Origin of the sequence: uncultured Fibrobacter sp. (assembly GCF_947166265.1) — a bacterium.
Lineage (GTDB): Bacteria > Fibrobacterota > Fibrobacteria > Fibrobacterales > Fibrobacteraceae > Fibrobacter.
Window position 1 is genome coordinate 115343 of record NZ_CAMVDO010000002.1, and the last position, 115343, is coordinate 230685.

A 115343-nucleotide genomic window follows, 5' to 3' on the forward strand; every position below is an offset into this window, starting at 1 on the left:
TCTTCGCCGGCAATCATTTCGGCAATACCGAAGGAACAGGTGATCTGCTGCTGCTTAATCAGCTGGGCGCTTTCGATAGCCATGCGGAGCTTTTCGGCAAGGAACTGGGCGTTCTGCATCGGCGTATCGCCACAGAGAATCACGAATTCTTCGCCACCCCAACGCACCAGGGCGTCGGTATTGCGGATCTTGCTCTGGATAAGCTTTGCAAGGTTCACCAGGACCTCGTCGCCCACCATGTGGCCGTAAGTATCGTTCACATACTTGAAGTGGTCGATATCCAATATGACGAACGAAACCGGACTATCGTTCTTGCTCAGGTTTTCCTGTTCACGCATCAGCACGGAGCTGAAGCCGGCACGGTTGAGACATCCCGTAAGCGGGTCTTCCTTGCTGGACTTTTCGTATTCGCTCTTTTCGATTTCGAGGGCACGCAGGTTCTTTTCGAGTTCTTCGCGTTTTTTCTTGTTGGCCGCACGTTCGCGGCTGTAGTCGAAGAAGCGGATCACGAGGATAACAAAGAAGGTGATGAACCAGAGGGCGACAAGCGCAATCGCCAGCTCTTCCTTTTCGATCATCTTGCCCTTGAAGCAAAGCCCCTTGATTTCAAGCGTTCCGTAGCCAAGCGGCGCGTTCGTACCCGTCTGAATTTCGATCAGCGGAATATTAGACAGATCGACCCTTGCATTGTGGACGTTGATTTCGTTCTGGGCCACCCACCAGCCAGCCACACGGAATTCCTGCGGAACAAATACGGCCGGATAGGTTTCTTCGAGCGGGAAAAATTCAATTTCGTTGAACTTGAGCGACGTTTCGTCACCGGGGCGCGAGAACGTACTGTCGTAACCGCGCATGTAAAGACGGACCGTACCTTCGCCACGGGGTTTCACCCACACGAAGATGCTGTCGAACTTGGAGAGGTTTTCGCCACGGGCCTTACCGTCGCCCAGGAAAATCTTGACACCCGCATACGGATAGGCATAGCCTTCCTTAAGTTCATAGTCCACGATAATGGACGAATCCGTACGGATCAGCTGTACTGCCGAAGATCCACCATCAGCGGAATCGGTTTCAGCAATCAGGTACGGGTAGTCATTCAAATAGAGGGGTTTGATGACATCCATGCCGTTCTGATATGCGAACAATGCGATGACCGTGACGGCCAACAGCACGAAAATCAGGATATTCATCCTGAACAGCACGTATATCTTTTCAAAAATCCTAGACATGGGCGATTCCTACCATTAATCTCGTTTTAAATATATAAAAAAGAGCGACTATTATTCCAAAATGTCATTTTTGTATCGACAAAAGACGCTTTTTTACAGATTTTCGGAGTCTAACGGGAAAGCCAGCGGCCCAATTTGCCAACGACGGGGCGCAAGGTGCGTGCAAGTTCCGCCTGGGAATGTTCATCCGGATGGCCGTGGAGCGCTACGTTATCCGTACGAACCTCGATAAATTCCAGATCCTTTTTCCCTGCGGCGAGCTGACTTTCGTAAATGGACTTAACTGTGGGCGTAAGGTCATCATTCGGCCAGACCTTGGTAGATACCAACAGGAACCGGACTCCCGGATGAGCGCTACGAAGTTTTTCGAGCAGTTTTACATACGCCTTCTTGTAATCGTCCTTGTTCGCATAGGGAGGATTCCCCTGAAAATCGTTGATTCCTATAAAAAGGACTATGACCTGAGGATGGAAGGAGTCGAAATCGTAACGCAAATCGGTATCGGTAATACCGCCTGCCAGGTCGGATTCCGCAAGACCGGGAACCGTATATTCGTAAAGGCGGCTTATGGTCCATTCGGGGACGATATTGTCGTAGTTGCGTACAAGTCCGCGTCCGCTAAAGGCGTTCACCTGGAAATCAGCCTTGAAACCGTCGGCCAGCAGGAACGCATAACTCTTCGAGGCATTTGTCGCCTTGAACACAAAAGAATCAGGGTCGCCCAGTTTGCCGTCGACACCGTAACCGACGGTAAACGAGTCGCCGATAAATTCGATACGGCGATTCGTATGTTTCGGGGGAGGGGCAAAAGAGCCCGCCTTGTCGGTAGAAACCTTGTACAGGCTTATTCCACCGGGATTACTCTCGCTAATCTTGATAAGTCTATAACGGTGCGCACCGCCCGCAGTCTTTACTTTATACACATTCCTGGCACCGGTTTCAATGACGGCGATCTGCTTACCGTCTTCGTCTAGGCGAAAGCGCGCTTCGCCTTCCAGTTCAAATTCCAGGAGCTTCGCAGAGGCATTAAATTCGACCATGGCCGCAGGCGCACTCGTGCGGCTACATTCCTTGCCGTGTTCCCAACGGCCGCTAAACAACAGATTTTCGGAAAACTTTTCCACCGGGACCTCCGCACCCAAAGAAACAACGGATAGCAGGGCGACACCTGCCAATGAAGATTTAATCCAATTCAAACAACGCATAGAGGAATAGTAGTAAAATTAAAAATGAGCAATCGCGCAACTGGTTTTTCTACATTAGCTAACATGAGATTCGCCCGGTTGTCATCTGCAAGTATATTGGCCTTAGCGGCATACGGTTTGCTGCTGGGCGTTTCGGCATTTGCCGGAAACGATCGCCCCGACGAAAATTCCCCAACCCTTCCCGAACCGGGTTCCCCCGGAGACACGCTTACCCGCGAGGACGCCCGCATGGCACTCCTCGTCTACAAGCTGCTCGACAAAGACGGAAAAATCAAGGGCGCCAACATCAAGAACGGTGAAAAGCTCTTCTATCAGAACTGCAGGTCATGTCACGGTGGCGACGGCAAGCGATTCAACTTCGCCCGTTTCGACGAACCGCCCGCCTACATCGGGCAACGCGCCCGCGAAGAAATGCCCACCTTCTGGCACCAAATAAACTTCGGTGACGCCGAACGCGGCATGGAACCCTATATCGACGAATTCACGCTACAGGAACTCATCGATATCGCAGGCTACGCACAGACGCTCCCCTAACGAGTTACTAGTTGATAGGATGCCTTCAACACAATTGTCAGCGAATCCACCCAAAAACGAAGAAGCCCGCCTTCGCGGGCATGACATTATTAGGATGACAATACCGTCCAGTAACTTGGAACTCTTCTACGGTTGCTTACTGTTGTAGACCTTGACTTCCTGAATAAAGGACAGTTCAAGCATTTCAGGGGCTTCGCTACCGTACGGCTGGATTTCAATAAACTGCGGAGACTTCGCAAGTTTCAAGGCATGCACAAAGAAATTCTTCTCGATTTCCTTGTCGCCACGCTTTGCAGGGTTTTTCACCTTTGCGCCGATGAGCGCACCGACGGTCTTTGCGTAGCGCAATACCTGCACCAAGTCGAAATTGCTCAGGCGCTGGTAATTACTTCCGTACTTCGTCGAATTGAGCGCTGTCCGCAAGGTTTCGGAATCCACAGTATCCTTGAGTTCATAGTCCGGAGCCTTCGCCTCGGGCCATGCCGAAGCAAAATCCTTACGCCATTCTTCGGTAGGTGCCGCAGAACGGTTTTCGGCACTCCGTTCCACAAACGGGCAGTAACCGTAATTCGTGAGAATCTCAAAGGCGCGACCTTCAAGATCGGGTTTCAGGATAAAGCCGTAGCCGGGAATGAATTCCTCGGCACATTCCATGAACTGCGGGAAACGCGCAAGTTCCCCGAGGACGTCGGCATTTTCGATTTTAAGCAAACGAACGGTCTGCACCTTCGCACCGTAATACGAGGAGTTCCATTCCGCAAGGGTCGATTCCACGTTCACAGGCGGCTTGATCCAGCTCTTGAAGCTTTCGATTTCGGATTCCGCCATTCCGCACTTAAGGCCGCGCATATAGCTTTCGCGGTTCAGCGAAAAGCGCAGGTACATCTCGTCGTTTTCCACCTTCGCAAGGCATGCCAGCATAAACAGCACACGCGGCGCCGTTCCGGTCGATGCAATCAATTCAAAGTTCGGAAGGCAGGAAATATTCTGGTCGGGAACAGACGCGATAGACGATTCCAGCCAATCCTTGCCGGACTGATCCAAAGCAACCGTTGCGATTTTTCCACCGGCAACCGTAAAGCGAATCAGTCCCAAAAGCCACAGTTCACGAAGGACGCGCGGCAGGTAATCCCATGCGAGTTCGCCACCCTTTTCCTGCAAGCGGAAAGTCGGATCCATGACCCAGAACAGGTAAGCGGCATCGGCGGCAGACTTCGGCTGTTCCAGCTTGCGCAACAGGCGCACACAATGGCTGCGGTCGCCACGGAAACGTTCCTTGAGCCACCAGGAAACAAGATCCTGATGCAGGCGGAACCCGTTCTTATAAAGGAATTCAATAGCCCTTTCCGAAGGTACCAGACAGGCATCCTGCTGTTCCAGCCAACCGTTCCCCGTAAGGAAACTAAAGATCAATGACAGTTCGTTCTCGGCGGCCTTTTCCGAAAGGCGCTTTGCCGTAATAAAGGAATCTGCACAAATCTGATAACTGCGGCGGTGCAGCGCACTGCTATTGTTTATCTTGAGTTCGCCCTGCATGGCGTAGGCAAGCACTTCGCAAACATGCCAGTCCACAAGATTCTGGTAGGCAATTCCCGTTCCAGACGCATTCACCGATTCCGCTGCCGGCAGATCGAAGCTGTCCACAAAATTCGAGAAACCGTAGTAGACGGTCGTATTGGCCGAAGAGGTGCGCCAAAGCACAAATTCACGGCACATCGAAAGAAGGAACGCCTGCAGGTCGCGAGCCTTACTCACGGGAACGGTCAGACGCAGTTCGTTGTAGGTGAGTCCCCTGGAGGCACTATTATAGATGAGTTCCAGGCAACGGCGCTGCCAGGGCTCCATTTTTTCGCGCAGGGTTTCGATACGACCTTTGTCGCTATAAAAAGAAAGAGTTTCGTCTTGAATCAGCGCATTGTTCAACAAGCCCTTATGGCCAAAAGCCTTCGCATGGGCATTGCGAAGAAGCGGCTTAGACATCCCGTCAAAAAAAGCATTCAGATCAAACATCAATTCCACCCTTAACTAGGGCGGACAAATATAGAAAAAATTTCAGCCGTTGCTAGGGTAGCGACTAGCGCAGCGAGGCTTTCACTTCTTCGATAGAGCCGGCCACGGTCTGCTTGTTGTTCCAGATACGCATGAAACTCTTGCCGTAATGCTCGGTGACAACACGGTTATCGAGAATCAGCACCTTTCCGGAGTCCTCTTCGGAACGAATCAGACGACCAAGTCCCTGGCGCAATTCCATGTAGGCTTCGGGAACAAAGAATTCCTTGAACGCATTCTTGCCTTCGGCCTTCATCTTGTTGGCAACCCCTGCCACCAGCGGATCCACCGGATTCGGGAACGGGAGCTTCGGGATCACCAAAAGCTTCAGCGCATCACCCGGGAAGTCAACACCTTCCCACAGACTCTGGCAGCCAAGCAGACAGGCGCCACGGGACTTACGGAACATAGCCACAAGTCCATCGAGCGAGCCGTCCACATGCTGGCACAAAAGCAACTTGTTCTTCTCGGCAAACACCGGAGCAAGGGCCGCCTGCGCCTTCATCATCGCAGAAATACTGGTAAACAGCACCATCGTATTTTCTTCGACCTCGGGGAGCACGGCACAAAGCGTCTCGTTTACGGCGTCGTTGTATTCCGGGACAGACGGCTTGGGCAGGAACTTTGCCACAATCATCGAGCGGCGTTCATCCTTGCCTGCCGATTCGGTATAGACACGCACAAACGGGTTCTTCTTGCCATCGAGGCTGTCCATTCCCATCTTCTGGACAAAGTAGCTCAAGTCACCCTGCACCGAAAGCGTTGCCGAGGTGAAAGTCGCCGACTTGATCCACGGATAGAACTTTTCTTTCCACGGGGCAGAGGCATCGAGCGGACTGGCGTGCAGCTTGATGGTATGCGGATTGAAGGGTTCTTCCATATAGAAAGCCCAATCGTCGCGCCCCGCCTTCACTACAAATTCGAAGTCCTGGATAAAGCGGGAAAGTTCCGTCATGCGACCGCTAATGTCACTCAACAAGCCCGAAAGTTCCTTCTTGGCAGAGGCGAGTGCGGCATTTGCAGCAATCGAAGTCGCCAGGCTTTCGGCAAGCTTTATCGCGTTCAGGCCCTGGTCAATGAACGTGGCAGGGTCGGCATCGTATTCGGCCTTGATACCGGATACATAGGTAAAGCCGTTCCTGGTATTTTTCTGTTTCGCAAGTTTCTTGCCAATCTTCATAAAGAAACGGTGCAGCGCCTTTTCGGTTTCGCTAAGCGATTCCGTAAGGTTTGCACAGCTTGCTAGCAGCTCCGTTTCTTCGGCGGGAATGCGCTTTTCGAGTTCGGCAACAAGCCCGTCGCGATTTTCGGTTTCGCGGCCCTTCGAAGGCACGAGCGTCTTGATAATGTTCCTGAGCGCAAAGAACGAAACCGTGCGTCCGAACGCATTGCGGCTCACCTGCGGGAGTCGATGCGCTTCGTCGAACACGATATGTTCGTACAGCGGGAGTAGCGCAAAGTCGAGGCCCATGTCGGCAAGGAACAGGGAATGGTTCACTAGCACCAGATTGGAATTCATCGCGCGACGCTTGGCGGCAAGGGCCGGGCACTTATTGAAATGCGGGCACTTTTCACCGAGGCAGGACTTCGCGGAACTTGAAATCTTGGACCAGAGTACACGATTGCGGCCCTGGCTAAAGGAATTACATTCGTTCACGTCGCCCGTTTCTGTCGAGTAGACCCACGGCACTATCGCCATGAAGGAATCACGTTCGTCGCTTTGCAACAGGTTCTGCGGAGCCTTCAGAATTTCTTCGAACTTGCGGAGGCACAGGTAGTTTTCGCGACCCTTCAAAACGGCGGCCTTGAGCTTGCCGTCGAACAGGCCTGCCACCATCGGAATGTCCTTACTCCAGAGCTGTTCCTGCAACGCACGGGTCGCGGTACTGATAACGACACGTTCACCCGACACCGCCTTGCACGCGGCAGAAACCAGGTAGGCAAGCGACTTGCCCGAACCCGTCGGGGCTTCCAACACGCAGAGGCCACCCTTGTGCATGTTACGCTCCACCACCGAGGCAAAGTCCTGCTGGTTGTGGCGCACCTGGAAATTTTCAATCGCCGCAGAAAGGAGCCCACCCTCCTTAAAGAACTCGCTCACACGCGGGGCGCGCTCCTTGACCGGAGCATTTTCGAGCGGAACGTCCGGCAACTTGAACTGCGGAAGCTCCGAGGCATTTTCATTTTCGCCCCATACAAGCGACCAGTCCGAACCCCTGGCAATTTTTGCGAGAACCTCCACAAGCCACGGGTCCGAATTTGCAATCTTGTCAAGCGCCATGACGAACAGGTGACCGCAGGCCTCTGCATCGGGGAGTGCGCGGTGCGCACGGCTACGCTCAATGCCCAGCTCCTGCACCAAGGTATCGAGTCGGTGATTCGGCACATTCTGGTAGGCAATGCGCGAAACCGTCAGAGAATCCCACACCGGGTGGTTTTCAAACGAAACACCCACCTTCGCGAAAGTCTGCTTCAAGAACTTGGAATCGAACATCGCGTTATGCGCGACAATCGGCAAATCACCGATAAACGAATAAATCTTCTGCGCCACGGCAGCAAACGTTTCCGCATTTTCGAGGTCTGCGTTGCTGATACCCGTAAGCGATTCGATAAAAGGACGAAGCGTCACCGAAGTCGGCTTAACCAGATAATCGACCGATTCCTTTTCGACGCCGTTTTCAAAACGCACCAGCGCCACTTCGATAATTTCGTCCTTTTCAAAATCGAGACCCGTCGTTTCAAGGTCCAGCGCAACAAAAGATTTAATTTCCATTTGATTCCTCATAAAACTTTTTGCGGTATTATAGCGAAGGCACCACCTTCGTCAGGCTATCGAGCAAATTTTCACCGTTTTTCACCTTGAGCGTATCGCTGATAGCACGCCAGGCCGATCCGTAGCGAAGCGGTTCCACGGAGCCTGCGTCGGGCAGGTCACGACCTTCTTCGGGGAAATAGTAATCCATCAGGTAGTCCCCTTCCACCAAATCGTCAAAACTGAAACTGCCGTCGGCCTTGCAATGTTCCAAATAGTACTGGTTCGTCGCAGCAGAAAGCAGGCGCACAATCGCCTTGGTATCCGCTCCCGAAATTTTTCCACGCAGTTTCGCCAGCTTCAACTTGCTCACCGTCTCAAACTTCTGCAAACGTTCATACTTGAGTTCAATCACCGTATCGCGCTTTCCGTTGCTATCGGCAGCGGCAAGGGTCGTATCCATGTAACCCATCAAGAAAATGACCGAAATGTCTGTCTGCCACGGAGCCGTCTTTTCGACCGCAAAACGCACCGGATCCATCTGCTTCACCTGCAACTGCGTCGTATCCTTGTTTATCGCGACATAGAAAGTCTGCGTAAGCGAATCGAGTTTCGGCTTGTTGAAATGCACAATCAGGGAATCGTCCGGGAAAAGCACCTTCGCCTTGGAATTCGTCTTTACCCCCGTAACCTTGGGGGGAAGCGTATCCGACTCCATCTTCTTCCATTCCCATTCGACTTCATTCCTAAGGGTATCGAGCGGACGGAACATCGAATCTTTCGCGGTGTTACATGCAAACTTATAAAGAGTCTCCTTTTTCGGAGCCGGATCAAAATAGAACTGCGGCTTATTGGAAGACGCCCCCCTATAAACCAGCTTCGGATAAAGCACCTTGTTTTCGGGAGAGGTCAGGTGACAGTTCGACGTATCGGCAAATACGGAATCAAAATAGACGTTACGCGTAAAGCTTGCCTCAAGCACGTTAGCAAAGGGCTGCGATACCGATTCAAGTTCAAGCTTGGTCGTATCCATGTCGGCAATGGCAAGCCACAACGTGTCGGCCGTTTCGGCAGACAGGTTCAGGTCACCCGTCCAGATACCCACCTGCTCGGTAGAAAGTTCAATCTTCTGGTTACCATTACCATCCATAAAGGCGACGACGCGGTAATGCCCCGCCTTAAGTCCCGTAAGCGTAAAGTGTCCGGCACTGTCGGCACGGGTCAGATACAGCGGAGGTTCCTTCAACAACAGCGGTTCCTTGCTGATTTCCTTGGTGGTCGTATCACGGTACTTTTCAAGATAATGCCTAGAGTTGCGCTCTTCACCCAACAGGAAAAGTCCGATACTCGGATATTCCTTCTTGCGCATCATCGCCTGGTCCACAAGCACACGGCCCGAAACCGTCAACGAATCGATAATGGCACCCGTCGAGAACACCACCTGGAAAGGCTTTGCAAGGGCGTTCCCGTGCAAGTCCTTGATGCCGCCCGCAAAGGTAACCGTATAGGTCGTTCCCGTATCAAGCTCGGCACGCGAGGTAAGGGTCAACTTGTTGCCGCTCACCTCAAAGCGCAATTTCTTGTCGATAGGCGGCGAAATGGAAACGGCGCTTCGCGGAATGGACGCGTTAATCCACTCGTCGAATTCGAGCTTGACCATCAGTTCGTTCGGATGGTTCGTCGTATTCGGTGCAGGGTAAACAGCCGCCACACGCGGCGGGAGCTTATCTTCGGGGCCACCGCTAGGAGCCACCTGAGTCGCGCAGGACACAAGCGTCACGGCAGTCAGCGCCACGCAGCAAAAAAACGCACCTATTTTCAACAACGAATACTTCATCAGTCAATCAGCTGGATAATCTTGCCCAGGCGTCCCCAACGAATGCGGAACGGAAGCCTCCACCAGGTAAACGGATTTTTAAGGGAGAACGCCTCGTCGTCATTTTCGAACGAGAAATAGATTACGAACGCCTTCGCGCGGATATTCCTGAGCGAAACAAATCCCCAGTAGCGGCTGTCGGCGGAATTGTCGCGGTTGTCGCCCATCATAAAGAACTGCGGAGTCTTCACCACGTACGTTTCGAGCGGCTTTCCACCCAGGAGCAACCTGCGGCGAATTTCAAACTTCGTATTTGCCGGAGCGTCAAGCGTATCGCCCGCCATGCCTTCTACCGTGGATCCGCCATCCTGCGGAGCATCGACATCGACAAGTTCCACAGTTCCCGCATTGTCTTCTTCGGCCTGGTTCAACAGGGCGACATTCCCTTCAAGGTCACGCAGCAGCGAACCTTCGAACGCAATGTAACTCACCGGGCGCATCATGCCCCCCTGAAGGTTCGGGTCGATCATCGGCAGGTACGCAATACGCGAAAGTTCCTTAAAATACGCAAACGACATCACGCCCGAAACCGAGTCCCCCTGCGTAAGCCGCTGCTGAATGAGTGTGCGGTTCCGGCGGAAAAGTTCATTCAAGGCAAGGCCACGGTCATTTTCCACGGGAATCCTGAAATTCTCGAAGTCGTAGTTGTTGACTTCGACACTGTCCTTCCAAAGAGATATTTCGAGTTCCACCGATTCATCCGGATTTTCCTGCGCCACCAGGGAACGCAGCCACCACAGCTTTTCGAGCGGCATCTTGTCGACCACAAACGAGTCCCCCACCGACGGCACTACGAATGCGTCGCGCTCGTCACGCGGAGAATAAGTTCGTGCAGTCGCCGTGTACTTGCCGCGCCCGGGCAAGGTATCCTGCAGCACACCGTTAATGTAAAGGCGACCCTTATGCACCGCCACCGTGTCGCCGCTCACCGCCACGCAACGCTTGATGTAGTCCTTCGGACCATCGGCATAGTGAATCAGGTGCGACTGCCCCGGCTTGGGTTCGTGATCCCAGTAGAGGTTCCCGAACATCAGCGCATTGAACAGGTGCGTATAACGCACAGGATTTCCGTCAGGATATTCAGGTTCGCCTGGATAACGGAAAATCACCACGTCGCCCTTGGCCGGGTACGCGTATCCGGGGAATTTCTGGTTGCTAAACGGGATCGGAGAGCCGTAGGTAAACTTGAGTCCGAGCAAGAAGTCGCCCGTATGGAGCGTATCTTCCATCGACCCGCTCGGAATCTGGAACGCCTGGATTACATACTGAATAACAATCAAGGCAAGCGCCACTGGGACAATGATTTCCCGAAGCAGGCCCTTCACAAATTTCTTCATCGAAAACGGTTCTTTATTTTCCATCGGTATATTCAACTTAAAATGCAATTAAAGGTTACGGATTTTCTTGACGAGTGAACGACTTACCACCAGCTGGGTTGCCGCCTTGTCGCGAAGCACCATGACCATGCGACCGGCATCGCCCTTGCGGCATTCGGCAATGTAATCGATAGCCACAATGTGCGAACGGTGCACACGCGTAAAATGCCTCGGGTCCAGTTTTTTCTCTAATTCCACCAGCGGGGTATCTATCACGTACTGTCCGTTTACGGTATAGACGGTCGTGTACTTTTCTTCGCTATGGAAACGGATAACCTCGTCAATGTTCACGAACAAGATACGGTCGCCCACCTTCACCTGCAGGCGCTGCAAGTAAAGTCCGCTCATATCCACAAGGTGCCTCAGCTTTTCCCAGTTCAGGTCCGACGGAACGGTCGTATCGTCCACTTGCGGAATCGCCTTGCGGAGCTTTTCGATCGACGAAGCCAGGCGTTCGGGGGCCACCGGTTTCAAAAGGTAGTCCACCGTATTCTCTTCGAAAGCCTTGAGCGCGAAATTATCGTACGCCGTCGTAAAAATAACCAGCGGCACGTCATCGCCATCCAGGGAATGTAGCACTTCGAATGCGTCCATGTCGGGCATCTGGATATCCAGAAACACCACGTCGGGCATCATCTCATGAATCATCTTGACAGCCTGCGCCCCAGACCCCGCCTCTCCCAAAATCTCGATTTCAGAAGAATAAGGTTCCAATAGCGAAATCATGCGCTTGCGGGCAAGCGGTTCATCGTCAATGACAAGGGCTGAACACTGCATATCACTCCTTGGGCTGTTCCGTTACGGGGTTCTTCGACGAATCTTTCACAATGGGTTTTTGCGGAGCCTTGAAGATTCGAATCAAATCCGCATGCAGGCCGTCCTTGTCTTCGTAAAGCACGCCCGCAGAAGTCATGTAGCGCAAGTTGCCGAATTTTATGCGCTTGAAATTCCAATGGATCTTGTCATTCGAAAGCGAGACCTTGATGGTGCTATCGGAAACAACGAAAGTTCCCTTCAGCGAGTCCGTCTCCATCGTATCGCGCAAAGTCAGCTGGACTGCTTCAACGGAATTGTCTTCCAGAAGCGTCATGCGGACCATACGGCTTGTGCAGTCATCGCACGGCAGGCGCCCCGAATAAAGCCCCGGCACATCCTTCGGAATTTCGATAGGGGGCAAGTCGGGCAGGGGTTCCGACTTTTCTTCGGAACAGGCCACGAGCAGGGCTACGGTGCACAGCGAAAACAAGAACTTTTTTCCACTCATGCGCCTAATTTAGAAAACGAAAAGCCCGCACGAGCGGGCCCAAGAGCGATTATAATGGAAATTCGCAATGTTTATACGGCGCTGCGATAGAGCCGCTAGATTCCCTTGGAATACACGACCCTGAAGCCCACAGTCTGGCCACGGTACATAGGATCTTTCTTGTTACGTTCGGCAGATGCAAGGGCGGTCACCTTGTCGGACCATCCCCCACCACGGATTCCCTTGAGCGTGCCACTCGAAGCGCCCGTGTAATTGACCTGCGAAGTTGTCGGCAAACTGGCATACCAGTCCCCCACCCACTCGGCCACATTTCCGCCCATGTCGTAAAGGCCATAAGCATTGGGGATGTAGCTTGCCACTTCGACCGGTCCCTTGGACTGGGCGTAATAGGCATATTTCGACGCCTCGGCTGTTCCCCAGTAATAGGTAGACTGCGACCCCGCACGGGCCGCCACTTCCCACTCCATTTCCGTCGGGAGGCGAACCGTTTTTACGGCGTAATTTACAGACAAATTCACAAGTTCCCCGTCCGCATTGATCGACTTGTACACGTAAGCCGTATCAAGTCCTACCAGCTTCGAAATCGCATTGCAGAAAAGGGCCGCCTCGTACCAGTTGACGTCATAGACGGGATATTTGCCGCCCTTCGCCGTTCCCTGCATCACTTCGGAGTAAAGTTCCTGCGTCACCTCGGTTTCGCTCATCGAATATTCGTCCAGCGAAAACTGGATATTGCCACGCACATAAGTCATTGCGGGAATTTCTACCATTTTCAGATAATCCGAAAGGTCCGGCAACGAATCCGTTTCACCTTCGGAGCTGGACGAATGGACCTCCCCTTTATCCTTGTGGTTGGCCTTCCATCCGCTTATAATAGCTTCATCAACCTCGAATTCCTCGGAGCTCCCAGTCGCCGTACACGCCGCAAGCGTCAAAACCGAAAGCCCACACAACAGTAGCCAATTTATAGACTTCATTCGCATAATATGTCCCGTTCCTACTTCACGATACCCACGCGGTAAAGTTTCTGCTTGGTCTTGCCACTTTCGAACTTCACCTTGAGTCTTGCCGTATAGACGTCAGAACCCAGGTGCTTCAAGTCCAGACTTTCAAACTGGTTGCGTCCCTGCTTCACGTCTTCCATCTTGGTCTTGAAAACGCAAAGTCCCGTAATGTCGTAAAGTTCGAGGGTTGCATTCTTCGCATTGTTGCCAATTTCAAAGCGAGCCTTTGCATTGCCGCCACGAACCGGATTCGGGAACATGAAGAATTCAGAGATTTCGTCTTTTGCAGTCACCTTCTTTATGTCGCCGAGTTTCGAGGCGTCAAAATACCCGGTACGTTCGTTGCCACCGGCAGGAAGTGTCCACGCCGCACTAGACGAAGCCGCTTCGAGATTTGCCTTACGCAGGCGGAATGCAGCCAGGTTGTTCCGGTGCAAAGCGTAAAGTTCCGGGCCCGACGACTTTTTATCGGGAATCGCATTCGCCACAAAGATACTCATCGGTTCAAGCGTCTTTGTCGAATCGACATCCTCGTAGCTTCCTGCCGCCATCGGGAATCCATCCGTTACCGCCTTGCCCTTACCCGTATAGGCATAAATAAGTCCGTCGTTACTCGGCACCAGGATTTCAGGAATTTCATCCCCCGTCACGTCAACCAGCAACGGATCGCTAAGGAATTCAAAAATAGGACTGCCACGAGAAATCTTCACCGGGAAACCATCGACCGGAAGCCCCGAACGGTCAAGAGCATACACCAGGTTATCGCCCAAGAAAACGATTTCCGGGTATCCGTCGTTATTGATGTCACCCAAGGCAATGCCCGAAGTTTCTTCGGGAATCCAGCGGATAGAGGCACTCAGGGCGCCGCGCTTATAGGATTTTTTCCAATTCAGGGCATCCTTCTTTTCCGAGACGCTCGCCACGGCTACAGTCCCAAGGCTACCCACCGCAATCACGTCGGCCGTTTTATCGCGGTCCATGTCGGTACAGGCAATACGGAAAATTTCACCACTCTTGCCGTTCAGCTTGATTTCGCGATCCTGCACATACACAGAACCCGCAGAAGTCACATAGGCAAACATTTCCTTTCCATCTGCCGTGCCGCAGTAGGCAATATCGTTGACGCCTTCACGTTCAGCGACCCGCTTCATTTTTCCGTTACTTCCATTGAACGAAACGACGCCTTTCACGGTCGCAAAACGAACCGTATTTTCAAGCACCATCGGCCCCGCCAAGGCAGAATCGATCGCAAAAGCCTCCTGCGTCGGCAATCCTCCGGCAAAAACCGTTTTCACAAGTTTATTCGCGTGCAGGCTATACACAACGTTGCCGTCGCTTGCCATACCCACAAGCGGTCCATAGCTTGCATCTACGCGGTAGAGCGGAATTTCGATATCGGCACCGCTACGGGTCAGCGACTTCTGTGTCACCACAGTATCTGCCGGGAACAACGTATCGCCCAGAGCACTGAACACCTGAAGCGTACCATCCGTTGCGCCAACCACCAGAAGCTTTTCGCCCGCATTTTCAGGATCGTCCACGAACACGGCGCCACGCACCGCCGAGGAAAGACCGATATTGCGCGGGAAAGCGCCGTCCTCAATACTTCCATCGTCAATGCTTACCGTCACGCTAATCTTGAGCGCCGCAAAATTTTCCACGCTGTCGCCCATAAAGGCATTCGCGGTCTTTTCTACACGGGCCTTCTTGGGAACCTTCACCGAAATCTTGATTCCGGTATAGCCTCCCTGCGTCGTCATCGTATTTGCATACCCCGTAGAGCCAATCGTCTTGACCGTGTCGAATTTCTGCTTGGAATCCTTCGAAGGAATACGCAAGTGCGGCATCAGGTCGGTCCCCGATCCGTAATCGTAAGTGTCTTCACCAATTGCGTTCTTGAAAGTCTTGCCAATGCTCAACAGGCCGTCGGCCTCGACCATCGCGATTCCGAACTGGTGGTCGCGCAAGGTGTCGCCGCCCCAGAAATTCGCATAACCGTATTCCAATGTTTCACGCAGGTACCAGTCATTCACGCGCCACACCACGATGCCGCTTGCCGGAATTCCCGCATCAAAGCTGTTTGCGCCGACAACGATTCCTTCGGCAGCCTTGCTGTACTTTTTGCACTTGGTCGTAGAACTGTCACCGAACAGGGCGTTCAGGCATTCCACCGGCACCGTCTTCACCGTGGTATCCGAATTTTCCTGGGCACCACGGACCAACACGCTCACCTCGCCGTCTTCGTTCCAGCTGCGCTGGCGGTTTTCAATCAGCAAGTACTCGCTTGCACTCAGCGGAACCTTCACGATTTCGGTTCCAAGGCCGGTTCCCGCCGCAGCGATATCAATCGTCACGGGCTTTCCAGCCACAGGGCGTACTTCCTTCACCTGCGACCAACCCATATAGGCACGTTCCCACGCTGCAGGGAGCGAAGGCAAGAAACCGTTGCCAGCATTATAACCCGCAAAGTCCATCACGTCAAAATACCCGAGGCGGCTAATCCCCTTCACCACATCATAAGTGCTCGGAAGGCCAAGCTCATGGGCAATCTGGTTAATCATGATTCCATTGATTCCCCAGTTGAGTCCATCCTGCGAGGCTGTTTCGCTCATTACCATCATCGAACGCAACGTGTCTACGGTGGCATCTTTCAGCACAAGTCCCTCGACCACCGACGAATCCTTACTCACCTGTCGAACGGCGGCATACTTCAGTGTATCCGGCAAGAAATTCCAGAGGTACTTGTCCACGTATTCGTCAAAGAAATCGCCCGGCGTATCGGCACTGCGCGCACCGGAGCTACCGCCATCGAACAGGCCGTTCGCCCCTGCGTGAATAATCATGTAGACGCGCCTCGTATTCGAATTTTTCGAAAGGGGTTCGCTAAACGGAGAATCGCCCGACTGGTGTGCCGCCATCACCGCATCGTAAACAAATTGCATGTAGTCGCGGGTGCGTGCTTCGTTGAATTCAGCCGTCTTTTCGCCGTCTCGCTTGCCGGTACGGTTGTAATCGATAATCTGCTTTTTCAGTTTGTATGCGCTTGTCGATGTCGGGAAAATATGCGAATCGATCACCAGCTTTCCGCCGCTCACCTTGTTGAAATAGGCGTTCGCAAAGTCGAAATGCTTTTTCCAGTAGGGAACACTGTTGCGCCGCCCCGACGGGTCCAGCTTGTAGGTTTCCTTTTTTTCCTTGTCGGAATCGAAGGTTCCGTCTCCCGTCGTCAAGCTATTATCAGGGCTTTCCTGTTCGAATTCCACGCGAATTGCATAAATCTGCAACGTATCCGCAGCAATGACGGGAACAACAGAGAACAGCACAAAAAACAATGCGAAAATCTTGGCATTTAACTTCATAGTTATAATTTACAAAATAGAGCCTAGAATTTAGAGCATAAATCCTAGAAAAGATTCAATTAACAATGAATATACGGGCCTTTTTTAGGCATTATTCCCCGATGCGTTTAAAACTTCTGGGAATATTCAGGCGCCAGGTTCCCGAACTGAAGGACTTGTTACGGTTGATTTTCTTTATACGGATTTCCAGGAACTTTGCACCATCGAGTTCAAACACGACCCTCGACGGAGTTTCCACCCCCTCGAATTCCTTGAAATCATAAAAGCGGATCGTCTCCGTCTTTTCGCCTCGCCCCGTTCGCGAAAGCCAGGTTACATGCGGGCCCACCTTCTCGAAAGAAAACGGGCGCCCCGTCTTTTCGCGAGCGAATGTCACGCCTTCTTTCTGCGTAGAATCTCCGGACGGAACTTCCTCGAAATTCTCGGGTAACAGGCGACCGTCAAAAATGTCTGCCACCTGGTGGATATGCACCATCGGGAGCGCATCGCTATTCAAAAGCCCAACCATATAGCCAACGCCTTTCATATAAAGTTTTTCGGTCGGGAAAGTAATTTGCCAGCCCTCCTCTTGCCACAGAAGCGAAGCGACTCCTATGCCGAGCGGCCCCGTGAGTTCCATACGGTAACGCTTGCCGGGAACCGAGAAAAGCACCGCGTCGAATTCCTGCGTCGAACTATCCTGCACAATTGTCAGCTGGAACTTGGCGCGAAGGCTATCGCGGGGCGCCTCCTGAGCGCCATCGGATTCAGCGGCAGCAGGCTCAATCGTGGGCTTGTTCCCCGCACAACCGACAAGGACGCAAAGAGAAAACAGCACCAATATGGAACAGATAAGCTTCAACAAAAGATCCTTCGACTAAAATTTCGGCCCTTCGGCAAGCTCAGGGACCTTACCCCTGATGCCTACTTCTTAAAGAACTTCTTCACGGCAGGATGCTTCGGTTGCAACTTTTTCAATTTCTTGTAAGACGCCGTCGCTTCGGACTTCATGCCAAGCGCTTCCTGGATGGCCGCCATGTGTTCCCAATAGACAAAGTCATCTTCAAAGCGGAGGCTCTTGATTTGTTTCATCACTTCTAGCGCCTCGGCAAACTTACCCTTGCGATAAAGGCCCCACGCCCACGAATCAATGTAAGCCTCCAAAGACTCCAAAAGGCCACGCTTCGCAGAAATCAGTACAGCCTTGTCCACCAAGGCTATTCCCTTGTTCAGCTCCTCGGGAGAACGATTCAAGTCAATCAAGGTGTAACCGTAGTAATTCAGGACTTCGGCAAGGTCAATCGAGGCATCCGCAGAACCAAGCACATATTCAAACAGCGCAAAAGCCTCGTCGAATTTTTCCATACGTTCCAGATTCATCGCCATCAAGATGCGGATTTGCAAATCTGCGGAATCCTTCGCGGCAAGGTCCCTGTAGAACGCATCAGCCTTTTCACGCAGGGCCATCGACTTCTTGATCCGTGCAGAATCACCAATATCCTTCTGCCAAATTTCCTGCGCTTCCACGCACAAAATCCGGGCGTAAACGCTACGGAACTGGCGACGGTTGCGTTCGACATCGTTTGCCATCCGAACCATCGAGGCGGAATCGGCAATACCTTCCATCGGAGTCCACTTGTCCCACACGGAAATGAGCGAGTCGAGCATCTTGTACGCCTTATTGTACATCCTCGCGGTACCGTAAGTCAAGGCAAGTGCCGCCTTATCGCCCCCCATCGCAACGGAGTCCGCCTTTTCGGCGTAGCGAACGGCATCCTTCGGCTTATTTTCCTTAAAAGCGATTGTAGAAAGAACATGGTAGGCGCCCGTCACATAGACACGCTGATTTTCAAGCAGCTCGGCAGCGATTTTCAGGTGAGCCTTCGCACTATCCAGTTCACCATACATATTCTCGTATTGGCCTACGAAATACGCAAGTAACGGAGTCCGCACCAGGTCCACGGAATACTTTTTCTTAAGCATCGCAAATGCAGAATCGCGGTTACTTTCGGCCAAGGCACTCATCAAAAGGACAACCATCGCCTCGTCATCCTGCGTCGATTCCGTAAGCGTGTCTACAACGGCCTGGGCTTCCTTAATGCGTTTCTGGAACACAAGCCCCTGCACCATTTGCAAGAGCATTTTCTTGTCGCCGGTCGCCTCGTGACCCTTCGCAAAAAGTTCCACGACGGCAGAATCCTTATGCTGGTCCAGCAACAGTTTCAGCTGGCGCTGAAAAAGCGTCGGCATATAATTCACCTGCGGCAGGAGCAGGTCATAGACACGCGAAAGTTCCTTGCCATCTTGGATCGCTTCCAGGAACAAGCTGTAATCGTACAGGAGCGACATGTCCTGATAACGCGAAGAATCGAGCGCCGCGTTAAAATACTTGCGGCAGGAATCAGCACGACCGTCTTTCACATACAAGTGCGCAAGCAATCCCAGCTGAGACGCCGTCGCACGCCCCTTGAGCTGCTGGGCACGCTGGGCCTGAATCAGGGCTAGCGAATCGGCGCCCTGGGAGGCCATGATTTCTGCAAGCTTAAAGGCAAGATAGCGGTTGTACGGGTCAGATTCCGCAGCGTGTTGCCAGAACACGTTCGCAAGAGCGCGTTCCCCACGCAGTTCCATTTCCTGGGCGCGAATAAAAGACTCATGTGCCGCATCGATATTCTGCGGTAGTGCCGGTTCCTCGGCAGCGGATGTATCTGCCGTCGAAGGGGAATTATTCAGCTGCGCATTCGCCGCCACAAGGATTGCCGCAGTGTCTGCCGCAGTCAAACCGTCCTTTTTCGCCGATGAAGCGCAACCGCCAAACGACAACGCCACAGTCAAGAGCGCCGTTGCAACAGTAAGCGAAAAAAGCAAGGACTTCACGCGCACACTCCCTTAATCCGCAATCACGAAATCAATCTTGGAATCCGGAGGCAGGTAGTCGCCGAACTTAGGCATCGTTTCAATCACCGTTCCCGGAGCACGATTTTCCTCGTCCTTCTGGCGCTTAATCTTTCCAACTTTGAAACCGAGCTTTTCAATTTTAGCGTAAACGTTGTCAATCAGTTCTCCGCTGAAATCGGGGAGAAGCGTCTTGCCCTGGGTTGCACCCGCCGAAATGACAACCTTTACCGTGTCGCCCACGCGAACCTTCTGTCCAGCCATCGGAATCGTGCGAATCACGACACCGCGCGGAATGCTCTGGTGAGCGCCCTTCACAATTTCACCCTGCACAAGTCCTGCACGGACAAGCGAAATGGACGCCTGCTTTTGGCTTTTTCCACGAAGTTCCGGAATTTCCACTTCGCGAAGCCCCAGGCTCTTGGTCAACTTGACCGTGCGTCCGAGTTTTGCGATGCGGCCGGCCGCAGGCATCTGCACCAGCACAAGGCCTTCGGAAACCTGAGTACTATAGCGACCTTCCGCAAGCCATTCATACTTGAAGCCCGCTTCATCCAAAGCCTTTTCGGCCGCTTCCTGCGTCATGCCTTCGAGGTTCGGGACTTCGCCGGTCGAAGCAAAATGTCCCGAGAAAATCGGCATCACCAGCTTATCGACCGCAAATGCGAGCACAATCAAAAGAACAATCCAAATGCCAATGGCCTTCACGACCGGAGCCGTCTTGAGCCACGCTAAAACTTTATTCAAAATCGACTTTACTTTATCCATAACAAAACAAATATCAGAACTTTGGTTCGGCAGTGCTTCGGCAGGCTCAGCATACCAGTTCACCAAACTTTAAGGTCCCTGAGCTTGCCGAAGGGCCGTTCAAGCTTTATTATCCCTTTGTTGCCTTTTCTTGCAGGGCACTTTCGTCGAAGATCACGATATCCTTGCCGGTCATGGCGATCGCGTTTGCCTTCACCAGCAGAGAACAGATGCGGCTCACCGTTTCGCGAGTCGTACCCGACATATCGGCCAACTGCTGCTGGGTCGGGCGGTTATGAATCACCGTCACCATCTGGCCGTTATCCGTATGGATACGCATGCCGCGTTCTTCCATCAGGTTCAGGAGAGTACCCGCCACACGGCCACTTACAGACATGGTCGACAAGGAACCGATCTGCTTGTTCGCCTTACGCAGTCTCTTGCTCATTTCAGACAAAAGAGACATCGCAATTTCAGGCGTCTGGCGAATAAGCGTCAGGAACGGTTCACGGTGAATGATCATCAGCTGCGCATCGGTGACGGTGCGCACCGAGGCAGACCTCGGTTCGCCGTCGATGAGCGACATTTCACCAAAGAAGTCGCCGCGTTCCAAGAAACTGAGGATCGTCTCGCGCCCATCGACACCGGTCATGTAGACCTGCACCGTCCCCGATGCAATCAGGTACAGCGCCTTCATCGAGCAGTCGCCTTCGAGCACCACAGTCTCGTCGCGGTTGAAGTCCTGGACAACAACCAAATTGGCAAGCAAGCCAAGTTGTTCTTCCGTCAATTCAGAGAAAAGGTCTACCCCTTTCAAGAGTCCACATACATCGTTGTTGTCCATTTCCTTCTCCTTCTTTAGAACCTAGTCCAAATCTACGATAATGCTCTGGTCGCGCTTTGCACCGATCGAGATCATGCCGATCTTCACGCCCACGAGTTCCGCCATGCGGTTCAGGTACTTGCGGGCATTTTCCGGCAGTTCTTCGAGCTTGCGGCACTTGGTGGTATCGCACTTCCAGCCCGGCATTTCTTCGTAGACCGGCACGCAGCGGCCAACCTTGGAAAGCTGGTTCGGGAAATTCTCGATCTTTTCGCCGTCGCATTCGTAGTGAGTGCAAATCTTGATGGTATCAAAGGTGTCGAGCACGTCGAGCTTGGTGATAGCGAGGTGAGTCAGGCCGTTCACCACGGCAGCCTTGCGGACCACCGGAGCGTCGAACCAACCGCAGCGGCGGTTACGACCAGTCGTTGCACCGTATTCGTTACCAATCTTGCGGAGCGTGTCACCCGTTTCGTCCAGAAGTTCGGTCGGGAACGGACCGTTACCCACGCGGGTCGTGTAAGCCTTGACGACACCGACCACCTGGTCGATAGCCGTGGGGCCAATGCCAGCGCCGCAGCTTGCATAGCCTGCGACCGTGTTGCTGGAGGTCACGAACGGGTAAGTACCCTGGTCGACGTCGAGGATGGTACCCTGAGCGCCTTCGAACACCAGGCGCTTGCCGGCCTTCACGGCGGCATAGAGCATGGCGCTCACATCGCGCACGAACGGCTTGATCTTCTGGCCGAGTTCGAGGTAGTCCTTGATGACCTGTTCCGGATCGATTTCGGGAACATCGTACATCACCTTGAATTCTTCGTTGTGGACCTTGGCCATCGCTTCGACGCGGGGGCGAAGTTCGCGTTCGTCCATGAGGTCGCCCACGCGGACACCGATACGGTTCACCTTGTCGCTGTAGCAGGGGCCAATGCCGCGGCCCGTCGTGCCGATAGCGCCCTTGCCGGCCTTCTTTTCCTTGGCCTTGTCGAGGGTGGAGTGGTACGGGAGCACCACGTGTGCGTTGTCGGCAATGAACAGGCGACCTTCGGGGTTGATTCCCTTAGTGTGGAGGTCTGCGATTTCGGCAAGAGTCTGCACCGGGTCGAGCACCACACCGTTACCGATCACGCAAATCTTGTCATCATGCATAATACCCGAAGGAATCAGGTGGAAAACGAACTTCTTGTCGCCCACTTCCACGGTATGGCCGGCATTTGCGCCGCCCTGGAAACGCACGATGTAGTCTGCGTCCAGAGTCAGAAAATCAACAACCTTGGCCTTGCCTTCGTCACCCCATTGGGAACCGATTACAACACGATTTGCCATATATCCTTCATTGTTTTTTGACCCGGCGAACGAAACCCGAACAGGCAGCCCGCAGGTCGATTGCTTGTTAAACGACGAAATTCAAACGCAGGGGACTTCCCTGCGCCCTTTTTCGCCATAAAGATAGCAAAGAAGGACCAGGGGCTAGAGGTTAGCGACCTGGGTTAAGGGTGATTTTCTCGCCCAAAAAGGATCGGGGCATATAAATTCCGCAAAACGTAACCGCTTATATGCCCCTTTTCGCAAAACACAAATAAATTAATACCATTTTCATTCACATTTTCAACCAAGGGGCATATAAAAAACTCTAAACAGATCAAATTATACGCCCCCATACCAATCCCCAAATCCATATTCTCCAACAAACGCTCAAATGGGGCATATAAATCTTCCCAAAGGCAACCTCTTATACGCCCCACCATCATTTTTTCACCTTTACAGCCATCGAAAAATCCCTGCAAAATGAAAAAGGGGCATATAAAACATCTCAATACCACATTCTTATATGTCCCACCCCCTAAAAACACCCATTTTCACATCTTTCCTAACGATATCGTTATAAAAAATTGCCTTTAGGCCCGCCCTTCCCCTTCTGATTTTTGTATATTGTAAGCAAATAGTTTGTTATATCGCCACGAAGGAGTGCAACTCCTCGTGGCTTTTTATTTTTCAACAGAGGAATTATGGAAAACAATCAAAAAATAGTGAACCGTTCGCCAATCATAACCGCCCTTCAAGAACAAACGGACATCTATCAAAACACCCTGGACAACCTAACAAAGAAACTTCGCAACGCACCAAAGGAGACCCTAAGGGTTCAACCACACAAGAAATCGTTTCAATATTACATCGTCACGCAAAAGGGCGACACGAAGGGCTCGTACCTTCCCCGCAAAGAAATTCGCAAGGCAAAAGCCATTGCGCAGCGAGACTACAATGAAGCGGCGGCGGCCATCATCAAAAAGCAACTTGCGGCCATCGACACATTCCTCAGGGCATATCAGCCCAACGCACTCGACCAAGCCTTCACCGGGCTGCATCCGGGCCGCCGCGCACTTGTGACGCCCGTGCGAGAACCAGACGACGAATTCATCGCCGCATGGCTGCATCATCCTTATACGGGTAAGCCCTTCGAAATCAATGCCCCCGAATTCTACACCAGCACGGGCGTGCGCGTCCGCTCGAAATCTGAAGTCATTATCGCAGACGCGCTCAGTCGCGCTGGCATTCCCTTCCGCTACGAATACCCCACAAGCGTCAAGGGCTGGGGTACGCTCTACCCCGATTTCACCTGCCTCGACACGCGCACCCGCGAAGAAATCATCTGGGAGCATTTCGGCCTTATGGGCGACCCGGACTACACCGAAAGCACCGTTCAAAAAATCGCCCACTATACCGCCAGCGGCTACACCCTCGGCAAAAACTTCATCGCCACCTTCGAAAACGCCGCAAGCCCGCTCTCCGTCAAGCAAGTGCAGGCATACATCAAGTCATTGCTGATGTAGAGGCTCTGCTTTTAAAAAATTGTATGCTTTCCCACCCAGTACGTCATCTATACTATATTATTCTGAATCCTTGAGACAGCGGATGCTGCCTAACTCATTTTTTTCCGTAGAGTTGAGACGTGCTTTTTCTCCATATCGATCGTTGACCGAGGCCCCATCCATAGATAGCCGGTAGGCCAACGTGGAACCATTTTCTGTAGAACTCCAAAAAAAAGCTCGATACATGGTCGTTCCATCATTATAGTGGTAATAGCCGGTAGGAATCACAGAAAATCCGTATGTGTCATCTCCATTGCCAATGTCACCCCATCCGCCTTGCGATTTAAGATATTTGCCACCACGACTTATGTATGAAGAATTGTCGAAACCGTAAGACATGTCTATAAACCGGAATAGCGCATTAAATTCATCTTGACTGGGAATATGCCACCCCTCAGGGCAGATACCTTGGGGCGCACCGTTCGTCGCAGCCGCCCAAGTGTAGCGTTGTCCATGCACGGCACAATCACCAGCAGTTAGCGAATCGATAACCCCGCCACCGCACAAGATTGCACCCTTGAGACTTGGGGATTCCGCACTGTCGGCATAGTTCAGATTCTGAGCCATCCATGTTTGTTCACCAAGCCTTATGGTCTTATAGACTTGATCATCACGTTCGTCAAGGAATTCGCCGTAGACTAAATCTTTGTTCAAGTAAGTTGCAGATGCAGCGTATTTGCATTTGTGGCCTTCAGGGCAGTTGGCGGCATAATAGCCATCTTCCTTCACTCCTGCGGGGAATCTCTCGTCGATAAAAATATCATCGGGATCATAATCCATGAGACACCTAAGAGCGTGTTCTCCTCCACGCGCATAAGAATTGTCCATTTTTGACTCTGTCAAATTGAATTCAATACTGCTCAATTCACGATTACCACCAGGGTTATAGATAAAATAACTTGCAATTTTGTTGCCATAATACATGGCACCTTTGTCATTGGCGTACATGGTAGAATCGCCTACAGCATTTTTAAAGTCTAAAAAATCGCTCCAAGTCGGAATATGCCAACCCTTAGGACAAAGGCCTCGTCTAAACAGAGGATTTACTTCCTCAAACTGCCTTGCGGAATCAAGGGCCTGCGCCTCGGTATATGTAGATTGGTTACTGCCGTATTTGTAATCCAGATCGTGCGCCATCCACACTCTAGTATATTTCTTAAATTTTTCAGTTTTGTTGACGGTAAAGGTTTGGGACAAATTGATCGTCAGAGTCTTGTAGGTCCGATTGTCACGCAAGTCTGTGAGCGAGTTCGTTTCAGGATCGTACACACTATTGTCGTCTTTGGGTTGTTCGATGCGATTGTAGCAGTAATTTTTCTTCTTGGATTCAAGATCCATGTAAATATACCAGTCCCACTTTTCAAGATCTACATCATAATCGCATAGGAAAACATCGTCCGTTGGGGTGTAGTAGGCACGGGTACAAGCGAGTTCCTGCGTACAGGCGATTTTGTCAGACATCTTACTCCAGCAGAAATCCCAACTGCAGGCTACGTCTTTATTTACAGAAGAGGATGACAAGCTCCCCTTTCCGCTAGATGATGACTTTGCCGATGTTGAACTCGGTTTTGTCTGATCCTCGGACTCAATCCATTTCTCACCATTACACTCGTAATTTAGCTCAACATCCGATACATATACTTTCTCGCCCTTGACATCCATATTGCAGGCATAGGTTCTCAGTTCGTCTTTGTCGGCAACACTTCGGTCCGTTGCGGCAGAACTAGAATCCCCGCAAGCCAATAGCGTAAGCGTGGTTAACGCAACGGCACACACCAAGCATTTCCTTATCGTCATTTTCATAAAAAATTCAAACATATATTTTACCCCCGTTCGTAACTATTCAAAAATATAAAAAAACGCCACCGATTGTGGAAATCAAGGAAAAATACAAAATGTTACAAAAATCTTACACCAAATATACAAACTACGTATCGGAATGTTTACACATATAAACTAAGTTTTGCCGGCACTCACTTATTGGGGAAAATACGAATAAACTAGCCACTAAAGTTGCTATAACGACCAGTTCCTGGTTCCGTTCGTCATCTCCATCAGCAAGCGCCCAATCCATGGCGAAGATGGACACGACTTGCGTTATCACAAGAGTGCCGATAATAAGCACTGGATTAACTACCTGACCGGTGTTGCCATCATCACGGATATGGCTGACAACATAAGAATCATCCCGGTCACCGCATTCGACAGCGGCTTCTTGCAGTAATTCATACTGACTTCAAACAAAAGAGACCTGGCTTCATGGCAGGTCTTTTTTAATGATTTTTTCAATTCAATTACGGCACCTCGACAGAATCGAGAATCTTCTGCACGACGGTTTCGGCGGAAACTTCTTCCGCTTCAGCCTCGTAGCTGAGGATAATGCGGTGGCGGAGCACTTCCATCGCGACGGCCTTCACGTCTTCGGGCGTCACGTAGGCACGGCCCTGGATAAACGCATGGGCCTTTGCAGCCTGGGCAAGGCCGATGGATGCACGCGGAGAGGCGCCCACTTCCACAAAGCCCACCAAGTCGCTGCGCTTGATGCTGCCCGGATCGCGGGTCGCAAGCACCAGATTCACGATGTATTCGCGAACGCGTTCGTCCACATACACCTGCTTCACCAGCTGGCGGGCGGCCAGAATGTCTTCCTTCGTGGCAACAGCCTGCGGCTGACGGAGCCCTGCACCGGCAACGGCGTCGAGAATCTTCATTTCGTCGGCCTTGTTCGGGTAAGATACCTTCACCTTCAAGAGGAAACGGTCCACCTGAGCTTCGGGCAGCGGATACGTACCTTCCTGTTCTATCGGGTTCTGCGTGGCAAGCACCAGGAACGGTTCGTCCAGCTTGAACGTCTCATCGCCAATGGTGATGTGGCGTTCCTGCATGGCTTCGAGGAGGGCGCTCTGCACCTTCGACGGCGCACGGTTAATTTCGTCAGCAAGCACCAGGTTCGTAAAGAGCGGCCCCTTGCGGGTCTCGAACTTCGCTTCCTTCGCGTTGTAAATCGTGGTACCCAGCAAGTCGGCCGGCAACAGGTCGGGAGTGAACTGGATGCGCTTAAAATCCAGCGACACGGCATCGGCAAAAGCCTTCACCGCAGTCGTCTTGGCAAGGCCCGGCAAACCTTCCAGCAGCACGTGACCGTCGGCCAAGATACCCGTCAGAATGCTTTCCACCAGAGCCTTCTGGCCAATCACCGTCCCTTCCACTTCACGCAGCAAATTCATGCAGAATGCGCTCTGCTGGCGCACCTTTTCCGAAAGTTCCTGAATATCCATTTAGTTAACCTCTATGATTTTTACGGACATTAAAATACAAAAATTGCCCCGAGAAAAACAAATTACGCCCCTTTATGTTACATTTATTGCGTAACATGGTGCATTTTACCGAAAAAGATCTCAAAATTTACGAGGAAAAAATCCTCAAGCAGCCGCAGCCCCTGCCCGACAAAAAGGGATTTAAGCAGTTCCTGATACTCTTCGGAATCGTATTCGCAATTTTCGTTTTCGCATTACTTCGCGGACCACGCGGCCGCCCTGAAGACGGTTTACTGTTCACCATCGCCAGCGACCCCTCCGTAATCAAGAGCCTTCAACTTTGGCACGTTTTCGAATTTGCCAAGTTCCTCCCCGCATTCGGGATTTTCATCTGGTATTCGACATGCATCCCCTTTTTCAATAAGCACATCTGGAAAGACAAGGATCCGTCAGCGAACCTCCCTCCCGAAGATTTCTGGCTCAGGAACTTCAAGATTGCCCTAAGCATCGCATCATTCCTTTTCTTCTTTTCCCTTGAAACTTTCGCCCGCGGGAAATACGACGGCCTGTTCTATTCCGGCCTGGGCCAGCCTGCATACATCATCGCGCTAGGCTACCTGGTCGCATCTACTTTGTACATCATCAACGCGTTCTTCCCCATAATCAAGAGGCTCCGCCCCAAGTACGGCATAACCCTGCTCGCCTTCGCCGCAATCCTCGAAACATGCGTCAAGAACTGCTTTTCGTAAAGGCATAGACGGGGGAAGAATCCCCCTGGTTGCAGCCGCCACGCGTCTTCCACCACCCCCACACCTAGGGGGACACCCCCTAACACCCCCGCTTTCTACCATCCAAAGAAACTGATGGTCAAAGAATATCTATCAACATCAGAAATCTTTTCCTGTTTTTCAGGATTGTAACTATAGTACCCGCGTTTATACGTCAAATCTCTACCATATCGAAATTCAAGACTAACCCTTGTGACATAATACGGAATGAAGGATATATACGTTCCACATCCCATTTCATCGTAAAAAATTGGAGCCGAGGGGCCGACATTAAGCATCGAAGCCGACTCTTCTATAGCCATCGCTTCACGACCATTCCTAGACAAATGCTGAGTCAAACCTATACGGAAATTATCCCCTATCGGCAACTGTTCTATAAGCGATATACCACCACCCCATTGGAAATACTTGTGTTCTACTTTTTCCAATTGCCACACCCATAGGTTGCTCCACCCCATCACACCAAAATAATCCGTTACAAGTCCCGCCTGCACATAGGGCGTCACAAAATCAAAACCGAATCCGTACTTGAAATATCCCATGCTTTTTTGAAGAGAAAATTTAAAATCAAACGGCCATTCTTCACGAGTTGCATAATAATGATCTTTATACCATTCATCAGAATGCTCTAGTGTCTTAACCCCTTTCGCAACATGTTCTTCTACAAGAGTCAAATCTCCCCAATACGCAGAAGCAGAAATGTCTTTCACAAAAGCATCTTCACTTTTTTCCATAAATGAAGCCGCAGACGGAGGGCGTATAATGGCAACACTGCACCCCACCAAGAGCAGGGTGCACACCGCCAAGATAATCCACAAAATTCCGCGAGCCATTATCTACAAAATAGAATATCCAGGCAAAACCCGGATTCATTCCATCTGCCAATTTGCAAACTTTATCAAATAAAATAGACAACTTTGCATCAGAAAAAGAGATGCCCACAGGCATGACTAGTAAAGTGTAGAGAATAGCACTGCGCAAGCCATCGTTTATTTCTTCTTCGCTTTTGGTGCAGGTAGTTCCGGCAACATGGCATCCAGAAGCTTCGCCAAAAATTTGCCATCTTCAATCTGTTCGTCAGTCACGCGGAGCATAGGCTTTGCACCGTCGTAGGGCAACTGTTTTTTTGCGCCGGGGAGCATCTCCAAGGCCGCAGGCACGGGCTTTACCAGCAGGCGGTCGTCGTAGATTCCGCCGAAGATTTTTCCGTCGGCATACAGAATATACTCGCCCATCATCTTGCGGGTCGTCACGCGCAGTTCGCCCTTGAACTGCTGCAAAACGTAATCACGGAATTTTTCAGTACTCGGCATATAAAAATCCTCAATAGATTGCTTCGGCCCCTCCCTTCGACAAACTCAGGGACCTTGTGCCTCGCAACGATGGTTTTCATAATATACAAATTAATTTTGTATATTATTCCCATGCTCAATTATCTATTCCTGTTACTCGCCATTGTCGCAGAAGCTGCCGGCACTACATTCCTCAAGATGTCGGAACAGTTTACCAAACTCGTTCCTTCCATCGCCTCGCTTGTCTGCTACGTGGCATCGCTCTACCTGTTGAGTCTATGCCTGCGCACCATCCCCATCGGCATCGCGTACGCTACCTGGTCGGCGCTCGGCATCGCGCTTATAACAATAAGCGGCATCTTCTTTTTCAAGCAGATGCCGGACTTAGGCGCCATCATTGGGCTTATCCTAATTATCTCAGGAGTTGCCGTACTGAATCTATTTTCGAAGATGGACATCCACTAGGTTCACAGAACCTTTTCCATATACACGCACTCAAACGTGTCATGATGGGCCTTACCGTTTGCATTTAAACGGTAACCCATTTTTTCGTAGAAGCCTTCAAGGCCCATGCGGCTAGAGATGCAAGCCTTCCTGATTCCTGCCTCGCGCATCCACTTTTCAGCTTCGGCAACGACAGCCTGGCCTAGATGCTTTCCGCGGTATTCCGGTAGCACTACGACGCGTCCGATTTCGGCAACACCGTCGACGGTATCGCCTACCTCGAACCAACGGCACGTGGCAACCGGGTAAATATCATCCAGAGCAAGAATGTAATGGCAGTTTTCGCCATCATGCGCATCGACTTCGGCTTCAAGCGGAATCTGGTATTTACGCATCATTGCGGCGATGCGCACGTAATAGGCTCCCGCCCGTTCACATTCCTTTGTAACGCGGATGATATCCATACCTTTATTCAGACATCATTTCTTCGAAGGTAATTTCACCGGCAAGATAGGCCTTGCACTTACCAATCATATCGGCATAAACTTCCGCACGATCAGTTTGTGTCACGTTTTCCCTGCGAGTCTGTTCCTCATACACAAGCGCACCACCGTCGCACCGATATTTAGAACGAACAATAGTCCCATAAATATCAGCATCATCATCAAATTCTTCATCTCCTTCAGCCAAAGCAAGCATGGTGTTACATCCAGACACACTCCCTATTTCCATCGACATTCTTCTATTCACGGTGAAACCACTTCCATCAAAGGTAAGATTTTCTCTAATGGCGGTTTCAAGCCCGTTGAAGATGCCCGTTCCCGCAAGTTCCCAGTAATCGCCATCCGGTTCGCCTTCGCACAAAACGTCAAGGGAATTCTTGGAAGGATCCAGTTTCGACAACAAATCGATAAAGACCATCAACTCGTCGCGAGTGATTCCAAGTTTATCAAGTTCCGGTTGCAAAACTTCATCCGGAATCAACGCATACACCTTGTCAAGCCCCGAAGTGGGAATCCAGTCTTCGTCTATACAGGTAAACGTGACTTCCTGTTCCAATACGGTAACCGTCTTGACAGCGCCCGTCTGGCAACTTTTCTCTATCTCGAAGCTAGGGTCCGCATCGCCCAGTTTTTCTTCAAGGGCCTTAAGCATCATCATCTGTTCCGAGGTAAGTACCGCACTTTCAACCGGAGTGCTCGCACTGGAATTAACATCCTTTTCTCCGGAGTTACTTTCGCTAGAACCCACCGGCGGATCATCGTCAAAGTTACGGACTTTAGAAGAACTCGAACTCAAGCCGTTATCGGCTTCACCAGCCGAGCTAAGAGTCCCTGCGCTAGAGCTAAGGGTTGTTTCGCCCGCACTTGACACGGGGGTATCGGAACTGGCAGACGTTGAACTTTCGCAAGCAACCATGGCAAAGGACATGGCAATGGCGGTGGCAAGAAGTTTTGTTCTCATAATAGGTCTCCTATTTTTTTGATAACATAATAAAAAAGGAATAACCCGTCAACATCCATTTTCCGAACAAACTTCCTCAGGTCCCCAGGTTCTATTCGTCTTCGGATAGACCCATCAGACTCATAGCCGCTTTCCAGGTTTCCTTGTTTTCGAAGCCATCGCGTATGCCGCCGCCGTAGCGGGCATGGGCGAATTCCTCAACAAGAGCCTCCCAGCCTTCGAGTTTACCCTCTTTTACCATAGCGTCCAAATTGACCGCGGAGGCGGCGGATACTTTCTTTGCGGCAGGCCCTTCGACAGGCTCAGGGACCTTGCCGGCGGAATCTTTTTCAGCGGGCGCATATCCAGCGGATTTTCCTGCGGGCCCTTCGGCAAGCTCAGGGACCTTGCCGGCGACATATTCCTTGCAAATGCTTTCGAGTTCCAGGAGCCATTCGCGACTGTCGGCAGAATTCACTCGCTGCTTGAGCACCAGCATTTTTTCGCGCAGCGCCTCTTGAGCGGCATTTCTTGCCGCCACTGCAGCCCGTGTCGAGGCTCGGCGCTTTGCACGCCACAGTCCCGCCAAAAGTACACATACGGCAACCACAAGCCCCACCGCAATCGGAAGCGGATTGAACGGCTCGTTTACACGCACCGCGATGCTTTCGCTACGCAAGTCTAGCGGGCGCCCCACCTGGGTCGGAATTTCAAAACGCATTGCAGGCACATTCAGCGCCCCCGTATCTTCGGCCACAATCTTGTAGGTGAAAGTAATCGAGGCGATTTCCTTGCCGTCCTTTACGGAACGCGCCGATTCCTGCGACATTCCCACTTGCGTAAGTCCCTTCGCATTCGCAGAACCCGTCGGCACCACCAAAAGCGCACTCCCCTGAACACTCCAGCTGACCGTTACAGGAAAATCAAACGTATCGCCCACCGTAACCGCAGGCATTCCGCCCTCCGGCCCGGAGACAATCGAAATTCCGAGTTGCTCGGGCGACGGCAACTCAATTTCCGGTGCAGAGATAACGCTGGAATCAACATCTAGAGATTGCTTCGCTCCGTTCGCCATGACGTTTTCATTCAAAGAATCATTTTCCATACCCCAAAATATACCAAATTGCCATCCTCCATTTCTATTCTACGTCAATATGCTAAATAAAATAAACCTTTCAAATATTCGTTTTCAATTTATTATATTAACGACTAATATAATTTCTGTATCCGGAGCACTCTCTATATGAAATTTTCCAAGAACCGAATACTGCCCTACATCACCGCAGCATCTATCTCTGTATTTTTCGCCTGTGGCAACGACAGCAGTTCTTCCCCCAATTCCGAAAACGTAGAACCTGTTCCCGGTTCGTCGGCAACGGTATCCGATTCTACGAACACCCCCGACAATCCGCCGCTTTCCAGCGAAAGCTCCGTAGAGACGTCTTCGGAAACCACGCCGGTCGATCAGTCCAGTTCTGCCGAACAAGCCGACCCAGGCATCGTGGAATCCAGTTCTTCCATAGCCGACGCCCCGGCTAGCAGCACCTCCAAGTTCCTTCGTGAACCCACCGAAGAAGAAATTGCCGAGGAACGCATCTACACCGCAAATTCCGCCACGGCCGATTTCCAGGACCTGCCTACCGTATACAAGAACCTCGACCCAACCGACAAGGTGGCATTTGTCATTCGCCATGCCCAGCGCGAAAAGAGCACCGGCGTCGAATCGCAGCTGACCGAAAAAGGGATAGAACAGTCAAAGACGCTCGGCACCTACCTCGTATCCGATGAAGATTTCGCCTACGGTTCCACCAATTTTGTCCGCACCCGTGCAACCGCACAGTACATTTCGGAAGGCCGCGGTCAGGAATTCCCCGAACCGATCGTTCTCCCGGAACTTGTCGCAAGCACCTTCGTTGCTGACGAAGAAAAGTTCAAGGCACTCATGACCGAAGCAGGCTACATCGACGAAGCCTATATGTATTCGGAATGGGCATACGACGGAAAATACACCGAAGCCTTCAACGATTTTGAAAAGACCGGCGTCCAGATTATTACCCAGGCCATTCTCCCGAGAATGTCCACCGAAAAACGCGTGAACATCTTTATCAGCCATGACATGTTTCTCGGGCCTTTCATCGCTTACTGTACCAACAAAGAAACCAAGGTGTTGCGTAAACACGCTATAACGACCGAAAATTGCACCGACTGCCGCTGGATACAATACCTCGAAGGAATCGCCATTATCGTAAAAGCAGACGGAACCCGTAAATACGTGCCTGTTTCGGGCAACATGTTGAACAAAAAGTAAGTACGACAACCGAATAAATCATTCAACGTATTTCGCATAGAGGAAGCCCCCGACCTTGGTCGGGGGCTTCCTTAAACGAGAGACTTTAGTTTTTATTCAGCGATGCGAATGGTGCGCACCCAGTTGCTTGCGCCCTGCTTCACGCGGAGCATGTAGTTGCCCTGGCGCAGGTTCAGCGGAACCTGTTCAGCATTCTTCATGCTGAAGTTAGAGACAACCCTACCCTGCATGTCCATCACGGTCACACGGGCAAGATCCGCATTCGGGAGCTGAATCTGCAAGAAACGACCTTCAACGTTCACGCTCAGCTTGCCTGCCGGAGCAGAAACGCTCACCAGTCCCTGTGCCTGTTCTTCAATCAGGTCCTTACCGTCGGGGCCCTTCAGCGACAGGCCAGAAATATCAACCTGCGGATTGTCCATCAGGTTCAAGGACAGGTAATAGATCAATTCGGCGCTGTTCGCGGTGAATTCACATTCGATGGTGAGTTCATCGGTATAGCTCAGCTTTTTCGCGGCACCGCAATACTTCTTGGTATCGTCAAGAGCGTCGGCATAAAGTCCGTACGTGAGCCAAAGGAGCGTATTCGCCGTTGTAGCCGTCGGATGCGTCTGAATCGCCTTGAACGAAAGCTTGTAGGTTGCCCCCGGAGTGAGCCCGCTAATGTTGCGGCTTATTTCGCGGTGGTCGCCCTGCGGAATCACCTTACCGATGTGAACACCCGACTGAGATTCATTTTCAAGTTCTGCCGTAATGGAATTCCAGCCATAAGCGCCCGAATTCTTGTGGTATTCAATAACCGCATTGCACGAATCCGGAATCACAATTTCCTGCGGAGTAGAAGGCTGTAGCTTGGGGTCGGCAAAATTCACCATGTTTCCCGACATCAAAAGACCGGTCAACAGACGCAGGCTGGAGTGGAAATATCCCGGCTGCTGCGACATCAACGCACTGTAGTTCGTACGAAGCTTGTCACTGTACTTTTCATCAATAATCAGCACGGAACTCAGAGAACCGATGGAAGAACCATTGGCCTTACAACCGTTAGATTTACAGGGTTCTCCCTGCATATTCGCAGTTCCATCCGTCTTCATGTTGATGTAAAGCTGGCCAAAGGGCTTAGTGTTCACCCAGCTAGCAAGCTTTTCAGACAAGTCCTTCGCCTGGGAGTGTCCATACCAGGCATAGCTCCAGGCCCAACGCCACGGGGCACGCACTGCATCGTAGTCGTAACCGGCAAAGTTGTAGCCGTTGTTACCCGTAATCGGACCATAAGGCGAACTCATGTTAGCCCAGCCCGAAGGAATACCCGTGCTAGAGTTACGGTTTCCAAGGAGGATATTGTAGTTGGTCGAAATAGCCTTGCTCCAGAAGCTTGCATCGTCAAGCTCCTTGAAGATTTCATAGGCAGCTGGGCTCACGTAACTCGGGTTCAGATACGGATCCCACTGGTTACCCACCTTATGGCGACCATCGCTCGCGAATTCCTGCTGACGCATATTCGCAATCAGAGTCGCAGCAGCCGTCTTGTACTTAGTGTCACCAAACTGATGGTAGGCCATAGCCAAGGCAAAGGCCACATCTTCTTCGGCATCGGTTGCACCACCAGTACCCTCAGCGCCACCAAAGCCACTGATTTTCCAGTCCATGATGCCATTACGCGAATGGGACTGGTAGTATTTCCAGAGCTTGTCAAACTGACTCTGGTAGCTCTTGGTGTTGTTACTGAAGTATACGCAAAGAATCATGCCATAGCCGATACCTTCGGACACGGTCACGCTTCTGGTATCGAACTTGATACGGGCCTGATCTCCACTTTCTTCGTAGAAATCTTTCATGTACGTTTCAAAATGTTTCAACAATTCCGTAGAAGCATTCTGCCCAGCACAATTCACGTATTCTACAATGTTCTTGGCATACGGATAAGTTTGTGCCTGCGGATAAGGGAACTTTACCGCAGCCATAGAAATTGTCGAGGCGGCCAAAAGGCCTGCAAAAATCAAGCGTTTCATTACTTATTCCCCCAACGAATGGTCTTCATCGCCGAAGAACTCTTAACCGTTACAATGTAAAGGCCCTTCGGCACATTGGAGAAGTCAACCGTATTCGTACCGGCAGACATATAGCGAGATGCGTTACGGGCAATATTGCGACCGGCCACATCAAGCACCTGAATGTTCACGAACCCGGAACGTTTCACATCCACCACAAGCTGGTTACCACGCATATAGGCGTTCGTAGCAAGGTTCTTGCGGGTCTGCGGAACGATATAGTCAGTACCATCAAGACCAAATGCCTTCTTCGCCTGGGCTTCCGTTTCAGCATTGCCAGCCCCAATGGTCACAGTAATGTAACCAACAAAGCCTTCGTACTGTTCCGTTTCGGGAACTTCACCCTTGATAATGATAGTCGCATCCTTGTCACCAGCAACAAGTTTGTCATCCTGCTGGGTGGCATAGCCCTCAGGGAGAATAGTGTAAGTGGGAATAGCCCCACCACGAGCCTTGAGCGTAAACATCTGCGTTGTAGAATTCTTCTCGACAGTCTTATTCCCAAAGTATTTCGGATCAAGCCCCTGTTCAGCTTTCTTAAGCGAGAAGGTAAGCGTCGTATCGATAGCGCGGAAACCAGCAATAGCCTTTGCCGTTGCATGAATATGGGCCGTACCCAGGGACTTGAAGGTTGCAATCCAGACCTGCTGATTCTTGTTGTCGCCATAACATTCGTTGCTGGAGCAAGTGGCCTTTGCCACGGAAACAACATCCGGATTGTCAGATTCGTAATTAATTTCGGCACCTTCGATCGTCTTCCTAGACACCTTCATCAGGTATTCCAGTTTGGTAGAAGCAGCCTGTCCCGAATAGTTCGAGCAACTTCCGCCACCGCCAATGCGACAAACGACATCCGTCTGTCCAAAGGTCTGGCTCGGAACAGCGGTAATCACAACAACCGACTGGGAATTGTCGTTACCCGTCATCACGGCGTAACCCGGACCCTTGATATTAACGGTACCCGCTTCGATTGTTGCAACTGTAGGATCGCTAGAAGTATAGGTACAAGAAGAGCTAACCTTGCCCGTGACCGAGCCATCCAATTCGCTTGCCGTCACGGCCTTAAAGGCGCAGGAGCCTGTATTCTTACCCGCAACCAGCAATTCAGCCCAATTTCTGTCGTTCTTGTGCTTTGTCAAGTAAGCCTTCACGAGGCTTCCAGAAGTCGTATAAGAGGCAGCATCCAGGGCAGACTTGGAGTTAAGCACCGTGGAACCGGAGAACATGGCAGAAGCTTCCTTCTTTCCACCAACCGTTTCGTGGCGCAAGGACCAGTTGCAGTTCGGGATGTTCTTGGAATCCATGTAGCTAGTCCATTCGTTCGTGTTGCCAGAACTGACAGACCCCGCACCGCTTGCTTCGGTGGTACCCCATTCCGTAATAAAGACAGGACCGCTGCAGCTTTCAATATTGCTCTTGAACTGAGACAGCGGATGCGATGCCGCATAGAAGTGGAAAACATAACCAACGTTTTTCAGGTTCACCTTGCCACAGCTACCGTTGCCCATCTGCGACCAGTTGGGCGTACCGACCAGCGCCAAGTTTTCCGAGCCGCTGTTTCTAATGGCAGAAATCACGGTATTAGCATAGCTTGCGATTTGGTCAGCTCCGGTACCTACCGGTTCGTTATAGACTTCCCAAATAATGTTCGGGACATCCTTGTACTTCGCCGCCATGCGGCCAAAGAAATCCGTCGCCTTTGCCGTTTCGTTTTCGGCGTTATGGCTGTGCCAGTCCACAATGATGTAGATATCGTTGGCGATAGCGGCCTTGACCATGTTGTCAAGCTGCGCTTCCTTACCGGTCGGGTTGCCAAAATAGGAGTTCGACGCGTTAATCGCATTTTCGGTACCATCCTGACATCCGCCACCGTTACTGTTATAGCAATGGATACCCATTGCAAAGCGGAAAACGTCGATGCCAAGCCTATCGGCAGCCCAGCTAATCACTTCGGAATTGTAGTACGGCGTACCCGTGGCATCGGACCAGAAAAGGCTCATACCACGCAGCATCACCTGCTGGCCAGTTTTCAGGCTTACAATTTGTTTGCCGCTTGCCCCCAACGTACCATAAACCGAAACCGGTCCCAGTCGCTGAGGTTTTGCGTCGACCGCTGCCTGAGCAAACGACACAGCACAAGCAAGCATTGCTATCGATAGAAATTTCTTCATATTACTCTCTCTCGTTTTTGCAATCCACACCCGATTACAAAGATAATATTAGTAACCCCAATTCACACCATTTTTTCCGAAATTCTTTGTTTACATAGGTAGACAAAAAGGCCTTTTTTCAAAGGCCTGTGAAGAAATTCACACTTAGACGGGGCGATATGCCCCGAAAAAGCTACTAAATTTTAACAAATCCGCCATTCATCAAGGTGCTGTACATGAGCGTCAGGATTTCCTTGAAGTAGGTACCCGTATAGCCCACGGCCTGGTACGCATTGACGGACGCCGTGAAGTAGTCAAAGCAGGCGTTGTACCATGTCGGATTTACACCAAGGCCCATCAGGCAGTACGCACCAATGTAGTGTTCGCCAGCCGTCTGGCTTTCCGAAAGAGCACCCGTGCTATAGTTGTAAGACGTTTTCGGCAAGGAAGCCGGAGTGTTCGAAGTAGCAGTCGAAATGAAGTCAGCCATCTTGGTCAGAATCTCGCTAGACTCGGGGCTCTGGTTCCAGTAGTAGTCCCACGCAATACGCCACGGCACACGGACCGATTCCTTGTCAAACAGCATGTAGGTATTTGCAGCAGAACCATTCCTGGGATCAACCGGTTCACCAGCCGCATTCGACCAGTCCGGGAAGAGGGGAACAGCTCCAGCAGCCTGGATGTTTTTCATATAGAGGTAATTTGCATTGAGGATGTCAGCCCAGCCACCTTCAGGTTGCACTTCCGCAAACATACGGAGCGCTGCCGGAGAGAAATAGCTCAAGTTATAGACATCCTTGTTCGCCCAGGTATCACCCGGACGGATCAAGTTGTTAGCAGGGTTAATGCCCTTGTTCTTGATAGCCGTCAACAAGACCTTGGCATCTTCCAGGTAATGCGCGTCGCCCCACTTTCTGTAGGCCAGAATCAGAGATGCGGCCACGTCAAGGTCGGCATCGAGGGCCGCAGCCGTCGAAACCGTAGAGCTGAACGACAGGAGTTCCCACGGCATCAGTTTACTGATGTTGTAGCCACGGGCGATAATGTTGTAGGCCCACAGCTGGTTGTACAGTTCCTGGTCGTCATGGAAATAGGCAATAAGCATACCGTAGCCAATACCTTCGGACACGGAACAGCCAATCTTGTTCGTAAGCGCAGCCGTAATGGGACCGCCCTTCCAGGTCGTCAACCCTTCAAGCGCGCACTGGTTCTTGTTTCCGCCATCCCAGATCACACGCGCAGGGTTCGTAGTCGCCTGGGAACCCATCGTTGTTGTAAGAGTGCTCTTGGCAAGGTCATCTTCGTACATGGCGTAGTTCAGGGTAGAACCACCGGCCTTTTCTTCTTGCAAGGTGATAATCCAGCGGGATTTCCACGTTGCATACAAAGCCTTTGCACTAGCCATATTGGCAGTAGGAGCCAAGGACACTGCCGAAGGAGTACCACCCGAAGCAGAAGAATTGAGGTCCGGATTGGGGTTCGGATCGCCACCTTCCGAAGCAGAAGATACGCCCGGAACATCGGGATTGGGCGGAACATCGGACGCCGAAGACAGGTCTACCGGTTCATCCGAAGCTGCGGAAGAAGAATCGTCACTTCCGCAAGCGAACAAGCCAAAAGCCAGCGGCATGGCCAACAGGAAATGTTGAAAGCGCATAAAGCCTCTTTATTGGGGTTGAAAATTTTTCTCTAATATATATAAAAAAAGGGATTCCGTCTAACCGGAATCCCCTTTTTTTGAGAAATCTGTGAGGAAGATTACTTCACGAGAATCTTCTGGCTCATGTGGACGGACTTGCCGGACACACGGACCATGTAGACACCTGCATCGAGGCTGGAGAGGCTGATGGAAGAAGCGACCTTGCCGCTCTTCACAACCTGGCCCTGGAGGCTCACGATTTCGAACATGCCATCGTTGATGCCATTGAACGAAAGGGTACGGCCAGAGAGCGTAGCCTTGACACTACCGGCAGCGGCAGCAGCCTTGATGCTGATCGGAGCATCGCCGCAAGCAGCATGACCATCACCGTCAGCCTTGCAAGAGAAGGAAGAAGGTTCGGTAGCAGCAACGGACTTGCCACCCTTACAGGTACCATCAGGACCAACTTCGAAGATACGGAGCTTACCGTCAGCAGCGGAAGCACCACCGTCGAGCTTGAACTTCACAGACTGAGCGGCAGCGAAGGCTTCAGCACAGGAACCAAGCTTGTTTTTAGCGTCAACCCAGCTCGGCTGCTTGAAGTCAGCAATCTTGGAGCTAACAGTCGTCGGAGTCGGAGAAGCCTTGAGGGTCACAAAGCAGGATGCGTCACCAGAGGTAGCTTCTGCAATTTCGAGGGTAACGTTGATGTCAGAGGTATAGGTTGCGCAAATACCACCGGCAGCGGTGAGGTCCAGAGGATCCTTGGCGCCGTTCACAACATTGAAGCCGAAACCGACGAAGTTGTACGGATATTCAGCAGTCTGACCGGTCGTGGTCGGGTCTTCCAGGTGGAACTGAATCACAACGTAACCGAGGTTTTCGATTTCCGGAGCGATCATGGAGCCATAGTAACCCGTGGTGTCGAACGGATACATGGCATAGGAACCACCATGGTCGTTCTTACGGTCATCGTAGTCGTACCAGTAACCCATCGTGGTGGTGGGGCAGTCGGTGTAATCGTAAACGCAGTCACCACCAGTGGCGACCTGCTGGTCAGAACCGTCGAACCAAAGCGACGTATTGACAGTCTGTGCCATTGCGAGGGAAGCAACGGACGCGATTGCTGTTGCAAAGATTTTCTTTTTCATAGTATCTCTCTCTTTTGTTTTCCAACATTGGAAAACGGGTTTGGGTTAAAATATATATTCTTTTTTTTAAAAAAGAAGGGTTAATAATGTAAATTCACGAATGTATGTGATATTTTACACTATTTCTTCTTTTTTACGGAGTAATCCACGTCCGGACGGAGCTGCAAGCCGATCGTCACCATCAGCGAAACGATGTTTTCGTTGTGGTCCTGGCTCAAGTCGTAAACGGCGACTCCCGCCATGCCATCGTCCTTTACCATGCCACAAATCGCCTTCATCGAGGGAATCCCGGTGAACACGATCGTTTCAGCATCGCTTACCGCCACTTCGGATGCAGAAGATTCGTCAAAGGAAACCTTGTAGTCAGGGGCTTCGAACTTTTTCATGAGTTCCTTGTACGACAGGAATCCTTCGTTTCCGCTACCGATTCCCTGGTGAGAAGAACCTAGGCCAGAGGCACCGGCAAAGGACTTACCGTAAAGGGGAACGACCGGAATAATCTTGTCCTTGGAGACACCCTTGCCGGTAAGGCCGTCAACGGCACCTTCAATATCCTGCTTGGACAGGTTCGGCTTCACCGAAGATTCAGATTCACTCATCTGGTCGCCCACCATGACCACCACGTAGTCCGCCTGGTTCAAGGCGTCGGAATAGGCATCCATAGTATTGCCATAGGCGAGTACCGAAACTTCCTTGGAAGAAAGCTTGGACTTGAGGGCGCCCACGATCTTGCTGATCGCTTCGGCATCTTCGGCGGTGGCGTTCTGCCAGTCGAGTTCGACACCGGCGAGGTTGTACTTTTCGACCCATTCAGAGGCGGCATCGCAGAAGGTCGAAAGCTTGGAATCGTCTTCGGCGATAGCCTTCAGGTTTCCTTCCACCTCAAAGCCACCCAACGAGGCAATCAGCGAAACATTGTTTTCGGCGGCACTCTTTGCGAGTTCTTCGAACTGCGGAGCGTCGTTTTCGTCGGCAAACGCAATCGAGCCATCTTCGGCAGGAGCCAAAGAAGAATAATGGATATGCGTCACGAACTGGTAACGGACATCCTTCGGGTAGAACTGGCTATACTGTGCCCAGTAAGGGAAGTAACCCACCACCCTGAATGGGGCGGCAACGGCGCAGGCAACGAGGGCTGCAATGGCAAGCAAAAACATCTTTTTCATAACGGTAAACCTCACTGCGGATTTTCAATCAAATAAATTTCCCAATCAGCTTCGTTCCTGCAATACAGGTCGGCCGAGAAATCCCACACACGGTCCTTGTTTGCGGCAGGGGCCACGGCGTTCGGGCTGAGAGGCGCAATAATCGTCTTTTTCCCGGGAACAAGGGTGGAATCCACCTTGATGGAATCATGCTTTTCGGTCGGAGGCGGCTTGATGGTATCCGTAACGCTCAAGGTAGGATCTTCTTCGATCTTTTTACCACAAGTCATCTGGGACACGCAAGTATCGCCATTCGAAAGCAAGAACTTCCAAGCCGATTCTTCGGGTTCGATAAGGAGCACCGTATCCTTGAACGTGTAGGTCCACTTATTCTTTGTCGAGTCGGGCACAACCGTTACATCAAGTTTCTTCGTCTTGGCGGCGGGATTCTTGAAGTCGGTGTCGCGGCACATACGGTAAGGGCGACCTTCGTAGCGGCCGGCATACAGGAACTGCTTTTCGATAAGACTCGAATCAATCTTGATCGTCTTGATGAAAGCGAGGTCCTGGGTAGCCGTAAAGCCGAAACGGTGGTAATTCTTGAAGGCGGTGCGATATTCCACAGCACGCTGGCCATCGATATTGATGTTACCTTCTTCGTCGGTCATACCGTTACGGAATGCCGAAAGGCCCGGCCACTGGTCTTCGGAAAGCCCCGCATACTGCGTAAAGAGCGTCTTGACGGAGGTTTCGTCATCGAAGAACACTGCGACTTCGGAACTGTCGTTCATCGAAATCGTGTACTTGTTCACCTTGATCTTCACATTATTGGAATCCGATGCCGTCAAGGGTTCCGGAGCCTTCTTTTCTGCCGCAGCAATCAGCATAGAGTCAAGCATCTTTTCGCGAACAACCTGCATATAGGCTTCGTTAGAATCGGCAATGACCGCAATCACCTGGTACTTTGCCAGATCGGGATTCGCCTTGGAATATTCCGTCAAGGAAAAGTCATCGGGCCAGTTTTCGGAAATGGGAGCATCGATGCTGTCCGCAGAGCATGCGCCAAACACCAATGCCATGGCCAAACCCAAACCAAGTTTAAATTTCGTTTTCATATCCATCTCCTAGAACAAAACCGTAACGTTGCCCATGAGCAACAATTTGTTCAAGCTCAATTCAGAATCAACCATGGTCGAAACTTCGGGATTTTCTTCGCTTACAACGCTAGCCGAGTAGTTGACCTTGTTCGTCAAGAGACCACCCTGCAGGTCGAGCGTGGCACCTGCGCCAAGCTTAATCTGGAGGCCACCCATGGCAAGCATTTCGCTAGCATCCTTCACAATAACCGTTGCAGTTTCGTTCAGGGCAAGGCCGTTATCGCCAAATTCCTTCTTGAGCATCTGCACGCCACCAAGAACTGCGAACGGACCCCAGACATCGGCCGTGAGGCCACCCACAACGCGCGACGTCTTGCGCTTTGCACCGGCACTTTCATCACCAGCCTCGTAAGAACCCTGAACAATCAGGCGACGGTCAAGGCCAAGGAGCGGAGCGGCGTTAAAGCCAAGGCCTGCGCCAATGGTCGTGAATTCGTCATCGTTGGATTCCTGGAGGAACTTGGAAAAGCGGAGGTTCAGGGTCACGGCATCGTTCCAGCCGACATTTGCGTTCACGGAAAAACCCTTACGGTCGGGGGTTGCAAGCCCCATGGGCATCGCCATATTCACGGACGGATCAATGAATTCGGCAGCGGCCAGGTATTCCATGTACTTGTAGGCGACAGCCTTGTAGCCGTTCTTGTAGAAATGGCCCAGCTTGTAGTTGTTGTTCAGGCGGCCGAAGGTATAGTAGGAATCCTTCCTCTTCGCTTCAGCGTTACCCTGGTCAAGAATCGCCGTACCTTCATTCTTGCTCATCAAGTTCTGCTGCTGCAGCACATTGGTGTTGTAGATAGAGAAGTACATGTTTTCGAGGCTTCCGTAACGGAAACGTTCCAGGACGGCTTCGTTCGAACCCGTGATAATCGCGTCTCCATTCAGGATAGTGGTATTCCCCACATAGTAGCTGGAGGCAGCCTGTTCGGACCAGAAGTCTTTATCGTTACTGACGTAGGTACCCTTGAGGTCGAACTTGATGCTTCCGATTTCACCGGCCACGTAAGGAGACACGTTGAAGGCAATCCCCTTGCGTTCGTCGATTTCTTCCTTGTGCCAGTTGTATTCAGTCTTCTTGGACTTGATGAGGTAGAAAAGCGTATCGTAGGCGACAGCACCCGTATCGTCGAGGACGTAGCCGTTCTCATCGAACCGTTCGTAGCCCATACCCTTTACGCTAAGAGTTTCAATCGTATCCTGAGAGTAAGCATCTTCGGTGTAGGTCCACTTGGATCCAGCAAATTCAGACTGGATACCCGCGTGAATGGCGCCATTCATGACCATATCCTTGGAATCGAAATTCAAGATTCCAGAATAGACCATGTTGTCTTCGTAATACATCGCCGGAATGTGGGAGTCATCGCGAGAACGAGAGCTCTTTTCGCGGTCGAAGGTGTACACGTAGTTACCGCCCAAGGTAAGGCCGAAAGCTTCGACACCGGCATTTGCGCCAGCCATGTAGCGGTCGCTCCAGTCGAAGTCAAAGAACACTTCGTCGTTCTTCTTGGCGATGTTACGGATACGGGCTCCGGTCATCTGCACGTAGAAGTTGGAAAGGGGACCCATTTCGAAGCTGTTGTACCTGAAGTTCAGGCCCTGCAGCAAGCGGTTAGAAGATGTGTCCAGGGAACGCAGGGCAAGCGCTTCGCTACGCTTTGCGGCAAAGATTTCCGGTTCCTGCAGGATTTCGGTCTGGGGAACATAAATCGTGAGCGGAGTGTAACCGACACGCATATAGCCCAAATTGAAATCGACGTGCTTGTCAAGAATCTTGCCATCGTAGCTGAACCAGTGACCAATCACCGGGTTGATCGGTTCTTCGTAGGCTTCCTGCCAGTCCTTATGCAGGCGAAGTTCGACCTTTGCCTCGGTTTCTTCGCTCGGACGGGCGCGAACCACCAGGTTTACGTCGGTGTAGGCCTGGTTTTCACGGTAATCCTGCTGATCGAGCAGCTGGTCGGAACTCAACTTGGAAGAAAGGACGCCTGCCTTGGCTGTTCCACCCAGACGAAGTCCCATCACAGAACTATTGAGAGAATCGAGCGTTCCTGCAAGGTTTTTCTGCTTTTCAACCAGGGTGGAGTCCGCAGCGCTTGCAAATGCCACAGCTCCGCAAAGGAGAAGCGAGATTCTGGAAGTCATCTTAAACATATCGTTATACCATTTCATCTTGCACCCCCCTTAGAAATTGACGTTCAAGACTGCTTGAACAACAGCCTGGGAGAATTTATGCTTGTATTCGGGAACCACAACTGCGCTGCCGTCCTCGTTCACCATCGGATTGCCTTCGGCATCGTTCACCGCGATTTCGGCGTAGTTCGGCATATTGGAGCCAACGACACCCGAAGTGGTGTTATAGGTGTTTTCCGTAGTGATCCAACCGTAATTCAAGGCGAGATACACGCCATCGCCCACGGTGTAGTCGAGGCCGACCATCCACTGCATCTGCTTACCCTTCAAAAGCGGGTTCACATAGCCCGGGGAATACTTAGCAGAGGAAAGGGCATCCAGTTTCATGTCGATCATCTGAAGTCCTGCACTCAAGCCGAGGCGCGGCATGTACTGGACATAAAGACCGGCGTTGATAAAGTCGAGGCTGAGTTCACCCTTGTCGGCGATAGGCATAACGGCCTTGGCTTCGTCCGTCAGTTCCTGAGTCTTTACGGAGTGCTTGTAGCTACCCGAAAGTTCGAGCGGGAGGGTAAAGCCGAGCATCTTGAAGACGTTCCACTTGAGTCCGCCGCCATATTCCATGAATTCGGCTTCCTTAAAGGAGACGTTGTCGCTCTTGTCCTGCTTGAGCATGGTGAAGAGGCCGCCCACTTCCACGAAGTCGTTGAAGCCCACCTTAAGGTCCGCCTTGGCACCGTTTCTGTTCGGGGTAGCAAGACCATTCGGCAAGCTCATCTGCACGGCCGGATCGAGCATGGTGCTCATCAGGGCGAGTTCCTTGCGGGTGTACACCAGGTTACGCCAGGAGTTTTTCACCATCGGAGCGATGTTGTAGCTCTGGGTCTGTCCCTTTACGGTGGGGTCGTCAGTGTTAGCGAGCTGGGTCGATACCGGAGTGAACTTCGGATCGAAATAGTAGAGGGCACCGAAAGTGGAGTACAAGGGGGAATTCACGCCGTAACGGATCGTGTTACCATCCTTGTCGGTATTCAAAATGCGCGAGGCAAAGAACTGCGGCGACTGGGCCAAGTTGTTGTACCAGTTGCTGTCGTTCATCAGGTAATTTGCAGAAAGCTGGACGTTCAATCCGGCAGGCATCTTGTAGCCCGCATTCAAGGTCACCAGGAGAGCCTTGCCGTTGTTATCGACTTCCTTTCTTTCGACGTTCTGGATTTCGGAACCGTCTTCGGCAGTAGTCGTCACTGTTTCGTATTCGTAGAGCTTGTCGCTAGACATCGCATATTCACCCATGAGATCCAAGGTGAGTTCCTTGTTTGCCATGAGGCCCGCGACATCGACACCGAGACGTCCAGCAAAGACCGTCGTACGCTGCGGATCCAGATCGAGCGGGTTGATGTAGTCCGGCTTGTATTCGCCCAAATCGAAGGACGTCGGGTTGGTCACCATGCCAAGAGAACCATCCTCATAGGACTGCAACTGTCCATCGACAATCACTTCCTGGTTTTCGGGGCGCATGGTGCGGGTGAAAGAGGCGCTATCGTCAAAGACGTACATTCCCGTGAATCCGAGGAATACGTTCTTGTTCACCGGCAGGTATTCGAAGTTACCGCTCAACATCCACTTGTCCATGTTGGCAGACTGGTAAGAGCCCGGATAGACTGCACCGTCGTTTACAACGGAGTTTCCGCCATTCGGAAGCAAGTTGCCGTTTGAGCCGGAGAAGTCCAGCAGCTGGACGCGACGCAGACGTGCAAAGATACCTTCGAGGCGAACTTCACCGGCCATACCGCCAAAGTCGTTACGCAGCTGGAGGTTTACACCCTGAAGGTTACGCTGGTTACCTTCGATCATGGCGTTACTCATTGCCATTTCACGACCACGCGTAAAGATCATGGGTTCGTAAAGGATTTCGTCGATACCCGACGGTGAATACAGCGTAAGGGGGCTGTACTGTTCGCGGAAGTCACCGACCACCCAGTAGAAGGCGCTGCCGATATTACCTTCGACATTCAGCCAAGGAACCGAAATGCTCTTTGCCGAACTGGCAAAGTAGTTCTGCATGCCCGCTTCAAAACGGAGAATCGCGTTAAAACGAACCGCGTCGTAGGGGCGGAAATGGAAGCCGAGGTCTGCCGTCACGAACTGGGAACGTTCTGCGTTAGGCATCTTGTTCAGCTCGGCCTTTTCCTGATCGGAGGACATATAGACGTTGTTGAGCACGCCCTTGATGTTTCCGTCAATTTCAAGGCCACGCTTCGCTTCGAGGGAGTCCTGCTTTGCCTTCAGCTGCATGTTCATATCGTAATCCGATACAGCGGATGCGGCAGTAGCCGTAACAAGGAGAGATAGTAATAACTTATACATCTTTTTCATACCATTGACCCCTTAGAACCAAACCTTTGTTTCTGCAGTGATAAAGTGACCGCTCCAGTTGTTTTCGGAGACGTAGTTATCCGTATGGGTCGCCCACTTATAGCGCATGTGAAGACCCGCACGCGGAGAGAAGTCCCAGTCGAAACCGATACCGAGAGCCGTCTGATAGTAGTCGAGAGGAGCCTTGGTGTAGGTCGTCTGCGACGTAGGAATCAGGTTGCCGTAAGCACCACTTGCCACAATGCCACCGACGCGGACGTCGTCGTTTGCAACCGTATAACCGTATTCAGACTTCCAGGTTTCGAAACCGACCTGGCCCACCAGGTGGAGAGTCGGAGTGAGTGCGAAGGTGGGTTCGAAGAGGCCGTAGAAGCTCCAGAGCAACATGTCGCTCTGTTCTTCGCTGTAGGCGACCGGAGCAAAAGTCTTCGACACACCGGAAATTGCTGCATAGCCGGACATCATCAGGTTGCGGTCGGTACCGAACCAGTGACCGATATCGTAACCACCGTCAATCGAGAGGTAAGAAGACCACTTGGTGTGTTCAGGAACTTCCTCGGTCTTGATCTGCTTTGCGTCTTCATAAGCGACAAAGGATTCCCAAAGTTCCCAGGTTCCACCGTAAAGGCCACCGCGCTGACGTTCCATCTTGCGGGCAGGAGTCAGCACACCGGCACGGTTCACGTAGCCGTCAGCCGAAGTTGCGTTACCCGAGTCAGCCCAGAAGATTGCGTTGTACTTGGTCCAGGAGTTGGTGCTTTCCCACATGTTGCGGCCGTTCAAGCGGTAGTTGAACAGGATCACGTCCTTGCCCTTTGCCACCTGACGGTGCTGGGCGTACTGAACGCCCAAGCGGCCACGGTTGAATTCCGGTTCGAACTTGAAGTTCAAGCCAGCCATGTTAGGACCATAGCGCATGGCACCGCCGTTCAGGTAGAATTCATCCTTACGCCAGCTGCGGAAGCGCGACGGATCGGTGATGCCGTACGGAGAGAAGAAGTTTTCGGAGAAGTAGACACCTTCGATCGTTGTCGGGAGCCAGTCGAGGTGCTTATCCTGCACCTTGACATAAATACCGAACGCCGGAGTGGAGGTTCCCGTAGAGACGGAATCGCGGTTGTAAATGCGTTTGTTTTCGTTACCCACGTTATGGAAGGACGTCGAATCGTCCCAGCTCAAACCGAGATCGGCCATCAAGTAGAATTTCGGGGTGAGGTTACCCTTGATATCCATGGTTGCAATTTGGTTGTTTTCGAAATGCGGTTCGCCTTCGAACTTGAGCTTGGTCCAGGAACCGACAAATTCGTCTTCGTCAATGAGACCGTCATCGTAGAACACGCCCATGTAGTTCGCACCGAGCGTCATACCGTCAAGAATCTTGGTTTTCGCAAGTCTTGCGTGGTAGACATCGCCACGGAAATCGTAGTTACCGTCCATTTCAAGTTCGCTGGGCTGGCCACCGTAAAGGCGCAGACCGTCGCGGGTACCGGCATCCATGTCCTTGGGCTGAGAAATCATCGCCTGGGCGATAAGGCCGAACGGCATATTGTACACGTTCATGAACACGCCACCGAAAGAGCGGTTTGTCCAGAAGGCGCGGCCGCCTTCCTTGACGGGCTTGAAGGACTTTTCCTTATAATAGGTAGAAACAGTCTTTTCTTCTTCGAAGGTTTCATACTGCCAGGCAAAGCGAGGCATCGTTTCACGTTCCCACATGGTAAGGGGAGAAGCGCATGCCCAAATCACACCGCCCGCAGTCACGTAGGCGCCGAACACGGAGGAACGGATATCGACACCGAAGTTCATTTCTTCTTCGACGGATGCCGGCGTGTAGTCGGAGTTATGATCGAACGGGACACGTTCCCAGTTGTAGCTCGGGTTCGTGTTCGGGTTCTTAGCCAAATAGTTTGTATAGAGACCCGTGAGATCGAACGGGAAGGTCATATTGCTCCACAACGTCATGTAGGAGTTGGGCATAAGGACCATGTTCATCTTGAGGGTTGCGTCCACAAGCGTACGAGCCTTGTCATCGCCGTACACCGGAGCGATTTCGGTATAGTCGAAATTCTTGACGCGGAAAGCCATGTAACCGGAAACGGCGAGAGGAGCATCGTCCTTTCCAAGCAGCGTGGATTCCATGTTGTTGGAAAGCGTGTCGAGATCCGCTTCGATAGCGGCAACGCGCTGTTCTGCGGTCATTTCCTTAGGAATATAGATAGGAGCAATCGAAGGTTCCTTTGCAGGGGCAGCCTCGGTGGCAGCACCAGCCAACTTAGGTTCTTCGGCCGGAGCAGAGGCTTCGGATTCGGCAACGGAAGTTTCTTCGACAGGGGCGGAATCATAGGAATCGGCCACGGATTCTTCGGAAGAAGATTCCTCTTCGGAGGCGGCTTCTTCTACAGGGGATTCCTCGGAAGATTCATCCTCGACCGCCGGTTCAGGTTCGGATACAGATTCTTCGGTCGCCGAAGATTCGTCACCGGAATACAGGTCATCGGCATCGAAATCTTGAGCCATCAAAAACGACGAGCAAAGCAGCACGGCTATAGATAGATTACGCATACAAACCTCTTAAATCTCGTTGCGGAACGGGTAATAGGCCGGGCCTTCGTAAGCCTTGCCATGTTTCTTGATGACGATATCGTCCATCCAGACCTTGAAGGACTCGTTTTCGTCTTTACGGACTTCGAGACGGAAACCCTTGAAGTTTGCCCAGTTGAACGGAAGCATCACTTCGCGAGTATTCTTGGCATCCCAGTAGACACCCGTCGTACCGAACAGCTTGAGGGGGATACTGAAACGGGTCCATTCGGTGGTGATTTCGCCGAGGCTCTTGGAACGGAGCTTCACCTGCAGGGATTCGCCACCGCTCTTCACACCGTCGTCCACGAGCACGAACAGGGCATTTTCGCCACCCTGCGCACCCTTGATCCAGAATTCAAGGACGCCATCTTCCATATAGGGAGTCAGGTCTACAGAACCGGCAATACAAATAGCCACACCGGAATAGTCGCTTGCGATAAGTTCGATTTCCATAGAAAGGGCACCTTCCATGGCGTACTTATCCGTGAGGACCGGTTCGGGGTTTTCACGCGGATACTGGTAGGTGTATCCACCGCCACGAGGAATAGCTTCACGCATCACGACAGTGACAATGTCCTTGTCAGGACGGAAAGGCTTACCTTCTTTAAGAACGAAGCGTCCGGCATCGCGGTCGCGGTAGCTGCTAAACGAGGCCGCATCCGCTAAAGAAACGGCAAGAAGCACGCCAACTGCGCACTTCAATATAGACGAGATTCTCATATGTTTCATACCTTAAGGAGTCTCCAAATTCAGACGGTGCCAAAATATAATCTTTTTTGGGAATATCGTTCCCGAAAAAATATTTTTCAAAGCACCCAATGCGAAAAATAACTCTTTTATCGCTTTACCGAAACATCCGAGAAATACAATTATGGTTTCCAAAGTAAACAAAAACGCGGAAAAAAGCGGTATAGAACGGGAAAATAAATTTACTTTTATACTTGTTGAACTTCATCATAGATTAGGGTTGTTTCTATGAAAAAATTACTTTACAGCGCTTTTGCCCTTTCGCTTACCTTCCTTATGCAGGGATGCAACGAGGAATCGTCCAGCACGGCTCCCGAACCGGATTCCTCCGAAAGCACCGCCCTTTCGTCGGCAAGCATCGACATTGAATCTTCCGAAACTGTGGAACTTCCCAACTACAGCCGCGCCATCGCCGTAAACAAGATGCTTGGCCACGGCATCAACTTCGGGAACTCCTGGGAATCAGGATACAGCATCACATCGTCGAATTTCGACCCGGACATGGTTTACGACTATCTTGACGGATACTGGAGTAACTCCATACAGGACGAATGGTTCCAAATCGCCAAAGATGCCGGTTTCCAGTCGATCCGTATGCCCGTTCGCTGGAACCAGACCGCCCTCCACGAGCCGCCCTACACCTTGCAGGCCGAACGTGTCGAAGGCGTGAAACGCCATATCAAGATTGCAAACGGCCTGGGAATGCCGGTGATTATCAACCAGCACCACTTTAACGAACTCTACGACAATCCGGAAAAATACATGGCCGCCTTCTACGGCATTTGGGAAAATGTCGCCGAGGAATTCAAGGATTTCGACAACGACTCGCTCATTTTCGAGATTCTGAACGAATCCAGAGGCAAATCCGACGCAGTCCTTGCCCAAATGACGGATAGCGCCATCAAGATTATCCGCAAGACAAACCCCGGCCGCACCATTATGATCGACCCGGGCGATTTCGGTAAGTTCGAGCTGATGGAGGTTTTTGCCGACATTAAGGACAGCAACATCATTATTGACGGTCACTATTACGAACCGTTCAAATACAGCCACCAGGGACACAACACCGACTGTTCCAACGGAGTCCTCTGGAAAGCAAACGACCAGGAAGCGCTTTTGAAAATCGTGAGCGACCTCAAAAGCTACGTGAACACCGCCAAGAGAGTTTTCCCCGGTAAGGACGGCACCCACATTCCGCTGAACATCGGCGAATTCGGGGCCTCTTCCAGGTGCGAAGCCGAAGGCCAGGATGACGCCAACAGGGCGCTCTACATCAAGGCCATTGTCCAGACGGCAAACCAGCTGGACTATTCATGGCATATCTGGGGATTCACGGGAGTCGGATTCGACATCTACGACAAGAGTACCGACGAATGGTACCCCGAAATTCTCAAGGCTCTCGCGCTAGACAAGTAATAGGCTGTAAACCGTAAGGGGAGCTTCGAGGAACAGCGCGGCCTACGGCCGAACAAGAGTGCCGCCCCAATGCTCGTCGAAAAAGGCTTGGAACAGAGGTTCCGGGCTTTTTTTAAGTTCATCGATAACTTCTGCAACGGGGCGCCCGCTGCGGTAAAGTTCGCGGTAGGCACGGGAAAGCGCCTGGATACGTTCCTCGGGAAATTCTTCCGGATGAAGGCGGAGGGCGTGCAGGTTCAGGGCTCCATAGCGGATGGGATTTCCCGATGCCTTGGTGCACGGGGGAACGTCGCGGTCGACCTTATGGGTTCCCCCCACGAAAGCGTAGGCGCCCACCTGATTTCGCTGCTGGATTGCGGTTACGCCGCCGATAGTCGCATATTCACCGATACGCACATGCCCGCCGAGCTGGCAGCTATTTGCAATGACGACGCCCGTTCGGATATCGCAGTCATGGGCGATATGCGAGTAGGCCATCACCAGCACCTTGTTTGCCACATGGGTGCATCCGCCCCCCTGCACCGTGCCACGGTTGAGAGTGCAGTATTCGCGAATGGTGCAATTTTTGCCAATTTCAAGACGGGTAGGCTCGCCTGCGTACTTCAAGTCCTGCGGAGGGCCGCCGAGGATCGACCCGTCAAAAACATGCGTATTCTTTCCGATGGACACCCCGCCGTACACATGCACGCGGGATTCCAGAACGACTCCTTCGGCAATTTCGGCACCGGCATCAACCAGGCACCAAGGGCCAATAACGGCGGTTTCGTGGACTTTGGCCTGCGGGTGAACAAATGCGGAAGGATGGATCATGACTTAAATTTACTAAATTTCGGCATATGGGCGGCATTATCATCGCATGTCTCACCGCACTGTACGTGCTCCTGTTCCTATTCTTTATCATAGGGGTTATCCGTACGCACCGTTACAAGGGGCCGAAGGCGACTCCGAGTGTTTCGGTCGTGGTGCCGATGCGTAACGAAGAGGAATTCGCGCAGCGCACCCTGGAAGCCCTCGCCGATCAGGATTATGTGGGCGAATGGGAAGTAATCTGCGTCGACGACCGTTCCACCGATTCTACCAGGGAAATTCTGGAAAAATTTGCAGCGACGCACCCGAAGTTTCGCATACTTTCACTGCCGCAGGACTTGCCGGTTATCGCAAGCCCCAAGAAACGCGCCCTCGAAAGCGCCTTCAAGATTGCCAAGTACGACATTCTTTTGACAATGGATGCCGACTGCATTCCGCGCAAGAGCTGGATTACCGCAATGGCGGGCCGCTTTGTGGACGGAATCTGCATTGTGCAAGGTCCAAAGCAGAACAACGGCAGCCGCACAATGCCGCACCTGTACCAGAAAATGGAAACGCTCGGCTATACCGCCATGGAAGCAGCAGGATTCAGCTGGGGCCATCCGATCGTCGCTTCTGCAGCGTGCCTCGCCTACAAGAAGGAACTGTTCTTTGCCGTGGGCGGTTTCGGCGACCTGGTGAATCTTTCGAGCGGCGATGACGACATGCTCATCCACAAGATGATGAAAATTCCGGGCACCAAGGTCTGCTATAACCTGGACAAGGACGCCGTCATCGAGACCGCGCCGGTGCATACCTGGAAACAGCTCTTTAACCAACGCGCCCGCTGGAGCAGCAACGGCACCAACTACGAAAACAAGGCGTACGTTTTGATGCTCACGCTGATTTACACCTACTACATCTGGATGTTCATCAGCCCCTGGTGCGTACTCTTTCTGGATTGCCCGTGGCAGTGGTGCGTATTCAGCATTCTGCCGAAAATCCTGGTGGACTTTGTATTCGTGATGATCGCTTCGTGGAAGCTGCATGCCAAGCGCAGGATGCTAGCGTTCTTGCCCACTGAAATCATCCAAATTCCGATGATCGTGTTCGCCGTACCGGCAGGAATCACCGGAATGTTTAGGTGGAAATAACCCTTTAACGTCATAAGCCTCACTGGATCCCCTCCCGCGCTTCGCTTGGTCGAGGATGACAGTAGGAATGACTAGAGGGCAGTTTTCGCCCAGGCGAGGGCGTCTTCGGCGTTTTTGATTTTGCCGTCGAGCTGCAGTTCGAAACTTTTCTTGATGATTTCACCCATCTGCTTTCCCGGTTTAACGCCAAGGTCCATGAGCATCTTGCCCGTCAGGTAGGGCTGCGGAGCGGCTTCCAACAGATCATATTCAGCGGCAGCCTTCCAAAGTTTTTCGGCGAAGTCCTGGTCGGCCACGAAGAATTCGCGAGGAGCACACTGGACCAGCAGGCAAAGGAGCTTCAAGCCGCCGAGCTTTACCGCGAGGCGGCGAAGTGCAGGAGCATCTTCCACAATCGAAGGGGCAATTTCACGGAACGCCTTCAGGAGCGGCGGTACAATCTTCAGGAGATGCACCTCGTTCGTGATACGTTCAAGGAACTTGAGCGACGTCTCGGCGCTGTCCGCAAGAAGAGCCGCAAAGGCGAATTCCATCGTCTGCGCTTCCGAAAGGGTGCAGGGCTTATTTTCCGCGAGGCAGGTGTCTCGCAACGCCGCCATATTGTCGAGAACCACGCCGAGCGTATCCCAGGAACTTTCGAACGGACGGATTTCAGGGAAATATTCGTCAAGCTTGATATCCAGGAATGCGCGAAGGCCAAGAGAGGGTTTCCCCGGCTTTAAGAGCCATTTCTTGAATTCCTCGAACAGGCGTTCCACCGAGAGGTCATCGAGCGAAAGCGTGCGGCAAAGTTCCACGGTCGAAGGAGCAAGCGTGCAACCGAAACGGCTCGCAAACTGCACCCCGCGCAAGATGCGCAGAGAATCTTCGGCAAAGGCGGGGCCCACATGACGCAATGTATGCGTTTTCAAGTCGTCGATACCGCCGTAAGGATCGCAGAGCGTGAGCTCCGGCAGTTCCATACCCATCGCGTTGATGGTGAAGTCGCGGCGGAGGGCAGCCTCCTTAAAGCTGAGTTTTTCATCGGTATGTACCACGAAGCCGCGGTGCCCGTAGCCGACCTTGCTTTCGGTACGCGGAAAGGAGAAGTCGAGAGAAAGTCCCTTCATGGCGAGGTGAATGACGCCAAACGCCTTGCCGACCAAGTTCGTGCGACCGTACTTCGAGAGAATCGGCACCAGCGCATCTTGCGCCATGTCGTAGACTTCAACATCGTAGTCGCGGCAGGACTTGCCCAAAAGGGCGTCGCGGACCCAGCCGCCCACCAAATAGGCGCGGCCACCCGCTTCGCGGATATCGTTTGCAATTTTCAGGAGGCGCCCCGGCAAATCCGGTTCGAACCATTCACCGGCAAGAGTCTGAATTCTAGCCATCTACTCAATCGCCCTACTGGAAGTTCCCGACATCGGCTGCAGAAGTATCCGGTGTTTCGGCTGGAACATTTTCCGCCGCGACATTATCCGCCGAAGGTTCAACGGACTTGTAGCGGTCATAGATACTCGTCGTCTTTTCGCCCGAGGAATCCTTGAGCGCCTCGGACACGGAGATTTCGCCGTCCTTGTTACCGTCCGAATTTTTAGAAGCAACCTCATTCGAGTCACTGGCCGCAGCGGATTTTTCCTTTGTAGAATCCGATGCAGCAAAGCGGTCATAGATGCTCTGTCGCGTCGCAGCGCCCGCCGCCTTTTTCTCGGCTTCCTGTTCACGGCAGACACGCAATTCTTCTTCGGCGTAGGCGCGCTGGTCGGGCGAATAGGTCATGGTGTTCAGGCGGTATTCCATTTCGTCGCACACAAGCCCCTGGCGCTCCCCCGCGCAGCCCCAAAAACAGGCGGTCACGGCAAGCATTAAAAAGAATAGGACGCGATTCATTTCTACCTCATAAATTCAAATCAGTGAATGATGATGAACTTTCCCTTTTTCACCTTGGAGCCACTATTGACAACGTAATAATAGACTCCCGGAGCGACCAACCGGTTCGAACCGTCGGTACCGTACCATTCCACTTTTCCACCCAGGACTTCGTCTTTTCGGAAAGCCCGGATCAAGGCGCCACCACGGTTATAAATGCTCACCACAGAATTTTCCGCAATACCGTCGATAGTAAAGCGGGCATGGACCTTGGGCCTATACGGAATCGGGTACGCCCGGAACTCCACCGTTGCCGAATCGGTCATATTCTTGCTGGCATCCTTCAGGTCGTTTCTCTGGTAAAAGCTCACACCCTTTTCATGTGCAAACCATGCCGTTCCATTCAGCGGATCAATCGACAAGTCCAGCACGTTATCGCTCAGCAAGCCATTCTTGGATGTCAAGTGCACGACAGACAACGTGTCCGGAGAAAGTCCCTTCCTTGTCAGACGGTACACGCCCTGATTCGTCGTTCCCGCCCACAAGTTTCCGTGAACATCGACATCGAGCGACGTATATTCGGCACCGAGCAATCCCTTTGTCGAAGAAGGCATAATCAGCGTATCGCGATCTTCGTCGAGGTAACCCAACGAAGACGTCGTCACAAACCAAAGCCTATCCGAAACCGAATCGTACGCAAGGTCTATAGGCGGCGACGTTACACCGCGGAACGTCTTTACCGTATCGCCACTTGCCATTTCAAGAGCGCCGCCATTCGACTTGGGACGCACAAACTTGAACAAGTCCAGTCCACCATCGTCCGTAAGCATCATCCCATTACGGCTAGATACATAGACCCACCATTTTTGGTCGTCGCCGACCTTGGCATAAATCGCCTGCGGCATCCTCTTCTTGCCCACCTGACTTGCGCAATGGACTTCGCCGTCCTTGGTAACATAAATAACGCTATAGCCGCTACTGCTTGCCGTGGTCGTCAAAAAGCCTGACTGGTCCGGAGCGGCAACGGACATTGCCGAGATAGGATAGTTTTCAAGGAAATTGTCAAAGCATTGCCCGTCGGCAGGAGTCCAACGGTATTCCAGCTGATTTCCCCAATCGGAGTAAAGCTGGTAGACAAAACCCCAGATGTGGTAAAAGACATAACCGTCATTCAGGTGGGAAAAAAGCTTGAGTCGCGACGAATAGGCCGTAGTATACTGACCGTGGGCGTCATAGACATAATCCGACTGCTTAAATCCACCCATGTTGCCAGACGCCATCTTTCCATCCATCGATGCCACAAGTACGTTACCTGTCGGCAAGGCATGAATTTCATAGGTGTCATTCAAGGAGAAAAGGGCGTAAGATGACAGGTCCTTGACAGACGTTGATCCTTGAGGCCAGAAGGCAACAAGATCGGAACCGACAAGGTAATATCCCCCATCCGACTCGATTTTCCAGCGAACCCTGCTTGCACCCCCGTTATAAAGGAGAGTATCGTTCAGCACCGTACCGTCAATTTCAACCGTCTGCGCCCCGAGCGGTTCAAGCCCAGGCACCTGCGTACTGGGCGCCACCTCGGTCCATAGGGCAGGATCGTTCAGTCGCATATCCTTGGAAAGGTTTTTCCAGTCCATGAAACGCACATAGACCTTATTTGCCAACTGGACATAAAGGGAATCCCCTCGCACCAAAAGACGCTCGACACGGTTGATGGAAAGGTTCTGGGAGCCAATCCGGTCTACCGTCAATAGCGAAACCGAGCGAGGCAGGTCAAAAAACGCGAGACGGTCCTCAAAGCCGATCACCAAAATCGGTCCGCCCTGTTCTGCAACGCCAGGAAGCGCACGCACATTGTTTTTCACATAGGAGCGGTTGATGACGCGCCAGGAATTTCCGCCGTCATTCATAGCGACGACCATTCCGTATTCGGAAACGGCAAAAGTTCCGAGCGAAGAGGAAACGATGGAATAAAAATTCGACGTTTCTAGCCCGCGGTCAGAGTGATAGACGATATCATTGGTCTCGTCGCGGTAGCGAATTCCACCCCCCGTGGCAAGCATCACACCGTGACTGCCAAATGCAACAGCATCGTTAACGGGATACGGATCCGAAAACGCTCCCCAGTGGTCAACAGCAAACGCCTGCGCGGCAAGCAAAAGGGTTATTACAACTAAATAAAACTTCACTCCTCAAAATTACGAAAATTCACTTGCGCGCGTAAGCAGATCATCTAAATTCGGGGTTGAAGAATCCATTTTTTTCATCATGGACAAGTAAATGTCTTTCCTTTCGCGCATTTTCCTGAACGCAGACGCCTTACGCTTAAAGAAAGTTCCCTTGTCGACACCGCAATAACGGCAGGCCTCCTCCGCACGGATTCCGCCGATATTCGAATATTCGATGGCAAGCTTTTCGGAAACGTTAAGCCCAACCATAAGGCGGTCCAGCTGATGACGGACAAACTGCGCCCTGCGCATTTCGCAAACATCTCGGGCCACCTTGTTATCCGCATAGAGCTTACAACAGTCCGAAATCTGCCTCGAGACCTCTATCGGCAATCGCTTGCGGTACATGTCCATATAGGTATTCCGAACGACCGTCCTAAACCACGGAATAAGGGACTTATCATGATCCAAAACACCGGCCGAACGGCAAAAACGGAGGGCAACCTCCTGAAAAAGGTCTTTTGCAAGTTCAGCATCCCTACTCCGGGAACGACAGAGTTTGTAAATTTGGGAGGAATTTTTACGCCACACTCGATCCACCCAGCTGGAGGGGGCGTCTGTTAAAATTCTTGATTTACTCATATTCAAACAGGAATTTTGACAGCAATCTTTCAGTTGAGAATAAATTTATGAAATTAAAAGAAAAAAAACGGATTTTTGAGAAAATTGCAAACAACTGTTTGCAGCTATCAACAGCTTTTTTCATTTTCGCCCTAGGATTTACAACTTATCCACAATCCGCATACGCGCAGGAGTTCAACATGAACTCGATGCCGCCTCCCGAAATGAGCATGGAATACTCTGCGGGGGCACTCAAGGACGGTGGAAAACTTACGGTCAGCGTCACCATTTCGGACAAGTGGCACGTGAACGCAAACGAGGTCACCGACGAATTCCTGAAGCCCTCTTCGATCGTGGTAAAGGCCGAGGGGATTGAATTCGGCGATGTCATTTGGCCAAAGCCCATCAGGGAATACAACGAGGCGCTGGAACTTGAAATTCTCACGTTCCGCGGAACATTCGAAATCATCGTTCCGGTGAAAAGCGTAAGCGACAACTACGACAGTCTCGGTACCGAAGCCACCTTCCATTACCAGGCCTGCGACAACTCCATTTGCCTTGCACCCGCAAGCAAGACGATTCGGCTGGACGGACGCCTCGGTGCCAAAAGAAATTTCCCCGCTGTAGGCGATTCTAAAAGCGACAAGATAAACGGCGCTGCAGGCCCTGCCACAGACAAAGGTAACTTAGGGAAAGCCCCGAACGAATCGATCGCATCAGTCGAATCCGAAACCGCTGCGTCTGCAGGAATCCTTGTGCTGCTCTTTTTCGCCCTTATCGGCGGACTGATACTGAACCTGATGCCGTGCGTGTTGCCGGTACTTTCGCTGAAACTCTTCAGCCTGATTAAGCAGGCAGGCGAAAGTCGAGGACGGCTCCTCGCTTTGGGAGGAGCCACAACGGCGGGAATATTATGCAGTTTCTGGGTGCTCGCCGCCGTTGTCGCCGCCGTCAAAGCCGGCGGCGGGTCCGCGGGCTGGGGCATGCAATTTCAGAGTGCAGGCTTTATCGCCTTCATGGCCGCCATCCTTACAGCGTTCGCCATGAGCTTTTTCGGCGTTTTTGAGCTGTGGCTCCCGTGGAGCGCCACCACCAAGATGGATGCCGCGGGTCACAAGGCAGGACTTGCAGGCGCATTTTTCACCGGTGCCCTTCTCGTCCTCTTAAGCACACCCTGCTCGGCGCCCTTCCTCGGAACCGCCATGGGATTCGCTTTTACCGCAAGTACCCCGGTGATGTTCCTGTTCTTTACGGCAGCAGGCCTCGGACTCGCACTCCCCTACATGCTCGTCAGCGCCTTCCCGAAAGTCCTCAAGGTCTTCCCGAAACCGGGTGTCTGGATGGTAAAATTGCAAAAGGTGATGGGAGTCCTACTGCTTGCAAGCGTAGCATGGCTTCTGTGGATCGTGTACGGACAAGCGGGAACATCGGGCATCGGCCTATTAACCATTATCGTCATCGCTAGTGTCGTCTGCAGCTTTGCCCTCGGCAAATTTGCGCCACCGGGATCTTCGTTCACACGGGAATCCGCCGGAATCGTCATCAGCGCAGCAGTCCTTTTTTCAATCTGGGTTGCAGCGATCGCCCCCGAATACGAAAAGAAGGCCACCGAAATTTTTAGTGCCCGTATGCAAGCGCAAAAGACAGAAGACGGCTGGTTCAACTATAACCCCGCCCTGATCAAGGATTTTGCAAAGATGAAGCGCACCGTATTCATTGACGTGACAGCCGACTGGTGCCTCACCTGCAAGGCAAACGAAGCCGCCGTACTCGACGATGACGACTTTCGACACGCCATGGACAGCCTGAACGTGGCCCTAGTCAAAGCGGACTGGACACGCGAAACCCCCGAAGTCAACGCCCTTTTGAAAAGTCTGAAAAAATCCGGCGTACCCGCTTACGTCATCTACCCCGAAGGGGACGTCTCCAGGCAAATCGTTCTTTCGGAAATATTGACTACCGACGACATCGTCGAGCAGATCACAAATAAATTCTAATCCGCGTTTATACTTCAGTCAGCCTTTTTCTCGGCTTTTTCGACGGCGGCCTCGAATTTTTCGGCCGCCTTTTCTGCAACAGCCTCGGCAGCCTTGATTTCGGCCTTCCACGGAGTAAGGCCCACCACGTTATCGACCGGGAGCGAAAAGGCGATCCCCTGCCCCATGGTGTCAAGCCCCGCCTTCTGGTAGAGGGCATGCAAAACGGCATCCTTGATCTTTGCATCCACCAGAATCATCACAATCTCTTTTTCGGGCTGGATCGCGATATGGAAAAACGACTCGGCTTCCTTGTTCGCCGTACCACGGGCATTCAGAATCGTACCGCCACGGGCACCGGCATCTTTCGCCGCTTCCATCACGGTTTCAGAGAATCCGGTATTCACAATACAAAAGATGACTTCGTGATTGAATCCGCTCATTTTTCGTTTCTCCGTACCGCATTGCGGTTGTCGCTTAAAAAGTTGAAGATGGACTTGCCGATAATGCTTGCCATGGGAATCGTGTAGGCAATGCCCTTGCCGCCCTCAATCGTGTTGAACTTTTCGGCAAGGCTTTCGAGGGCTGCCTGCAGCTGGTTTTCGCCAATCACGCTGATGATGACGGCGCGGTTAGAATCGGCAAGGCCCATGGCCGTCGCAATTTCACGCGGGGCGGTCCCCTGCCCGAACAGCACCATCTGCATATTCACGCCAAAAGACTGAATGTGGTCCATGTAGAAATCCGCCTTTGCACGGCTCACCACCGTAATCAAAATCTTGAGGCGGTTCATCGAGACCTTGGCACGCGTGTTTCCGCGCAAAGCCTTACTCCGAATTTTCTTTTCGATTTCCACAGTGCCCCCTACATAAAGTCGATAATCTGTTCGTCGTCGGCATCCTGGATGCGACGCATCATCATACGGTTACGGAGAGCCGTCGAGACGGTCGCCCTGAAACCGAGCACCTGAATGGTAATCAAGGGCGTCATCGCGACCATCGCGACAATACCGAAAGCATAGTTCAAAATGGAATCGCCCCCGTCACGGATAACCGCACAGGCACCAATCGCAAGCGGAAGGATAAAGCTAGAGGTCAGCGGACCGCTCGCGACTCCACCCGAGTCAAAAGCAATCGCCGTATAAAGTTTCGGGACAAAGAACGAAAGCCCAAGCGAAATAAAGTAACCTGGAATCAGGTAGTAAATAACCGGGAAACCGACGATAATGCGAATCATCGAAAGGCCTATGGAAAGCCCCACGCCCACCGAAAGCGCAATCAGCATCGAGCGCTTAGTCACAAGGCCTCCCGTCACCTCTTCGACCTGCTTGTTCAAAACGTGAACGGCGGGTTCTGCAAGCACCACCACCATTCCAAGCACAAAACCGGCCGCCACCAGCGCATGGGGCATATTACCCAACTGTTTGCCCAGTTCAAAACCGATCGGCATGAACCCGACCGCCACGGCCGTCAAAAACACCACCAGGCCCACGAACGTGTACACAATGCCAAACGCCATCGGGATAAGCTTGTTCCAGGAAAGGCGAAGCACCGTCAGCTGCAAAAGCATGAAAAAAATCACGATGAGCCCGAGAGCGACAAACACCTCTACGGCAATGTCCACAATGGTCGGCAGGAAATTCGACCCAAGGCAGGCGTCAATGGAATACGCCGATTCTGAAAGCTGATAAGTGAGGTCACCATGTGAAAAAATCACAAGACCCATGAGCGCGATAATAGGGCCCACCGAGCAAAGCGCAATCAGGCCGAAGCTGTTCTCGTTCGCGTTCTTACCGCCAATGGCACCTGCCACACCCACGCCAAGCGACATGATAAAGGGAACCGTGATAGGCCCCGTCGTCACGCCCCCCGAATCGAACGACAGGGGCACGAACATGTCCTTGCCGAAGGTCACCATCAGCATGCCGAACATGAACAGCAGCATGTAAAAGAAGATGATAATCGTCGAAAGGTCACGCTTGAAAACGATTTTCACAATCGAAAGGCCAAGGAAAAGGCCCACCCCGATACCAATCGTCGCGATCAGGAGCGTAGGTTCCACCGCGTTTTTCACCTGTTCGGCAAGCACCGAAAGGTCGGGTTCAGCAACCGTAATGAGCACGCCCATCACAAAGCACACCGAAGCGAGCAACTGCAGGCGCCGCGACTTGGTAAGGCCCGACCCCACATGTTCACCCATCGGGGTCATGGCAAGGTCGGCCCCCAGGTTAAAAAGGCCGATACCCCCCGTCAAAAACACGGCACAAACACAGAAAACGACCAGCTGCTTGAAGGTGAGCTGCACAAGCGGCGTAAACGACACCGCAAGCACAATCAGCGTCACCGGCAATACCGAGGCGAACGCCTCGCGCAACTTGTCCAGCATAATCTTAAACATCCTCGGGAAATATAGAAAAACGCAAGAAAATGCACTTTTTTATAATTATTTTTCGTAAAAGATGCAACCGACGGACATTTTGGGGCATCAAAAGGGTACAATGGACGAAAAAGTGATACTTCAACACCTGCAAGAAGGTAGCCGCGAGGCGCTCGCGATGCTGTGGGATTCCCATAGCGGCCACGTGCTGAACCTAGCCTTCCGCATGCTGAAGGATCGCGACCAGGCAGAAGACATCCTGATGGATGTCTTTGTGCAGATTCCGAAAGCGGTGCAGGGTTTTCGCGGACAGTCCGCTATTGCGACATGGCTCTACAGGCTTACGGTAAATGCCTGCCTGATGAAGTTGCGCAGCGACAAGCGCCACCGCGAACTTGAAGAGGAACACCTCGAAGTTATCGTGGAATCGGCACTCGGCAAAGAGAAAAGCGTCAACGAAAACTTCGACCCGGAACTTTTGGGAATGGGGCTGAACGCACTCCCCGCCGAAACGCGAAGCATGCTCTGGCTGAAAGACGCCGAAGATTTGGACGTGAAGGACCTCGCCGAAATCTACGGGATGCCCGAGGGCACCATCAAGGCACGCCTCAGCCGCGCAAGAACTTTCGTCCGGAACTATTTGAACGAAAGATGCCCGACCAAGTCGGACAAAACCAATGGCAACAAGAAAGGAGCTTAACCATGTCTACTAAAATCGACTTCTCGAAAATGGAGCGGCTCACTCCTCGGGCTGACTCGTGGGACAAGGTCTGCGCCCGCCTCGACGCCGAAAAGTGCATACCCCTCAAGGCCGCCCCCAAGAATATCATTTCGATCAAGAGCTGGTACAGCGCGATTCCCCTGGCCGCAAGCTTTGTGCTTGTAAGCCTGACCGCGATTTTGCCGTCTTTCTCGAACGACATCGAAGGTAACGAAACCATTCTGGCCGACAAGGCCTCTACCGAGTACGTTTCGATCAACAGTTCCGCGCCGTCCGAAGTTCTGAGCTGGTACGAAAGCCTCGGAAGCTCCACCAGCGACGAATTCGAGACCCTCGAGGAAACCGTAGGATTTAACTATCTCATAAAGGAGTAACTCTATGAACGGAAACAAACTCTTCGCGGCAAGCATTGCGATTCTTGCCCTCGCCCTAGGATTTTTCCTGGGAACACTCAAAGGCGACTGTTGCTGTAGCGGCATGGGCATGTCCTGTTGTAAAAAGGGCGCCCCCTGTGAACACAGCGCGATGAACGCCCCCTGCGACTGTATGAAGGGACTGCCCTGCTCTTGCGAAAAGAACGGCCAGCCCTGCCACTGCCCGAACTGCGCCAAGCACGGCCACAAGGGTCCGCACGGTGACTTTGACAAGGGCCACGGCCCTAAGCACAAGGGCAAGATGGATTTTGCCGCCATGGATTCCCTGTTGCAGGTGACCCCGGAACAGAAGGCCGCCATCGAAGAAAGCCGCACCAAGGGTGACTCCGTCTTTAAGGTTCTCCGCAAGCAGAAACACGAAGCGGAAAAGGCCCTGGGCGCAGCGCTTGAAAGCAGAGACGCCGCAGGTATCGATGCTGCCAAGGCAAAGGTACTCGACGCTGACAAGGCCCTGCTCGAACACCGCATCAACGGAATGGCCGCGCTCGGCAAGATCCTGACCGCAGAACAGTTCGAAAAGTTCAACGCTTTCCACAAGGAACAGATGAAGAACTTCAAGGAGCGCTGGATGAACGGACCTAAAGGTCCTGGACCGCACCCCGGCATGGGCCCTGGCCCGCACGGTGAACACGGCCCGCATGAAGGCTTCCCGCCTCCCCCGGCAAACTAAAAAAAACTAGAATTTGATCCTTGATAAGCAACAAGTCCTCGGCAGCAATGCCGGGGACTTTCTTATAAACAAGCGACGTTTCTCTAGTTACTTTTTCATGAACGAGAGGTTCTGCGCCACCCGGAAAATGCCTTCGGCACGGTGCTTGTTGTTCGCCGAAATTCCGTTGAGCATCTCCAAGAAACGGGTCAGCTCCAGTACGCCGCCGCCCTGTTTGAGCACGTGTACGGAGCAAAGCGAAATCACGCCGAGCGAAGAGTTAATGATATCCAGGTCGGTGTTTGCCAACTGGAATGCGGCCAGCTGGTAAGCATCTTCGGAATTTCTCTTGATGCACTTGTCGATATCCCCCAAGGTCCTGAAGCCGAAGGAGACAAATACGCTCAAGAACCGGGTGAGAGACGTCTCGTGGATTTCAGCCTGGTTGATGGAGGCAATTTTCTTGTTCAGCATGTCGAACGGACGCAATTGCAGGTAGTTGCCGAACGAATCGCCGTTCAGCTCCACTTCGTCGAAGCTGCCGGAACTTACCAGGGACTGCACCTGACGACGGTAATCGTTGATTCCCGAACGGATCAGGCAGAACTGTTCGTCGACCAGTTCCAACATTCCCGCAAGGCGATTCAAGTTGCGCAGGTACTCCTTGGGAACCTCGAAGCCAGACTTGTAGCCGGTATCGTGGTCGAGCACAGACCAAACATGCTGCAGAGCCGTACGCATCTGCACCTCGAAACGGATTTCGTTCAGCTGCGGATACTGAGGATCAAAATACCTTTCCTTGGGCAAGCGGCAAATGTAATGCAGCGAATTATAGCCGAAACTATGGATCTCATGCATCTTGCGCTTGTCAATACTGTTTTCCCAGTCAATTTCAAACAGGCGCCCCACAAGGGCCGCAATCTTGTCGACTTCATCGCTATAGAAGGTGATGACGCGGACACCCAGGATATCCGTCAGGTCCGAAAGGGAACTGTACTTGCCCGACTTGCGCTCTAGTTTGCCCGCAAGGCTATCTTCCGCCTTGACGCGGCCCTCGATCGCATTGATGTAGATTTTATTTTCTGCAATGCTTTCGCGAAGGATGCGCCTAACCACCCGCAACAGTTTTTCGAAAAGAATATGCTGTTCGCGGAACTCCTCCAAAATCATCGTTTCCCTTGGAGGAAGCCCGTAGTTCTTTTTTGTTTCTTGTTCCATAGGATTCCTACTTCCCAAAAACCTTGTCGATCGTTTCTGTAAATTCGTCGTAGGCGAACGTTCCCTTGAGGCTTGCAAGGGCCCTTGCAAGTCCGCGGAAGTGCCATTCGTGAGAAGCGGCATCCTTGACGCAGAACAGGTCCCACACCTTATCGCCAATCGCCTGGTAGTCGCGGCTGATAGCGCGAATATTGCTCAGCTTGTCTGCGAGCGCAACGATTTTCACTTCGTTGGAGGCCGATGACAGACGTTCAATCGCTTCTTCCTTGCGGAGCCGCCAACTTTCCTGACGGCTCTTTCCTTCGAATTCGATATCGGATTCCGCCTCGACGAGCTGGGCGACGCGCTTACCGAACTCGCGTTCGACATCCTTGAGCGTGACGTCGGTGTCTTCGACGGTATCGTGAAGGGCTGCAGCGGCCAGAAGCTCCTGGTCGTTGGTCATGGTCGCCGCAATCGAGACCGCTTCCATCGGGTGCACGATGTAGGGGAAACCTTTCCCCTTGCGTTCGGCCCCCTGGTGCGCCTTGACGGCAAAAACAATCGCTTTATCGAGAACTGAAGTATCCATAGCTTAAATGTATATTATTAGACGAGTGAACGGCGCAAGCGCCTACAGACGAAAGACAAAAGAGGGGCGCAAAATCCCCTATTTAGTCTTCCAGGAAATACTGCACGCTGGTGACCACGCGGACTTTCTTGATATGCGGCGTATTTTCGTCGCGGTCCTCGATAGAAAACTGCCCCTGGGTCGCCGTCTTGATTTTTCCGAGCTTGCTTTCGGAATCCGAAGCGAACTTTTGCGCCGCCATACGGGCATTCTTGTTCGCCTCGTCAATCATTTCGGGCTTGACCGCGTTTAGGCCGTTGAAACTATAGACCTTGCGGTAGCGGAAATCGTCACCGTAAAAAGCGACACCCTGTTTAAGGAGTTCGCCCTGCTTTTCCATGATTCCGCGGACACGGTCCACGTTCTTGGAGGCGACCGTCAACACGACCGTGGCCACGTAACGGAACGGACGCTTTTCGTTGCTGTAGAGTTCCCCCTGCGCATCCACGATATCGGGCGCGGACCTGGTGATTTCGGATTCATCGACTCCGTTTTCGCGCAGGAACTTTTCAAGAGCAGCGTTTTTCGTCTGTACCGCATCGTGAATGACAGAGAGATCGTTGCCGACTTCCTTGTACACGATAGGCCAGATGACGAAATCAGCCTTGACTTCTCGCTCCGAAAGCCCCTTGACCGACACGACGCGGTCGCGATCCTTGGTATGCATCATGGCGCAATACAGGAACGCCCCGAGCCCAAGAATGGCGATTGCCAATACGACGGATTCCTTGATTCTAGACATACTTTCTCCTTTCTGTTCGATTTAATTTTAGCTTTTTTTTAAAAGCTACCCCCAATACCCCCACTTGCAATTCCCGTGAAATACGCAGCGGCGGCCTTCGTTCCTGTACGATGCTTCCGCAACAGTCCAGTGAACGTAATTGCTCGCAGATGCGACTTTTCCCGGTTCACCGAAAGGTTCTTCGGATGTTGCCCCAATCCAAACAGAGGGATCTTCGTTTTCTGTCGGCCTCGGGACAGGCCATGCTCCCATGACATCCGAAGCATCATCTACGGCTTCGGCAACGTCAACGTAGACTACTCCAGAAGGTATCCAACGAGGATTGTCAGAGTCCGTCCCGACATCGGTACGGTAGAGGACTGCCGGGGATTCGTTGCCATTGGGTTCGGTGACAGGCGGATAAGCGTAAGCGGCAACGGCGGCAACAAAAGCGATGATATAGATTACGTTTTTCATGATGAACTCCTTTTCTAAAGGTTCAAGTTTCTCTTGTTTACACCCATAATATATTCTTGAAAATTCATAATGTCAAATGCATAATTTTAATGGTTTTAATCAATTGTTTTGATGAATTAGTAGACAGTGGTTAGGGCGAAATCCGCAAGCTGGTTACACAAAAAAAAGATTATTTTCGCAACAATCCTAATCACCAACCACTAAACACTAAACACTATTTTTCTATCTTTACCCTCGCAACAAATACCCGCGCAGCGGAAAGGATTAATCTATGTCGAAACTGACTGATTCTCAGGAATGGAAGGCCCTTGAGGCCCACGCCGAAGTCGCAAAGACCTGGCACATGAAGGAACTCTTCGCAAAGGACCCGGCTCGCGCCGAAAAGTTCAGCGCCGAAGCCTGCGGCCTCTTCCTGGACTACTCCAAGAACATCATCACCGACGAAACCATGGCTAAGCTCCAGGACCTCCTGAAGTCTGCCGGTTTCGAAGACATGCGCCGTAAGTATTTTGCCGGCGAAAAGATTAACACCACCGAAAAGCGCGCCGTGCTCCACACTGCTCTGCGCTACAAGGGCAACGATCCGATTTACGTCGACGGCAAGGATGTGATGCCCGAAGTTCGCGCCGTGCTCAAGCACATGGAAGAATTCACCAAGCTCGTGCGTACCGGCAAGTGGAAGGGCCACACCGGCAAGTCCATCAAGTACGTGGTGAACATCGGTATCGGCGGTTCCGACCTCGGTCCGGTGATGGTGACCGAAGCTTTGAAGCCGTATGCCGACAAGCCGGCTGCTGGCGAATACTCTCCGGAAGTCTACTTCGTTTCTAACATCGACGGCACCCACATGGCCGAAACCCTCAAGAAGGTGAACATCGAAGAAACGCTCTTCATCGTTGCTTCCAAGACCTTCACCACTCTTGAAACCATGACGAACGCCGAAACCGCCAAGGCAGCAGTTCTCAAGGCTTTCAACGGCGACGAAAAGTCCATCGCCAAGCACTTCGTGGCTCTCTCCACCAACACCGAAGCTGTGTCGGCCTTCGGTATCGACACCGCCAACATGTTCGAATTCTGGAACTGGGTGGGTGGCCGTTACTCCCTGTGGTCTGCAATCGGTCTTTCCATTGCTCTCCGCATCGGTTTCGACAACTACATGAAGCTCCACCAGGGCGCCTACGAAATGGATCAGCATTTCAAGACCGCTCCGGCTGACAAGAACCTCCCGGTCATCCTCGCCCTCATCGGCGTTTGGTACAACAACTTCTTCGGCGCTTCCAGCTACGCCATGCTCCCGTACGACCAGTACCTGCACCGCCTTGCCGCCTACTTCCAGCAGGCCGATATGGAATCCAACGGCAAGACCGTTGACCGCGATTCCAAGCGCGTAAACTACCAGACGGGTCCGATCCTCTGGGGCGAACCGGGTACGAACGGCCAGCACGCCTTCTACCAGCTGATCCACCAGGGCACCAAGATGATTCCTTGCGACTTCATCGCCCCGGCCAACAGCCACAACAAGGTCGGCGACCATCACCAGAAGCTCCTCTCCAACTTCTTTGCTCAGCCCGAAGCCTTGATGAACGGCAAGACCCTCGCCCAGGCTCAGGAAGAACTCCGCAAGGACGGCAAGAGCGAAGAAGAAATCGCATTCCTCGCCCCGCACAAGGTGTTCGAAGGCAACAAGCCGACCAACTCCATCATGATGGACTACGTTTCTCCGGAAACGCTCGGCGCCCTCATCGCCATGTACGAACACAAGATCTTCACCCAGGGCGTTATCTGGAACATCAACAGCTACGACCAGTGGGGTGTTGAACTCGGTAAGCAGCTCGCCAAGAAGATCCTTCCGGAACTTGCAAAGGCTGACGCCGAACTCAACCACGACAGCTCTACCAACGGTCTCATCCGCTGGTTCAAGGCTCACCAGAAGTAATAGCCCCTATCGCCTAACGGCTCCAGGGTGACATAAAAGGCCGCGACTTAAAAGTCGCGGCTTTTTTATTTGTTCCGCGCATCTATTCATCAAAAATTTTGATTAAATTGATGAAAATTATACATTTGACAATATAGATTCGCGAGGGTATATTATAGACGTAAAGGAAAAAGAAAACAAGTTAAACAAAAGGAGTTAACCATGAAAAAGTATATCGCAGCCCTCGCAGCACTCGCCACCGTAGTAGCATTCGCAGCGGATACAACCAGCGATGCCCCAGCCAAAAAGGCCAAAGGCTGGACACATTTTGCAAGTGTAGGCTACACCGCACCCGTTAGCGAATACAAAGTCGACGGAAAGGACATCTGGCTTGCAAGCGGCGGGCTGAACCTCGCCTACATGGGAATCGGCAAGAGCGGTTTTGCCGTGAAAGCGGACATGAGCGCGGGCGCCACCTACACGGACAACATCCGCCTCAAAAAGGACGATGACGGCATCGTTGGGTCCTACGTTGCCGGCGAACTCGGACTGGGCTACGGATTCCTGGACACGCCGAAATGGACCGTGGCCGCATTCGCGATGGTCGGATTTGAAGTCGGAGCATTTGAAGGCGACGAAGATACCTACGAACACCCTGAACTGGGCAAGTCCGACTGGACTCACTCCGAAACCGTGGGCGCGCTCACACTGGGTGGAGACTTGATGGTCCGTAGGGCCGTTGGCAACCACTTGGGTGTATTCGCGAGCGTTGGCGGCCGCTGGGTGCCTGCCGCAGCACGACTGGTGACCGACACATACGACAACGACGATTACAGCCGCACTGACACCGCCAAGTCGAAAAAAAGCAAGGACGGTTTCAGCGTCGTGCCCACCGTGGGCGCCATGTGGAGGTTCTAACCTAAACAGATTTGCGGTGCTTGTCGCGCCAGGCGAAGAAATTCGCGAGCACCGTTCCGCTGATGGAATGGTAGGCACAGCTCAAGGCGCAAGGCACCATGCAAAGCACAGACTCGGGATTCTTCGCCACGTTTTCGGGATTGGCAAAGAAAGCCATGGCAAGCACCGTTGCCATACCGGCATTCTGCACTCCGACCTCGATGGCGATGGTCCTTTTTTTTGCTGTATTGAACTTGAAGAGCTTACCCACGCCGTAGCCAAGCACATAGCCGAGCGCATTGTGGCAGAACACCACTGCAAGTACCAGGAAAATCAGGCCAAGACCGTTCGCAAACAGTTGCGGACGCACCGTCACGACGACGCCACCCACAATCATCATGAGGCCAATCACGCTCACCGCGGGCATATTCGCCTGAATTTCCTTGAACACGGCGCGCTTGCCAAGGAAATAGTTGCAGAGGAACCCGATCGTGATCGGCGCAATCGTTACATAAAGAATGTTCAGGAACATTCCCTTCGCATTCACGTCGATGCTCGTATCGGCGAGCCACAGCACAAGCAGCGGAGTCATGATCGGAGCAAGGAGCGTACTGACCATCGTCATGCTCACGGAGTACGTGACATCGCCACGGGCCAAGAAGCTCATGACGTTGCTCGAAACACCGCCCGGGCAGCACCCCACCAGGATGATGCCCACGGCAAGGTAAGGGTCAAGCCCGAAAACCTTCGTGAGGCCGAACGCGACAAACGGCATGATCGTGTACTGCGCAACCGCACCGAGCAAAATGTGAAGCGGTTGCTTCATCAGGTTACGAACATCGTCCGTAGAAATGGTGAGGCCCATACTCAGCATGATGACGCCGAGAATGATGGAAGAAACATTCCCGTGAACCCAGCTGAAAGCGATGGGCACGAAGAATGCGACTATTGCGCTTGCGATAACAAAGGGGGAAGCGTAGTTAGAAAGCAGACGGCAAAAAGCCTTGATTACTTTAAACATGCTACCAATATAGCAATTCACTCCAGAATTTGAAATACACTAGTTTTCAAGTTCCTAGTCTTGATTGACGATTTCAATTCCCGTATCACGTTCGATGACTGTCTCGCAGGCCGCCTTGAAGGTTTCGGGAGTCGCGATGATGGTCACGGTCTTCTTCGCACGGGTGATTCCCGTGTAGAGAATCTGGTTGTTCAAAAGCGGGTGCCCTTTCTGTTTTGGTAGGAACATCGTTACATGGTTGTATTCGGAACCCTGCGACTTGTGGATTGTAATCGCGAAGGCGCTCTCCACTGCATCGGCGGGCAAAAGGGCGAGGGGATACGCCACAAAGTTACGTTCTTCTGCGCCCGTCTTGCCGTTCGGCTTTTTGAGCATAATATAGGGGACCGAATCCTTGAACAGGACAATTCCCGTATCGCCATTGTATAGGCGATACATCGCCTGGTTTTTCGTCAGAATCAGAAGCTGACCTTCGAAATACTGAGAATTGGATTTGGGTTTCTTTTGGGAAGACTGTTCCTTACAAGGAGGATCCTTGATCAGGTTGCCGATAGTTTCGTTGATTTGTTCAACGCCTATGGCACCACGACGTTCCGCCGCCAAGATGCGTTTTTCTAAGGTCTTGTTCCAAACCGCATTACACAGGTCTTTCAGTTCATCAGAAGGATTCTCGAGCGCTTCGGGGTCAATCTTTGCCGCCATCCCGGGCAGTTTATCGAAATCTCCAATCCAGCCCTCAAGAAACTTCGAGACATTCTCCTGTTCTTCTTTCTTTGTGGGAGTTTTTTCCAGTTCCTTGCCGGATTTGTCCTTTGATTTTTGGGGAAGCGTGTAATAATAAACGGCGTCCTCCGATTTTTTTTCATCGGTCTTTTTTCCCGAAAAAACAGGGTGCAACTCAAAAGTGACGTTGGGAGCCGAGATGTTTGGATCCTCTGCACAAGCCTTGATTGCCTTTGCAAGAACACCAATATTTGAATCGTCCGTATAGCGCACGGATTTGGTAAGCTTGGCAGTGAAATTCGTCCTAGAGGCGGATTCCAGAATGTTTCCCAACACGGCGCCTGCATCCACAGAAGGCAACTGATACGGGTCGCCCAGAATAAAGAGACGGGTGACCAAATCGCCGTTATCTTGACTTGGAATAGCTTGCAGCAGAGACGAGAACAGGTTCACGTCGATCATGCTCGCTTCGTCGATTACAAAGATTGACTTTTCGGGGAACTGGTTCTCGGCGTTGTAGGAAAAACCGTTGTCGGATCTGGAATACTTGAGCAGACGGTGAATTGTCATGCCTTCGAGATCCTTCAGCTTTGCATAAATCAGAGACTCTTTCAAGTCTTCATTTACATCATCGTTCAATCCTTTTTTCAGACTTTCAGACATACGGTCTGCGGCCTTGCCGCTCGGAGCAGCCAGGTAGATGGTGTACTCGCTGAGAGCCTTTGCTTGTTCCTTTAGAATCTCTTCGGAATTCAGGCCTTCGGTTTTAACATCTTTAACAATGTTCTCCAACACATGCCACAAGATATAAAGCACGACAGTTGTCTTGCCAGTGCCGGGACCACCTGTAATAATCAGATTCTCGTTCTGCCCGCGACGAACGACTTCTTCCTGTTCGGGGAATAGAGATATGTCACTGATAGGTTTGAATTCCTCCGGATCCGTTCCCTTCTTTCCGAAAATACGGGCCATTGCGTCCTGAATTTCGCCTTTAGCCTTAAAGTGCTTCGCCATGTATAGGAACTGACAATGATACGGTTTGTCGTCAACCTTGGTGACGCCTTCTGCCTTCAGAAGGGGCGCATTATTGCCAATGATTTCCGAAAAATCGTTGCTATTCAAATCCGCGATGCCACTCTCGATAATTTCATTAAACGATTTTTCCAATTCGACAAAGTCAAAAGATTCCTCTTGACTTTTCTTTAATATCTTGAGGGCATCCCACTTTTTATTCCACTTTTCCTTGAACAATTTTGCATCAAGCGGGACGCGGGTGTTGCCGTCATCCCACAGCGAAAAGCAGAGGCAAAGGAACTTTTGCGTCGTTTCTGAAACAGAAGATTCCCCTTCAGATTTGCCTGATTTTATTTCAAGCAACAAGTGCAACAGGTGCCTATCCAATTCGGCAATGCCGCGCATTTCCTTCAGGTCGTTTATAAAAGAATCAATCTTGTTAAAGTTCATCATATTTCGATTCTCCTTCTTATTTTTTGCCCTGCGTCATCAGATCTTTAACGTTCTCATAGGCGGCTTCAAGGGTCTTGTAATCTTTCCAAGTTTGGGCGTAGATACCCTTGCCGGTTTTTCCATCAGTTCCGCGCAAGAAAGCATAGTAGATTCCGCCGAAATGCTTGTCGAAGATGTCTTTTTCCGACATGCCTTTGCAGAATGCGAAATTTTTAAGCCACTTGATTAAGCAGTAGCTGTAGAGCACGCGTTGCACGGAGTATTCCTCGTCGACCTTTTTCTTGACGCTGTCAGGATTATAGTCGTCAAGGAAGTCTGATTTCCAGTCCAGAATCGAATAACGCTTATTGTCGCCTTCGCCACGCACGAACAAGAGGTCTATAAAGCCCTTGCACACGCGATGCAGTGTCACAAACGCTTCGGAGTTTTCGTCCTCGACATCGGCGTTCAAGCCGAACTGCACTTCGGGCTTGTGAGCATTTTTATCCAGTTCTACCAATCGGAATGGAGGCGCCGATTCGGCAAATTTACCACCCGCAATAACGGGGAGCGTTGCATGCAGCGTGTTATAAAGATAACGGAGCGTGATATCCATCCATTCTTCTTCGTGAGTTGCAAGCGGAAGCGATTCTGCACCGAATTCTTCCTTGATGATGTTCTTCAGCTTTGCTGGAACATTTTTCTGCCATTTTTCAAATGGGGTATCGAGATCGCCAAAGTTTTCAAATTCAGATTTTTCCAACGTATTGTGCAACACGTTACCGATCTTTGCACCGCGGGGATATTTTTCTTCGGCTTGAGAGAGTTGCTCGGGTTCGCACAGTTCGGTGTCGGCAGCATTGCCTAAAACGACATCGGGGTCAATTTTCTTTTGTTCCTTTTTCGCCTCTTCCGAAGACACCTGAGGAGCGTCATCGGAATCGAACCGATGCAGTTCCTGAGTTTCAATTTCATTCTCTTCCGTTTTATTTTCTGAACCGGGCTTGGCAACGCGCGATGCAAGCGACGAGTACGAATACTGCAGAATCGCCTTGCCGGGAAGCGTTGACTGGAGGGTGGACATTTGATCAATAGCTGATTCTTTTGTACCTAGACTTATTTTACCATTAATCTCTCTCTGTTTTTTCAATATGTTATTAATCAAAACTTCCTTTAAATCATTTGGTTTAAAGTCTTCTACAGAGGGCAAAATTTCATAATACGGGATTCCCGTTTCACCAACGTATTTATCACGACAGGTGTTTTTGAAATTTTCAATAGAGTTCTGTAAAAATTGATACTCTGGATACTTTAAACAACCATTTTTGTCTACTTCAATCCATTTTTTATATTGAGGCAAAATCAAAACAGACGAGGCTCTTGTAAAATCTACATAGAACAAACGCTTCCATTCTTCTAGTTCTTCAGCCTTTCTTTTTGCTTTTGCAGAATCACCAAATCCAATATAAATGTTGTCTTTGTTATGGAACAACGACGGTTCAACAGGGTCCTGGTAATGATGCTTAAACCCTGCCGTCGAAATCACCACCGGGAACTCAAGACCCTTAGACGCATGGATTGTCATCAACTGAACAGCATCAAAATCCGATGCTTGCTCAACCAAATCTCCATTTTCGTCATCGGCGGATTCCTCATAGCGAGCAAGGCCATCTAAATGTCGAACTAAATCTTCTAAGGAGCACTTGTGGTTATACAAGTAATCTATCGCATAATTGCCAATCTGACGCAAGCGAGCCAGGCTCTGTAATCTGGAGACATCCATCAAACGTTTTTCAATTTCAGAATCCTTATACACCCGTTCCATCATTTCCGCATAACGATGCTTTAACGCAAGCATGCGCCATTCGTAGATTCTTATACGATACTTATTATCGGGCCTATCAAAAACATCACTTTCAATGTAACGAAGTTTGTCAAGCCCATCAACATCAAAATGGAAGAAATCTGTGATAAGAGCTTCGCTCAAAAGCCGACGGTTCCAATAAGAGAAGTCGGGGGCACACAATGCATTGAATATCGCCACCCACTCTTTACATTCGCGACTTTTAAAAAGAGAATTTTCCTTATAATGCGTATACGGAATGCCTGCACGACGCATTGCATCTTTGAAAAATTCCATTTCTGGGCGAGATTTTGCAAGAATTGCAAAGTCTTTAAAAGACACATTTTTCAATTTATCCGTATGCCCAGGCTTACCAAAATCTTTATCAAATACCTGGAGTTTCGTTTTTTCGCCTTCAAACGCGCACCAATTTACAATTTGCGTTACGACGTTTTCTGCGAAAGATTGAGGTTCGCATTTTTCATTTATCCAGATTGACGGGATAACTTCGCCTAAAACCTTGGGTGGTTCTTTTTGCAAATCTTCTGCTGGCGGCAAAGACGACTTGAATTCAATTTTTTGTCCAGTTCCTTCTGGCGCAGAAAAATATTCGCCACCAAAAAGAATATTGCACCCTTCAATAATTCCATTTGTAGATCTATAATTGTTTTCTAGCAGTCTACCTTCGCCAATTTTCGTGATTGCCTGTTGGTAAACATTAACATCGGCTCCTTGGAAACTATAGATTGATTGTTTCGGATCTCCCACAACAAAAATGGAATGATCTGCGGCTTCTTGGAAAACCGATTTGAATACATCCCACTGCAACTGGTTTGTATCCTGGAATTCATCGATAATGGCGAACAAATACTGCGCGCGGAGTTTTTCTTTCAGGGATGATCCAGCTGACATGACTTCCTTATGCACGGAAAGAATCATATCATTATAAGACTGTAGTTTCTTTTCTGCCTTATCCTTTTGCCAAGCCTCAAAGAGTTCTCGCGTCGCATTGATTAAGAACTCATAGTGTTTCGAAGTATTTTCGCAAAAATCCTTGATCTGCTTCTGGAGATCTTTTAATTCGTAAAGTCTTGCAAAAACATATTTCAAGGATTTGCCAAAAGCATCTTCTGGGACTTCTATTAATTTTTTACCAATTTTTCCTTGCGTAAAAGGGTTTGCACCCGTACTTTTCCAAGATTTTACGGCCTTTAGTAGATTCGGCAGCGAAAAAGGCTGCACATCTAGAACTCCTCTACTTTCAAATTCAGCCCTGTATGAATCCACTCCACTATGTTCCAAAACATCTAAACATTTTGCAAATGTTTTAAATTGGAGTAAATGTTCACTTTTTACTTCATCTTTCATCGTTTGAGCGACATCCAAACTGATTGAATCATCGGCCCACACGAATTCGCCTATATCCAATTTCACAATGTCCAGATTATCAGGTCCCTTGCCTTTATACATGTCAACTGATTTTTTTAATTTTTTCTTTAATCTGTTGACAAAAGTATTCGCATCCTCTTCAGCGCTCAAAAGAACCTGATATTCAGGATTTTGAGGCCACACATCACGCACAAACCGATCAATCAAATCTTCAATTTTAGAATCATCAACCACACCTACATCAAAGGGTCTACCCGCATCATACGCATATTCCTTCAATGTTTTTTGGCAGAAAGAATGTATCGTAAAAATAGCGGCGTTATCCACATCTTGATACGCCTTACGGAAATAGCCCAATTGTTCTTCGGTCAACCGGTCTTCACCATTATCAATCAAGCCCTTTTCTAAGACTTCATCAATTTTCTTGCGAATACGGTCTTTTAGTTCACCTGCCGCTTTTTCCGTGTAGGTGACGATTAGAATTTTCTTTAGCGGAGTTCCTTCGGATATAAGCCTTGCAACCATCAACTGAATGGTATAAGTTTTGCCCGTTCCAGCAGAAGCTTCAATAAAAAGGTTCTGATAAGGCTTTCTAAAATCTTTAAATTCAAACGCTTTCATATATCCTCTCTATTATGCCCTGGGCTTGTTACTAGGAGCCATTTCGGCCATTTTTTTAACAGACTGTTTCCATTCTTCCAAGAAGGTCTCTGCTTCAAAGCCAACATCCTGAACAGGATCAAATAAATCCTTCTTCTCAAAGTTCGCCCAAGGGCCGTTGATGAGTTGATCTCGAAATTCATAAATCAACCCCTTAGAATTTCTCGGGGGATTTTCTATTTCTTCCTTGAAACTATTAAGCATTTCATAAGGAACGGCCTTACCAAAGACCTTTCCTTTTTCACCGACAAACGCCATCCTATAAATGTCACATAGCATTTTGCGAGCATTTTCTGGCGTTGTCGAAACGGTCGCCTTCTTGGGTTTCTTAGCCTTTGAACAATAAAAATCAACCTTAATTGTTTTTTCTGCTTCGTCATCCTTTAAAGCAATCAAAGCCAAAGACTTGACATATGCAGACAACCAACGTTCACTACGAACAGAATCAGAGGTTGTGATTTCAATAAATTCATCAACCTTTTTAAGTTCCTTATTATTGCACCAGTCAAGAGAGCCCGTCAGTACCCAACGCACTCCATCCGTTTCAAACGAGAGATTTTGAATTTTCTCGCCATAGCTCCAATTTTCTTTTATAGAATTCACAAGATCCGGAGTTTTTTCTATTTGCTCCAAAAGCGATTTTCTTTCATTTTCCAAAAATTCCCATTGTTTTTTTTCATAGTTGCCATCTGGCATTTTCCCTATTCTTTTTAGATCACTCTTAACATCGCTCTCTTTTTCATCCTTCGAAAGAGCTTCTACAAGCATTTTTTTCAACACAATGCTTGAATCTAATGCATCAAAGCTTATTGGTTCAAATAATTCCTTTTCAACATTTTCTTCATCATCGCTTTTCAACATTTGATTCACTCGGAACTGGAATGGATCAAACAAGAATTTTGACAACTGCGAAAAGGACACTCGTTCAGGAGGCTTTGGAAGTTTGCCTTTTAAAGAAGAAGCTTCCGTTTTCACCGAGCAACCGTCCACTTCATTTAGCGGGCTCTCCCCAATCATTGCAGAATACGCTTCCTTATTCCGCAAACTCTTCTGCGTCCAAAGATCAGTATAATCTCGATTTTCATCAAGGGAAATCGTTTCTTCTTTCCACTTGAGCGATTTTCCGTTAGCGTCTTTTTCCGCAACGGCTTCAATAAACTTGCGCAAGTCGTTTACCACCGAAGACGGGTAAAGTTCAGCATCTTTCTTGATGTCTTTATTCACGTAGCTCAAATGGAAGCTTTCGCTTGTGCTCATGAGCTGGCAAAGGAAAGCGTAGCGGTTCTTCGCTATCGGAGAATCGTCGCCGGGCCATGGGTAGCAGGACTTACGCAGGTCAAGCGTATTGCGCTGCTTTGCACCGGGGAAACTTGCCGCATCGGCACCGATAAAGAACAGGTGCTTTACGGGAATTGTCCTGTTCGGTACGAACTTCATAAAGGTGACTCCGTTCACGAACAGGTTACCACAGCTATACTCCGTACCCTGTGCGGCAAGCAACAAACTCTGCTTGACGATGTTCATCGAAATTTTAGAAGCATTTGCGGAGAACTGGCAGTAAAGCTGTTCCAGCGCCTCGGCAACACGCTTGTGCACAATGTCTTCGCTCTTCAGGGACTTGGGCGTATTCTGCATTCCGATCCATTCATCCAAGAGCGCAGATAGCTCGCCCAATTGTTCGCGATCGATTTTCTTGCGGAAGTCGCTTTCCGTCTCGGATTTCTCGGATTCATCGCAGCCGAATTCTATCCAGCGTTCAAGGGATTCAATACATTCCACAAACCGGCAAAGCGAGGCCTTGTCCGAGCAGGCCATATCCGCGTAAGGTCTATATTCATTACCACCAAACGAGACATCGTCAGTCGTCATCTGCGCAAGGAGCAGACGCTTTACCACCTTGTCCCAGTCATCCTTCTTAACCAACTCATCCGCATCATTCTTCGTATCGCGTGTGCGGTAGGTATTCGTTTCGGCGACCCATTCCTGCCAGGCATCAATTTCTTCGTTTCTGATGCCGCGAGCAGTTTGTACCACGGGATTGCGAACCAATGCGAAAAAGTCCGGACGCGTAATGCTCTTCTGCGCGAGAATTGAGAATAGATTGCTTAGCGCATTTTCTGTAAGCGAAGCCTTGGCAGGTGAATCGACAATCGCAAAACGTACGTGCAAGAAGCCATTTTCATTCTTGGAATCTTTTACGGGAGTCTGGTCAAAAACCATGTTGATTGCCGTGCGGTATTCATCCAGGCAAGGCGACACCACAAGGACGTCTTCGACTCGTGCACCACCATTCAACAGTTCGCATATTCGAGTATGCAGATTTTCAATTTCGCGGATTTTTGTAGGTGCGGCAGTCACATCGAGAGATTTATCGGACAAATCGCCTTCAGTCACGTCACTCAGTTTTTGGCGATGAGCGATGGAATACTGAACCTTGTGCAAGAGAGTATCTTGCTCTATTTCGGCTTCCTGACCGGACTCATCGACATTTCCCTTAAAATCAAAATCGTAATCCGACGCTATACACCAAAGCTTGATGTTGTCACGACCCGAGCGGCCCCAACTAGCAAGCAAGTCGTTTTCCTGGTTCAACGAATCGGCACATTCGGGGATATCATCAATATCCGTTTCAAACTTTCCTGCGGTCAACTGGGCAGGATCACGCACCTGCATGCGTTCCTGAATTTGGTCGATATTTCCTGTTTCGGATTTCCAATTGCCTTTAGATACATTCCATCGGCGGCAAACAGAGTCTTTTTCAAGCTTTGTATCTTCCCAGAATTCCATACACGGGTTCTGAATGTAGGCATACACATCGTACTGGGCGGCAAACTTCTGCAAGATGACACGGTAGAATTGACCCATCCCCGAAAGCCCGAAAATAAACACCGGGAGAGGAGCACCATCACCACCCTTAGGCAATTTGTCCAAATTAAAATCGCCTTCGTTGCACGCCTTGAACAAATACGGAATTGTATTGTACTCCCTTTTTTCGCCTGTACGTCCGGCCTCTTTTTCAAAAACTTGCGTAAGCAGAGACTTGTTATTTGCTTGTGTATGGAATATGGCGGAATAAAGCTTGCGTTGCCATTTCTCGCGAAGTTCCAAAGACTCCTTGGTTTCGGTAAAGAAGAGTCCATCTTTTTCACTTACGTCCTGTTTCCACTTGTCCAGAAAGCCATCTTTTCCACCAACAAAACCCTTCGGTCGACTCGTTTCGTAGTCCAGGAACATTGAAGCCATTTTCGATGCAAAGTCGAAAAGATGGTTATAGTCAAGCTTGCCGTCTACTTCCAAGTAACGGGTCACTTCGTCGTCGCCTTCGCTGCAGAGAGTCTTGTAGTTGTTGTCCTTTTCCAAATACGCAAGGATGACGTTCGTGAGCATTTCTGCCGTCAATTTTTTCTTGGAATCATCTTTTCCCACCAGGATATCGAACAGGAACCTGTCAATGGTACTCTTGTTCAAGTTGGCGAGAACGCCCTTCTTTTTCATCCAGCGCAGGCGGAACCATTGTTCAAGTTTCGGGTCCGGGAATATCACGACCGGCGCATTGAACGGATCCTTCCATTCTTTAGAGACAGCTTCAATCATCTCGTCAGCGAGATGTTCCAGATTCAGGGCAAATTTCAAGTGTAGCATAGCAAGAATATAGTTACTCGTTAATCGTTTTTACATTTATTATCGTTCAAAAATGGCGTTTTGTCAAAAATTAGGTGTAAATCCCCTCTTGCGCGTAAAATGCAGGGGAATGTTTTTCGTAGAATTGTCCGCAATCTTTATGATGGCAAGTTCCGCCTTGTCGCAGTCTTCATCGCGGTGGGTGCGCGTGTAGGCGCGGTCAAGCAGCCACACGGCATCGGCCTCTTGCGTAACGCCAGGGACTTCGATAAAGTCGGACAGCTGGGGACGTTCCTGTTCGGCAGAGTTTTTTCGGCTTAGCGGGCAGAGAAGTAGAATCGAAATATGTAATTCCATGGCAAGATTTTTAAGCGTCCAGATCGCCATCCTTAGGGATTCTGTCCTGTTTACACTAGATCGAACTTTCAGCAAATGCAGGTAATCGATTATTAGAACATCCAGTACCTTAAGTTGTTTGTAAAGTCTCGCTTTTTGCGCAAGTTCAGTAAGACTCATATCAGCAGCGTCTTCTATTCGTAAATGCGAATGGATCATTTCACCCACCGCGGTCACAAGCATTTGGGTCTCGGTTTTATCAAGGGAATCCACGCGAATTTTACAGTAGTCCACATTCGCCCGCTGGCAAAGGAGTTGTTCGCCACGTTGCACACCGCTATTGTCTAGGTTGAAATAAACGACGCCCTTGCCGTCATCCAACGCTACGTTTTCCGCAACGTTCAGCGCAAACGTTTTCATTCCAATTCCCGGTCGCGCCGCAAGAACCGTCAACTCCCCTCGGCGAAAGCGACTTGACCAGTCCGCCTTTCCCTTGTAGAAGTTTTCCATTTCGGCCTGTAGTTTTTTCAGTTGCCCGATTTTTTGCGGCAGGAACTTTTCGAGGCATTTCTTTTGTTTCACAAAAATTTTGTGGATAGCCGATTCAAGAGAAAGGGGCTCCATCAGCAGAGCCGCACACTGTGCATCGCCAGACTGTTCGTCAAGTTGCTTTTGCGCATACTCGTCAAATTCATGCCAAATGCTGGGTTTCGGGAACCATTCCGCAATGCTCGTGAGCGCAAACTTATGCGTATCCTGCAACATTCCGCGTTTTTTCGCAGCGTTTTCTACGCCGTCTTTATCAAGAACCGCGACAATCGTCCGCATCGTTTCGTAAGCGTGGATAGTCCGCGTCATTTTGTCAAGCGCAACCGCCTTGGCAGTGGAATTTTCGTCAATGCCTTCAGCAGGCGGAAATTCTTTTTCTGCAGGGGCATACGCCGGATCGAAATCACCACAGTCGTCTTCAAAAACCAAATCTAACGAATCGCATAAATAGCCATGAAATTCGCGTACGTAATTGTAGTAGCGGAAGGCTACGGCCATTTCCTTTTCGGCCAGTGCCTCGAAACTGTCTGTCATCTTGTCTTCGAACATAAAGAGCTCCTTTTTTCCTATAAATATATTTTGCACATACGACAATTAGAGACGCATTCGATGCAGGAACTATTCGCCTTTGGGGATGTATGTGACTCGGTTCCGTTTCAGTTCCTTGATCCATTTGCTGTTGGCGTCATAGGCGGACTTGCCGCATAGCACCCACAGAACATCGATGGGGCGTTTGGTATTGAACTTTGGCGGTGGAGCGTAACCGTCGCTAAAGTAGATGAGGCCGTCATATTCAGGGTGTGCGCAGTAGTAGTCGGCGGCAGGCTGAAAACTTGTACCGCCGCGACCCATGACTTTCACCGTTTTGCATACTTTTTTTAACGGTTCTGGTTCGCCTTGAATTTTAGCATCGAACTGCAAAACATCCAATTTCTCAATGCCGTATTTGAAAAGTCGGTTAATCACCGAGAAAAAGAAGGATAGACTTTTGTCGGTCACGGAACCGCTCACATCAACTGCAATCAGCAAGTTCGTCGAAAGTTCGTAGCGGCTACCCATGGCATCAAAACCGAAACGACGATTCGGGCGCATACGCGTAAGGCGACGCTTACTTGAAATGACCGAAGTCTTGAACAGGCTCAACATTTTGCGGTAATCCATGTCGACTTTCAGGCTCGCCTTGATAATACTCTGCAATTTACCCGAAATGGAGCCCCACTTGTTACCCGCTTCGGCAACTTCGATAAATCCATTTATGTCACAACAGGACTCTTCATCTTCGTTCCAAAGTTCTGAAATCTGCGAATCTCGTACATCCTGCGCATTCGACTTTGTTTGAGCATCGCGAGAGACGCCGCCATTATTCTCGCCACCTTTGCCATCGGCGGCGCATTCTCCTAGCTCGCCGACGCAGCCTTCGCCAGCATCACCCTCACTATAAGAGTCATGCTCGCCCAAAGCCCCGCCCATCGGCACCGACATTTCCTTGAGCAGAGCGTAATACTCCTCGAAACACAGCCCGCTAGGCAAATCTAGCTCCGCGCCGTTCATTTGAGCCTTTACATCTCGCGACACCTCATATACATCAGCAATCGTGACATTGCTCGCTCGCGTCAGTAACGATTTCACAGCAAAAGGAGGCTGCCGCTGATACGGGTGCTTGAGCAAAATGCGCAACATCTCCACTTTCAGAAATTCCGTCAGCGCCGCATCCGTTACATTCGCCAAAATTTCGGGAACGAATTCAACCTTCCTGTTTCCTGTTCGCATTGGCACGGTCAGCGACTCATTCTCGCGGAATTCGTGACTGCAAAACACCGCAAACAACAGCGGTTCCGTCAGGAACCACCGTTCACCAATTTTTCTAATCCGCTCTATAACGCTCATATTGTAACCGATTATTCCATTTTTACATAATTCAAGTAGAGATTGCCGCGTCGCTACGCTCTAGAGTCGGTTCGGCATGCTCACCGACCTTAAATTGACTTGACAAACGCCGTAATTTTCTGGTACAATTCAGGACAATGCATAATCACAAATGACATCGTCGATGGATACAGCGAAGAGGAATATTGGCTTACAAAATGCGCCTGCGCCTCGCGGAACTTTTCACCCGAAAGGAATTCAAAATAAGCGGCAAAGTTTTTCGTGACCTTCGCGGCATCCTTTTCGTCATAGCCCTTCGTCTCAATAAAGCGGAAAATCGATTCGTTTACGGCGGCAAGCTCCGGCGTTATACACTTTTTAAGCGCTGTCTTCTGTTTCGCGAAATCGCCAAGCAGAATTTCCTTCGCGCTAGGCAAGTGTTTCTGATTAATTACCGCAAAGAACTTGGAAGCGGCAGGCATCCCGACAATGCCTGCAATCACCGTTTTCAGAAGCGGAGTCACCTCGTTCTTCTGCAGCACCTTCGACATGCGTTCCCATCCGCGGCGGTCGGGAGACTTTTCGAGTCCCTGGTCCTCGCGAGTAAAGGCGGCCCCGTCAAGCATTTCCGGGTTTTCAGAGATAAAATCGATTACGCGGCTATCCAATCCCGCCTTCGACGCCCACAGCAGCCATTCCTGCACGGTGGGCTTGAATTCGTAGATATTGAAGCGACTCACGAGAGCAGGATCCAAATCGGTCAGCTGGTATTCTTCGCCATCGTTCACCGCGCTAATCACACGCGAGCCTTCGGGCAACTTACGGCCCGCAAGCATACGGTTCAACGTCAAATCCATAATGGTCTGCAACACCTCGGGACGGGCGCGGTTCAGTTCATCCAAGAACAGCACCACAGGCTTGCCGTCGGTCGGAAACCAGTATGGCGGCATAAACAGAGTTTTTCCTGTCGTCTCGTCAAGTCGCGGAAGCCCAATCAGGTCGCCGGGATCGCTCATCTGCCCCAAAAACAGAATCACCACGCGTTCGCCGCGAGCCGTAAAGAACTTTTCCAGAATCTGCGATTTGCCGATTCCGTGTTTGCCCGTGAGCATAATGTTCTGCGATGCAGGAGTTGCAGCCAACAAACTTTCCAGTTCCCGCGCATTAATTTTTACCGACATAACCACCTCTAATTTTTCAAAAATTCCTTTGTCATCGAAATGTCCACGGGGAACGGCATCGTTTCAAGCATACGTTCAATGTTTTTGAGCATCTCGAGCATAATGGGGATTCGCTTTGCAAAATTTTTATCGTTCAGCGAAATTTCTACCATCCGTTTCTGGGCCAATTCGACCCGAAGCAAGAAATATTTTCCCCTATCCGCCAAATCCCATTCGTAACCCAATTGCGACATCATCTGGGCAACGCATGTTTTCAGGCTCAACCTCGCCATTTCCTTAAGCTTGGCGTTCTTCTCAAATTCGATTTTCTTCTTTTCGAGCGCAACAAGATGCGCAGGAAAATTGTTGACGAAATCCTCTATGTTTTTCATAGTCCGCGATAAGTCGCAGGTGTCGACCTGATGAGAGAAAGGGGCGACGCCATCGGTGTTAAAATGCACATAATACAGCGAAGACGCCAGAACAAATTCAACAGATGCCCCCGCATCTAGCGAAAAGACAATCCTGATTCCGCTTATTTTGTCGCCCGGCTGGACAATTTTCCCTTTCCCCGACCGCAATATATTGCAATTGCAATCTGGATGTCTCGTTTTCATGTCGTTATACATGCCAAGGACCTCCCCCTCGGAAGGCGCACACCCTCGCTCTCCGGGAACAAGAATCCCGCGCACCAGTTTTTCCCAGTACTTGCGGGCCTCCTGTTCAAAAGTTTGCTTTTTAAAAAACATACAGTCCTTCCTTTTTCACTCTATAATATAGCATTCACTTGCGACAAATAACGACGCAAACAGCATCGACGCTAAGAACGACAAATAATGTCATTTACTGCCTTTCCTGATACTCCCGCAGTTTCAATTCCGAAATCATCTTTTCCAGGCTGCAGAGTTCGTTCACCTTGCCGAAAACCCCCGAAGTAAAAGCCTGCGAGACCGCAGCTTCTTCGCTGTCGAGGGCATTCCGCACTTGCCGAACATAGTCACCAAAGGGTCTGCTCCGGATTCCGTGAATTTCGTTCTTGCAATGCGGACAAACGGCTCCGGCGACACTCATTCCCGTAAGCGGCGAACCACCGAAGGAGCGAATGTAGGCGGTATTCCCGCAACTGCAATCCACCTTGTACGTCGCCATATCCCAAATGCCGAGAAGCGCACCCAGCGTGATATTGACCGTAACAGGAACCCCCGCGGCACAGAATTTCCTTCGCATCGCAATCGGGCCGATGTAGGCACCTCCACCACGCAACGCATAATGCGCATCGATCTTTGCATACCGAGGCGTATTCATGATTTCGTCACGGTGTCGCATGATCAAGTCGAGATTGTCAAACAGCAACTTGCGCTTACGCTCGTCGCGTTCCTTGTTTATCTCAAAAATCTTTTGCGATTCCATATTGTCGAGGGATTCGTCTTCGCCCTCGATGTACGCCTTCGCATCCATACGCCTGCTAAACAGCGCAAAACCTTCCTGTATCTTTACAGCCATAATTAGACCTCCGTTTTTAAGCCTTTATTGCCTCTTCGAGTTCCTTCTGCCAAAATTCCTGCAGCAGAGTCTCGATATTGCAGACTTCACCGTCGCCCTTGAAATCACTCGCAATCTTCGGGTCTAGCCAATTACCCTCGGCAACCTTCTTCTGGTATTCCACTTCGGCAACGGTCCACTTGGCGATAAGATTCTTCACCACCATTTCGATATCCTCGTTCAGCTTTCCCGCCGCAAAGAAGTGGTACTTGCCGAAACTACGGTTCTTGACATGGATTTCCGCCTTGCACTTGGGGCATATCGCCGATGCGTTCGACCCGCCCGAAAGCGGGGACCCGACAAAGCGCCGAATAACAGCAGTCTCCCCGCACCGGCACGCGACGCGGAACTGGCCTGTTTCCCAGATTTTGAGCAAGGTACCCAGCTTGAGATTGAACGTGATAAGCGTCCCCGCGATGTTGATCCGCCTTGAGGTGCAGAGCCTGCCGACATAGCAGCCGCCGCCCTCCAGCAGGTAATGGGCATCAATGTTCGCATAGCGGGGCGTCGCGATGATTTCATCCTTATGCCTCATGATGAGGTCAAGGTTCTCGTAGAACAGGTTGTACTTGCGTTCGAACCGCTTTTCCTGGACATCGAGGAGTGCCTCCTGGTCCTTCTTTTCTTGTTTCTGGATTTCTCCGACAAGGAGCAAGCCTGCCTTCTGGCGCTTGCAGAACTGCGCAAACCCTTCTCTAATGATTTGGGACATAAAAATCTCCTTTTTTGCCTTTTTTACCACCATTTTGACGAAAAATGCCGCTTTTTACCACTTTTCGTCTCCTCTGGCGACCTTGTTTATGCATACATATCAATATGCGCATAAATATTATCGGAAGACAAGGAGATTTTGTAAAAGGATTGTCAAAAAAATTTTGACAATCCTATTCTATTTTGTGAAACAGCCGTTTTTTTGTAGGTTTTCGATAGATTACTTTTTGTACCACTTGGGGAGTTTGCCCAGTTTTTTCAATGCGGATTTTTCGAACATATCGTCCATCCACGTATCACTAGACACGTTCCACTTGCTTATATTGCCGCTAAATTTGGATCTGAAGAACATACTTCTCATATCCTTGACTTTGGACACGTTCCACTTGCTAATGTCCCCGTCAAATTGAGAATCCATGAACATGTGTATCATTCTCGTCACGTTGGAAACATTCCACTTACTGATGTTGCCATTGAATTTAGAATTCTCGAACATGGCATACATGTCCTCGACTTTAGATACATTCCACTTGCTGATGTCGCCGTTGAATTTTGCGCTGTAGAACATATAAGGCATTTTTGTTACGTTGGACACGTTCCATTCGCTGATATCACCCTTGAATTCCGATTGGGCGAACATGCCAGTCATATCCGTTACCTTGGATACATTCCATTTACTGATATCACCCTTGAATCGTGACCCCCTGAACATGCGATACATGTTGGTCACATTAGATACGTCCCACTTACTGATGTCACCATTAAAGGAATCTAAAATTCTGCTATCATTCCTTCTGTCATTAGCAGCAAACAATTCTGACATATCAGTCACCTTAGAAACATCAATGTCGTTCAGATCGCAATCATAGCCTCTGGACTTAATTCGCGATTTGATTAGACTTTGCAGATGTTGTTTGTCCTTGGCAACAGTCATTTTTTGGGGTGCAGAAGCGACTTTATCCTTTGCAGGACTCTTAGAACTTGAGGAAGCCGTTTTTGTCTTTTTCTTTTTGCTACTCGGCTTACCAAAGCTGTAAGCAGAATTTTTAAACATATCTGTTGTCATGACCCTAGGATGCAAAGTCCAATTGCTAATGTCATGATTAAATTGAGAATTCTGGAACATCCCCTTCATGAACAATACATTAGACACATCCCATTCGCTGATATCGCCATTGAATTGAGAGCCACTAAACATGTACGCCATATCTTTAACTTTTGAAACGTTCCATTTGCTGATGTCACCATTAAAAGCTCCTGAAAGTCGCATTTCATCGAACAAGGTTGACATATCTTTCACTTGGGACACATCAATAAAATTCAGATCACATTCAAAGCCATATTTTTTTATAGCCTCTTCAACGAGAACCCTGAGATGATCCCCATTTTGAGCAACGACCTTTGCGGGAGCCTTGCGTGTTCTTTTCGCATTAGCACTTTTAGCAGTAGCTTTAAGCGCTTTGGTTAGCGCACTTTTTGGCACTGTTACAACCTTTGGCATTTTGGCTTTCTTTTCCATGGGAACTTTCTCCTATATATATTCACCTCTAAAAAAACATCATTTTTGAGAAAAAATCACAAGAAAGCACGTTTTGGGGAATAATATCCGCATGTACATAGAGCGGTTACTCTAGAAACATTGCCATATAGTACGGCAGTGTAACCATCAACTTCACGGCAGATCGATATGATTCTATTTACTTCTTTTCCAGCATCGCAATAATGCTGTGATACGCCAGCGAACATTCGATCTGCATAATGGTGGTAATCTTGTTGCCAGCATCTTTTGAAGACGCACCACAATGGAACAATTTTTCGCCAGCCAGCCCATAATCCAAGAAAATGTAGCGGTCGTGGAATTTGCCATTTGTCTCGTTTATGACTAGTTTCACATCGGGACGCACCGCAAGAAAATCCTTCCGCATCTGTTCCGTCAGCGTTTCAAAACCGCGTCCATCGCTGAAAATCTTTACGGAAACATCCTTGGCAATTTCACGCAACAGGTCCAGCGTCTTTACACCCACATAGTCATCAATAATCATAATGGACTTCTTCGCCATGCCGTAAATCTGCGTATACGCGATATCCGCTTCCAACTTACGGCCATTCAGAATCAAAAAATGCTTGTAAGTCGATGGATCAATGAAATTGTCCATGACCGTCTGGAGATCCGCATTCATCTTGCTGAATTCACCCCGCATCTCATGAACTTCGCCAGAAAGCGCCTTGACATCCGAGGATACAGCGGAGATATCCCTTGTGTTTTGGGCAGTCGCCAAAGAAAGACCAACTAACTCGTTAGAACCAAGAAGATTTCTGTTTGATGCGAGAAAATGCCGCATTTCAACAAAAGCATCCATAATCTGAAGAGAAACACGAACTGCAGTTTCACTTCGAAGAACTGAAGCCAACATAGCGCCCCCTTGTTCTGCAAACGCAAAAGGCAACTTCTTGATATGTAGTCCGCGCTTATTACCGCTTTCGTTTAAAGTCACAATTTGTGACTTTAAAGAATCTGGCATTTCGTCACGATTTAGCTGAAAACAATTCCTTTCAGGAAATCGTTCCAAATTCCTTTTTACCGCCTGGTTCAGGACCTTCGTTTCTACCCCATAGAGCATTGCCAAATCGCGATCAAGCATAACCTGCTTACCGCGGATAATATATATCCGTGACTTGAGCAGATTTTCGTCTATCAGGGGAAAATCAGACTTCGCCGAAGCAGAAACTTCGCTAACAGCAGCCTTTTCGGCGGTCGCAACAACTTTTTTCATCATTCAAGCAAGCAATGGAAAATAACTCGTACCCCACACCATGGAAAGTTTCCTTACAAGACAAAAAGTATTACTTGTTTAATGCAAAAAGCGACTGGTCCGGCATAAATTATTTTGGACTCAAGCCCGACATTGTCGTACGCTCTAGTGACCGCACCGTAATACTTGATACGAAATGGAAATCCCTAGATTCCAACAAGCCAAATTACGGGATATCCCAATCGGATATGTACCAGATGTATGGATACGCGCATGAATACCATACACCGGAAATATTCCTCCTATATCCATTAAATGCCGAAATGAAAAACCGGGGCGCAATAGAATTTTACGGTTCCAATAGAAACCTGATTGACGGCAAACAAATTCACATTAAGGTTTTCTTTGTGGATTTGGAAACAATTCTTTCAAAATCAACTATGGTTCAGCCCAATTGGCTTAACCAGCTGGTTAAAAAAATTAACGCCTTTACTTAGTTGAAATTTTAAAAACGACAAATAAAATTATTCGCCGTAGTTATCCAGCAGGTATTTCGCATAGTCCTTAAGACTATTACGTAAAGAGACGGGCTTTATGACGCGGGCGGAATCCGTAAAAGAAACAATCCAGTTGAACAGGAGTTGATTCACTTCGGCTTTCAATTTCACCGTAACTTTTCCGTTCTTCGGCTTGCCAATTTTCATAGAACGGTTAAACGGGTTTTCTTCGAGATAGAGAATTGTCCGACTTTTGAACTCAATCTCTATATCTTCAAGTTTCGGTTCCTGACTCCCCATAAATGCAGCTCCGGACACCACCTGCCTGCGGAGCTTGTCAAGAACCTTTGGATCTTCGACAAACGGTTCTTTCGAAAGCTTGACGTTCTTGATTCGGCGGAACTTGAGCGTATAGGTATCGCCGTCCTGCCGTTGACAGCCTACATAAAGGTCGTCTTCGTAGATGATGATCATTAGCGGAATTCGAACCGATTGTCTTTCGCCTTCTTCCGTTTTGTAGGTCACATCGATTTTACGATGTTCGTGAATGGCCTGCAAAATAATCCGGATTTTTTCGCTGGAGTCTTCTTCAAAATCCGGAGGAGCACCCATAAAAAGAATTTTGGTATTCAACGCTTTGCCGAGTATTTGGAGCGATTTTTGCTCGCTGTGCGGCAAGCTCTTTTCAATGCGCTCTAAGAGTTGCGAAACGATTTCGCTAGTGGCCGGATAGATATTCGCGATGCGTTTCAGGAACACGAAATGCAACATCGTATTTTCGAAGTTCGGGAACAGCAATCTTTCTGCATTGTGAAGCGCCGAGGTATAGTATGCCGTGCGCCCCACCGTTTCTACGGCGATGTAGCGTCCGCCATCCATCTCCGAGAGGAAACGCATATCACGTTGAACATTGCGACGTTCGCCTTCGGGAATCTCAAACGATGTCATCAAGTCGCTAACAGTAAATTTCTTGTCGGGGCTTGAAATCACCTTCGCAAAGAGTTGCACCGTCCTTTCGCCACGAGTCATATCTGCCATATTTTCTCCTGGATTTGTTTTCCACTAAATATATATAAAATATGACAAATAGCGTCGTATAGTCTTATTTATTCTTTTATTTAAACTTTTCTCCATTCCTCAACAAAATCCACTTTCTGAACCACTCCGGTTCATTTTCGACATTGTCCACAAGCGTCTTGACTTTACGTTTCCCTAAACGGGCATCAAGTACCGCCAGTAATCGAATGAAATAGTTGTCATTGTTAATGGCCTGATCGATAGAAAGTTCGGTCAGATATTCATGAATATAGCCCATTGCGCGAGTTTCCCAAAAACCTCCTGCGACTAATCCCGTTTCACGGATAATCTCATTATCGCTTTTTTCTTCAAAACAGTAAACTCCGTCACGAAAAAATTGCCGATAAAACTGCGGATTCGTGCAAAACCAAGCTTCACCATCAACGACAATGGACAGAACATGCATTTCAGTCCACCAATCGTGTTTTTCCTTGCACCCTTTTGTTCGGTAAACATCGTAATGGTAGCTTACGCGCCCCTTTAGTCCCTCTGCAAGCCTGCTTTCCAAGATTTGTCTTGTTTTACTCCACATAATCTACCCCCTAAAGAGAAATATCATAGTTGAGATAAAAACACCTCAAGTCCATATTCACGATATCGCTGTAAGAATAGAGACTATGGTGCAGATTATCCATCAAATGGCACAGGAACTTCGTCATTCCGTTTTTTACGAAATAGTCGTATTTCAGCCATTTTCCCCATGCTTTGAAAACGCAGTTCTCGTTATCGCGCGGATTTTCCGGTTCTTGCCCATCGCCAAAGGTAAACCAATCGAGCGCACGCATATCCGCATAATCTTGCAGCAAACCGCAGAGCCAGTCGTATTTCTGTTCGTGTTCATCGTCGTCGATGTACATCGCATCGTAATTGATCTCGCCAGTAACCTGGTAATCCTTGTAAACATCGAATCCCTGCGAAATGAGGCCGTCCAGATTCCGCTTGATTTCGACGAACTTCTGGTACATTTCGTATTCCAGCTTGCGGATGTGCTGATCGAGCCGAATCAACTTGTCTAGGTTTTCTTCGGTCCAGACAAATTTCGAGTTCAGCTTTCTATAACGATCAAACAGGAATTCCTTATTCACTTCTGCATAGCGCATTTTATATGCATAATAAGGCTCAATCGTATCCTTGTCATCTTTTAGGTCGCAATACCGCTTCATCCTCTCGACTTTTTCCAAGCCGCCCTCAACGCCCTTGTAGAAATCCTCAAGAACCTTCCAGTCGGTATGCCTAGCAATCATATACATATTACGATTCATCGCGGCTCCTTGTTAAGTGCCGAATGTAAATATATACACGCTATGCGACAGCTACTGACGCATATTATAGGTTTAAACAATCCGCGTCATTTCCGCGATATCGAGGCATTGATAAAGCGTATTTTGGCAATTACCTTCATAATGGCAGTGATAATGGCCGTAAAACCACAAGGTCGGATTGACTATTTGCAAAACATAATCCAGATACTTGCGAGATTCGACAATTTTTAGCCATGTTTCATCTCGCACATAACCGGCCCGCACAAGGGGCGGTTCAAAAGAAAGCGGGGCCTCGTGCGACACGACAATATCAACGCTTTCGGGAAATAAGGTCCTTGAGTTTGTCGAAGGGGCCGAATCAGTCGAAGGCGCCTCATCCGGCCACCAGACACGTTTGGAAGAGCCGAACTTGATTAAGGAATCGTTTATCATTCGTCGCGACTTTCGACTCAGCGGGTCAACCATGTCAATATCGGCAGAAACTGCCCCACCGACGGGGTAAATTCTCTTGCCGCACAATTCAATTATGCAGTAATCCGGCAGAAAATGCAACCGTTCAAAATCGTGCTTACCATCGAAAAATGCAGGATCGTCGTGATTGCCACGAATCGTGTATATGCAAATGTCATTTTTTTCTAGAGCCGCACGCACTTTGCCATAGGCGACATCCATCGATTTCGGGCGACCGAAACCCGCACCGAAATCACCGACAACCAGGATATCAACGCACGATATCCCACGATTCACCGCTTTCCGGACAAACCCAGATATTTCGCCGTGAATGTCCCCGCATATCCATAGTTGTCGTTCGTTGCGCATAATCACCCCATTAGGTTCACCACGACCTTCACCATCATTTCCATGTCTTCGGGACGGCTCTCCGCAATCATCAGCGTCATAGTCACGAGTGTCGCATCGGCGATTCGCTTGGAACCGTCATCCTTGTACAAGATGCCATTATTCAGCAAAAACCACAAAAAGAGCGTCGCCGCAATGCGCTTGTTACCATCACTGAATGAATGATTCTTCGTAACGAGGTAAAGGAGCATCGCAGCCTTCTGCTCAACGCTCGGGTAAAGCTCCACACCGCCAAAGGTCTGGTAAATCTGCCCGATACTGCTCTTGAAGGATTCGTCCTTCTCGTGCCCGAACAATTCGCTACCACCGAACTTTTCCTTGAGTCCCTGAATTGCCGCCATTGCATTCTCATAAGTCGCATGGAACTTTTCTGCGGCCGTACTTTTTCGAAGCACAAGTCTCTGGTGGTCGTAATCATCAAGCGTATCGAGCGCAAAGGCGTAATCCGTCACCACATAAACCAGCGACTGCGTATCTTTATCAAATTTTTCGTTCTGCATATAGTTTCCTTTTTTAGGCATTTTTCTGAGCCGCGTTAGGTTCAATTCCAAGTTCTTCCATAATCTTCTGGGCAATCTGCGAAATCATGTACTTGCCCATATTATTGTACCCTGCCCAAGTATCTATGCAGGTCATTTTCTGCAAGTCCACGTCTTTAAAGTTCAGAGGCATTCCCAATGGGCTAAAAGCTCGCTGCAAAATTTCGACCAGCGGAATATTATCCATAAACGACCCAGAAGGCTCTCGCTGCTCGACATCAAAACCGACACCCAGTTTGTATGCTTCTTGAGAACCCGCATCCTTGACGATTACAGATTCCTGATTGAATGCCTTGGCAAGTTTCTGCACATTTTTGAAAAAATCCGGCTTACAGCCCGTGTTGATAAAGACATAGCAATTATCACCTATCGCTACGGCATAGCGCAACTTGAGGGCCACAGCATATAGTTTGCGGTCCCAATCCTGCCGGTACGTCTGCGGTACAAAGCCGGAATTTTTGTATTCCCCGCTTTCTGTATACTCCCGAATTTTGCTATAGACACCATAGCCCATAGCCTCGATACGGTCAGGGAATTTGCAAACCACCGCACATTCGAACTGCTCAAAATATCTTGCGATTTTTTCTACAATAGAATAGTCCAATTCGTGCCTATATCTCATATCGGTTCCTTGTCTGCCGATAATATACATAGGCTATGCGACAATTACTGACTCATAAAATCAGTCTCATTCCAGCATATCAATCATCGCATGGTAAATTTCCGTGCATTCTACCTGCATAATGGTGGTAATTTTATTGCCGGCATCCTTGGAAGAAGCGCCGCAGTGGAACAATTTTTCACCCTTTGAACCATAATCCAGAAAAATATAGCGGTCGTGAAATATTCCGTTCGTCGTTTTCATTTTTAGCGAAACATCGGGCCGCGCCTTCAAAAAATCCTTCTGCATCTGTTCCGTCAGCGTCTCAAAACCGCGCCCATCGCTGTAAATCGTTACAGAAACGTTCTTGGCAATTTCACGCAACAAATCTAGTGTTTTGACCCCCACATAATCGTCAATGATCAAGATGGACTTCTTCGCCATGCCATAAATCTGCGTGTACGCGATATCAGCTTCCAGCTTGCGACCATTCAGAATCAAGAAATGCTTGTAAGTCGACGGATCGATGAAATTATCCATGACCTTCTGCAAATCCGCATTCATCTTGCTGAATTCGCCCCGCATCTCATGAACTTCTCCAGAAAGGATCTTGACGTCCGTCGATACAGCGGCAACATCCCTTGTGTTTTGGGCTGTTTGCAACGCCAGCGGAGTGACTTCTGAACCACTGAGCAGCAAGCCCTCCGAAACGGCATAATCTTTCAGCCGTTTGAAAAGACGGATGAGCGCCATACTTTGTTGTATCGCCAAATCACCTTTCAACACAGTCATAAGCATATAAATGCCTTGTTCTGTAAAAGCAAAGGGGGCATACTTGATATTAGATCCGCGAGAGCCTTTGTTCAAGGTCAAAAATGGGGATGCGGACGAATAGTTGGACACAACTTGAGGACGCATCATGTACTTTACTGAAGAACAAATCGCCAAGGCGTTGGAAAAATTCCATGATTTAAAGTCAGCGACAAAGGTTGTAAGAGAACTCGGTTATCCATCGACAAAACAGTTGTACAAGTGGATAAAGAGGGAAGGCCAACCACGTCAGGAAAGAAAAAAGCATCATAAGATCATAAACACCCCAGAGCATCCGGCACATGCCCCTCTCATGATTAAGCTCGAGGCCATCCACAGATGCTACGAAATGGGCGAACCGATGATTTCTGTCGCCAAGGATATTGGATATACGTACGCAAGTATCTATTATTGGTATCAGAGCTATAAAAAGTACGGACTTATGGGACTGCAGAACAAACCAAGACCAACGAAGCGGAAGCAGGCGAAAGAAAAGGATCTTTCTTCTGAAGACGCGAAGGCGCTGAACGAGAAAATCCGAAGTCTCCAGCTGGAAGTTGACATACTGAAGGAGACGCTGAACATAATAAAAAAAGACCCAGGCGTTGACCTGTCTGCCCTTCGGAACAGGGAAAAAACACAGCTCGTCAACGCCTTACGCAACCGCTACGAATTAAGGGATATCCTGCTCGCGCTGGGAATGTCTCGAAGCGTCTATTATTACAACGTAAAGCATCTGGACGACCGCAACAACAAGGATCGTCAGTTGCTCAAGGAACTTGTCCCCATATTCGACGAGTCCAACAAGACCTACGGCTACAGGCGAATCCACAGCGAACTTTCAAGGATCGGAAGGACTGTTTCCGAGAAGGTTGTCAGACGCGCAATGAAACTCGGCAACCTCGTTGTCTACAAGCCCAAGAAGCTGAAGTACAGTTCGTACAAGGGCGAGATTACGCCCGCCGTTCCCAATATCCTCAACCGTAATTTTCACGCCGACGCCCCCAATCAAAAATGGCTGACAGACATAACGGAGTTCCCGCTGCACGACGGCAAGGTGTACCTATCGCCAATTATCGACTGCTTCGACGGGGCGCCTGTGTGCTGGACAATCGGGGAGTCCCCTGACGCGACTCTAGTCGACGAGATGCTGGACAAGGCCGTCGCGACACTCCATGAGGGCGAAGCCCCGATTATCCATACGGACAGAGGGAGTCATTACAGATGGCCCGGATGGATCGAGAGGATGAAAAAGTACGGACTGACACGATCCATGTCAAGGAAGGGCTACACTCCCGACAATGCAGCCTGCGAGGGCTTTTTCGGTATACTCAAGAACGAGTTCTTCTACAGCAGAAATTGGAGAAAAGTCGACAAGGAAGAGTTCAAGGCCGAGCTTGAAAAATATCTAGAATGGTTTTGCTCGAAACGGATAAAGGTCGGGCTCAACGGAATGAGCCCAGCGGATTACCGGAAACTATATTTGGACAAGCAATCTGTCTAAATTATTGTCCGCATCCCCAATTTTGACCTTGAAACGCCGTTGTTTTCTAATCCCGTGTTCAAGGTGCAAAATTTGCACCTTGAAAGTTCTTCGATTTCTTTATTAGATAATTGGAATCGGAAATCATCCGCAAAACGCTCAATATTATTTTTGACCTGCTGATTGAACGCCTTGGTACTATACCCGTAAATCTCCGCCAAATCGGCGTCAAGCATAACCTTAACACCTCGAATCGTATATATTCGAGACTTGAGCAGACTCTCGTCTATCAGGGAAAATTCAGACTTCGCCGAAGCGGAAACTTCACTAACCACAGCCATTCCAGCGGCAGCAACTACTTTTTTCATCATTCACTCCTTTGCGGAACAAGCAAAAAATCCGCAAATACACATTTCCGCCACCAAAGATACACAAATGTTCACCATTCGTCAAGAGATAAACGCAAAAATTCGCCCAAATTCATCATTTTGTCAAAAATATATGCTATTTTGATATTGACATAGCCCCGTACCGAATTGTTCGGAGCGACCAGAATTTTTGAGATTACAAATTCCACGCCTTTTTAATGAGGATACCCAAATATGCTGACGCCGAGAGAACAACAACAGGCAGCAAAGAAATTCGCTAACGATTGGAAAGATAAAGGCAAGGAAATTGGCGAAAGTCAAAAGTTTTGGTGTGACCTTCTCTGTCATGTTTTTGGAATCCAAGATTTTGCTAATTACATAGATTTTGAAATCAATGTACAACTAGACCATTCTTCTCGTGCTGACGGATATATTTCCGCTACGAGAGTCCTTATAGAACAGAAAAGCGTTGACAAAGATTTGAAAGAGCCCATCAAGCAATCGGATGGTTCGCTTCTAGACCCATTCTCACAAGCAAAGCGCTACGCTATGGAGTTGGGATTTTCCAAATATCCACGATGGATCATTACCTGCAATTTCAAGTCATTCCTAATCTATGATATGGAAAATCCTCATAAAGATCCCGAAGAAATCTTATTGAAGAACCTTGAAAAAGAATATTACCGATTGTCATTCCTTGTAAACGACAAGAATATACATTTGCAAAAAGAATTTGAAGTATCTGTAAAAGCGGGCGACATCATCGGGGAATTGTACAACTTGATAAAAGCCCAGTATCGCGATGCAGATAATCCAAGCCCCGCGACATTGAGAAGCCTAAATATGCTATGTGTCCGCATAGTCTTTTGCCTTTATGCCGAGGACGCGGGAGTATTCGGGAGTAAATCTAGTTTCGGGGATTATCTATCTAATTGCGACGCATCCGATTTACGGGATGCCTTGTTGCAACTATTTAAGGTATTAGATCAAAGACCTGAACATCGTGACGTGTATATGAAACCTGTTCTTGCAGCATTTCCTTATGTAAATGGAGGATTATTTACAGAAGAAGATACAACCATACCGCAACTAACGGATGAAATCAAGAACTTACTTGTCAAGCAGGCTTCTAATGATTTTGATTGGTCGGAAATCAGCCCGACAATTTTTGGAGCAATCTTTGAAAGCACCTTGAACCCTGTTACAAGACGTGAAGGGGGAATGCACTACACTAGCATTGAAAACATCCATAAAGTCATAGACCCCTTATTTTTAAACGACTTGCTACTTGAATTTGAAGACATCAAGAAGATTAGGAGTAAGACCGAACAAACAAATGCTATTATCGCATTTCAAAAGAAATTAGGTTCTCTTAAATTTCTTGACCCAGCTAGTGGCAGTGGCAATTTCTTGACGGAAACATATCTGTGTCTTCGCCGTCTAGAAAATGAATGTTTGAAAATACGTTTTAATAACAAAATAATGCTTGATGTATTTGATGATGCGATTTATGTAAGCATTAACCAATTTTATGGTATAGAGATTAATGACTTTGCAGTAGTGGTTGCAAAGACCGCTTTGTGGATTGCGGAACATCAAATGTTGAAAGAAACCGCAAATATCATACAAAAAGATTTGAACTTTTTGCCTTTAAAAAGTTATGCAAATATTGTAGAAGCGAATGCATTGACTTTTGATTGGGAAACTGTTGTTCCTAAAAGCGAGTTAAATTACATTGTAGGTAATCCTCCTTTTGTAGGGGCAATGAAAATGAATAAAGTTCAACACGAAGAAATATCAAAGATATTTCCCGAATGCGAAAAGTCGGGTGAGATTGACTACGTTGCAGGGTGGTACGTGAAAGCATCTCACTACATACAAGGAAGCCAGATCGAGTGTGCCCTAGTATCTACAAATTCTATTTGCCAAGGGCAACAGGTGGCTTTGATTTGGAAGCCCCTATTTGAGAAATATAAGGTTGAATTTAATTATGCATATAGGACGTTTAGATGGGATAGCGAAGCAAATATAAAGGCTAAAGTTCACTGCATTATCATTGGTTTTTGCTGTTTCCATAAGAATAAGCAGAAAATCATTTATCGTATAAATAAACCAGAAATATATGCAAAGAATATCAATGGCTATTTAACAGAACTTGACAATGTTTTCATCGTTTCCAATACGGAACCAATTTCAAATATGCCAAAGATGCATATGGGAGTCATGCCTCGTGATGGCGGAAATTTGATTCTATCACAAGAAGAATATCAAGAATATATCAAAAAAGAACCTTTAGGGAAAAAATGGATTCGAGCATACACAATGGGGGAAGAATTTATAAACAATATTCCACGTTATTGCTTTTGGCTAGTGGATGCAGACCCTAAAGAAATGCAGAAGTGTCCATTATTGTTAAAACGAATAGAATGTGTACGATCTTCTAGATTAGGCAGCAAAGCTTTAGACACACAAAAGAAAGCTGACACGCCACATTTATTTGCTCAAAGAGCGCAACCTACTCAAAACTTCCTTGCTTTTCCAAAAGTTTCTTCAGGACAAAGAAAATACATACCTATAGGTTTTTTAACTCCCGATATAATTGTTGGGGATAAAGTGTTTGTTGTAGAAAACGCAACCCTTTATCACTTTGGCGTTTTGACTTCTTGCGTTCACAATGCTTGGATGAGAGCCGTTGCAGGGCGATTGAAAAGTGATTATAGTTATTCCAACACAATCGTATACAACAACTTCCCATGGTGTAGCCCTACAGCCAAACAGAAAGAAAAGATTGAGCAAACAGCCCAAGCAATACTAGACGCTAGGCAAAAGTATGCTGATAGTTCTTTGGCAGATATGTATGGTGAGAATATGTATCTATATACAGACTTGCTAGAAGCTCATCGAGCTAATGACAAGGCTGTTATGCAAGCTTATGGGTTCAAAGAGACAATGAGCGAAATGGATGTAGTTACAAAATTGCTGCAAATGTACGAGAAGTCGGCAAGTAAAACGAAGTAGCAGGAGGCTTTTTCCTAATCTACTCAAACTTCTGAACGGAATAGCCTTCACGGAATCAGGCATTGTGTAGTAGGAATTATGAGTAAATCAGGTTCCATTAGGAGAACCGGCTTTTCTTTCGCGACCACCTGCAGCACGGTCATGGATTTCGGAACTTAGCCACAAATCAAGAACTCATTATGTCCTAAAAAAGCCTCCTATAATCCGGCATGGGCAAGTTGAGAGGCTGCATACGGCCTTCGTCAATGCCTTCAACTTCATTGTTGAAGGCCCAGACGGCAGCTTGCCATACATTGTGAACACCGTCGCAACAGTTATCTTTCGGCGATTTTAGGAACTCGCACAAGATTTCTTTTTCGCGGTCATCCAGGACCCAGATGGACTTGTTGTACGAAGCACCCAATTCATATTTCGGCTCCAAGAAGGAGATTCGCGCACACTTGGTCGCAAGCCCGGGGCGCCAATGATTGTATAGCACGAAGTATGATTTCTTTTTCGGACCCATATCAACGTACGCACGGATATTGAGATTAAGTTCCCTGCTCCATCCCGCCCCACATGAGACCATGTTAAATTCCTTGATCTGCAACTTGCCATCGGGCGAATAGACATTTATCTTGCGCTCGGACAGGTAATCCAAATCGTTATTCAGCGGAAGAAACTGAATGGAATAGCAATAGACGGGGCAATAGAAATCGCCGTTTTTCACAAAATCCTTCAGTTGCTTCTTGGCTTCGCGCAACGTCGTCCAGATTCCAAGATCGTGCTGGACCTTTTCGCCATCAACGCCATTCGGAAGAATCGTCGCCACTAATTGATAAACGCTTGTCATGTGCATAAAGCCTCACTATACCCTATATATGAATCTTCGTATAAATATGAAAATCTTCTAATTTCATGCGCATGGCGTCTTCGAGGGAGTAACTGCCATCGGCAAAGAACTTATGCATTGCAAAGCAGATATATTCGTCCTTGAATTCAGGTAGGTCAAGCCCTTCGATGTTCCAGCTCAGTTCCTCATGCCAGGCGTTCAATTCCCTGTAATCATCGGGCTCCTTGCCGGGGGCATCATTTAAATCAACTTCAAAACGGTTCGTCTTGTCATAGGAATCGTAAAGACCGGAAACTTCTCCTTCCCAATTTTCTTCTGACTCGTATACGATATACGTCTCGATACAGAAAGTCTTGTAATACGACTTGCCCTGCGCCATGAGAGCCATCATATCCTTATACATGTTGAAGGCGACTTTTGCACATTCGTCCTGCAGTTCATGGAGACGTCTGTTAATTTGCAACAGCTTGTCGATATTTTCCTTACTGTGTTCAAAGCGGGCATTGGCAATAACCTTCCGCGCCAAGAGTTGCAAGTCCTGATGGTGTTCATCTTCAAACTCGCATTTCTTTCGTTCCTTGAGCCAGCCTCTTTCCTCAATCAGGAGTTTCATTATACTATCAATGTATTCTTGACTTCTGCGTTCTTCGTATTTCATAGTTACCTCCCCTACAGCCCCATGGTTCTTCCTTCGCGGCCGTCCTTGTAGGCGATTTCGGACTTGAGGGCATTCAAGATGGCATCGGCGGTGAGTTCGCTTTCATCGTAGAAGCGGAGCGTGCTATAGGCGGCATTGAAGTCGCCGGGGGCGAGCATGCGCATATTCCTTGCGGCATCGGGGCAGGCCACCGAAGGGAAAAATCCGCGCCAAAGCGATTCGATTCCTTCGGGCTTAAGGTAGCCGAACTTTACCTTGAGTGCAAAGCGGCGGCGAGAGGCCATGTCGAGCGTGCCGTCAAAGTTGGTCGCAGCGATAAAGATTCCCTTGAAGTTCTCCATCTGCGTAAGCATCTCGTTCACCTGGGTCACTTCCCAGCTGTGGTTTGCACCGCTACGGTCGCGAATCAGGCTGTCGGCTTCGTCGAGGAATAATATCGCCTTCGATTCTTCGGCGTCCTTGAACATTTTGCGGATATTCTTTTCGGTGTCGCCTACGTAACAGTTCAACAGATCGCTCGCCTTTTTGACAACGAGCTTGCGGTTGAGCGTTCGCGCAAGGTGTTTTGCGAATTCGGTCTTGCCGGTACCCGGCGGCCCGTAAAGGAGCATATTCAGGCTATCGGGGCGGTCACCTTCCTTCATCTGTTTCCAGCGTACGTCAAAGGCGTTCATCGTCTTCAAAATCCTGGGCATGTCAGCATCGGTGTTGATTGCATCGAGCAAGTAACGCGGTGCGCGACTTTCCTTGTCACGGTTCACGTATTCCAATTCCAACTTCAGAAGTTCCGCCTGCGCCTCGGCAATGGTACGCACACTCTGCACGGGGTCAATGTCGCAACCCGCCATGACAAGGCGCTTCGTGCCCGCCACGGCCTGCGTAATGCCTCCCGCTGTAATCGGCAATTCTGCCGAAAGCTGCCTAATGGTATTTTGCGACAGAAGTGACTTGGCGTCCTGTTCGCGCACCACCGATTTCCACACCTGCAAACGCTTTTCGGCATCGGGGCGTTCAAAATGAATGGAATAGTCGAAGCGGCGCAAGGTGCTTTTTTCAATATTCTCCACCATGTTCGAAATCCAGATGACGGGCACCTTGATCTGTTCCAGGAAAAAGTTGAGCGCACCCTTTTCGCAGTTGTTCAGAATGATGTCAGATTCGTCAACAAGCAAAATAGCCTTCTGGTTCTTGTACTTGGTGGCCGCAAAAAGGATACTCCCCATGCGTTCCTGCAACGACTCATTTTCAAGATTATTCCTGTGAATTCCCTTAGTGCTAATATTGGTGAGCACCAGGGGGCGGTGCAGCTTACTGGCAATGGACTTGGCAAGTTCCGTCTTGCCGGTTCCTTCAACGCCGTAAAAGAACAGGTTGAGTCCTTGCCCCTTTTGGGCGTACTTGAGCATATTATAGGCAATCTGAATTTTCGGATTGTCGCGGCAAAGCGTCTTGTACGGAACCGAATCACCTTCGTAAACCTGAAAATAGAGCGAATCGAGGTCGTCTCCCGACTGCCCGTCCAAAAAACGATCGACACGCATCGTTGTATCCAGGTGCTCATCGAGCAGGCCCATCTGCTTAAGGGGACCCCGGCAAGAAATTGCCTTTTCAAATTCGAGGTCTGGAAACAGCAACGGAAAAATATCAGACGGCGACGGATCGCTAAACCGATTGTCGGACTTGAAAGCCCGCAACAGGCATTCACACTGCGACTTGTTAAAGAAAATCCACGAGAACATAAGGACTTCCATTTCGGTGTCGTTCAGGCAGAAGCTACGCTGCATAATATTCAGGCGCCTAAAGTAATCGTCATGGAAGTTCGGATTATTGAACATAATCGTAACGAGTTCGTCTATTACGCTATCGTAAAAAACCTTTTGAGAGCTCTTGTCGAAAATACCCTCGCCATTCAGATAATTTTCAACATAGCCGCTGACTTCGGAGCCCGAACAACCACGATCCATAAGGTACTTAAAGCGGTTTATGGCCTTGCGGCGGCGCTGGTAGGCAATGGATTTATTCTCGTCATCTGTATCGATCCGCTTGCCGATATACTTGTCGTTGGATTCCCTGATAAACGCCATTCGCTCGCTTGGCGACATCGCGTCTTCTTCGTCATTGATTTTTGTAAAATGCGCCGAAAGCGCGTTGAAGATTCTTGCCACGCTCTCCTTAGGGAAAATCCGGATGCAGTCATCGGGATCGGGGTAGCACTCGGAATAGCGAATTACACGAATCCAGTATTCGTAGGTCTTGAGCAGGATAAAGTTGAGGGAGGCCCTGGCATCTTTATTGAACTGCAGCAGGGAATTTGCGACATTCTTGAAGTAATCCGGTCTCATTTACGCCTCCTTTTTTTGCGAATTTCTTTTTGCGTGTTTCGCTATGAAATCGCCATTATATATCGAATTTTTAATTCATATTGTCTAAAAGTTCGATAAAAATATAGAAGGTAAATACGACAAATAATGTCGCAAGACTGTTTCAAAAATATAGATAGCTATTTTTAGGCGGAACCGAGCCGCCGTTTGGCGCTATTCGTTTTTTTCGAATTCGAGAATGTCGGCCTGCAGGGTGACATCGTCCGGGAAATACCCCTGGGCGGTGCGCAGCAGGCGCAAGGCCTCGTCGTCGCGTTTCTGGGCATGGGCGTCGTAGGCCATATTCTTGTAGCCGAATACGGCTTCGGCGTTACCCTGCTTGGCGGCGAGTTCGTAAGCGGATTCGGCGCGGTCGAGGAACTTGGCGTCGTAGGCCAAATTTCCGAGGAAGATGGCAGCATCGCTAAAATCGGATTTGATTTGCACCAAATTGTTGAGCACATCCATCGCGACAAAGGGCTTGTTATCTTCGGCGAGAACGTCTGCGAGTTTGTACATCGTGGGTGCATCATCGGGACGCACACCCAGAGCCTCGCGATAAGCGGCAGCGCTTTCTTCGTACTGCTTATTCAAGCGATAAACATCACCCAGGTAAACCAGGAAGTCGATTTCTTCGGGATGGGCGGCATAGCCTTCGCGAATGACGGCAACGGCGCGTTCAAAATCGTTGAGCGAGATGTTCGCTTCGGAAAGCTGATACACGATGCTGATATCATCTTTGTCAAGCTGGTAGGCCTTTTCGATGGCACGCAGGGCGCCGACCGCGTCGCCGGTTTTACTGTAGGCTTCGCCTAAGTAAAGCCAACCGGAAACATTTTCCGGTTCCAGTTTCAACGCACGGTGATACGCCGCCACGCATTCCGGATACTGCTTGAGCCGAAAATAGACGCTCGCCATGTTAAAGAGCGCGGGCGAAAAAGCTCCATTAGAAAAGTCGATTGCCTTGCGATAAGTGGCGGCGGCTTCGGGTAATTTTTCTAACTGGTAGTAACTATTGGCGATGTTGAAACTGGTGGCGACGGGGTCGGCGCCGCGAGATTCCGCCTTGCGGTAAAGCGTGATCGCCTGCTTGAATTTTCCGTCGCGGTAAAGGGCGTTCGCACGTTCCATCAAGTCGTAAGAAGACTGTGCAGCGAAGGAGGATGCGGCAAGGAAAAGCAAAACAGACGAGAGACGAAAGACGAGAGACGAGAGAGATGCAATACAAGAATCTCCCATCAAACCATTGTACTTACTTATCATTCCTTTCATCATCATTTTTAAACTCTTTGCGCAAAGCGCCATTATAATTCTTTCGTCTCTAGTCTGTAGGACCGTAGGTCCGTTCTCTCGTCTAAATCAGTCCCTAAATTTCACTTCGAACGGTTGTTCCATTCCGCAAAAGGGCACCGCCTTGCCCGCCTTTTCGGCCGGAGTAAACGTCATGCGAGAAAGGGCTTCTCGACCCGCCTGCGCAAGGCCAGAACCTGCAGGAGATTCTTCAAGCACCTTGATGTCGTAGGCCTTACCGCTTACGTCCACGCAAAAGCTCAGGCGGAGCGTCGCATCGATTTCGCTATCGCGAATCTTGGGAGGTACCTGGAAATTCGCCATGCTACGGCTTTCGGGTTTCTTGTCGACATCGCCCTTTTCCGTCGAAAGAGCACCGCCACGGAAATCGGCCACCAGGTCGCGGCTTACGGCAGCGCCGCCGTTACCCGAAGCGGCACCCAAATTCATCGCAAAACGCGGGCCCGCCTTGGGTGAACGGGAATTTGACTTCATGCGATTGGGCTTGCGGGCAGGCTTTTTCTTTTCGACCTTTTTCTCGACTTCGTCCACCTTCTTGATCGCGACTTCGGTCTTGGTGTATTTCTTTTCATGGAACACCTTGCCCGTCAGGAACAAGTTCGCCATCGTCACCGAGAACACGAGAAGCATACTTGCGAGAACCGCTGCAAGCAAAATGCTAAAACGCTTCACTAATTTCTTCAAAAACTTCAACATTACAAAGCCCTAGATCCTTCGACTTCGCCCGATTCTATCGCTTCGCTCTAGAATGACAGGCTACGCTCAGGATGACACTTCCATTTTTCATTCTTCATAACTCACGGCCCTTCGGCAGGCTCAGGGACCTTAATAAGGTTAACGAGCTAGCGAAGCTCTGGATCCCCTAACCACTAATCACTAACCACTGTCTACTAATTCTACTCCGCTTGCGCTGCGATGGAGACCTTTTTTACTCCGGCCAAGTTGCACATGTCAATCACCTGCACCAGCACCCCCGTTTCCGCTTCCTTGTCCGCAATCACGACCGCTTCACGGTCCGGGGCCTTCGCAAGCGACTGTTTCAAGATATCCTGCAGACTCGCCAAATCCACCTGGCGTTCGTTCATGTGAATCGTGCCTTCGCGCGTAATGGCAATCAGCAGGTTTTCCTTTTCGAGCTGGCTTGCAGACTGTGCCTGCGGCTTAGTCACGTCCACACCCGTTTCGCGCGTGAACGAAGACGTCACCACAAAGAAAATGAGCAAGATGAACACGATATCCATCAGCGGGCCCATTTCGATGCCCATGTCTTTCTGCTTTTTTCTCGGCAAATTGAATTCCATAACTAGCCTTCAGCCTTTTTCTACAAAATAATTCTCTATTACAGTCGCGCCGAGTTCCATCTTCTGGCGCAAAATTTCAACACGTTCATCCAGGCGCTGTTTCAGAAGCGTGAGCGGGAATGCGACAAGCAAACCACTCTGCGTCGAAATCAGCGCTTCGGAAATGCCATCGGCCATGAGCACCGGGTTCTGGTTTCCATAAAGCGTAATCACTTCAAAGGTCGAGACCATGCCCGTCACGGTTCCAAGGAGCCCCAGGAGCGGTGCCGCCGAGGCCATCACCGACACAATGTGGTTTCCCTGCTCCATGTAGCGCACCGTTTTCATCATGCGCACTTGCATGTAGTCGCGGAAACCTTCGGGATTTTCATTCGCCACCTTAATCGCATAGCTCAGCTCGCGGCCCAAAAGTCCGCCACGCTTGCGGAGTCTGCGCAGGGCCTTTTCGACACTCGGGGGTTCCGCATTCTTTTCATATTCTTCGTTACCGCCGTTCAAGTCAAGGCGCATACGCTTGATGACCCTGTGAATGTCGGCGCGGAAGAAATCACTCCCGATACGGAACCAGCTCGAAAACAGGAAGTAGAATCCGATAACGCCCGCCAAGAGAATCGGGAGCATGACCACACCGCCCGCCTGGTAGGTGTTCTGCAAGGACTCCAGGAATATGTAATGCGTGTTGCTCATAAAATTCAACTAGAGATTGCTTCGCTACGCTCGCAATGACATTTAACGTGTCGTTCGCAACGATTTTTCATATCCGCTCGCAATGACGTTTAATCCTTCTTCCCGAAGATTCGGTTCAAAAGCGAGGTGCTCTGCACATACATTTCGCTCGTGACCTTTTCAATCTTTTCGCTCAAGAGGCCGTGCAAAATCATCACCGGAATGGCAATCACCAAGCCCGTTTCCGTCGTCACCAGGGCTTCGGAAATGCCGCCAGCCAAGACGCGGGCATCGTTCGTGCCGACTTCGGTAATCACGGTAAACAACGTAATGATACCGGTCACCGTACCGAGCAAGCCAAGCAGCGGGGCAATCGTCCCCATGGCAGCCAACAGGCCCATGCGGCGTTCCAATTTCGGCTGTTCTCGCAACATTGCCTCTTGCAGCGAACGTTCAGCATCTTCACGCTTGTCGCGGGCGCGGTTCAGCACGGCAAATAGCACCAGCGAAAGGCTCGTTTCCTTTTTCAGGCAAAGGTTTGCGGCATCTTCGTAACGGGATTCCTTGACAAGCGCATTCAGCTTTTTGAGGAAGCGGCGACCCAGATGTCCGCGGAAAGAGAGCACCAAGAAGCGTTCCAAGCAAAGGAGCAAGGCAAAGATTGCCACCAGCATGAGCGGGTACATCACAATACCGCCCTTCTTGAAGAATTCCTTGAACTGTTCAGTCACCGTGAGTTCCTTGGTGTCGGTAATCGCATTCTTTATCGCCTTGTTCTGGAGCACGTCCAGCGGAATCACGACTGTCGCAGCACCTTCGGCATTCCCGGCCTGCACCACAGCCTGCTTTACGTTACCGGCCATTTCGGGCGGGAGCGTAGCGTTCCATTCGAAAACCTTGCCCTGCAAGGCGCCAGAACGGAGCAACGCCTGCACATCGCCATTATCCTGTGCGACTTCGCCAAGAAACACGGTACCCAGACGCAAGCGGTTCACCTTCACATCGGGGCGACTCCCCACTTGCGAAACTTCGCGACCGTAAGACTGCGTATACGTCAGTTCGTGGCGAATCAGCAAGTCATCCATAAAGCCCTGCACGGCGCCGATGGTATTCGGGACCTTCTTGTCCGCTTCGGCGGCAGCCTGCCTAAGCCTAATCAGGCGACCGTTCATACCGACCGGGTAATCGCCCATGACATCGCCAAGCGTCTTGTCGACAGAAAGCTTCACCTGCGTATTCAAGGCATCGTATGCGGATTCTTCGGACTGAGCCTTTTCTTCGGCTTCTTCGGTCAGACTCTTACTCGCCGCAACCTCTTCGCTCACGCGGCCCAAATCCGTAGATAGCTTGGAATAGCGGGCGTCGAGTTCGCGCGAGGCCGTCTGGTGTTCTTCGGTCAGCTGCGACTCGGCATAACGCTTGCGCCAGTGTTCGGCTTCGAGCTTTTCAAGCGAATCGGCCTTCTGCAGACGAATACGGGTAAGCGCATCCACTTCGCGCTGCAAGTTACGAACTTCTTCCAGCTGCAGGGAATCCTTGATTCGCGCCTGGTCTTCGGCAGAGGCCTTCTTTTCGCCCGAACCCGACCACGGCCACGCAAAAGCAGATGTCACCGAAAGGAAAAAGATTGTTGCAAATAATGCGACTCTGGATCCCGTCAGTCGCGAAGCTCCTTCCAGGATGACATTCCCCTTCGACCCTTCGGCCCCTCGACAAGCTCGGGGACCTTGATAAGGGTTGTGAACTTGCCAAAGCACGCTCTCGTCTCTCGTCTCTCGTCTTTCGTCTAACATTATCTTTCACCCCCCACCACAGAAAGGCTTACGGGCAGCTTCACGACCTGAGGCGGCTTTTTCGCCTGCTTCACGTCGAGCGCGAGCTTTACCGCAGCACGTTCTTCCAAATTCAAATCTTCGTTCCATTCGTAGACGATCTTGCCATCTACCATCTTGCGCACGAGCGTTCCGAAAACGGTGCCATTGTCGTCGCTGTAAACCATCCACTGGTTACCGATGCGTAGAATCGCAGCATTAATGAGTTCGCCGTCTTTACGGGTCAGCGGACTGTTGATAATCGCCACCTCGTCGCCGAACTTGGTTTCTTCGGCTACAAGCGACTTGAGGCGAGAAAAGGCTTCTTCTTCGCTGGCGTTACCGCTTTCGATATCGCGGGTGAGCGATTTGACGCGGTCTAGCCTGCTTTCGCGTTCCCAGGGAAGCGTCTGCGCGACTTGCGCCTCTAAACGCTTGCTAATGCCAACGAGTTCCGCACGCAACGCCTTGCGCTTTGCAGCCACGTTGTCACTCTTGTTTTTTGCACGGGCCTGTTTGTTACGTTCCGTCTGCAAACTAGCGGCCACGTTCCTGATTTTTGCGTTCAGGGTATCGATTTCGTTGCGACGGCGTTCCGTATCGGCCTTGTAGCGGGCCTGCAACGTCTTGTAGCGGGAATCATCCGCCTTGAGCATCGAATCGGTCGAGGCAATCTGGCGGTTCAGTTTCTGAATCTCGGAATTCAGCTTGTCTTTTTCGAGTTTCAGATCGCGAATTTCGGCTTCACGGTCGGCAAACGCAGCCCCCGAAAACAGGAGCACCACAAGCACAAAAGGCGCAAAGGACGATATTTTCAAATGTTTCATAGCTTTCCACAATAAGTTGGACATCGAAATTTACATATTTAAAACACCCGTTCTCCCACAAAGTGTCACCCGAAAGGCCCATTTTTCTCTTTTTTTTAACATTCCTCCCAAAGCACACCTGGAGAACAGTTTATTCCGCGCGACATTATTTTAATATTGACATAACATAAAAAATGTCTATATTTATTTTTACAAAAAACAGAGGTGTTTTATGAAAAGTTTGATTTCAAAACGGATCGTTTCGGCCGGCGCCATCGCCACTCTCGCACTTCTCGCCGCCTGCGGTGACGACTCCAGCAGTTCCGCCACCCCCGACGATCAGAACAGCTCCAGTTCCGAAGAAATTTCCAGTTCTTCCGCCAAGGAATCCTCTAGCAAGGACAAGAGCAGCTCCAGTGTCGCGAAAAGTTCCGACTCCAAGATCGAAAGCTCTTCCGAAAGCGCCGAAAGCAAGGAGATGATTTCTTGCTACATGTATATTGTTGACGCAGATGACGCCGACGACATCGAAGAATCCTGCATGGAAACTCCCGTTGACAATCCCAAGGCCGATTCGTTGAAGATCATGTGCAAAGAGCTTAAAAGTATGTTCACGGAAACCGCTGCCAGCAAGGCTGAACTCGGCAAGGGATGCCCCGCACAAAAGCCCAAACCGCTCTACTCCTGCAATACGGAAGACTACCTGGGCGACAATAAAAACGTACCGGAAAACGTAACTTACCATTATTACACTTTGGATAGCGACAGGTCCAAGCTGGTCGTCAAGGGCGACAAGCTCTCCACATGCGAAAACCTCATCGACTTCGAAAATACCGAAGACGAGGAAGAAGAAACGGAAATAGTATCCTGCTACATCTACTTCACCGATAGCGAAACCAGCGAAGCCGAAGAATTCTGTGTAGAATCCGTCACGAGCGATACCTACGCCGAGTCCATCGAATCCTTGTGCGACGACGCCAAGGAAGCCCTCAGCGAAGAAGACGATGCCAAGGTCATATTCGGCAAGGGATGCCACGAAATAAAATCGGAACCTCTCTACAGCTGCTTCGCAGGGGAATACGTTAGCGAAGGTGGCAACGACGAAGAACATGTTCTAGTCTATAACTACTACACCCTCAATAGCGAAAAGGCAAGCTTGGTAGTCGAAGGCGACAAGGATGCCACCTGCGCAAACCTCCTCGAAAGCGAACTCAGTGACGACGAAGAAGAAGAGGAAGCCTCCCTCCCCGAACAGGACCCCAACGGTTCCGAAGGTGAAGAATAACTTCGGCGAAAAAGCCCTATTACACGGAAGGCCCTTAGCGGGGCCTTTTATTATATTTAGGCAGAAGAAAAACTAAGAAGGTAGCTTATGAATTTCACAAAGAAATCGCAGAACCGGATTCCGAACTCCAGAATGACTTCATCTTGGAAGGGAGCCACCGTAGCCCTGTCACTTGCCATGGCCCTCGCGGCCTGCAGCAACGACACCCTGGACGTGTCTTCGGCAGTGACTTCAGGAACAAGTTCCAACAAAGAAATCATCACGGAACGCACGGCTCCGGCCTTCCTGAAAAAAGGGGACAAGATCGCCCTCATTTCGCCCTCTTATACCACACCCGATTCCACCGTCAAGGCAACCGCCGATGTCATCAAGAAATGGGGTTTTACCCCCGTCATCGGGAAAAACGTAGACAAGCTTGACGCGGGCAAGTATGCGGGCACCGTCGAGGAACGCGCCGCCGACTTTACCAACGCACTCAAGGATACAAGTATCAAGGCCATTCTCTGCAACCGCGGCGGTTATGGCACCATCCAGCTGGTGGACCTCGTCGAACCTAAGCTTATCAAGGAAAATCCCAAGTGGGTCATCGGCTACAGCGACATCACGACGCTGCACGCCATGCAGACTGAAGCGGGCGTCATGAGCATTCACGGCACCATGAGCTCAAGCATCGCAAAGACCGGCGGCAAAGATGAAAACAGTACGCTCCTGCGCGACCTGCTCAAGGGCGAAGTTCCTACATACAAGGTTCCCAAGCATAAGTACAACCAGAACGGAAAAGCCGAAGGCATTCTCGTAGGCGGCAACATGTCGACCTTCGTCCCGCTTATCGGAACTTCCGACATAGACGTTTTCCAGAACGACGGCATTATCCTCTTCATGGAAGAAATCGGCGAAAACCTGCGCAACATCGACCGCATGTTCCATTCGATTGAACTGCACGGTGTCATGGAGAACGTGAAGGGCGTTATCCTCGGCGAATTCGTCGATTCCGGCACCGACCTCGACTACGAAAGCACCGAGGCCATGCTCTCCCAGTACCTCGAGAAATACGACATTCCCGTCATGTGCGGTTTCCCGGCTGGCCACGACGACGTGAACCTTCCGCTCGTGATGGGCGCAAAGGTCAAAATGAATGTTTCCAGCAAGGGCGCCACGCTCGCCTTCGACATCGACGGGAAAAAGAAAGAAGTCGAAACAAGCAAGCTAACGTCACAGACAAAGTCTTCCAAGGCGCTTCTCAAGATGCTTTCGGGCAAGACGTTTGCCGTCGAAGAATAAAGCAGAAACGCAAGCCATAACCGTATAAAAAAATCCGCATTGACATCATCGTCATGCGGATTTTTATTTTAAATCGACAAGAAATTTCGATTAGCGCTTAAATGGATTTCTGCTAGAAACTTGCCAAGGCAACACCTCGACGTAAATGTAACAAAACATCGTGCAGGTGCAATTTTTCAACAGGCGTTATTTTTCAATTACCGGCAAGACGCCTCGCCGTCGTCAAGTTCACACCAGTTCGAGCATATCGGATAATAAAACTCGTTTTCAGAGTCCATTCCAACATACGCCGGCTGACTGCAGACTTCTTCAATTTCGCGATGGATGATGCTTGACTTCTGTTCTTCCAGATAGTAACGGCTCACCAAGGCAGAACGACATTGAGCATAGCTTTCCAAGTCCCAGTCACGGTCGGCGCACCATATCCACAGGTATTCCTTGCAGTTGTTCTTTTCGGAGTCTTCCAGACATTCCTTTTCGAGTTCGGAACAGTCCGCGATATGGTTACTTTCAAAGTTGCTCGCGACACAGTAGCGCTTGAGTCCATCGGCATACGCTTCGGCCTTGTCTTCGGCATTGACCGTATCGGGCAGGAAAAGCGACCACTTCGTAGTATCGAGCATCATCGCCGCCTTTACATGCGAAGGATAGCACGCCTTGACGCCCCTGTTGATATAATAGGAAGAATCCCTATAACCTTCGTATGCATACGCATTCGCTCCAAGCAAGCCACTGGAACGATAATCACCGGAGAGAAGCGAATTTCCCGCACAGACGGCATCCTCGTAAAGCCTGCAGCCCCTAGAATCCCAGCTATCCGCAAAATCACCCGACTTGTTTTCGCAATTGTGAATCGCAATATGGTCCAGTGCGACGCCATCACCGACTACATCCAGGAAAAGAGAGGTTTTCGACGTTCCGAAAAATACGCCCATGCCGTTTTCAATATTCGATTCCGGCACAATTCGCGAATCGCTCACCGACTCTTTCACCTTCCCTTCGTAATCTACATACGCGTGGTCGGTTGTATACAAATTCACATAAACCCGACCCAAGGGCAGCATCATGTTCATCAAGTAAAGCGTATCCAAGCTATTGAACCCTGCAATCCTGCGGTTTTCCGTAAAGCCGAAATTCTGTTCACTTTCAAGCGGGTCATGCATTGCAATTCCCCGATACCCCGCAGAATCCGCTTCGGTCATTCCACTGAACATTTCGTTGATGGTCGTATTGACAGATTCCTCGTTTTCGATGCCATAATACAGCACCGACACGACACCGCCCACCGTCTTGTCGTAATCAAGGGCGCATTTCACGAACTCCATATCCATCGGATATTCGAGGAACTTGAAGCGATATTCATTGTACTTGTTGGCTTTATGCCACTCATAGCCGCCATCTTGCAAAGGGACATTCAGCCCCTTGACTTCCACCGGGTTCGGAATCGTCGCCACGGCCTGGTAGCGGGATTCCACCTTGTGCCCTGCGCTGTCCCATTCGAAATAGGCGTCCAGCTTATAGGATTCACCAACAATTCCCGCGTAGCCGCTTTTAGAGAAACAGTTCGCTCCAGAAAGCACAAGGGTCGTATCCACCTCTTCTCGCCGATAGCTGAAACGCCCCTTCAGCGTGACATGGGCGCTATCGTAAAACGCAAAGCTTTCTGCAGAAGCCTCGTCCAGCTCGTAGACCTTCGAAAAGCAGATTTCAGGGTCAGAAAAATCGGACACGTAGCCGTAAGTGTAAATTCCCGTGTAGATTTCGCGTTCCTCGGGGAAATATTCCCACGGGCCGTTAAAGTCACAGGCCGAAATCGAAAGGCCAAGGACCGCAAGAAACGAGAATTTAAGCAACTTTTTCATTTTACCCTGCAAATTTACATAATTAAAACACCCGAACTCCGCGAAAGTGTCACCACTATTTCATTTTTAGAGCGGGATCGGAGAATCTTAAATACGCAAAGGGAACATTGAAGGCGACTTAGGCAAAGCTGATTCCGAACGACTTGGGAATCACGATTTCCCTATAGACATTCATCAAGTAGTCATCAGTCATTCCAGAAACGTAGTCGGCGACAACGCGCAGTTTCGACGTGGACTCCTTATATTCATTGCTCATCGAATCGAACCAGTGATTAATCGTAGTGACATTTCTACCAGAACCGAGTTCCCCGAGACATTCCTCCAGGACCGCCCGGAACATCGCCTTGATTTTTTCGTCCTGCGAGGACTTTTTCGGATTATGGTAGATGTTCTCGTAATTCCACTTTTTCAGTCGGTCGAGCGCCTC

At 50.0% G+C, this 115343-nt stretch carries 93 protein-coding genes and 2 pseudogenes (2 of these 95 running past the window's edge); 19 read left to right on the forward strand and 76 right to left on the reverse strand.

The genetic code is table 11. From position 1 onward, the window contains the following. Together Q0W37_RS01735 and Q0W37_RS01740 are read right to left on the reverse strand one after the other, a co-directional pair. Positions 1-1229, reverse strand: partial view of a GGDEF domain-containing protein gene (locus tag Q0W37_RS01735; protein ID WP_297698170.1) — the 5' portion only. Its footprint begins 100 nt before the window's first position; 1229 of the gene's 1329 nt are visible here — the first part of the coding sequence; it begins with the start codon at positions 1227-1229; its stop codon lies off the left edge, out of view. Between the two features lie 110 nt (positions 1230-1339). Next, complete coding sequence (locus Q0W37_RS01740) at positions 1340-2353, reverse strand: GDSL-type esterase/lipase family protein (protein ID WP_297698172.1); 1014 nt, start codon at positions 2351-2353, stop codon at positions 1340-1342. Positions 2354-2497: 144 nt separating this feature from the next. Here Q0W37_RS01740 and Q0W37_RS01745 point away from each other — a divergent pair, with 144 nt between their 5' ends. Then, positions 2498-2968, forward strand: a complete 471-nt coding sequence (locus Q0W37_RS01745) for a cytochrome c (protein WP_297698174.1) — start codon at positions 2498-2500, stop codon at positions 2966-2968. Between the two features lie 126 nt (positions 2969-3094). On the opposite strand, the gene Q0W37_RS01750 is transcribed toward Q0W37_RS01745, so the two are convergent. From Q0W37_RS01750 to Q0W37_RS01815, 14 genes are all read right to left on the reverse strand, one after another. After that, complete coding sequence (locus Q0W37_RS01750; protein WP_297698176.1) at positions 3095-4978, reverse strand: hypothetical protein; 1884 nt, start codon at positions 4976-4978, stop codon at positions 3095-3097. Between the two features lie 64 nt (positions 4979-5042). Then, a complete protein-coding gene (locus Q0W37_RS01755) occupies positions 5043-7790 on the reverse strand; it encodes a helicase C-terminal domain-containing protein (protein WP_297698178.1) in 2748 nt (915 codons plus the stop codon). A 28-nt stretch (positions 7791-7818) separates the two neighbouring features. Then, complete coding sequence (locus tag Q0W37_RS01760; protein WP_297698180.1) at positions 7819-9606, reverse strand: Ig-like domain-containing domain; 1788 nt, start codon at positions 9604-9606, stop codon at positions 7819-7821. Then, entirely contained in the window at positions 9606-11006 is a 1401-nt protein-coding gene (gene lepB / locus Q0W37_RS01765; RefSeq protein WP_297698182.1) for a signal peptidase I, read from the reverse strand. Before lepB ends, Q0W37_RS01760 begins: the two co-directional genes overlap by 1 nt. A gap of 24 nt (positions 11007-11030) precedes the next feature. Continuing rightward, positions 11031-11798 (reverse strand): LytTR family DNA-binding domain-containing protein, encoded by a 768-nt coding sequence (locus Q0W37_RS01770; RefSeq protein ID WP_297698184.1) that lies wholly within the window; start codon positions 11796-11798, stop codon positions 11031-11033. Between the two features lies 1 nt (position 11799). Then, positions 11800-12285: a copper resistance protein NlpE N-terminal domain-containing protein gene (locus tag Q0W37_RS01775; protein WP_297698189.1), complete on the reverse strand. Its 486-nt coding sequence runs from the start codon at positions 12283-12285 to the stop codon at positions 11800-11802. A gap of 95 nt (positions 12286-12380) precedes the next feature. Beyond that, positions 12381-13262 carry a formylglycine-generating enzyme family protein gene (locus tag Q0W37_RS01780; protein ID WP_297698190.1) on the reverse strand — a complete coding sequence of 294 codons (882 nt, stop codon included), beginning with the start codon at positions 13260-13262 and terminating at the stop codon, positions 12381-12383. 20 nt (positions 13263-13282) lie between these two features. After that, positions 13283-16648 (reverse strand): hypothetical protein, encoded by a 3366-nt coding sequence (locus Q0W37_RS01785; protein ID WP_297698192.1) that lies wholly within the window; start codon positions 16646-16648, stop codon positions 13283-13285. A 91-nt stretch (positions 16649-16739) separates the two neighbouring features. Further along, positions 16740-17489, reverse strand: a complete 750-nt coding sequence (locus Q0W37_RS01790; protein ID WP_297698194.1) for a hypothetical protein — start codon at positions 17487-17489, stop codon at positions 16740-16742. 62 nt (positions 17490-17551) lie between these two features. Further along, positions 17552-19504 carry a hypothetical protein gene (locus Q0W37_RS01795; RefSeq protein ID WP_297698195.1) on the reverse strand — a complete coding sequence of 651 codons (1953 nt, stop codon included), beginning with the start codon at positions 19502-19504 and terminating at the stop codon, positions 17552-17554. Between the two features lie 12 nt (positions 19505-19516). Beyond that, positions 19517-20269, reverse strand: coding sequence for a PASTA domain-containing protein (locus tag Q0W37_RS01800; RefSeq protein WP_297698197.1), 753 nt, complete (start codon positions 20267-20269; stop codon positions 19517-19519). Between the two features lie 130 nt (positions 20270-20399). Beyond that, positions 20400-21113 (reverse strand): Crp/Fnr family transcriptional regulator, encoded by a 714-nt coding sequence (locus Q0W37_RS01805; protein ID WP_297698199.1) that lies wholly within the window; start codon positions 21111-21113, stop codon positions 20400-20402. A 21-nt stretch (positions 21114-21134) separates the two neighbouring features. Next, positions 21135-22418 carry an adenylosuccinate synthase gene (locus Q0W37_RS01810; RefSeq protein WP_072979041.1) on the reverse strand — a complete coding sequence of 428 codons (1284 nt, stop codon included), beginning with the start codon at positions 22416-22418 and terminating at the stop codon, positions 21135-21137. Between the two features lie 164 nt (positions 22419-22582). After that, positions 22583-22915, reverse strand: coding sequence for a hypothetical protein (locus Q0W37_RS01815; RefSeq protein WP_297698200.1), 333 nt, complete (start codon positions 22913-22915; stop codon positions 22583-22585). 186 nt (positions 22916-23101) lie between these two features. On the opposite strand from Q0W37_RS01815, the gene Q0W37_RS01820 reads away from it, so the two are divergent. After that, positions 23102-23923 carry a hypothetical protein gene (locus Q0W37_RS01820; protein ID WP_297698202.1) on the forward strand — a complete coding sequence of 274 codons (822 nt, stop codon included), beginning with the start codon at positions 23102-23104 and terminating at the stop codon, positions 23921-23923. Between the two features lie 57 nt (positions 23924-23980). On the opposite strand, the gene Q0W37_RS01825 is transcribed toward Q0W37_RS01820, so the two are convergent. Then, the gene (locus Q0W37_RS01825; RefSeq protein ID WP_297698203.1) at positions 23981-25759 is read right to left on the reverse strand and encodes an FISUMP domain-containing protein; all 1779 of its coding nucleotides are present in this window, start codon (positions 25757-25759) and stop codon (positions 23981-23983) included. Positions 25760-26054: 295 nt separating this feature from the next. On the opposite strand from Q0W37_RS01825, the gene Q0W37_RS01830 reads away from it, so the two are divergent. Then, positions 26055-26186 carry a hypothetical protein gene (locus tag Q0W37_RS01830; RefSeq protein ID WP_297698205.1) on the forward strand — a complete coding sequence of 44 codons (132 nt, stop codon included), beginning with the start codon at positions 26055-26057 and terminating at the stop codon, positions 26184-26186. 70 nt (positions 26187-26256) lie between these two features. On the opposite strand, the gene Q0W37_RS01835 is transcribed toward Q0W37_RS01830, so the two are convergent. Beyond that, entirely contained in the window at positions 26257-27240 is a 984-nt protein-coding gene (locus Q0W37_RS01835; protein WP_173317355.1) for a MoxR family ATPase, read from the reverse strand. Between the two features lie 74 nt (positions 27241-27314). On the opposite strand from Q0W37_RS01835, the gene Q0W37_RS01840 reads away from it, so the two are divergent. Beyond that, entirely contained in the window at positions 27315-27968 is a 654-nt protein-coding gene (locus Q0W37_RS01840; RefSeq protein ID WP_297698209.1) for a hypothetical protein, read from the forward strand. 95 nt (positions 27969-28063) lie between these two features. On the opposite strand, the gene Q0W37_RS01845 is transcribed toward Q0W37_RS01840, so the two are convergent. Both Q0W37_RS01845 and Q0W37_RS01850 read right to left on the reverse strand, forming a co-directional pair. After that, positions 28064-28840 carry a hypothetical protein gene (locus tag Q0W37_RS01845; RefSeq protein ID WP_297698211.1) on the reverse strand — a complete coding sequence of 259 codons (777 nt, stop codon included), beginning with the start codon at positions 28838-28840 and terminating at the stop codon, positions 28064-28066. A 156-nt stretch (positions 28841-28996) separates the two neighbouring features. Next, a complete protein-coding gene (locus tag Q0W37_RS01850) occupies positions 28997-29320 on the reverse strand; it encodes a TfoX/Sxy family protein (RefSeq protein ID WP_297698213.1) in 324 nt (107 codons plus the stop codon). A gap of 111 nt (positions 29321-29431) precedes the next feature. Between Q0W37_RS01850 and Q0W37_RS01855 the strand changes: the two genes are divergently transcribed. Then, a complete protein-coding gene (locus Q0W37_RS01855; RefSeq protein WP_297698215.1) occupies positions 29432-29764 on the forward strand; it encodes a multidrug efflux SMR transporter in 333 nt (110 codons plus the stop codon). 2 nt (positions 29765-29766) lie between these two features. Here the strand turns inward: Q0W37_RS01855 and Q0W37_RS01860 are convergent, their stop codons facing one another. The 3 genes from Q0W37_RS01860 to Q0W37_RS01870 form a co-directional block, all read right to left on the reverse strand. Continuing rightward, positions 29767-30207, reverse strand: coding sequence for a GNAT family N-acetyltransferase (locus tag Q0W37_RS01860; RefSeq protein ID WP_297698217.1), 441 nt, complete (start codon positions 30205-30207; stop codon positions 29767-29769). 4 nt (positions 30208-30211) lie between these two features. Further along, entirely contained in the window at positions 30212-31207 is a 996-nt protein-coding gene (locus Q0W37_RS01865) for a hypothetical protein (protein ID WP_297698218.1), read from the reverse strand. A gap of 91 nt (positions 31208-31298) precedes the next feature. Beyond that, on the reverse strand, positions 31299-32291 hold the full coding sequence (locus tag Q0W37_RS01870; RefSeq protein WP_297698220.1) for a BatD family protein: 993 nt from the start codon (positions 32289-32291) through the stop codon (positions 31299-31301). A 138-nt stretch (positions 32292-32429) separates the two neighbouring features. Here Q0W37_RS01870 and Q0W37_RS01875 point away from each other — a divergent pair, with 138 nt between their 5' ends. Beyond that, positions 32430-33494, forward strand: a complete 1065-nt coding sequence (locus Q0W37_RS01875; RefSeq protein ID WP_297698222.1) for a histidine phosphatase family protein — start codon at positions 32430-32432, stop codon at positions 33492-33494. 92 nt (positions 33495-33586) lie between these two features. On the opposite strand, the gene Q0W37_RS01880 is transcribed toward Q0W37_RS01875, so the two are convergent. The 10 genes from Q0W37_RS01880 to Q0W37_RS01925 all read right to left on the reverse strand — a co-directional run bounded on the left by Q0W37_RS01880 (position 33587) and on the right by Q0W37_RS01925 (position 50602). Next, positions 33587-35506, reverse strand: a complete 1920-nt coding sequence (locus Q0W37_RS01880) for a glycosyl hydrolase family 8 (RefSeq protein WP_297698224.1) — start codon at positions 35504-35506, stop codon at positions 33587-33589. Next, positions 35506-37716 carry a cellulase family glycosylhydrolase gene (locus Q0W37_RS01885; RefSeq protein WP_297698226.1) on the reverse strand — a complete coding sequence of 737 codons (2211 nt, stop codon included), beginning with the start codon at positions 37714-37716 and terminating at the stop codon, positions 35506-35508. Before Q0W37_RS01885 ends, Q0W37_RS01880 begins: the two co-directional genes overlap by 1 nt. A 175-nt stretch (positions 37717-37891) precedes the next feature. Then, the gene (locus Q0W37_RS01890; protein ID WP_297698228.1) at positions 37892-39352 is read right to left on the reverse strand and encodes a glycosyl hydrolase family 8; all 1461 of its coding nucleotides are present in this window, start codon (positions 39350-39352) and stop codon (positions 37892-37894) included. A 101-nt stretch (positions 39353-39453) separates the two neighbouring features. Then, a complete protein-coding gene (locus tag Q0W37_RS01895; protein WP_297698230.1) occupies positions 39454-40485 on the reverse strand; it encodes a T9SS type A sorting domain-containing protein in 1032 nt (343 codons plus the stop codon). A gap of 119 nt (positions 40486-40604) precedes the next feature. Beyond that, positions 40605-41651 carry a glycoside hydrolase family 18 protein gene (locus Q0W37_RS01900; RefSeq protein WP_297698232.1) on the reverse strand — a complete coding sequence of 349 codons (1047 nt, stop codon included), beginning with the start codon at positions 41649-41651 and terminating at the stop codon, positions 40605-40607. 11 nt (positions 41652-41662) lie between these two features. Next, complete coding sequence (locus tag Q0W37_RS01905) at positions 41663-42745, reverse strand: hypothetical protein (protein ID WP_297698234.1); 1083 nt, start codon at positions 42743-42745, stop codon at positions 41663-41665. Positions 42746-42754: 9 nt separating this feature from the next. Beyond that, entirely contained in the window at positions 42755-44953 is a 2199-nt protein-coding gene (locus tag Q0W37_RS01910) for a hypothetical protein (protein ID WP_297698236.1), read from the reverse strand. Between the two features lie 12 nt (positions 44954-44965). Next, positions 44966-47290, reverse strand: coding sequence for a hypothetical protein (locus Q0W37_RS01915; protein WP_297698237.1), 2325 nt, complete (start codon positions 47288-47290; stop codon positions 44966-44968). 12 nt (positions 47291-47302) lie between these two features. Beyond that, positions 47303-49852, reverse strand: a complete 2550-nt coding sequence (locus Q0W37_RS01920) for a hypothetical protein (RefSeq protein WP_297698239.1) — start codon at positions 49850-49852, stop codon at positions 47303-47305. A gap of 9 nt (positions 49853-49861) precedes the next feature. Then, positions 49862-50602 carry a sugar-binding protein gene (locus tag Q0W37_RS01925; protein WP_297698241.1) on the reverse strand — a complete coding sequence of 247 codons (741 nt, stop codon included), beginning with the start codon at positions 50600-50602 and terminating at the stop codon, positions 49862-49864. 246 nt (positions 50603-50848) lie between these two features. On the opposite strand from Q0W37_RS01925, the gene Q0W37_RS01930 reads away from it, so the two are divergent. Next, on the forward strand, positions 50849-52036 hold the full coding sequence (locus Q0W37_RS01930; protein ID WP_297698243.1) for a cellulase family glycosylhydrolase: 1188 nt from the start codon (positions 50849-50851) through the stop codon (positions 52034-52036). Positions 52037-52078: 42 nt separating this feature from the next. Here Q0W37_RS01930 and lpxA read toward each other — a convergent pair whose 3' ends face one another. After that, complete coding sequence (lpxA, locus tag Q0W37_RS01935) at positions 52079-52846, reverse strand: acyl-ACP--UDP-N-acetylglucosamine O-acyltransferase (protein WP_297698244.1); 768 nt, start codon at positions 52844-52846, stop codon at positions 52079-52081. A 26-nt stretch (positions 52847-52872) separates the two neighbouring features. On the opposite strand from lpxA, the gene Q0W37_RS01940 reads away from it, so the two are divergent. Next, positions 52873-53976 (forward strand): glycosyltransferase, encoded by a 1104-nt coding sequence (locus tag Q0W37_RS01940; protein ID WP_297698246.1) that lies wholly within the window; start codon positions 52873-52875, stop codon positions 53974-53976. A gap of 71 nt (positions 53977-54047) precedes the next feature. On the opposite strand, the gene Q0W37_RS01945 is transcribed toward Q0W37_RS01940, so the two are convergent. Genes Q0W37_RS01945 through Q0W37_RS01960 form a run of 4 tightly spaced genes read right to left on the reverse strand, consistent with a single transcriptional unit; the run spans position 54048 to position 58637 of the window. Then, positions 54048-55349 (reverse strand): CCA tRNA nucleotidyltransferase, encoded by a 1302-nt coding sequence (locus Q0W37_RS01945; protein WP_297698248.1) that lies wholly within the window; start codon positions 55347-55349, stop codon positions 54048-54050. A gap of 13 nt (positions 55350-55362) precedes the next feature. Continuing rightward, a complete protein-coding gene (locus Q0W37_RS01950) occupies positions 55363-55848 on the reverse strand; it encodes a hypothetical protein (RefSeq protein ID WP_297698250.1) in 486 nt (161 codons plus the stop codon). Positions 55849-55868: 20 nt separating this feature from the next. Then, a complete protein-coding gene (locus Q0W37_RS01955; RefSeq protein WP_297698252.1) occupies positions 55869-58016 on the reverse strand; it encodes a hypothetical protein in 2148 nt (715 codons plus the stop codon). A 9-nt stretch (positions 58017-58025) separates the two neighbouring features. Beyond that, positions 58026-58637, reverse strand: coding sequence for a sigma-70 family RNA polymerase sigma factor (locus Q0W37_RS01960; RefSeq protein ID WP_297698253.1), 612 nt, complete (start codon positions 58635-58637; stop codon positions 58026-58028). Between the two features lie 179 nt (positions 58638-58816). Between Q0W37_RS01960 and Q0W37_RS01965 the strand changes: the two genes are divergently transcribed. Next, complete coding sequence (locus Q0W37_RS01965; RefSeq protein WP_297698255.1) at positions 58817-60613, forward strand: thioredoxin family protein; 1797 nt, start codon at positions 58817-58819, stop codon at positions 60611-60613. Positions 60614-60627: 14 nt separating this feature from the next. Here Q0W37_RS01965 and Q0W37_RS01970 read toward each other — a convergent pair whose 3' ends face one another. Genes Q0W37_RS01970 through Q0W37_RS01980 form a run of 3 tightly spaced genes read right to left on the reverse strand, consistent with a single transcriptional unit; the run spans position 60628 to position 62989 of the window. Then, entirely contained in the window at positions 60628-61035 is a 408-nt protein-coding gene (locus tag Q0W37_RS01970) for a P-II family nitrogen regulator (protein ID WP_297698257.1), read from the reverse strand. Beyond that, positions 61032-61448, reverse strand: coding sequence for a hypothetical protein (locus Q0W37_RS01975; protein WP_297698259.1), 417 nt, complete (start codon positions 61446-61448; stop codon positions 61032-61034). The genes Q0W37_RS01970 and Q0W37_RS01975 overlap by 4 nt, the downstream gene beginning before the upstream one ends. Before the next feature lie 8 nt (positions 61449-61456). Beyond that, on the reverse strand, positions 61457-62989 hold the full coding sequence (locus Q0W37_RS01980) for a DUF1538 domain-containing protein (RefSeq protein WP_297698261.1): 1533 nt from the start codon (positions 62987-62989) through the stop codon (positions 61457-61459). A gap of 112 nt (positions 62990-63101) precedes the next feature. Between Q0W37_RS01980 and Q0W37_RS01985 the strand changes: the two genes are divergently transcribed. From Q0W37_RS01985 to Q0W37_RS01995, 3 genes are read left to right on the forward strand one after another with little or no spacing between them, the layout of a single operon-like run. After that, entirely contained in the window at positions 63102-63668 is a 567-nt protein-coding gene (locus tag Q0W37_RS01985) for a sigma-70 family RNA polymerase sigma factor (RefSeq protein ID WP_297698263.1), read from the forward strand. A gap of 2 nt (positions 63669-63670) precedes the next feature. Next, positions 63671-64063, forward strand: a complete 393-nt coding sequence (locus Q0W37_RS01990; protein WP_297698265.1) for a hypothetical protein — start codon at positions 63671-63673, stop codon at positions 64061-64063. A gap of 4 nt (positions 64064-64067) precedes the next feature. Continuing rightward, a complete protein-coding gene (locus tag Q0W37_RS01995; RefSeq protein WP_297698267.1) occupies positions 64068-64793 on the forward strand; it encodes a Spy/CpxP family protein refolding chaperone in 726 nt (241 codons plus the stop codon). Between the two features lie 87 nt (positions 64794-64880). Here the strand turns inward: Q0W37_RS01995 and Q0W37_RS02000 are convergent, their stop codons facing one another. From Q0W37_RS02000 to Q0W37_RS02015, 4 genes are all read right to left on the reverse strand, one after another. Further along, entirely contained in the window at positions 64881-65990 is a 1110-nt protein-coding gene (locus tag Q0W37_RS02000; protein ID WP_297698269.1) for a (p)ppGpp synthetase, read from the reverse strand. A 7-nt stretch (positions 65991-65997) separates the two neighbouring features. After that, entirely contained in the window at positions 65998-66561 is a 564-nt protein-coding gene (locus tag Q0W37_RS02005; protein ID WP_297698271.1) for an HD domain-containing protein, read from the reverse strand. Between the two features lie 82 nt (positions 66562-66643). Beyond that, positions 66644-67342 (reverse strand): SIMPL domain-containing protein, encoded by a 699-nt coding sequence (locus Q0W37_RS02010; RefSeq protein ID WP_297698273.1) that lies wholly within the window; start codon positions 67340-67342, stop codon positions 66644-66646. Between the two features lie 45 nt (positions 67343-67387). After that, entirely contained in the window at positions 67388-67798 is a 411-nt protein-coding gene (locus tag Q0W37_RS02015; RefSeq protein WP_297698275.1) for a hypothetical protein, read from the reverse strand. A 271-nt stretch (positions 67799-68069) separates the two neighbouring features. Between Q0W37_RS02015 and pgi the strand changes: the two genes are divergently transcribed. Further along, the gene (gene pgi / locus Q0W37_RS02020; protein ID WP_297698277.1) at positions 68070-69734 is read left to right on the forward strand and encodes a glucose-6-phosphate isomerase; all 1665 of its coding nucleotides are present in this window, start codon (positions 68070-68072) and stop codon (positions 69732-69734) included. A 201-nt stretch (positions 69735-69935) separates the two neighbouring features. Beyond that, positions 69936-70631, forward strand: coding sequence for a hypothetical protein (locus tag Q0W37_RS02025; protein ID WP_297698279.1), 696 nt, complete (start codon positions 69936-69938; stop codon positions 70629-70631). A 1-nt stretch (position 70632) separates the two neighbouring features. Here Q0W37_RS02025 and Q0W37_RS02030 read toward each other — a convergent pair whose 3' ends face one another. The 12 genes from Q0W37_RS02030 to Q0W37_RS02085 form a co-directional block, all read right to left on the reverse strand. Then, a complete protein-coding gene (locus Q0W37_RS02030) occupies positions 70633-71631 on the reverse strand; it encodes a bile acid:sodium symporter family protein (RefSeq protein WP_297698280.1) in 999 nt (332 codons plus the stop codon). Between the two features lie 54 nt (positions 71632-71685). Next, positions 71686-73821, reverse strand: coding sequence for an AAA family ATPase (locus Q0W37_RS02035; RefSeq protein WP_297698282.1), 2136 nt, complete (start codon positions 73819-73821; stop codon positions 71686-71688). A gap of 16 nt (positions 73822-73837) precedes the next feature. Beyond that, the gene (locus tag Q0W37_RS02040; RefSeq protein ID WP_297698284.1) at positions 73838-77653 is read right to left on the reverse strand and encodes a UvrD-helicase domain-containing protein; all 3816 of its coding nucleotides are present in this window, start codon (positions 77651-77653) and stop codon (positions 73838-73840) included. A 12-nt stretch (positions 77654-77665) separates the two neighbouring features. After that, positions 77666-81334 carry an exodeoxyribonuclease V subunit gamma gene (locus Q0W37_RS02045; RefSeq protein WP_297698286.1) on the reverse strand — a complete coding sequence of 1223 codons (3669 nt, stop codon included), beginning with the start codon at positions 81332-81334 and terminating at the stop codon, positions 77666-77668. Between the two features lie 63 nt (positions 81335-81397). Then, complete coding sequence (locus Q0W37_RS02050) at positions 81398-82747, reverse strand: DnaB-like helicase C-terminal domain-containing protein (protein ID WP_297698288.1); 1350 nt, start codon at positions 82745-82747, stop codon at positions 81398-81400. Between the two features lie 69 nt (positions 82748-82816). Then, the gene (locus tag Q0W37_RS02055) at positions 82817-84085 is read right to left on the reverse strand and encodes a VWA-like domain-containing protein (protein ID WP_297698290.1); all 1269 of its coding nucleotides are present in this window, start codon (positions 84083-84085) and stop codon (positions 82817-82819) included. 89 nt (positions 84086-84174) lie between these two features. Further along, complete coding sequence (locus Q0W37_RS02060) at positions 84175-85245, reverse strand: AAA family ATPase (protein ID WP_297698292.1); 1071 nt, start codon at positions 85243-85245, stop codon at positions 84175-84177. Positions 85246-85253: 8 nt separating this feature from the next. After that, on the reverse strand, positions 85254-85973 hold the full coding sequence (locus tag Q0W37_RS02065) for a hypothetical protein (RefSeq protein ID WP_297698294.1): 720 nt from the start codon (positions 85971-85973) through the stop codon (positions 85254-85256). A gap of 94 nt (positions 85974-86067) precedes the next feature. Next, the gene (locus tag Q0W37_RS02070) at positions 86068-86727 is read right to left on the reverse strand and encodes a hypothetical protein (protein WP_297698296.1); all 660 of its coding nucleotides are present in this window, start codon (positions 86725-86727) and stop codon (positions 86068-86070) included. A 16-nt stretch (positions 86728-86743) separates the two neighbouring features. After that, a complete protein-coding gene (locus Q0W37_RS02075) occupies positions 86744-87478 on the reverse strand; it encodes a hypothetical protein (protein ID WP_297698298.1) in 735 nt (244 codons plus the stop codon). 219 nt (positions 87479-87697) lie between these two features. Next, positions 87698-88996: a BspA family leucine-rich repeat surface protein gene (locus tag Q0W37_RS02080; RefSeq protein WP_367186221.1), complete on the reverse strand. Its 1299-nt coding sequence runs from the start codon at positions 88994-88996 to the stop codon at positions 87698-87700. A gap of 178 nt (positions 88997-89174) precedes the next feature. Further along, positions 89175-90254, reverse strand: coding sequence for an ORF6N domain-containing protein (locus Q0W37_RS02085; protein WP_297698300.1), 1080 nt, complete (start codon positions 90252-90254; stop codon positions 89175-89177). An 11-nt stretch (positions 90255-90265) separates the two neighbouring features. On the opposite strand from Q0W37_RS02085, the gene Q0W37_RS02090 reads away from it, so the two are divergent. Beyond that, on the forward strand, positions 90266-90727 hold the full coding sequence (locus Q0W37_RS02090) for a hypothetical protein (protein ID WP_297698302.1): 462 nt from the start codon (positions 90266-90268) through the stop codon (positions 90725-90727). 27 nt (positions 90728-90754) lie between these two features. Here the strand turns inward: Q0W37_RS02090 and Q0W37_RS02095 are convergent, their stop codons facing one another. The 7 genes and pseudogenes from Q0W37_RS02095 to Q0W37_RS02125 all read right to left on the reverse strand — a co-directional run bounded on the left by Q0W37_RS02095 (position 90755) and on the right by Q0W37_RS02125 (position 95862). Continuing rightward, complete coding sequence (locus tag Q0W37_RS02095; protein ID WP_297698304.1) at positions 90755-91765, reverse strand: WYL domain-containing protein; 1011 nt, start codon at positions 91763-91765, stop codon at positions 90755-90757. Positions 91766-91841: 76 nt separating this feature from the next. Then, positions 91842-92336, reverse strand: a complete 495-nt coding sequence (locus tag Q0W37_RS02100) for a hypothetical protein (RefSeq protein WP_297698306.1) — start codon at positions 92334-92336, stop codon at positions 91842-91844. 10 nt (positions 92337-92346) lie between these two features. After that, positions 92347-93066 (reverse strand): hypothetical protein, encoded by a 720-nt coding sequence (locus tag Q0W37_RS02105; protein WP_297698308.1) that lies wholly within the window; start codon positions 93064-93066, stop codon positions 92347-92349. 72 nt (positions 93067-93138) lie between these two features. After that, complete coding sequence (locus tag Q0W37_RS02110) at positions 93139-93885, reverse strand: metallophosphoesterase (RefSeq protein ID WP_297698310.1); 747 nt, start codon at positions 93883-93885, stop codon at positions 93139-93141. Positions 93886-93887: 2 nt separating this feature from the next. After that, positions 93888-94400, reverse strand: a pseudogene (locus tag Q0W37_RS02115) (type II toxin-antitoxin system death-on-curing family toxin); the annotation flags it as partial. Positions 94401-94437: 37 nt separating this feature from the next. Beyond that, positions 94438-95085, reverse strand: coding sequence for a hypothetical protein (locus Q0W37_RS02120; protein ID WP_297698313.1), 648 nt, complete (start codon positions 95083-95085; stop codon positions 94438-94440). Positions 95086-95151: 66 nt separating this feature from the next. Beyond that, on the reverse strand, positions 95152-95862 hold the full coding sequence (locus tag Q0W37_RS02125) for a hypothetical protein (RefSeq protein WP_297698315.1): 711 nt from the start codon (positions 95860-95862) through the stop codon (positions 95152-95154). A 121-nt stretch (positions 95863-95983) separates the two neighbouring features. On the opposite strand from Q0W37_RS02125, the gene Q0W37_RS02130 reads away from it, so the two are divergent. Continuing rightward, positions 95984-97378, forward strand: coding sequence for an IS3 family transposase (locus tag Q0W37_RS02130; protein ID WP_297698317.1), 1395 nt, complete (start codon positions 95984-95986; stop codon positions 97376-97378). A gap of 23 nt (positions 97379-97401) precedes the next feature. Here Q0W37_RS02130 and Q0W37_RS02135 read toward each other — a convergent pair. Continuing rightward, positions 97402-97698: pseudogene (locus Q0W37_RS02135) on the reverse strand (ORF6N domain-containing protein); the annotation flags it as partial. Positions 97699-97959: 261 nt separating this feature from the next. On the opposite strand from Q0W37_RS02135, the gene Q0W37_RS02140 reads away from it, so the two are divergent. Then, on the forward strand, positions 97960-100743 hold the full coding sequence (locus Q0W37_RS02140) for a DNA methyltransferase (RefSeq protein WP_297698321.1): 2784 nt from the start codon (positions 97960-97962) through the stop codon (positions 100741-100743). A 184-nt stretch (positions 100744-100927) separates the two neighbouring features. On the opposite strand, the gene Q0W37_RS02145 is transcribed toward Q0W37_RS02140, so the two are convergent. The 9 genes from Q0W37_RS02145 to Q0W37_RS02185 form a co-directional block, all read right to left on the reverse strand. After that, a complete protein-coding gene (locus Q0W37_RS02145) occupies positions 100928-101581 on the reverse strand; it encodes a hypothetical protein (protein WP_297698323.1) in 654 nt (217 codons plus the stop codon). Between the two features lie 16 nt (positions 101582-101597). Next, a complete protein-coding gene (locus Q0W37_RS02150) occupies positions 101598-102233 on the reverse strand; it encodes a hypothetical protein (protein WP_297698325.1) in 636 nt (211 codons plus the stop codon). A gap of 11 nt (positions 102234-102244) precedes the next feature. Continuing rightward, positions 102245-104575: an ATP-binding protein gene (locus tag Q0W37_RS02155; RefSeq protein ID WP_297698327.1), complete on the reverse strand. Its 2331-nt coding sequence runs from the start codon at positions 104573-104575 to the stop codon at positions 102245-102247. Between the two features lie 192 nt (positions 104576-104767). Then, complete coding sequence (locus Q0W37_RS02160) at positions 104768-105871, reverse strand: tetratricopeptide repeat protein (RefSeq protein WP_297698328.1); 1104 nt, start codon at positions 105869-105871, stop codon at positions 104768-104770. A gap of 81 nt (positions 105872-105952) precedes the next feature. Next, on the reverse strand, positions 105953-106600 hold the full coding sequence (locus Q0W37_RS02165) for an energy transducer TonB (protein WP_297698330.1): 648 nt from the start codon (positions 106598-106600) through the stop codon (positions 105953-105955). Between the two features lie 200 nt (positions 106601-106800). Continuing rightward, positions 106801-107205: a biopolymer transporter ExbD gene (locus Q0W37_RS02170; RefSeq protein WP_297698332.1), complete on the reverse strand. Its 405-nt coding sequence runs from the start codon at positions 107203-107205 to the stop codon at positions 106801-106803. Between the two features lie 9 nt (positions 107206-107214). After that, positions 107215-107892 (reverse strand): MotA/TolQ/ExbB proton channel family protein, encoded by a 678-nt coding sequence (locus Q0W37_RS02175; protein WP_297698334.1) that lies wholly within the window; start codon positions 107890-107892, stop codon positions 107215-107217. 89 nt (positions 107893-107981) lie between these two features. Further along, positions 107982-109628, reverse strand: coding sequence for a MotA/TolQ/ExbB proton channel family protein (locus Q0W37_RS02180; RefSeq protein WP_297698336.1), 1647 nt, complete (start codon positions 109626-109628; stop codon positions 107982-107984). Positions 109629-109663: 35 nt separating this feature from the next. Further along, a complete protein-coding gene (locus Q0W37_RS02185) occupies positions 109664-110509 on the reverse strand; it encodes a DUF3450 family protein (RefSeq protein WP_297698338.1) in 846 nt (281 codons plus the stop codon). 211 nt (positions 110510-110720) lie between these two features. Between Q0W37_RS02185 and Q0W37_RS02190 the strand changes: the two genes are divergently transcribed. Both Q0W37_RS02190 and Q0W37_RS02195 read left to right on the forward strand, forming a co-directional pair. Continuing rightward, positions 110721-111773, forward strand: a complete 1053-nt coding sequence (locus Q0W37_RS02190; protein ID WP_297698340.1) for a hypothetical protein — start codon at positions 110721-110723, stop codon at positions 111771-111773. Between the two features lie 87 nt (positions 111774-111860). Next, complete coding sequence (locus tag Q0W37_RS02195; protein ID WP_297698342.1) at positions 111861-113054, forward strand: LD-carboxypeptidase; 1194 nt, start codon at positions 111861-111863, stop codon at positions 113052-113054. A 197-nt stretch (positions 113055-113251) separates the two neighbouring features. On the opposite strand, the gene Q0W37_RS02200 is transcribed toward Q0W37_RS02195, so the two are convergent. Beyond that, positions 113252-114916, reverse strand: coding sequence for a hypothetical protein (locus Q0W37_RS02200; protein WP_297698344.1), 1665 nt, complete (start codon positions 114914-114916; stop codon positions 113252-113254). Between the two features lie 118 nt (positions 114917-115034). Beyond that, positions 115035-115343 carry the 3' end of an HD domain-containing protein gene (locus Q0W37_RS02205; RefSeq protein WP_297698346.1) on the reverse strand. 858 nt of this gene lie beyond the right edge of the window, so the window shows 309 of its 1167 coding nt (coding positions 859-1167); its start codon lies beyond the right edge, outside the window; it ends in the stop codon at positions 115035-115037.

What these genes read in the sequence shown, in the direction of transcription:
- Q0W37_RS01785 (WP_297698192.1), bottom strand. Translation starts at nt 16,648, where the DNA reads ATGAAGTTAAATGCCAAGATTTTCGCATTGTTTTTTGTGCTGTTCTCT.
- Q0W37_RS01820 (WP_297698202.1), top strand. Translation starts at nt 23,102, where the DNA reads ATGGAAAACAATCAAAAAATAGTGAACCGTTCGCCAATCATAACCGCC.
- Q0W37_RS02005 (WP_297698271.1), bottom strand. Translation starts at nt 66,561, where the DNA reads ATGGATACTTCAGTTCTCGATAAAGCGATTGTTTTTGCCGTCAAGGCG.
- Q0W37_RS02055 (WP_297698290.1), bottom strand. Translation starts at nt 84,085, where the DNA reads ATGAGCGTTATAGAGCGGATTAGAAAAATTGGTGAACGGTGGTTCCTG.
- Q0W37_RS02125 (WP_297698315.1), bottom strand. Translation starts at nt 95,862, where the DNA reads ATGCTTATGACTGTGTTGAAAGGTGATTTGGCGATACAACAAAGTATG.
- Q0W37_RS01945 (WP_297698248.1), bottom strand. Translation starts at nt 55,349, where the DNA reads ATGGCTAGAATTCAGACTCTTGCCGGTGAATGGTTCGAACCGGATTTG.
- Q0W37_RS02060 (WP_297698292.1), bottom strand. Translation starts at nt 85,245, where the DNA reads ATGTCGGTAAAAATTAATGCGCGGGAACTGGAAAGTTTGTTGGCTGCA.
- Q0W37_RS01810 (WP_072979041.1), bottom strand. Translation starts at nt 22,418, where the DNA reads ATGGCAAATCGTGTTGTAATCGGTTCCCAATGGGGTGACGAAGGCAAG.
- Q0W37_RS02195 (WP_297698342.1), top strand. Translation starts at nt 111,861, where the DNA reads ATGAATTTCACAAAGAAATCGCAGAACCGGATTCCGAACTCCAGAATG.
- Q0W37_RS02090 (WP_297698302.1), top strand. Translation starts at nt 90,266, where the DNA reads ATGGAAAATAACTCGTACCCCACACCATGGAAAGTTTCCTTACAAGAC.
- Q0W37_RS02185 (WP_297698338.1), bottom strand. Translation starts at nt 110,509, where the DNA reads ATGAAACATTTGAAAATATCGTCCTTTGCGCCTTTTGTGCTTGTGGTG.
- Q0W37_RS02190 (WP_297698340.1), top strand. Translation starts at nt 110,721, where the DNA reads ATGAAAAGTTTGATTTCAAAACGGATCGTTTCGGCCGGCGCCATCGCC.
- Q0W37_RS02140 (WP_297698321.1), top strand. Translation starts at nt 97,960, where the DNA reads ATGCTGACGCCGAGAGAACAACAACAGGCAGCAAAGAAATTCGCTAAC.
- Q0W37_RS01890 (WP_297698228.1), bottom strand. Translation starts at nt 39,352, where the DNA reads ATGCGCTTTCAACATTTCCTGTTGGCCATGCCGCTGGCTTTTGGCTTG.
- Q0W37_RS01855 (WP_297698215.1), top strand. Translation starts at nt 29,432, where the DNA reads ATGCTCAATTATCTATTCCTGTTACTCGCCATTGTCGCAGAAGCTGCC.
- Q0W37_RS02155 (WP_297698327.1), bottom strand. Translation starts at nt 104,575, where the DNA reads ATGAGACCGGATTACTTCAAGAATGTCGCAAATTCCCTGCTGCAGTTC.
- Q0W37_RS02010 (WP_297698273.1), bottom strand. Translation starts at nt 67,342, where the DNA reads ATGTCTAGAATCAAGGAATCCGTCGTATTGGCAATCGCCATTCTTGGG.
- Q0W37_RS01895 (WP_297698230.1), bottom strand. Translation starts at nt 40,485, where the DNA reads ATGAAAAAGAAAATCTTTGCAACAGCAATCGCGTCCGTTGCTTCCCTC.
- Q0W37_RS02130 (WP_297698317.1), top strand. Translation starts at nt 95,984, where the DNA reads ATGTACTTTACTGAAGAACAAATCGCCAAGGCGTTGGAAAAATTCCAT.
- Q0W37_RS01850 (WP_297698213.1), bottom strand. Translation starts at nt 29,320, where the DNA reads ATGCCGAGTACTGAAAAATTCCGTGATTACGTTTTGCAGCAGTTCAAG.
- Q0W37_RS01910 (WP_297698236.1), bottom strand. Translation starts at nt 44,953, where the DNA reads ATGAAATGGTATAACGATATGTTTAAGATGACTTCCAGAATCTCGCTT.
- Q0W37_RS02105 (WP_297698308.1), bottom strand. Translation starts at nt 93,066, where the DNA reads ATGAATCGTAATATGTATATGATTGCTAGGCATACCGACTGGAAGGTT.
- Q0W37_RS02000 (WP_297698269.1), bottom strand. Translation starts at nt 65,990, where the DNA reads ATGGAACAAGAAACAAAAAAGAACTACGGGCTTCCTCCAAGGGAAACG.
- Q0W37_RS01745 (WP_297698174.1), top strand. Translation starts at nt 2,498, where the DNA reads ATGAGATTCGCCCGGTTGTCATCTGCAAGTATATTGGCCTTAGCGGCA.
- Q0W37_RS02165 (WP_297698330.1), bottom strand. Translation starts at nt 106,600, where the DNA reads ATGTTGAAGTTTTTGAAGAAATTAGTGAAGCGTTTTAGCATTTTGCTT.
- Q0W37_RS01980 (WP_297698261.1), bottom strand. Translation starts at nt 62,989, where the DNA reads ATGTTTAAGATTATGCTGGACAAGTTGCGCGAGGCGTTCGCCTCGGTA.
- Q0W37_RS01925 (WP_297698241.1), bottom strand. Translation starts at nt 50,602, where the DNA reads ATGAAACATATGAGAATCTCGTCTATATTGAAGTGCGCAGTTGGCGTG.
- Q0W37_RS02200 (WP_297698344.1), bottom strand. Translation starts at nt 114,916, where the DNA reads ATGAAAAAGTTGCTTAAATTCTCGTTTCTTGCGGTCCTTGGCCTTTCG.
- Q0W37_RS01780 (WP_297698190.1), bottom strand. Translation starts at nt 13,262, where the DNA reads ATGAAGTCTATAAATTGGCTACTGTTGTGTGGGCTTTCGGTTTTGACG.
- Q0W37_RS01930 (WP_297698243.1), top strand. Translation starts at nt 50,849, where the DNA reads ATGAAAAAATTACTTTACAGCGCTTTTGCCCTTTCGCTTACCTTCCTT.
- Q0W37_RS02100 (WP_297698306.1), bottom strand. Translation starts at nt 92,336, where the DNA reads ATGTGGAGTAAAACAAGACAAATCTTGGAAAGCAGGCTTGCAGAGGGA.
- Q0W37_RS02110 (WP_297698310.1), bottom strand. Translation starts at nt 93,885, where the DNA reads ATGCGCAACGAACGACAACTATGGATATGCGGGGACATTCACGGCGAA.
- Q0W37_RS02075 (WP_297698298.1), bottom strand. Translation starts at nt 87,478, where the DNA reads ATGTCCCAAATCATTAGAGAAGGGTTTGCGCAGTTCTGCAAGCGCCAG.
- Q0W37_RS01990 (WP_297698265.1), top strand. Translation starts at nt 63,671, where the DNA reads ATGTCTACTAAAATCGACTTCTCGAAAATGGAGCGGCTCACTCCTCGG.
- Q0W37_RS01965 (WP_297698255.1), top strand. Translation starts at nt 58,817, where the DNA reads ATGAACTCGATGCCGCCTCCCGAAATGAGCATGGAATACTCTGCGGGG.
- Q0W37_RS02040 (WP_297698284.1), bottom strand. Translation starts at nt 77,653, where the DNA reads ATGAAAGCGTTTGAATTTAAAGATTTTAGAAAGCCTTATCAGAACCTT.
- Q0W37_RS01995 (WP_297698267.1), top strand. Translation starts at nt 64,068, where the DNA reads ATGAACGGAAACAAACTCTTCGCGGCAAGCATTGCGATTCTTGCCCTC.
- Q0W37_RS01750 (WP_297698176.1), bottom strand. Translation starts at nt 4,978, where the DNA reads ATGTTTGATCTGAATGCTTTTTTTGACGGGATGTCTAAGCCGCTTCTT.
- Q0W37_RS02025 (WP_297698279.1), top strand. Translation starts at nt 69,936, where the DNA reads ATGAAAAAGTATATCGCAGCCCTCGCAGCACTCGCCACCGTAGTAGCA.
- pgi (WP_297698277.1), top strand. Translation starts at nt 68,070, where the DNA reads ATGTCGAAACTGACTGATTCTCAGGAATGGAAGGCCCTTGAGGCCCAC.
- Q0W37_RS02080 (WP_367186221.1), bottom strand. Translation starts at nt 88,996, where the DNA reads ATGGAAAAGAAAGCCAAAATGCCAAAGGTTGTAACAGTGCCAAAAAGT.
- Q0W37_RS01845 (WP_297698211.1), bottom strand. Translation starts at nt 28,840, where the DNA reads ATGGCTCGCGGAATTTTGTGGATTATCTTGGCGGTGTGCACCCTGCTC.
- Q0W37_RS02085 (WP_297698300.1), bottom strand. Translation starts at nt 90,254, where the DNA reads ATGATGAAAAAAGTTGTTGCGACCGCCGAAAAGGCTGCTGTTAGCGAA.
- Q0W37_RS01900 (WP_297698232.1), bottom strand. Translation starts at nt 41,651, where the DNA reads ATGAAAAAGATGTTTTTGCTTGCCATTGCAGCCCTCGTTGCCTGCGCC.
- Q0W37_RS01860 (WP_297698217.1), bottom strand. Translation starts at nt 30,207, where the DNA reads ATGGATATCATCCGCGTTACAAAGGAATGTGAACGGGCGGGAGCCTAT.
- Q0W37_RS01905 (WP_297698234.1), bottom strand. Translation starts at nt 42,745, where the DNA reads ATGAAAACGAAATTTAAACTTGGTTTGGGTTTGGCCATGGCATTGGTG.
- Q0W37_RS02015 (WP_297698275.1), bottom strand. Translation starts at nt 67,798, where the DNA reads ATGAAAAACGTAATCTATATCATCGCTTTTGTTGCCGCCGTTGCCGCT.
- Q0W37_RS01920 (WP_297698239.1), bottom strand. Translation starts at nt 49,852, where the DNA reads ATGCGTAATCTATCTATAGCCGTGCTGCTTTGCTCGTCGTTTTTGATG.
- Q0W37_RS02045 (WP_297698286.1), bottom strand. Translation starts at nt 81,334, where the DNA reads ATGCTACACTTGAAATTTGCCCTGAATCTGGAACATCTCGCTGACGAG.
- Q0W37_RS01875 (WP_297698222.1), top strand. Translation starts at nt 32,430, where the DNA reads ATGAAATTTTCCAAGAACCGAATACTGCCCTACATCACCGCAGCATCT.
- Q0W37_RS02175 (WP_297698334.1), bottom strand. Translation starts at nt 107,892, where the DNA reads ATGAGCAACACGCATTACATATTCCTGGAGTCCTTGCAGAACACCTAC.
- Q0W37_RS01760 (WP_297698180.1), bottom strand. Translation starts at nt 9,606, where the DNA reads ATGAAGTATTCGTTGTTGAAAATAGGTGCGTTTTTTTGCTGCGTGGCG.
- Q0W37_RS01865 (WP_297698218.1), bottom strand. Translation starts at nt 31,207, where the DNA reads ATGAGAACAAAACTTCTTGCCACCGCCATTGCCATGTCCTTTGCCATG.
- Q0W37_RS01970 (WP_297698257.1), bottom strand. Translation starts at nt 61,035, where the DNA reads ATGAGCGGATTCAATCACGAAGTCATCTTTTGTATTGTGAATACCGGA.
- Q0W37_RS01940 (WP_297698246.1), top strand. Translation starts at nt 52,873, where the DNA reads ATGGGCGGCATTATCATCGCATGTCTCACCGCACTGTACGTGCTCCTG.
- Q0W37_RS01805 (WP_297698199.1), bottom strand. Translation starts at nt 21,113, where the DNA reads ATGGACAACAACGATGTATGTGGACTCTTGAAAGGGGTAGACCTTTTC.
- Q0W37_RS02145 (WP_297698323.1), bottom strand. Translation starts at nt 101,581, where the DNA reads ATGCACATGACAAGCGTTTATCAATTAGTGGCGACGATTCTTCCGAAT.
- Q0W37_RS02120 (WP_297698313.1), bottom strand. Translation starts at nt 95,085, where the DNA reads ATGAGATATAGGCACGAATTGGACTATTCTATTGTAGAAAAAATCGCA.
- Q0W37_RS01960 (WP_297698253.1), bottom strand. Translation starts at nt 58,637, where the DNA reads ATGAGTAAATCAAGAATTTTAACAGACGCCCCCTCCAGCTGGGTGGAT.
- Q0W37_RS02050 (WP_297698288.1), bottom strand. Translation starts at nt 82,747, where the DNA reads ATGTTCGAAGACAAGATGACAGACAGTTTCGAGGCACTGGCCGAAAAG.
- Q0W37_RS02065 (WP_297698294.1), bottom strand. Translation starts at nt 85,973, where the DNA reads ATGTTTTTTAAAAAGCAAACTTTTGAACAGGAGGCCCGCAAGTACTGG.
- Q0W37_RS01840 (WP_297698209.1), top strand. Translation starts at nt 27,315, where the DNA reads ATGTTACATTTATTGCGTAACATGGTGCATTTTACCGAAAAAGATCTC.
- Q0W37_RS02160 (WP_297698328.1), bottom strand. Translation starts at nt 105,871, where the DNA reads ATGATGATGAAAGGAATGATAAGTAAGTACAATGGTTTGATGGGAGAT.
- Q0W37_RS01755 (WP_297698178.1), bottom strand. Translation starts at nt 7,790, where the DNA reads ATGGAAATTAAATCTTTTGTTGCGCTGGACCTTGAAACGACGGGTCTC.
- lpxA (WP_297698244.1), bottom strand. Translation starts at nt 52,846, where the DNA reads ATGATCCATCCTTCCGCATTTGTTCACCCGCAGGCCAAAGTCCACGAA.
- Q0W37_RS02030 (WP_297698280.1), bottom strand. Translation starts at nt 71,631, where the DNA reads ATGTTTAAAGTAATCAAGGCTTTTTGCCGTCTGCTTTCTAACTACGCT.
- Q0W37_RS01950 (WP_297698250.1), bottom strand. Translation starts at nt 55,848, where the DNA reads ATGAATCGCGTCCTATTCTTTTTAATGCTTGCCGTGACCGCCTGTTTT.
- Q0W37_RS01775 (WP_297698189.1), bottom strand. Translation starts at nt 12,285, where the DNA reads ATGAGTGGAAAAAAGTTCTTGTTTTCGCTGTGCACCGTAGCCCTGCTC.
- Q0W37_RS01880 (WP_297698224.1), bottom strand. Translation starts at nt 35,506, where the DNA reads ATGAAACGCTTGATTTTTGCAGGCCTTTTGGCCGCCTCGACAATTTCT.
- Q0W37_RS01770 (WP_297698184.1), bottom strand. Translation starts at nt 11,798, where the DNA reads ATGCAGTGTTCAGCCCTTGTCATTGACGATGAACCGCTTGCCCGCAAG.
- Q0W37_RS02170 (WP_297698332.1), bottom strand. Translation starts at nt 107,205, where the DNA reads ATGGAATTCAATTTGCCGAGAAAAAAGCAGAAAGACATGGGCATCGAA.
- Q0W37_RS01825 (WP_297698203.1), bottom strand. Translation starts at nt 25,759, where the DNA reads ATGACGATAAGGAAATGCTTGGTGTGTGCCGTTGCGTTAACCACGCTT.
- Q0W37_RS01915 (WP_297698237.1), bottom strand. Translation starts at nt 47,290, where the DNA reads ATGAAAAAGATGTATAAGTTATTACTATCTCTCCTTGTTACGGCTACT.
- Q0W37_RS01835 (WP_173317355.1), bottom strand. Translation starts at nt 27,240, where the DNA reads ATGGATATTCAGGAACTTTCGGAAAAGGTGCGCCAGCAGAGCGCATTC.
- lepB (WP_297698182.1), bottom strand. Translation starts at nt 11,006, where the DNA reads ATGGAAAATAAAGAACCGTTTTCGATGAAGAAATTTGTGAAGGGCCTG.
- Q0W37_RS02150 (WP_297698325.1), bottom strand. Translation starts at nt 102,233, where the DNA reads ATGAAATACGAAGAACGCAGAAGTCAAGAATACATTGATAGTATAATG.
- Q0W37_RS01870 (WP_297698220.1), bottom strand. Translation starts at nt 32,291, where the DNA reads ATGGAAAATGATTCTTTGAATGAAAACGTCATGGCGAACGGAGCGAAG.
- Q0W37_RS02070 (WP_297698296.1), bottom strand. Translation starts at nt 86,727, where the DNA reads ATGGCTGTAAAGATACAGGAAGGTTTTGCGCTGTTTAGCAGGCGTATG.
- Q0W37_RS01885 (WP_297698226.1), bottom strand. Translation starts at nt 37,716, where the DNA reads ATGAAGAAATTTCTATCGATAGCAATGCTTGCTTGTGCTGTGTCGTTT.
- Q0W37_RS02035 (WP_297698282.1), bottom strand. Translation starts at nt 73,821, where the DNA reads ATGATGAACTTTAACAAGATTGATTCTTTTATAAACGACCTGAAGGAA.
- Q0W37_RS02095 (WP_297698304.1), bottom strand. Translation starts at nt 91,765, where the DNA reads ATGGCAGATATGACTCGTGGCGAAAGGACGGTGCAACTCTTTGCGAAG.